Annotated in this window: 106 protein-coding genes, 1 tRNA gene, 1 other RNA gene and 12 pseudogenes (1 of these 120 running past the window's edge); 49 read left to right on the plus strand and 71 right to left on the minus strand. The window is 66.8% G+C overall.

Translation table 11 applies throughout. The annotated features are described in order from the left end of the window. The 3 genes and pseudogenes from ABIB51_RS11490 to ABIB51_RS11495 all read left to right on the plus strand — a co-directional run. A pseudogene (locus ABIB51_RS11490) lies at positions 1 to 288 on the plus strand (hypothetical protein); the annotation flags it as partial. After that, positions 228 to 464 carry an IS3 family transposase gene (locus tag ABIB51_RS23220; protein ID WP_502916121.1) on the plus strand — a complete coding sequence of 79 codons (237 nt, stop codon included), beginning with the start codon at positions 228 to 230 and terminating at the stop codon, positions 462 to 464. The pseudogene ABIB51_RS11490 and the gene ABIB51_RS23220, both read left to right, overlap by 61 nt. Before the next feature lie 128 nt (positions 465 to 592). Next, on the plus strand, positions 593 to 1,099 hold the full coding sequence (locus ABIB51_RS11495) for a GNAT family N-acetyltransferase (RefSeq protein WP_354188067.1): 507 nt from the start codon (positions 593 to 595) through the stop codon (positions 1,097 to 1,099). 125 nt (positions 1,100 to 1,224) lie between these two features. On the opposite strand, the gene ABIB51_RS11500 is transcribed toward ABIB51_RS11495, so the two are convergent. The 3 genes from ABIB51_RS11500 to ABIB51_RS11510 are packed head-to-tail and all read right to left on the minus strand — an operon-like array spanning position 1,225 to position 2,161. Next, on the minus strand, positions 1,225 to 1,560 hold the full coding sequence (locus ABIB51_RS11500) for a winged helix-turn-helix domain-containing protein (protein ID WP_354188068.1): 336 nt from the start codon (positions 1,558 to 1,560) through the stop codon (positions 1,225 to 1,227). Then, entirely contained in the window at positions 1,557 to 1,790 is a 234-nt protein-coding gene (locus tag ABIB51_RS11505; RefSeq protein WP_354188069.1) for a hypothetical protein, read from the minus strand. The genes ABIB51_RS11500 and ABIB51_RS11505 overlap by 4 nt, the downstream gene beginning before the upstream one ends. Positions 1,791 to 1,825: 35 nt before the next feature. Beyond that, positions 1,826 to 2,161 carry a hypothetical protein gene (locus tag ABIB51_RS11510; protein ID WP_354188070.1) on the minus strand — a complete coding sequence of 112 codons (336 nt, stop codon included), beginning with the start codon at positions 2,159 to 2,161 and terminating at the stop codon, positions 1,826 to 1,828. Positions 2,162 to 2,384: 223 nt separating this feature from the next. On the opposite strand from ABIB51_RS11510, the gene ABIB51_RS11515 reads away from it, so the two are divergent. Continuing rightward, a complete protein-coding gene (locus tag ABIB51_RS11515) occupies positions 2,385 to 2,981 on the plus strand; it encodes a recombinase family protein (RefSeq protein ID WP_354188071.1) in 597 nt (198 codons plus the stop codon). A gap of 78 nt (positions 2,982 to 3,059) precedes the next feature. Here the strand turns inward: ABIB51_RS11515 and ABIB51_RS11520 are convergent, their stop codons facing one another. Beyond that, positions 3,060 to 3,983 (minus strand): LysR family transcriptional regulator, encoded by a 924-nt coding sequence (locus ABIB51_RS11520; protein ID WP_354188072.1) that lies wholly within the window; start codon positions 3,981 to 3,983, stop codon positions 3,060 to 3,062. A gap of 246 nt (positions 3,984 to 4,229) precedes the next feature. Here ABIB51_RS11520 and hisD point away from each other — a divergent pair, with 246 nt between their 5' ends. From hisD to ABIB51_RS11540, 4 genes are all read left to right on the plus strand, one after another. After that, positions 4,230 to 5,549, plus strand: a complete 1,320-nt coding sequence (gene hisD, locus ABIB51_RS11525; RefSeq protein ID WP_354188074.1) for a histidinol dehydrogenase — start codon at positions 4,230 to 4,232, stop codon at positions 5,547 to 5,549. A 24-nt stretch (positions 5,550 to 5,573) separates the two neighbouring features. Then, entirely contained in the window at positions 5,574 to 6,386 is an 813-nt protein-coding gene (locus tag ABIB51_RS11530; RefSeq protein ID WP_354188076.1) for an ABC transporter substrate-binding protein, read from the plus strand. Between the two features lie 95 nt (positions 6,387 to 6,481). Continuing rightward, a complete protein-coding gene (locus ABIB51_RS11535; RefSeq protein ID WP_354188078.1) occupies positions 6,482 to 7,135 on the plus strand; it encodes an amino acid ABC transporter permease in 654 nt (217 codons plus the stop codon). After that, positions 7,128 to 7,994, plus strand: a complete 867-nt coding sequence (locus tag ABIB51_RS11540) for an amino acid ABC transporter ATP-binding protein (protein ID WP_354188080.1) — start codon at positions 7,128 to 7,130, stop codon at positions 7,992 to 7,994. Before ABIB51_RS11535 ends, ABIB51_RS11540 begins: the two co-directional genes overlap by 8 nt. Here ABIB51_RS11540 and ABIB51_RS11545 read toward each other — a convergent pair. From ABIB51_RS11545 to ABIB51_RS11560, 4 genes are all read right to left on the minus strand, one after another. Continuing rightward, positions 7,951 to 8,283: a hypothetical protein gene (locus tag ABIB51_RS11545; protein ID WP_354188082.1), complete on the minus strand. Its 333-nt coding sequence runs from the start codon at positions 8,281 to 8,283 to the stop codon at positions 7,951 to 7,953. The two genes, ABIB51_RS11540 and ABIB51_RS11545, sit on opposite strands and share 44 nt — an antisense overlap. Positions 8,284 to 8,614: 331 nt before the next feature. Further along, the gene (locus ABIB51_RS11550; protein ID WP_354188317.1) at positions 8,615 to 9,223 is read right to left on the minus strand and encodes a superoxide dismutase; all 609 of its coding nucleotides are present in this window, start codon (positions 9,221 to 9,223) and stop codon (positions 8,615 to 8,617) included. Between the two features lie 54 nt (positions 9,224 to 9,277). Beyond that, on the minus strand, positions 9,278 to 10,321 hold the full coding sequence (locus ABIB51_RS11555; RefSeq protein ID WP_354188084.1) for an LLM class flavin-dependent oxidoreductase: 1,044 nt from the start codon (positions 10,319 to 10,321) through the stop codon (positions 9,278 to 9,280). 35 nt (positions 10,322 to 10,356) lie between these two features. Beyond that, positions 10,357 to 11,034, minus strand: coding sequence for an NADPH-dependent F420 reductase (locus ABIB51_RS11560; protein ID WP_354188086.1), 678 nt, complete (start codon positions 11,032 to 11,034; stop codon positions 10,357 to 10,359). A gap of 96 nt (positions 11,035 to 11,130) precedes the next feature. Between ABIB51_RS11560 and ABIB51_RS11565 the strand changes: the two genes are divergently transcribed. Next, complete coding sequence (locus tag ABIB51_RS11565) at positions 11,131 to 11,631, plus strand: MarR family winged helix-turn-helix transcriptional regulator (protein WP_354188088.1); 501 nt, start codon at positions 11,131 to 11,133, stop codon at positions 11,629 to 11,631. A 383-nt stretch (positions 11,632 to 12,014) separates the two neighbouring features. On the opposite strand, the gene ABIB51_RS11570 is transcribed toward ABIB51_RS11565, so the two are convergent. Further along, positions 12,015 to 12,878: an SDR family oxidoreductase gene (locus ABIB51_RS11570; RefSeq protein ID WP_354188090.1), complete on the minus strand. Its 864-nt coding sequence runs from the start codon at positions 12,876 to 12,878 to the stop codon at positions 12,015 to 12,017. 102 nt (positions 12,879 to 12,980) lie between these two features. Here ABIB51_RS11570 and ABIB51_RS11575 point away from each other — a divergent pair, with 102 nt between their 5' ends. Beyond that, the gene (locus tag ABIB51_RS11575; protein ID WP_354188092.1) at positions 12,981 to 13,358 is read left to right on the plus strand and encodes a winged helix-turn-helix transcriptional regulator; all 378 of its coding nucleotides are present in this window, start codon (positions 12,981 to 12,983) and stop codon (positions 13,356 to 13,358) included. A gap of 295 nt (positions 13,359 to 13,653) precedes the next feature. Beyond that, a complete protein-coding gene (locus ABIB51_RS11580) occupies positions 13,654 to 14,034 on the plus strand; it encodes a nuclear transport factor 2 family protein (protein ID WP_354188094.1) in 381 nt (126 codons plus the stop codon). On the opposite strand, the gene ABIB51_RS11585 is transcribed toward ABIB51_RS11580, so the two are convergent. After that, positions 13,985 to 14,419: a DUF4913 domain-containing protein gene (locus ABIB51_RS11585; RefSeq protein ID WP_354188096.1), complete on the minus strand. Its 435-nt coding sequence runs from the start codon at positions 14,417 to 14,419 to the stop codon at positions 13,985 to 13,987. The two genes, ABIB51_RS11580 and ABIB51_RS11585, sit on opposite strands and share 50 nt — an antisense overlap. 134 nt (positions 14,420 to 14,553) lie before the next feature. Next, complete coding sequence (locus tag ABIB51_RS11590) at positions 14,554 to 14,736, minus strand: hypothetical protein (protein WP_354188098.1); 183 nt, start codon at positions 14,734 to 14,736, stop codon at positions 14,554 to 14,556. A 10-nt stretch (positions 14,737 to 14,746) separates the two neighbouring features. Between ABIB51_RS11590 and ABIB51_RS23225 the strand changes: the two are divergent. From ABIB51_RS23225 to ABIB51_RS11600, 3 genes and pseudogenes are all read left to right on the plus strand, one after another. Next, positions 14,747 to 14,858, plus strand: a pseudogene (locus tag ABIB51_RS23225) (IS30 family transposase); the annotation flags it as partial. 694 nt (positions 14,859 to 15,552) lie between these two features. Continuing rightward, positions 15,553 to 17,061, plus strand: coding sequence for a glycosyltransferase family 2 protein (locus ABIB51_RS11595; RefSeq protein WP_354188100.1), 1,509 nt, complete (start codon positions 15,553 to 15,555; stop codon positions 17,059 to 17,061). 11 nt (positions 17,062 to 17,072) lie between these two features. Continuing rightward, a complete protein-coding gene (locus ABIB51_RS11600; protein ID WP_354188102.1) occupies positions 17,073 to 17,342 on the plus strand; it encodes a hypothetical protein in 270 nt (89 codons plus the stop codon). A gap of 219 nt (positions 17,343 to 17,561) precedes the next feature. On the opposite strand, the gene ABIB51_RS11605 is transcribed toward ABIB51_RS11600, so the two are convergent. Then, positions 17,562 to 17,990, minus strand: a complete 429-nt coding sequence (locus ABIB51_RS11605; protein WP_354188104.1) for an IS110 family transposase — start codon at positions 17,988 to 17,990, stop codon at positions 17,562 to 17,564. Between the two features lie 197 nt (positions 17,991 to 18,187). On the opposite strand from ABIB51_RS11605, the pseudogene ABIB51_RS11610 reads away from it, so the two are divergent. The 8 genes and pseudogenes from ABIB51_RS11610 to ABIB51_RS11645 form a co-directional block, all read left to right on the plus strand. Next, positions 18,188 to 18,520 (plus strand): annotated as a pseudogene (locus ABIB51_RS11610) (acyl-CoA dehydrogenase family protein); the annotation flags it as partial. Positions 18,521 to 18,578: 58 nt separating this feature from the next. Continuing rightward, positions 18,579 to 19,268 (plus strand): acyl-CoA dehydrogenase family protein, encoded by a 690-nt coding sequence (locus ABIB51_RS11615; protein ID WP_354188319.1) that lies wholly within the window; start codon positions 18,579 to 18,581, stop codon positions 19,266 to 19,268. Continuing rightward, positions 19,223 to 19,444 carry a hypothetical protein gene (locus tag ABIB51_RS11620; protein ID WP_354188106.1) on the plus strand — a complete coding sequence of 74 codons (222 nt, stop codon included), beginning with the start codon at positions 19,223 to 19,225 and terminating at the stop codon, positions 19,442 to 19,444. The genes ABIB51_RS11615 and ABIB51_RS11620 overlap by 46 nt, the downstream gene beginning before the upstream one ends. Before the next feature lie 24 nt (positions 19,445 to 19,468). Then, positions 19,469 to 19,879 (plus strand): MmcQ/YjbR family DNA-binding protein, encoded by a 411-nt coding sequence (locus tag ABIB51_RS11625; protein ID WP_354188108.1) that lies wholly within the window; start codon positions 19,469 to 19,471, stop codon positions 19,877 to 19,879. Beyond that, a complete protein-coding gene (locus ABIB51_RS11630) occupies positions 19,876 to 20,433 on the plus strand; it encodes a DUF1990 domain-containing protein (protein ID WP_354188110.1) in 558 nt (185 codons plus the stop codon). Before ABIB51_RS11625 ends, ABIB51_RS11630 begins: the two co-directional genes overlap by 4 nt. A 14-nt stretch (positions 20,434 to 20,447) precedes the next feature. After that, entirely contained in the window at positions 20,448 to 21,131 is a 684-nt protein-coding gene (locus tag ABIB51_RS11635; protein WP_354188112.1) for a tetratricopeptide repeat protein, read from the plus strand. Between the two features lie 30 nt (positions 21,132 to 21,161). Next, a complete protein-coding gene (locus ABIB51_RS11640; protein ID WP_354188114.1) occupies positions 21,162 to 21,479 on the plus strand; it encodes a putative quinol monooxygenase in 318 nt (105 codons plus the stop codon). A gap of 75 nt (positions 21,480 to 21,554) precedes the next feature. Next, a complete protein-coding gene (locus ABIB51_RS11645) occupies positions 21,555 to 21,848 on the plus strand; it encodes a DUF503 domain-containing protein (RefSeq protein WP_354188116.1) in 294 nt (97 codons plus the stop codon). A 654-nt stretch (positions 21,849 to 22,502) separates the two neighbouring features. Here ABIB51_RS11645 and purL read toward each other — a convergent pair. Genes purL through purS form a run of 3 tightly spaced genes read right to left on the minus strand, consistent with a single transcriptional unit; the run spans position 22,503 to position 25,850 of the window. After that, positions 22,503 to 24,842, minus strand: coding sequence for a phosphoribosylformylglycinamidine synthase subunit PurL (gene purL, locus ABIB51_RS11650; RefSeq protein WP_354188118.1), 2,340 nt, complete (start codon positions 24,840 to 24,842; stop codon positions 22,503 to 22,505). Next, positions 24,839 to 25,597: a phosphoribosylformylglycinamidine synthase subunit PurQ gene (gene purQ, locus ABIB51_RS11655; RefSeq protein WP_354188120.1), complete on the minus strand. Its 759-nt coding sequence runs from the start codon at positions 25,595 to 25,597 to the stop codon at positions 24,839 to 24,841. Before purQ ends, purL begins: the two co-directional genes overlap by 4 nt. A gap of 1 nt (position 25,598) precedes the next feature. After that, positions 25,599 to 25,850 carry a phosphoribosylformylglycinamidine synthase subunit PurS gene (gene purS / locus ABIB51_RS11660; RefSeq protein ID WP_011690410.1) on the minus strand — a complete coding sequence of 84 codons (252 nt, stop codon included), beginning with the start codon at positions 25,848 to 25,850 and terminating at the stop codon, positions 25,599 to 25,601. Positions 25,851 to 26,134: 284 nt separating this feature from the next. Here purS and ABIB51_RS11665 point away from each other — a divergent pair, with 284 nt between their 5' ends. Further along, positions 26,135 to 26,320 (plus strand): hypothetical protein, encoded by a 186-nt coding sequence (locus ABIB51_RS11665; protein ID WP_354188122.1) that lies wholly within the window; start codon positions 26,135 to 26,137, stop codon positions 26,318 to 26,320. Between the two features lie 272 nt (positions 26,321 to 26,592). Further along, positions 26,593 to 29,826 (plus strand): S8 family peptidase, encoded by a 3,234-nt coding sequence (locus tag ABIB51_RS11670; RefSeq protein WP_502916119.1) that lies wholly within the window; start codon positions 26,593 to 26,595, stop codon positions 29,824 to 29,826. Positions 29,827 to 29,916: 90 nt separating this feature from the next. Here ABIB51_RS11670 and ABIB51_RS11675 read toward each other — a convergent pair whose 3' ends face one another. Genes ABIB51_RS11675 through ABIB51_RS11690 form a run of 4 tightly spaced genes read right to left on the minus strand, consistent with a single transcriptional unit; the run spans position 29,917 to position 32,319 of the window. Further along, positions 29,917 to 30,297: a serine protease inhibitor gene (locus tag ABIB51_RS11675; protein ID WP_354188124.1), complete on the minus strand. Its 381-nt coding sequence runs from the start codon at positions 30,295 to 30,297 to the stop codon at positions 29,917 to 29,919. Next, entirely contained in the window at positions 30,294 to 31,274 is a 981-nt protein-coding gene (locus ABIB51_RS11680) for a 3-methyladenine DNA glycosylase (RefSeq protein WP_354188126.1), read from the minus strand. Before ABIB51_RS11680 ends, ABIB51_RS11675 begins: the two co-directional genes overlap by 4 nt. Beyond that, entirely contained in the window at positions 31,231 to 31,788 is a 558-nt protein-coding gene (locus tag ABIB51_RS11685; protein ID WP_354188128.1) for an SSI family serine proteinase inhibitor, read from the minus strand. The genes ABIB51_RS11680 and ABIB51_RS11685 overlap by 44 nt, the downstream gene beginning before the upstream one ends. Positions 31,789 to 31,815: 27 nt before the next feature. Beyond that, a complete protein-coding gene (locus ABIB51_RS11690; RefSeq protein WP_354188130.1) occupies positions 31,816 to 32,319 on the minus strand; it encodes a MarR family winged helix-turn-helix transcriptional regulator in 504 nt (167 codons plus the stop codon). 80 nt (positions 32,320 to 32,399) lie between these two features. On the opposite strand from ABIB51_RS11690, the gene ABIB51_RS11695 reads away from it, so the two are divergent. Together ABIB51_RS11695 and ABIB51_RS11700 are read left to right on the plus strand one after the other, a co-directional pair. Further along, on the plus strand, positions 32,400 to 32,624 hold the full coding sequence (locus tag ABIB51_RS11695; RefSeq protein WP_354188132.1) for a hypothetical protein: 225 nt from the start codon (positions 32,400 to 32,402) through the stop codon (positions 32,622 to 32,624). Positions 32,625 to 32,784: 160 nt separating this feature from the next. After that, entirely contained in the window at positions 32,785 to 33,012 is a 228-nt protein-coding gene (locus ABIB51_RS11700) for a hypothetical protein (protein WP_354188134.1), read from the plus strand. Positions 33,013 to 33,114: 102 nt separating this feature from the next. On the opposite strand, the gene ABIB51_RS11705 is transcribed toward ABIB51_RS11700, so the two are convergent. The 5 genes and pseudogenes from ABIB51_RS11705 to ffs form a co-directional block, all read right to left on the minus strand. Then, positions 33,115 to 34,473 carry an aspartate kinase gene (locus ABIB51_RS11705; protein WP_354188136.1) on the minus strand — a complete coding sequence of 453 codons (1,359 nt, stop codon included), beginning with the start codon at positions 34,471 to 34,473 and terminating at the stop codon, positions 33,115 to 33,117. Between the two features lie 356 nt (positions 34,474 to 34,829). Beyond that, positions 34,830 to 35,392, minus strand: a pseudogene (locus ABIB51_RS11710) (GNAT family N-acetyltransferase). Positions 35,393 to 35,409: 17 nt separating this feature from the next. After that, on the minus strand, positions 35,410 to 36,009 hold the full coding sequence (gene recR / locus ABIB51_RS11715) for a recombination mediator RecR (RefSeq protein WP_354188138.1): 600 nt from the start codon (positions 36,007 to 36,009) through the stop codon (positions 35,410 to 35,412). A 51-nt stretch (positions 36,010 to 36,060) separates the two neighbouring features. After that, positions 36,061 to 39,066: a DNA polymerase III subunit gamma and tau gene (locus tag ABIB51_RS11720; RefSeq protein ID WP_354188140.1), complete on the minus strand. Its 3,006-nt coding sequence runs from the start codon at positions 39,064 to 39,066 to the stop codon at positions 36,061 to 36,063. Positions 39,067 to 39,093: 27 nt separating this feature from the next. Further along, an RNA gene (ffs, locus tag ABIB51_RS11725) (signal recognition particle sRNA small type) lies at positions 39,094 to 39,190 on the minus strand. 330 nt (positions 39,191 to 39,520) lie between these two features. On the opposite strand from ffs, the gene ABIB51_RS11730 reads away from it, so the two are divergent. Then, positions 39,521 to 39,605: transfer RNA gene (locus ABIB51_RS11730), tRNA-Ser, on the plus strand. A gap of 131 nt (positions 39,606 to 39,736) precedes the next feature. Here the strand turns inward: ABIB51_RS11730 and ABIB51_RS11735 are convergent. Continuing rightward, positions 39,737 to 40,648 carry an oxygenase MpaB family protein gene (locus tag ABIB51_RS11735; RefSeq protein WP_354188142.1) on the minus strand — a complete coding sequence of 304 codons (912 nt, stop codon included), beginning with the start codon at positions 40,646 to 40,648 and terminating at the stop codon, positions 39,737 to 39,739. Between the two features lie 669 nt (positions 40,649 to 41,317). Here ABIB51_RS11735 and ABIB51_RS11740 point away from each other — a divergent pair. Next, positions 41,318 to 41,671 (plus strand): annotated as a pseudogene (locus tag ABIB51_RS11740) (M23 family metallopeptidase); the annotation flags it as partial. A gap of 167 nt (positions 41,672 to 41,838) precedes the next feature. Here ABIB51_RS11740 and ABIB51_RS11745 read toward each other — a convergent pair. Further along, the gene (locus ABIB51_RS11745) at positions 41,839 to 42,423 is read right to left on the minus strand and encodes a hypothetical protein (protein ID WP_354188329.1); all 585 of its coding nucleotides are present in this window, start codon (positions 42,421 to 42,423) and stop codon (positions 41,839 to 41,841) included. 170 nt (positions 42,424 to 42,593) lie between these two features. Here ABIB51_RS11745 and ABIB51_RS11750 point away from each other — a divergent pair, with 170 nt between their 5' ends. The 3 genes from ABIB51_RS11750 to ABIB51_RS11760 all read left to right on the plus strand — a co-directional run bounded on the left by ABIB51_RS11750 (position 42,594) and on the right by ABIB51_RS11760 (position 45,756). Continuing rightward, positions 42,594 to 43,079, plus strand: a complete 486-nt coding sequence (locus tag ABIB51_RS11750) for a glutathione peroxidase (RefSeq protein ID WP_354188144.1) — start codon at positions 42,594 to 42,596, stop codon at positions 43,077 to 43,079. A 247-nt stretch (positions 43,080 to 43,326) separates the two neighbouring features. Then, positions 43,327 to 44,538, plus strand: a complete 1,212-nt coding sequence (fdhA, locus tag ABIB51_RS11755; RefSeq protein WP_354188146.1) for a formaldehyde dehydrogenase, glutathione-independent — start codon at positions 43,327 to 43,329, stop codon at positions 44,536 to 44,538. A gap of 276 nt (positions 44,539 to 44,814) precedes the next feature. Next, positions 44,815 to 45,756, plus strand: coding sequence for a phosphodiesterase (locus tag ABIB51_RS11760; protein WP_354188148.1), 942 nt, complete (start codon positions 44,815 to 44,817; stop codon positions 45,754 to 45,756). A 21-nt stretch (positions 45,757 to 45,777) separates the two neighbouring features. On the opposite strand, the gene ABIB51_RS11765 is transcribed toward ABIB51_RS11760, so the two are convergent. Both ABIB51_RS11765 and ABIB51_RS11770 read right to left on the minus strand, forming a co-directional pair. Further along, positions 45,778 to 47,412 (minus strand): stealth family protein, encoded by a 1,635-nt coding sequence (locus ABIB51_RS11765; protein ID WP_354188150.1) that lies wholly within the window; start codon positions 47,410 to 47,412, stop codon positions 45,778 to 45,780. 73 nt (positions 47,413 to 47,485) lie between these two features. Continuing rightward, positions 47,486 to 48,400 carry a Cof-type HAD-IIB family hydrolase gene (locus tag ABIB51_RS11770; protein ID WP_354188152.1) on the minus strand — a complete coding sequence of 305 codons (915 nt, stop codon included), beginning with the start codon at positions 48,398 to 48,400 and terminating at the stop codon, positions 47,486 to 47,488. 179 nt (positions 48,401 to 48,579) lie between these two features. Here ABIB51_RS11770 and ABIB51_RS11775 point away from each other — a divergent pair, with 179 nt between their 5' ends. Continuing rightward, entirely contained in the window at positions 48,580 to 48,879 is a 300-nt protein-coding gene (locus tag ABIB51_RS11775; protein ID WP_354188154.1) for a type II toxin-antitoxin system VapB family antitoxin, read from the plus strand. Then, positions 48,872 to 49,531 (plus strand): annotated as a pseudogene (locus ABIB51_RS11780) (LytR C-terminal domain-containing protein); the annotation flags it as partial. The gene ABIB51_RS11775 and the pseudogene ABIB51_RS11780, both read left to right, overlap by 8 nt. 14 nt (positions 49,532 to 49,545) lie before the next feature. On the opposite strand, the gene ABIB51_RS11785 reads toward ABIB51_RS11780, so the two are convergent. From ABIB51_RS11785 to ABIB51_RS11835, 11 genes are all read right to left on the minus strand, one after another. Beyond that, positions 49,546 to 50,184 (minus strand): TetR/AcrR family transcriptional regulator, encoded by a 639-nt coding sequence (locus ABIB51_RS11785; protein WP_354188156.1) that lies wholly within the window; start codon positions 50,182 to 50,184, stop codon positions 49,546 to 49,548. A gap of 43 nt (positions 50,185 to 50,227) precedes the next feature. After that, the gene (locus ABIB51_RS11790) at positions 50,228 to 50,932 is read right to left on the minus strand and encodes a DsbA family oxidoreductase (protein ID WP_354188158.1); all 705 of its coding nucleotides are present in this window, start codon (positions 50,930 to 50,932) and stop codon (positions 50,228 to 50,230) included. Positions 50,933 to 51,022: 90 nt separating this feature from the next. Beyond that, positions 51,023 to 51,559: a GNAT family N-acetyltransferase gene (locus tag ABIB51_RS11795; RefSeq protein ID WP_354188160.1), complete on the minus strand. Its 537-nt coding sequence runs from the start codon at positions 51,557 to 51,559 to the stop codon at positions 51,023 to 51,025. Positions 51,560 to 51,589: 30 nt separating this feature from the next. Then, entirely contained in the window at positions 51,590 to 52,480 is an 891-nt protein-coding gene (locus ABIB51_RS11800; RefSeq protein WP_354188162.1) for a TolB family protein, read from the minus strand. A 20-nt stretch (positions 52,481 to 52,500) separates the two neighbouring features. Beyond that, positions 52,501 to 53,496, minus strand: coding sequence for a sugar phosphate isomerase/epimerase family protein (locus ABIB51_RS11805; RefSeq protein ID WP_354188163.1), 996 nt, complete (start codon positions 53,494 to 53,496; stop codon positions 52,501 to 52,503). Between the two features lies 1 nt (position 53,497). Next, the gene (locus ABIB51_RS11810) at positions 53,498 to 54,655 is read right to left on the minus strand and encodes a Gfo/Idh/MocA family protein (protein WP_354188323.1); all 1,158 of its coding nucleotides are present in this window, start codon (positions 54,653 to 54,655) and stop codon (positions 53,498 to 53,500) included. 160 nt (positions 54,656 to 54,815) lie between these two features. Beyond that, entirely contained in the window at positions 54,816 to 55,655 is an 840-nt protein-coding gene (locus tag ABIB51_RS11815) for a carbohydrate ABC transporter permease (protein ID WP_354188164.1), read from the minus strand. Next, entirely contained in the window at positions 55,648 to 56,658 is a 1,011-nt protein-coding gene (locus ABIB51_RS11820; RefSeq protein WP_354188166.1) for a carbohydrate ABC transporter permease, read from the minus strand. The genes ABIB51_RS11815 and ABIB51_RS11820 overlap by 8 nt, the downstream gene beginning before the upstream one ends. A gap of 57 nt (positions 56,659 to 56,715) precedes the next feature. Then, positions 56,716 to 58,038 carry an ABC transporter substrate-binding protein gene (locus tag ABIB51_RS11825; protein WP_354188168.1) on the minus strand — a complete coding sequence of 441 codons (1,323 nt, stop codon included), beginning with the start codon at positions 58,036 to 58,038 and terminating at the stop codon, positions 56,716 to 56,718. A 58-nt stretch (positions 58,039 to 58,096) separates the two neighbouring features. Then, on the minus strand, positions 58,097 to 59,239 hold the full coding sequence (locus ABIB51_RS11830) for a Gfo/Idh/MocA family protein (protein ID WP_354188170.1): 1,143 nt from the start codon (positions 59,237 to 59,239) through the stop codon (positions 58,097 to 58,099). Next, positions 59,236 to 59,976 (minus strand): sugar phosphate isomerase/epimerase family protein, encoded by a 741-nt coding sequence (locus ABIB51_RS11835; protein WP_354188172.1) that lies wholly within the window; start codon positions 59,974 to 59,976, stop codon positions 59,236 to 59,238. Before ABIB51_RS11835 ends, ABIB51_RS11830 begins: the two co-directional genes overlap by 4 nt. Before the next feature lie 206 nt (positions 59,977 to 60,182). Here ABIB51_RS11835 and ABIB51_RS11840 point away from each other — a divergent pair, with 206 nt between their 5' ends. Further along, positions 60,183 to 61,394: an ROK family transcriptional regulator gene (locus ABIB51_RS11840; RefSeq protein ID WP_354188174.1), complete on the plus strand. Its 1,212-nt coding sequence runs from the start codon at positions 60,183 to 60,185 to the stop codon at positions 61,392 to 61,394. A gap of 108 nt (positions 61,395 to 61,502) precedes the next feature. Then, on the plus strand, positions 61,503 to 62,684 hold the full coding sequence (locus ABIB51_RS11845; protein WP_354188175.1) for an MFS transporter: 1,182 nt from the start codon (positions 61,503 to 61,505) through the stop codon (positions 62,682 to 62,684). Positions 62,685 to 62,864: 180 nt separating this feature from the next. Here the strand turns inward: ABIB51_RS11845 and aceB are convergent, their stop codons facing one another. Further along, positions 62,865 to 64,529 carry a malate synthase A gene (gene aceB / locus ABIB51_RS11850; RefSeq protein ID WP_354188177.1) on the minus strand — a complete coding sequence of 555 codons (1,665 nt, stop codon included), beginning with the start codon at positions 64,527 to 64,529 and terminating at the stop codon, positions 62,865 to 62,867. Positions 64,530 to 64,638: 109 nt separating this feature from the next. Then, entirely contained in the window at positions 64,639 to 65,970 is a 1,332-nt protein-coding gene (gene aceA / locus ABIB51_RS11855; protein WP_354188179.1) for an isocitrate lyase, read from the minus strand. 140 nt (positions 65,971 to 66,110) lie between these two features. Here aceA and ABIB51_RS11860 point away from each other — a divergent pair, with 140 nt between their 5' ends. The 3 genes from ABIB51_RS11860 (at position 66,111) to ABIB51_RS11870 (ending at position 70,525) form a co-directional block, all read left to right on the plus strand. Next, entirely contained in the window at positions 66,111 to 67,622 is a 1,512-nt protein-coding gene (locus tag ABIB51_RS11860) for a helix-turn-helix domain-containing protein (RefSeq protein WP_354188181.1), read from the plus strand. A gap of 650 nt (positions 67,623 to 68,272) precedes the next feature. Further along, positions 68,273 to 68,659, plus strand: coding sequence for a hypothetical protein (locus tag ABIB51_RS11865; RefSeq protein ID WP_354188183.1), 387 nt, complete (start codon positions 68,273 to 68,275; stop codon positions 68,657 to 68,659). Positions 68,660 to 68,776: 117 nt separating this feature from the next. Beyond that, positions 68,777 to 70,525: a pyruvate dehydrogenase gene (locus ABIB51_RS11870; RefSeq protein ID WP_354188185.1), complete on the plus strand. Its 1,749-nt coding sequence runs from the start codon at positions 68,777 to 68,779 to the stop codon at positions 70,523 to 70,525. Positions 70,526 to 70,773: 248 nt separating this feature from the next. On the opposite strand, the pseudogene ABIB51_RS11875 reads toward ABIB51_RS11870, so the two are convergent. The 11 genes and pseudogenes from ABIB51_RS11875 to ABIB51_RS11925 all read right to left on the minus strand — a co-directional run. Continuing rightward, positions 70,774 to 71,040, minus strand: a pseudogene (locus tag ABIB51_RS11875) (ATP-binding protein); the annotation flags it as partial. 152 nt (positions 71,041 to 71,192) lie between these two features. Next, positions 71,193 to 72,653 carry a glycosyltransferase 87 family protein gene (locus tag ABIB51_RS11880; RefSeq protein ID WP_354188189.1) on the minus strand — a complete coding sequence of 487 codons (1,461 nt, stop codon included), beginning with the start codon at positions 72,651 to 72,653 and terminating at the stop codon, positions 71,193 to 71,195. Between the two features lie 14 nt (positions 72,654 to 72,667). Next, positions 72,668 to 73,372 carry a TIGR04282 family arsenosugar biosynthesis glycosyltransferase gene (locus ABIB51_RS11885; RefSeq protein ID WP_354188191.1) on the minus strand — a complete coding sequence of 235 codons (705 nt, stop codon included), beginning with the start codon at positions 73,370 to 73,372 and terminating at the stop codon, positions 72,668 to 72,670. Further along, a complete protein-coding gene (locus ABIB51_RS11890) occupies positions 73,369 to 74,085 on the minus strand; it encodes a glycosyltransferase family 2 protein (RefSeq protein ID WP_354188193.1) in 717 nt (238 codons plus the stop codon). Before ABIB51_RS11890 ends, ABIB51_RS11885 begins: the two co-directional genes overlap by 4 nt. Positions 74,086 to 74,200: 115 nt before the next feature. Next, positions 74,201 to 74,614 carry an Rv1678 family membrane protein gene (locus tag ABIB51_RS11895; protein ID WP_354188195.1) on the minus strand — a complete coding sequence of 138 codons (414 nt, stop codon included), beginning with the start codon at positions 74,612 to 74,614 and terminating at the stop codon, positions 74,201 to 74,203. Continuing rightward, entirely contained in the window at positions 74,611 to 75,168 is a 558-nt protein-coding gene (locus ABIB51_RS11900) for a DoxX family protein (protein ID WP_354188197.1), read from the minus strand. The genes ABIB51_RS11895 and ABIB51_RS11900 overlap by 4 nt, the downstream gene beginning before the upstream one ends. Before the next feature lie 259 nt (positions 75,169 to 75,427). Beyond that, positions 75,428 to 76,429: an Rv1681 family radical SAM protein gene (locus ABIB51_RS11905; RefSeq protein ID WP_354188199.1), complete on the minus strand. Its 1,002-nt coding sequence runs from the start codon at positions 76,427 to 76,429 to the stop codon at positions 75,428 to 75,430. Continuing rightward, positions 76,420 to 77,232: an Rv1680 family SBP-like protein gene (locus tag ABIB51_RS11910; RefSeq protein ID WP_354188201.1), complete on the minus strand. Its 813-nt coding sequence runs from the start codon at positions 77,230 to 77,232 to the stop codon at positions 76,420 to 76,422. Before ABIB51_RS11910 ends, ABIB51_RS11905 begins: the two co-directional genes overlap by 10 nt. Positions 77,233 to 77,244: 12 nt before the next feature. After that, positions 77,245 to 78,360, minus strand: a complete 1,116-nt coding sequence (gene fadE16, locus ABIB51_RS11915; RefSeq protein WP_354188203.1) for an Rv1679 family acyl-CoA dehydrogenase — start codon at positions 78,358 to 78,360, stop codon at positions 77,245 to 77,247. Positions 78,361 to 78,768: 408 nt separating this feature from the next. Continuing rightward, positions 78,769 to 79,155 (minus strand): annotated as a pseudogene (locus tag ABIB51_RS11920) (ATP-binding protein); the annotation flags it as partial. Beyond that, positions 79,152 to 79,656 (minus strand): annotated as a pseudogene (locus ABIB51_RS11925) (IS21 family transposase); the annotation flags it as partial. The pseudogenes ABIB51_RS11925 and ABIB51_RS11920, both read right to left, overlap by 4 nt. A gap of 22 nt (positions 79,657 to 79,678) precedes the next feature. Here ABIB51_RS11925 and ABIB51_RS11930 point away from each other — a divergent pair. Beyond that, positions 79,679 to 80,185, plus strand: a pseudogene (locus tag ABIB51_RS11930) (serpin family protein); the annotation flags it as partial. 240 nt (positions 80,186 to 80,425) lie between these two features. Here the strand turns inward: ABIB51_RS11930 and ABIB51_RS11935 are convergent. Then, positions 80,426 to 80,788 (minus strand): iron chaperone, encoded by a 363-nt coding sequence (locus ABIB51_RS11935; RefSeq protein WP_354188325.1) that lies wholly within the window; start codon positions 80,786 to 80,788, stop codon positions 80,426 to 80,428. 29 nt (positions 80,789 to 80,817) lie between these two features. Next, positions 80,818 to 81,690 (minus strand): hydroxymethylpyrimidine/phosphomethylpyrimidine kinase, encoded by an 873-nt coding sequence (locus ABIB51_RS11940; protein WP_354188205.1) that lies wholly within the window; start codon positions 81,688 to 81,690, stop codon positions 80,818 to 80,820. Positions 81,691 to 81,832: 142 nt separating this feature from the next. Here ABIB51_RS11940 and ABIB51_RS11945 point away from each other — a divergent pair, with 142 nt between their 5' ends. Beyond that, entirely contained in the window at positions 81,833 to 83,245 is a 1,413-nt protein-coding gene (locus tag ABIB51_RS11945) for an MFS transporter (protein ID WP_354188207.1), read from the plus strand. Between the two features lie 236 nt (positions 83,246 to 83,481). Further along, positions 83,482 to 84,177: a queuosine precursor transporter gene (locus ABIB51_RS11950; RefSeq protein ID WP_354188209.1), complete on the plus strand. Its 696-nt coding sequence runs from the start codon at positions 83,482 to 83,484 to the stop codon at positions 84,175 to 84,177. 148 nt (positions 84,178 to 84,325) lie between these two features. Here the strand turns inward: ABIB51_RS11950 and ABIB51_RS11955 are convergent, their stop codons facing one another. The 3 genes and pseudogenes from ABIB51_RS11955 to ABIB51_RS11965 form a co-directional block, all read right to left on the minus strand. After that, positions 84,326 to 85,267: a type IV toxin-antitoxin system AbiEi family antitoxin domain-containing protein gene (locus ABIB51_RS11955; protein ID WP_354188211.1), complete on the minus strand. Its 942-nt coding sequence runs from the start codon at positions 85,265 to 85,267 to the stop codon at positions 84,326 to 84,328. Between the two features lie 141 nt (positions 85,268 to 85,408). After that, the gene (locus ABIB51_RS11960) at positions 85,409 to 85,567 is read right to left on the minus strand and encodes a hypothetical protein (protein WP_354188331.1); all 159 of its coding nucleotides are present in this window, start codon (positions 85,565 to 85,567) and stop codon (positions 85,409 to 85,411) included. A gap of 29 nt (positions 85,568 to 85,596) precedes the next feature. After that, positions 85,597 to 85,905 (minus strand): annotated as a pseudogene (locus tag ABIB51_RS11965) (substrate-binding domain-containing protein); the annotation flags it as partial. A gap of 286 nt (positions 85,906 to 86,191) precedes the next feature. On the opposite strand from ABIB51_RS11965, the gene ABIB51_RS11970 reads away from it, so the two are divergent. Next, positions 86,192 to 86,797, plus strand: a complete 606-nt coding sequence (locus ABIB51_RS11970) for a Gfo/Idh/MocA family protein (protein ID WP_354188213.1) — start codon at positions 86,192 to 86,194, stop codon at positions 86,795 to 86,797. 182 nt (positions 86,798 to 86,979) lie between these two features. Here ABIB51_RS11970 and tgt read toward each other — a convergent pair whose 3' ends face one another. The 5 genes from tgt to ABIB51_RS11995 all read right to left on the minus strand — a co-directional run bounded on the left by tgt (position 86,980) and on the right by ABIB51_RS11995 (position 91,406). After that, a complete protein-coding gene (tgt, locus tag ABIB51_RS11975) occupies positions 86,980 to 88,269 on the minus strand; it encodes a tRNA guanosine(34) transglycosylase Tgt (RefSeq protein ID WP_502916122.1) in 1,290 nt (429 codons plus the stop codon). Positions 88,270 to 88,311: 42 nt separating this feature from the next. Then, a complete protein-coding gene (locus tag ABIB51_RS11980; protein WP_354188217.1) occupies positions 88,312 to 89,037 on the minus strand; it encodes an SRPBCC family protein in 726 nt (241 codons plus the stop codon). 47 nt (positions 89,038 to 89,084) lie between these two features. Continuing rightward, positions 89,085 to 90,134 (minus strand): DUF6707 family protein, encoded by a 1,050-nt coding sequence (locus ABIB51_RS11985; RefSeq protein WP_354188219.1) that lies wholly within the window; start codon positions 90,132 to 90,134, stop codon positions 89,085 to 89,087. A gap of 118 nt (positions 90,135 to 90,252) precedes the next feature. Continuing rightward, the gene (locus ABIB51_RS11990) at positions 90,253 to 90,792 is read right to left on the minus strand and encodes an NUDIX hydrolase family protein (RefSeq protein ID WP_354188221.1); all 540 of its coding nucleotides are present in this window, start codon (positions 90,790 to 90,792) and stop codon (positions 90,253 to 90,255) included. 2 nt (positions 90,793 to 90,794) lie between these two features. Further along, positions 90,795 to 91,406: an RraA family protein gene (locus ABIB51_RS11995; protein ID WP_354188223.1), complete on the minus strand. Its 612-nt coding sequence runs from the start codon at positions 91,404 to 91,406 to the stop codon at positions 90,795 to 90,797. Here ABIB51_RS11995 and ABIB51_RS12000 point away from each other — a divergent pair. Next, positions 91,375 to 92,232 (plus strand): annotated as a pseudogene (locus ABIB51_RS12000) (M20/M25/M40 family metallo-hydrolase); the annotation flags it as partial. The gene ABIB51_RS11995 and the pseudogene ABIB51_RS12000 sit on opposite strands and share 32 nt — an antisense overlap. Before the next feature lie 7 nt (positions 92,233 to 92,239). Here the strand turns inward: ABIB51_RS12000 and ABIB51_RS12005 are convergent. Continuing rightward, positions 92,240 to 92,992 (minus strand): VOC family protein, encoded by a 753-nt coding sequence (locus tag ABIB51_RS12005; protein ID WP_354188225.1) that lies wholly within the window; start codon positions 92,990 to 92,992, stop codon positions 92,240 to 92,242. Between the two features lie 91 nt (positions 92,993 to 93,083). Between ABIB51_RS12005 and ABIB51_RS12010 the strand changes: the two genes are divergently transcribed. Both ABIB51_RS12010 and ABIB51_RS12015 read left to right on the plus strand, forming a co-directional pair. Next, the gene (locus ABIB51_RS12010; protein WP_354188227.1) at positions 93,084 to 93,683 is read left to right on the plus strand and encodes a YdeI/OmpD-associated family protein; all 600 of its coding nucleotides are present in this window, start codon (positions 93,084 to 93,086) and stop codon (positions 93,681 to 93,683) included. Between the two features lie 86 nt (positions 93,684 to 93,769). Then, positions 93,770 to 94,570 (plus strand): phosphatase PAP2 family protein, encoded by an 801-nt coding sequence (locus tag ABIB51_RS12015; RefSeq protein WP_354188229.1) that lies wholly within the window; start codon positions 93,770 to 93,772, stop codon positions 94,568 to 94,570. On the opposite strand, the gene ABIB51_RS12020 is transcribed toward ABIB51_RS12015, so the two are convergent. The 5 genes from ABIB51_RS12020 to ABIB51_RS12040 all read right to left on the minus strand — a co-directional run bounded on the left by ABIB51_RS12020 (position 94,523) and on the right by ABIB51_RS12040 (position 101,775). Then, a complete protein-coding gene (locus ABIB51_RS12020; RefSeq protein WP_354188231.1) occupies positions 94,523 to 96,448 on the minus strand; it encodes a glycogen debranching N-terminal domain-containing protein in 1,926 nt (641 codons plus the stop codon). The two genes, ABIB51_RS12015 and ABIB51_RS12020, sit on opposite strands and share 48 nt — an antisense overlap. A gap of 51 nt (positions 96,449 to 96,499) precedes the next feature. Beyond that, positions 96,500 to 97,690: an ABC transporter ATP-binding protein gene (locus ABIB51_RS12025; protein ID WP_354188233.1), complete on the minus strand. Its 1,191-nt coding sequence runs from the start codon at positions 97,688 to 97,690 to the stop codon at positions 96,500 to 96,502. After that, the gene (locus ABIB51_RS12030) at positions 97,687 to 99,276 is read right to left on the minus strand and encodes an ABC transporter permease (RefSeq protein WP_354188235.1); all 1,590 of its coding nucleotides are present in this window, start codon (positions 99,274 to 99,276) and stop codon (positions 97,687 to 97,689) included. Before ABIB51_RS12030 ends, ABIB51_RS12025 begins: the two co-directional genes overlap by 4 nt. Before the next feature lie 5 nt (positions 99,277 to 99,281). Continuing rightward, positions 99,282 to 100,337 (minus strand): iron ABC transporter substrate-binding protein, encoded by a 1,056-nt coding sequence (locus tag ABIB51_RS12035; RefSeq protein WP_354188237.1) that lies wholly within the window; start codon positions 100,335 to 100,337, stop codon positions 99,282 to 99,284. 163 nt (positions 100,338 to 100,500) lie between these two features. After that, on the minus strand, positions 100,501 to 101,775 hold the full coding sequence (locus tag ABIB51_RS12040) for a glycoside hydrolase family 76 protein (RefSeq protein WP_354188239.1): 1,275 nt from the start codon (positions 101,773 to 101,775) through the stop codon (positions 100,501 to 100,503). A 197-nt stretch (positions 101,776 to 101,972) separates the two neighbouring features. On the opposite strand from ABIB51_RS12040, the gene ABIB51_RS12045 reads away from it, so the two are divergent. Both ABIB51_RS12045 and ABIB51_RS12050 read left to right on the plus strand, forming a co-directional pair. Beyond that, positions 101,973 to 102,806, plus strand: a complete 834-nt coding sequence (locus tag ABIB51_RS12045; RefSeq protein ID WP_354188241.1) for an SDR family NAD(P)-dependent oxidoreductase — start codon at positions 101,973 to 101,975, stop codon at positions 102,804 to 102,806. Then, positions 102,803 to 104,023 carry an acyl-CoA dehydrogenase family protein gene (locus ABIB51_RS12050; RefSeq protein WP_354188243.1) on the plus strand — a complete coding sequence of 407 codons (1,221 nt, stop codon included), beginning with the start codon at positions 102,803 to 102,805 and terminating at the stop codon, positions 104,021 to 104,023. Before ABIB51_RS12045 ends, ABIB51_RS12050 begins: the two co-directional genes overlap by 4 nt. A gap of 7 nt (positions 104,024 to 104,030) precedes the next feature. On the opposite strand, the gene ABIB51_RS12055 is transcribed toward ABIB51_RS12050, so the two are convergent. Together ABIB51_RS12055 and ABIB51_RS12060 are read right to left on the minus strand one after the other, a co-directional pair. Then, entirely contained in the window at positions 104,031 to 104,870 is an 840-nt protein-coding gene (locus ABIB51_RS12055; RefSeq protein WP_354188245.1) for a DUF1684 domain-containing protein, read from the minus strand. Between the two features lie 58 nt (positions 104,871 to 104,928). Next, on the minus strand, positions 104,929 to 106,140 hold the full coding sequence (locus ABIB51_RS12060) for an endonuclease (RefSeq protein WP_354188247.1): 1,212 nt from the start codon (positions 106,138 to 106,140) through the stop codon (positions 104,929 to 104,931). A 243-nt stretch (positions 106,141 to 106,383) separates the two neighbouring features. On the opposite strand from ABIB51_RS12060, the gene ABIB51_RS12065 reads away from it, so the two are divergent. Together ABIB51_RS12065 and ppc are read left to right on the plus strand one after the other, a co-directional pair. After that, positions 106,384 to 107,064, plus strand: coding sequence for an NADPH-dependent F420 reductase (locus ABIB51_RS12065; protein WP_354188249.1), 681 nt, complete (start codon positions 106,384 to 106,386; stop codon positions 107,062 to 107,064). 153 nt (positions 107,065 to 107,217) lie between these two features. Next, positions 107,218 to 110,037 (plus strand): phosphoenolpyruvate carboxylase, encoded by a 2,820-nt coding sequence (ppc, locus tag ABIB51_RS12070; protein ID WP_354188251.1) that lies wholly within the window; start codon positions 107,218 to 107,220, stop codon positions 110,035 to 110,037. Here the strand turns inward: ppc and ABIB51_RS12075 are convergent. Next, positions 110,034 to 110,408: the 3' end of an ABC transporter ATP-binding protein gene (locus tag ABIB51_RS12075; RefSeq protein WP_354188253.1), read on the minus strand. 384 nt of this gene lie beyond the right edge of the window; 375 of the gene's 759 nt are visible here — the last part of the coding sequence; its start codon lies off the right edge, out of view; the stop codon is at positions 110,034 to 110,036. The two genes, ppc and ABIB51_RS12075, sit on opposite strands and share 4 nt — an antisense overlap.

A 110,408-nucleotide genomic window follows, 5' to 3' on the forward strand; every position in this document is an offset into this window, starting at 1 on the left:
GAGGGATGGCTGTATCTGGCCACCGTGATCGACCTGTGCACGGGCATGATCATCGGCTGGGCGATGGCCGATCACATGCGCGCCAGGCTCTGTACTGACGCGCTGGCAATGGCCAGTGACCACGGTACCTCGAAGCAGAAACAACGGTGTTTCACTCTGATCGGGGCTCCCAATACACCTCTGGCGAATTCCAGAAATGGTGCGCCGGGAACCGCGTCACCCAGTCCATGGGAGCCGTCGGGGTGTGCTGGGACAACTCAGGCGCCGAAAATTTCTTCTCACACCTAAAGACCGAGATGTACCACCATCACACCTTCGGCAACCGGCTCGCCGCTAGAACCGCTGTCATGGAATATATCGAGGGCTGGTACAACCGCCGCAGGCCAAACCGGCGGGCCGGCATCCCGCCGGCAGAAGCCCTCGCCACCCATGGGACCCGTGCCCAGGAACGCCTGGCCGCGTAACTCGAATCAACCACGAACTGTCTCAAGAACTTGACGACCGCAAACCCTTACCGGGACATCATTGGAGGGTAGGCCGCGAGTACAGTTGACTGGTGTTTGGACCGTGTCAGCTCAGTGAAAATGTCAGTATGCGCACATTGCGCTCGAGTGATGCGTTAGCGCTTGCCGCCGCGTATGTGCGCAACCGTGAGTACCTTTCCACCTGGGAGCCGGTGCGTCCCGAGGAGTACTACACCGAAATGTGGCAGGCTGCGGATATTGCAAATCGCCTTGTTGCGACAGATGCCGGGGAAGGGTTCCCCTTTGGGTTGTTTGCTGGCGACGCCCTTGTCGGCAGATTCAACTTAGCCGGCATCGTGCGTGGACCGTTCCAAAGTGCGGGGCTAGGTTACTGGGTGGATGGCGCTTACGCGGGCCGTGGTCTGGCATCCGCTGCCGTGCAGATTATCGTCGAAACGGCACGTGACGTACTTGAGCTGCACCGCATAGAGGCGAGCACTCTCCTGCACAATGCTGGTTCGCAACGGGTGCTGTTGAAGGCGGGCTTCCGGCAGATCGGGATGGCTCCACGGTACTTGAAAATTGCCGGAAAATGGCAAGACCACAACCTTTACCAAATTGTCCTTCACGAATAAGACCCTGACCTGCCGGTCAACAGAGGTCCAGCGCTACACGCGACACCTCCCATTCCGTTTGGGGATCCTTCACCGGACGTAGGGAGGACGATTCGGCATCGGATGTTTTGGTACGGCGGTCAGCGCTATTCAGTGATCGGCTTGTCGTGACGGGAAGGCAATCTCCTGCAGCGCGCGGCAAGGTGGTTTCGCCACACCTGTTCCCCTTCTTTGGTTAGCTTCAGCCAAGTCCGGGGACGCTTGCCGATGTAGCCTTTCCGCATTTTGACGTAGCCAGCTGATTCACGTGCGGTCGCTTGTTTGCTGAGGACGGAGTCGGAGACCTGGAGGTGGTTGCTGAGGGTGGCAAAGTCGATTTCCTCGGTCTGGGCGAGAGCTGCTGTGAGGGAGAATCGCACGGGGTGCCCCAGCGGGTCGTTGAGCTGGTGTCGTGGGTGGTCGGAGGTGGCTGGTGCGCTCATCGGCGTGCCTCGTACCAGGCACAGGACGTCGTGGACACGGTCAGGAGTGCGGCCATGAGGCCCGCAAACCAGAGTTCACCCTGAAAGGTGAAGCCGGAGAGTGGCATCCCGGCGAACCAGAGGGCGCCCCATAGACCCATGTAGACGCCCCAGCGGAGGCCGAAGCCCCGCTTGCTGGTACGGGTGAAGAAGAGAACAGTCGCCATGAGGATGATCAGCCAGACACCCATGAAGACCGCTGGGAGGGCAGCCGAGGGATCTGGCGCTATGCGCGCATAAGTGAAAGCGATGATTCCCCCCGATCAAACGCCGCCCAAAAGCTCGCCTCCTCGTCAATATTCACCCGAAGATGATGGCGGTCTTTGACGTGGCCGACGTCAGCTTCCCACGCCGCCAGCCGGGACGTGGCGAAGCCGAGCTCCGCTGTCGTCTCGCTCGGAGTCTTGCCGTTGCGACGCAGGCGCAAGTATTCCTCGCGCAGCCAGCGGCAGCCGACCTCTTTATCGATGCCAGCATGTCGGGTGGACGGTTTGAGACCATGCCCGTGCTTTACCGAGGCAAGAAACCGGATGCCTGCTGCTGACGAGGAGCTGAAATACATGTCGAACCACCTTGAAAGAAGGTGTTGCTTCGATCAACAGAATCCCGCGTGCCTATGCGCTCCACTCCAGATCGTCCCGAAACCCTAGCGTTGCAAGACCTGCGGTCGAGGCACCCGGCGTCCTTGACGTTTCAACAACCGGGGTGTCTTGCTACTATGTCCCGCAAGTGCGGCGCGGGCTTGAGGTAGTCAACTACTGTTGCGGGACACGTTGGAGGCGGAAATGGGCAAGCTCATCGGATATGCCCGGGTATCGCCCCGGACCCAGGACTCTGACCGGCAGACCGCGGACCAGCTGGCTGCCGGAGTGCGCCGGGATGACCTCTATACCGACCACGGGGTCAGCGGCGCCCGGGTAGTGAAGCCGGCGTTTGGCACGGCTCTCGATGCACTGCATGGGGGCGACACCCTGGTCGTCACCACACTGGATCGGCTCGGCCGGTCCACCGCCAACATGCTGGAGTTGGCCACCATGCTGCGGGAGCGGAAGACCGGTCTGCGCGTGCTGAATCTCGGCGGCGGGGACGTGGACACCGGCACGCCGATGGGGTCCATGGTCTTGACCGTGATGGCAGCGCCGGCGCAGAAAATCAAACGGGAACGGATCACCGATTCGGTATCCGAGCGCCGGGCCGCGGGCAGGGACTTGGCCGGGCGCAGGGAACGGTTCACCGACAGCCAAATCAACAATGACGGCCGCCTGATGGACGCCGGCCAGCCGGCCACCCAGGTTGCCCGGGACCTCGGCATGGCCCGGGCGACCCTGTACCGGCGCATCGCAGGCATCGAAGCGCAACACTGGGCCAGCACCCAGGACTAACGACTCCCACAAGCTCCCTGCTCGGTCCCTCATTACTTACTTGTCGGGTAGGGATACCGACAGGAGTACCGGGCCGTATTACCGGCCGGGCACTTTTTGCTCCGGTCCTACTTTGGCCAAAAGTGTTCGCTCGGCGAGTTCGGCAATTTTTCGGGTAGCGGGCGATAGGTAGGAGGACTCACGCTGGACCAGTGCGATGGTGTCGTAGAGAGGTTCGGCGAATGGGACAGTCTTGATGTTCCGGGGGAATGACGGGCCCTCGGCGATTGTCCTGCACACGATGGTGTCGGCTGCACCTGTTGCGACGAGGCTAAGTGCGGTCTCGACATGTTCGACTTCAATGGAGGGGTCGATATTTAGGCCGCGCAGCTGGGCCCGTTCCTGAATCTGAGCGCGTGTCGGGTCCTTCCAGCCGGCATAGGCGTCGTAGAGCACCAGTTTTGCCGCGGCCATTTCGTCAATTGTCATGGGCCCTTGGCTGGTGGGCCGGTGCGCCGAGGCGTAGAGGACCTCGTCGCGAAACAGCGGTTTGATCATAAGCCCGCGCTCCAGGACAGGGAGGGCGACGAGTCCGGCTTCGATCTCGCCGTTCGCTATTGACTCGGCGACCAGCGAGGAGTTCAGGCCGACCAGACGCACCTTTACTTTCGGGTAGCGCTTGTGAAAGCGCTGTACGAGATCGGAGAGGTCGTAGTATCCGGCGTTGCGCAAAACACCGAAGGTACAGACGCCTCCCTCCAGGGAAGAGATCGACTGCAGTGCCTGGATCCCATTATCAAAGGAGCTCACCGACTGCCGGGCGTGATCGCACAGCTCGACCGCGGAGTTGGTCGGAATGAGACGTCGACTGCCGCGGGTGAACAGGCTCAGGCCAAGCTCCTGCTCTAGCCGGCTGATGAGTTCGGAGACAGAGGCTTGGCTGGTTTTCAGTAACACCGCGGCGGCGGTGAACGAACCAAGGTCGTAGGCTGCGAGAAACGCGCGGAGCTGGGTAAGCGTCATAGGTCCACCCTATGACTTCGGGGTGATATCCCGGGTTGTCGCAAGAATTCACGAAAAAACTTTGCCCGATGCGGACATGTTTCCGCTATTGACGGGGAGCGCGTCCGGCGGCAGGATCCCCGGGATTTCAAGGGTGATATGGGTCACCGGCATGTCTATCTGGCGATTTGATACAGGATTATCCTGTGGTTGATATCGTAATGCATCGGGTTGTGCGATGCGTTGAGCCGGTTTAGCGTCGGGTGTATGCAGATCAACGACGCCGAGAAGGCATACATCACTGGTACCTTCACCACACTCAAGGCACCGGCCATTGGCGGGGTGCCGGCCCAGCGGCTCCCAGCCGTCATTGACACCGTCTCGGGGATGCTCAGTGACATCGAAAAGAACGGCATGGATGCCGTCATCAGGTACTCCCGGAAGCTGGACGGCTGGGCCGGTACAGATATCGAGATCAGTTCCGCCGACCTGGCCAGGACCGGTGACCAGTTGAGCCCCGCATTGCGGGAGGCACTGGCGGCTGGCGCGGAGCGCACCCGCCTGTTCGCCATCGAGCAGCGGGAGCACCTGACCGACTTCGAAACCGAGATCCTGCCCGGCGTTATTGCCGGGCAGAGGTACATCCCCGTCCCCCGTGTCGGTGCCTACCTGCCAGCCGGGCGGTTCCCGATCCTGGCCAGCGCCTTTATGACCGTCGGAGTGGCCAAGGCCGCCGGGGTGCCGACCGTCATTGCCTGCTCCCCGCCCACCAGCCCGACGGCGGGGCACCCCGCCGTCCTGCACGCCGCGTATCTGGCCGGCGTGGACCGTGCGTTCGCCGTCGGCGGCGTTCAGGCACTGGCCGCCATGACCTTCGGCCTCCTGGGTGAACAGCCTGCAGACATTCTCGTCGGGGCGGGCAACGCCTACGTCACCGAAGCCAAACGCCAACTCTTCGGCCGCGTCGGCATCGACCTGCTCGCAGGCCCGTCGGAAGTGGCCGTCATCGCGGACGAAACCGCGGACCCCGAGCTCGTGGCGGCAGACCTGCTCGGTCAGGCCGAACACGGTCCGCAGTCCCCGGCCTCTCTGGTCACCACCTCCCGCGCGTTCGGTGAAGACGTCATCCGACACATCGAGAAGCAGCTCGAAACCCTCGCCACACGCGACATCGCCGGTCCGGCCTGGCGGGACTACGGCACCGTCTACGTTGCACAGGACCGCGAGACCGCTGTTCAGCTCATGGATACGCTGGCGCCGGAGCATCTGGAAGTCCAGACCACGGATGACAGCTACTACCACGACAACTTGAAGAACTACGGCTCGATCTTCCTCGGCAAGTGGTCGACGGTTGCTTATTCCGACAAGGGCATTTCCGGAACCAACCACGTCCTGCCGACCGGTGGAGGCGCACGGTCCTCAGCGGGTCTGTCCGTCTCACGGTTCCTCAAGCCGCTGACTTTCCAGCGGGTCGAAAAGGAAGCAACCCCGCGCCTTGCGAACTACGTTGCGACCATCTCCGAATTCGAAGGCATGGAGGCACACCGTGCCACCGCAACCCTCAGGCTCGAACGCTTCAACCGATAAAACCCCCACTAACAAAGGCACACCATGATCAACACAAAAATGATCGGTAAACGATTCGCGGCCCTGGTGCCGATGGGTGTTGTCCTCGCCCTGGCCGTGACGGCGTGCGGCTCCGGAAGCGGCGGCGGCTCCAGTGCTGGCGGCGAGCAGAAGACGATCACCATCGCCACGTCCAACGATGCACCGTTCTCCTTCACCGACCAGGAAGGCGGTGAACTGAAGGGCATCGACGGTGAGATGATCAACGCCATCGCCGCGGAGAAGGGATGGAAGGTCAAGGTTTTCACCACCGAGTTCGCCACGCTGATCCCGGCGCTGATGGCCAAGAAGGCCGACGTCATTGTCGATGCCATGTACATCACGGACAAACGCAAGGAACAGATCAACTTCACCGACCCCTGGTACTCCCAGGGTGAGGGAATGATCGTGCCGGGAGACTCCACGCTGAAGTCCCGGGAAGATGTTAAGGGCAAGGTCCTCGGAGCACAGACGGGCACGGCGTTCACCGAGCTCATCGCAACCTTGGGGGGAAGCCAGACGAAGCTCTTTGACTCCCAGGCGGCTTTGCTCTCGGCAGTGGAGAACAGGCAGGTCGACGCCGCGTTCACCGACAGCGCGGTGATTGCATACAGCCTGGTGCAGAAACCCAACCCGAAGCTGAAACTTGTCTCCCCCTATGAGCCGTACTTCCCCGGCATCATCGGCGCCGGTGTCCGCAAAGAAGATTCCCAGCTGCTCAGCGACATCAATTCCGGCCTGGCGGACCTAAAAAAGACACCGAAGTACCTGGAGATCCTGAAGAAATACGGTCTGGGTGAGGACAACGTAGCCAAGTAGATGCAAGTACGGCCGGCGGCGGCCCCCTACCCGTCAATGACGCCCGGACCAGCCGCCGCCGGCCGCAACCCGTCCCCCTACGCTAGGTACCCATCATGGACTTCATCAACAACACACTCGCCGTGTTCCCCGCACTGATCGTGGCCGTGCCCATCGTGGTGCAACTGGCCCTCGGAGCCATGGCGCTGGCCCTGATCCTGGGCCTGCTGATCGCACTGGCGAGAATCTCCACGTTCAAATTCCTCCGCGGAATCGCCGTCTTTTACCTCGAAGTCATCCGTGGAACACCCCTGCTGGTACAGCTCGTGTACATCTTCTTCGTCCTTCCCAGCATCGGCATCGAAATCCAGCCGGTCCCGGCCGGCATCCTGGGCCTGGGCCTGAACTATGCCGCCTACCTCTCCGAAGTCTTCCGCTCGGCCATCCTCTCCGTGGAACACGGACAGACCGAGGCAGCCCTGTCGCTGGGATACACCCCGAACAAGGCCCTGTGGAAGGTGGTCATTCCTCAGTCATTCGTCGTGTCCATGGGCCCGATCGGCAACTACTTCATCGCCATGATCAAAGACACCGCCCTGACCTCCGTCATTGCCGTCACCGAAATCCTCAAGACCGCAAACATCCTCAACAGCCAGACCTTTCAGACCACTGCTATCTACACCGCTGCCGCCATCCTCTACCTCATCATCAGCCTCCCACTCTCACGCATCGTGGTAGTGCTCGAACGAAAGGCACGGGCCAATGGCTGAGAACACCATCATCAGCATCCAGGATGTCCACAAGACCTTTGTGCTCACCCCCAAGCAGACACTCTGGAACCGCATCACCGGCAAGGCCCACCAAGAGAAACGCATCGAGGTCCTCAAGGGCGTGAACCTCGACATCCACCGCGGCGAAACCGTCGCCATCCTGGGCTCCAGCGGATCCGGGAAAAGCACCCTGCTGCGCTGCATCAACAAACTCGAAACCATCGACAGCGGCAGAATCTACGTCAACGGACATCTCATCGGCTACGAAGAGCGCGAGGGCCAGCTGATCAGCGAAAAGCCCTCCCTCACCGCGAAGAAGCGCACCGACATCGGCATGGTGTTCCAGCACTTCAACCTGTTCCTGAACAAAACAGCCCTCGGAAACGTCATGGCCCCGCTGCGCGACGTCAAAGGCCTCTCCGCGGACAAAGCCCGCCAGATCGCGCTTCCCAACCTGGACCTCGTCGGGCTGGGCGATAAGGCGGACAACTTTCCCAGCAAGCTTTCCGGCGGCCAGAAGCAGCGCGTTGCCATCGCACGGGCCCTGGCGATGGAACCGCGCGTGATGCTCTTCGACGAGCCGACTTCGGCACTGGATCCCGAGCTCGTCGGCGAGGTTCTCGCCGTCATCAAGAAGATCGCCCAGCAGGGAACAACCATGGTGATCGTGACCCACGAAATGCAGTTCGCCCGCGAAATCGCCGACCGGATTGTCGTCATGGACCACGGCATCATCGTCGAGCAAGGACCACCCGAGACCGTGTTCACCAACCCACGGCACGCCAAAACCAGGGCACTGCTCAGCCGCTCCGGAATCATCCCCCAAAAAGACGACGGACAAGAACCCCGGCAACCCTGAGAAACAAGGCGGTTGGCACCTCAAGCTGGCTCAGGTAATAGGTCTTGAACCAGTTGCTCCGGCACCGGAGTCGCCAGCGGCCTACGCGGACCGCGGCGGGAGGCCACCCGTCGTCCGCTCCGCTGTGCCGGGGGTGCCAGCCCATCACCTCGAGCACCAGCTCGGACAGATCCACGCGCGGGATCATGCCCGCCACACGGGTCCGCAGGTCTTTCAGGCTGGGCGACTCCTGCAGGGCGTCGTCGGCGGCGGTCATCTCGCCGGACACTGTTCGCCATGCCGCATCCAAGGTCCCAGCATGTTCGGCGAGCAGAGAGTCTGCTCCTAGGCTCAAAGCTGGTCAACGAATACCTGCCGCTGCTTCGTGCTGACGCCCGCGATACGGGTGACGACTGGGCCCGCTGGCAGTCCCGCCGGGTAAAAACACTCAATAACTATTCCCCGCTGCCGGGAAATGACGCATCAGCAGCCAAGGTGTCATTTTGAGGTCGGGCCCTGCGAAGGGGACGTGCGGAAAGTTTCGGGCTGGGCCAGTGTTCAAGGGTGTGCTTTGGGTGGATCCAACATCGGGAGACCGCATCGGCCGGGGCTCATTGGTTCCGGCCAATGCGGTGAGCTGGCTATTGGATGATCAGCGAGGCAGCGCCTGTGCGGGCGGCTTCGAAGCGCTTGGCGACGTCGGCCCCGTTGACGATGTTCCAGAATGCCTTGACGTAGTCGGCCTTGACGTTGACGTAGTCGAGGTAAAAGGCGTGCTCGCACATGTCCTGCATGAGCAGCGGCGTGGTGCCGAGAGCCACGTTACCCTGCTGGTCGTAGAGCTGCTCGATGACCAAGTTGCCACCGATCGGCTCGTAGGCCAGGAAGCCCCAGCCCGATCCCTGCAGGCCAAGGGCTGCAGCGGAGAACTGGGCACGGAAGGCGTCGAAGGAACCGAAGGCGTCGTCGACGGCTGCTGCCAGCTCACCCTCAGGCTTGTCGCCGCCGTCCGGGGAGAGGTTGTTCCAGAACACGGAGTGGTTGATGTGGCTGCCGGTGTGGAAGGCCAGGTCCTTGGAAAGGCGGTTGATGTTGGCGAAGTCGCTCTTGTCGCGCGCCTCGGCGAGCTGGGCCAGGGCGTTGTTGGCGCCGGCCACGTAGGTGGCGTGGTGCTTGCTGTGGTGCAGCTCCATGATCCTCGCGGAGATGTGGGGCTCCAGCGCTGCGTAGTCGTAGGCCAGTTCGGGCAGTTCTTACGTGCTCATGTTCTTCTTTCCTCTTTGTGTGTGGTTGGAAACGGCTGGTTATTTCTTGGCCAGCAGGCGTTGGACGCGCGGTTTGACCTCGGTGGCGAGCAGCGTGAGCGATTCGAGGTGGTGCTCGTGGGGCAGGCCTCCGAGGTCTGCCTGGAGGAAGTGGCGCATGTGGCCGAGATGGCCGTGCAGGTTTACGATGCGTTCGGCCACGTCGTCCGGATCGCCGATGTAGTAGGCGTACGGCGCTTCGACCTGGGTCAGGTAGTCGTTTTTGTCGGGGTTCTGCCAGCCTCGGAGCCTTCCCATTTCGATGTTCAGGTTGTGCCAGCTCGGGTAGAAGCGTTCCACGGCTTCTTTTTTCGTCGGGGCGATCAGTCCCCAGGTTGCCACGGAGACTTTGATGTCTTCGCCGGTGTGTCCGGCTTGTGCTGCGGCCTGGCGGTAAAGATCGACCAGTGGGGCGAAGCGGTGCGGCTGCCCGCCGATGATGCCGTAGGAGACGGGCAGTCCCAGCCGGCCGGCGCGAGCCGAGGAGGGGGCGCTGCCGCCGGTGCCGATCCAGATCGGCAACCTCTCCGCGGCGGGTCGAGGGACGACGGCGAGGTCGTGCAGTGGCGGCCGGACGGTTCCGGTCCACGTTATTTTTTCGATTTTGCTTGCGTTGATGCTCAGCAGCAGGTCGAGTTTTTCCGCGTAGAGGGTGTCGTAGTCGTTCAGGTCGTAGCCGAACAGCGGAAAGGTCTCGACCGAGGATCCGCGGCCTGCGGTGATCTCGATCCTGCCGCCGCCGGAGAGGGCATCGGCTGTGGCGAACTGCTGGTAGACCCTGACCGGGTCGTCGGTGCTGATGATGCTGGCGCCGCTGCCGAGTTTGATCTGTTTGGTGGCTGCCGCGGCGGCGGCTATCAGGGTGCCGGGCGAGGAGGCCGGCATGCTCACGGTGTGGTGTTCGCCGATGCCGAAGTAGTCCAGGCCCGCCTTGTCGGAATGGACGATGGCGTCAAAGAGGTTCTTGATCGCTTCGGCCGTGGACCGGGGGCTTCCGTCGGGGTTCAGTGGGGTGTTGCCAAAGCTGTAGGCGCCGATTTCCATGCATTTCTCCTGTGATGTGGGGTAATTCGTGTGGGCTAGCCGGCGTGGGAGGGGACGGTGGCCGTGTCCAGCAGGGTGCGGAGCCGGCTGGCGGTGTGGCTGCCGTTGAAGATTTCGGTGTCCGGCTGGAAGGCGCGGCCTGCCGGCAGCGGACCGGCATCGACGGCGTCATAGCCCAGGCCTTCGATGAAGGCGGTGACCCGGGCCTTGGCGGCGGCGTCGTCCCCGGCCAGTGCCAGTGCCCGGCGCCCGGGGGTCCCCGGATCGGCGCCGTCCTCTTCGAGGTCCTGGTAACCGATATGGTTCAGCGACTTGACGATTTTTGACCCGGCAAGGAACTCCTGGATGATTTCGCTGCTGGTCCGCGGATCGTTCTCGAAGTCGCTGATCTCCCCGTCGATCGGCGCCCAGTAGTTCATGGCGTCGATGACCGTTCTGCCCTTCAATTGCTCGGGGCGGAGGGTGCGGTACCTGTGCAGCGGAACCGCAACGACGACGATATCCGCCCTGGCGGCCTCTTCTGCCGTAACGGCTTCCGCTCCGGGGGTGATGATCTGTACGAGCAGGGAGATTTCCTCGGGCGGCTTCGAGGTGGCGATCCTGACCTGGTAGCCGGCCTTAAGTGCCTGCCGGGCCACGGCGGTGCCGACCCGGCCGGCGCCGAGGATGCCGATGGTCCGGGCCTGAGCCGGAGGGTTTTGGGGGGTGCTCATGCTTCGTGTCCTTCGCGCAGAAAACTATGTTGTGAACATGACTATATTGGCGACAGAACATCTGTGCAATGGAAGAGTTGGCGGTAAGATGGATATATGGCAGAAATCACTCTCAACAGTCCCGCGGCGAAGGCCGCCGTTCCGGGGGATCTGGGCTGGCATTTGGCCACCGTGCTGCGCGGATACCAGACGCGGTTCGAAACCGCGGTCGCCGGCATACCGGCCGGCATCCGGGGTTTCCAGGTGCTTTCGGCCGTCGTGCACCGGGACCCGCCTAACCAGCAGGCCCTCGCCGCGCACCTGGTCATCGACAGGACCGTCCTGACCTACCTGCTGGACGCGCTCGTCGAAGCCGGCGTCGTCGAACGCGTCCCCGACCCCGCGGACCGCAGGGCACGGAAAATCGTGGCCACCGAAGCCGGACGCCGGACACTCACCGAATACGAGGCACGCGTCGCCTCAGCCGAAGCGGACCTTCTCTCCGGACTGGAAGGGTACCAGGCCGAAACCCTGGGCGGGCTGATCGGCCACTGGGCCAACGCCGTCCACCGCGCCCAGCCCGGAGCGAATCCCTGCGAAGCAATGGACAACCTCTAAGAGTCCTTGCGCACCACGGAAGCGGGCGGCTTCTTCTTCCGTAGCCTGCCTGCGTGTATGGCCGTGGAACACCCGGTGCCCGGGGTATTCCTGCCGTACCAGCTTCGGTGGTTGGTCCGTCACCCGCGGGAGCCGGGTGTGTCTGGATCCGTAATTAAGGAGGGGACCGGTGATGCAGGTCAGTGTCCTGCGACTCCTGAGGAAACACCACCCGGCAGTACAGGGGCACAGGCCCCGGTGAACCCCTGCGATGACTTCCGCCGCCGGGCCCACCGAGCCAACATCTCACGCACGTCGTCCGATAGTTCCAACCCGGCCTTCGGGCCGCCCCGCATTCGCCACGCCCCATTTACAATAAGGAAACGAATTTCGGGCGCCGGACACTAGGCGGAAGCTACCGCGGAGCGCACGGCCTGGGCCAACTTGGTGGCCGGGCGGCCGATCAGTTTCTGCAGGTCGCCGCTGGTCACCAGCAGGTCCCCGCGGGCGATACCCAGGTCTGAATCGGCAAGAATGTCGGCAAATGCCTCGGGGACACCCACCCCGGCCAGCATGCCGGCGTAGTCGGCAGCGGGCATGTCCTGGTAGGTGACGGGCTTGCCGGCGGCGGCGCTGATCTCGGCAGCGAGTTCGGCCATGGTGAATGCGTGGTCGCCGCCCAGTTCGTAGACCTTGCCGGCCTGGCCGTCGGCGGTCAGCACCGCGGCGGCGGCCTGCGCATAGTCTGCCCGGGAGGCGGCACTGACCCTGCCATCACCGGCGCTTCCGGCAACGGCGCCCTGCGCCAGCGTGCCGGGAAGTTGCTCGGTGTAGTTCTCCAGGTACCAGCCGTTGCGCAGGAGCGCGAAGGGGACGCCTGATTTTTGGAGCAGGGCCTCGGTGGCCTGGTGCTCGGCGGCCAGCTTCATGCCGGTGGTGTCGGCGTTCGCGATGCTGGTGTAGGCCACCAACTCCACGCCTTCAGCCTTCGCGGCCTCGATCACGTTGCGGTGCTGCTCCACGCGCTGCCCCACCTCGCTGCCGGAGATCAGCAAGACCGTGCGGGCTCCCCGGAGGGCAGCAGCCACAGAGGCAGGGTCGGTGTAATCCATGGCCCTGACCTGCACGCCGCGGGCGGCAAAATCGGCAAGCTTCCCGACGGAGCGGCCGGTGGCCACGATATCCGATGCGGGGACGTTGCGCTCCAGTAGTGCTTCTACAACGTGCCGGCCCAACTGGCCGCTTGCGCCTGTGATGACGATGCTCATGGGTGGTTCCTTTCACCGTTTGTACCTTGTCACCATAGATAACCAGAGGACAGGCAAGATGCTTCCCAATGGAGAGTACGCACTTTCAGGTAAGGTACTGGAATGAAGGTAAGTATCCTGCCGGGGCCCCTGCCCCTCGCGTTTTCCGACGGCGTGTTCCCGGCCGGCTGCCCCAGCCGGACTGTTCTGGACCACATCACCAGCAAGTGGGGCGTCCTGATCCTGCTCTCGCTCTCAGAAGGCGGGCAGCGATGGAGTGAGCTGCGACGGCGGGCAGACGGCATCAGCGAGAAGATGCTTGCCCAAACGCTGAAGACGCTCGAACGGGACGGCCTGGTCAGCAGGAAGGCCCAGGCGGTCATTCCGCCCCGGGTCGACTACAGCCTGACCGAGCGTGGATATGAGCTGAGCACCCTCCTGGTCCCCCTGGTGACCTGGGCGTTCAACAACGCAGACGACATCGTCAACGGCCAGCGCTGACGGCCGGCGCTCCAGCTCACCACATACGTCCAAGGACCACTCCCCGCCGGACCCGAGTATCTGTGGCTGATGTGAACGTTTCCTGTGTCCTGCGCCTGAAATTCGCTGCTTCTTAAACGGGAAAACTGCACTACCTGGGACACAACCGGTGCGAGCAGTGCCGACATGAGCGGCACCGCCACGGGCGGCGTCACCGCCCGACTTACCCCAAGGTGAAGTACTGTCGCTCTCGGCTAGCCCCGTCCTATAATGGCCGGAGTTCGTCGAGACCCCCGATTCACCTGAGAGGACTCCCGTGGCCGACTTGGAACGCAACAAGAAAGTGGTCGTCGACTACTACCAAACGGCCTTCGGAGGTGATCCCCAGAGAGCCGTGAGCGAGCACTTCGGTGATCGCTACGTTCAGCACAACCCGGACGCTGAAGACGGACCCGCTGCCTTTGTGAGCTTCGTCAATTGGTTGCGCAGTACTTACCCTCAACTTCAATTGGAGATCAAGCGGGTGATCGCCGAGGGCGATATAGTGGCGACCCACTCACACTTAATACTGAATCCGGGGGAACCAGGAAGGGCGCTAGCGGACTTCTTTCGCCTAGAAAATGGGAAAGTGGTCGAACACTGGGACGTCATCCAAGACATCCCTGAGAAAGCCGCAAATTCGAACGGCATGTTTTAGCCTCGATCCGTCGATGGGGTTGAGAATCTCGCGGCGCGTTAAAGGCGCGTATCTCTTTAGTACCCCCTGTTGAGCTGGGGTGGTCGGCGCGGTCGCGCCACCACACGCTGATTCCGGTAACGCCGTCGAGGCGCAGGTGCTCCCAGGCCCGCCACAGCGCTTCTACCCGGGAGACGGCCTCGGGGTGGAAGTACCACTCCATGCACCGCTTGGCGCTCCTGTCATCGACGTCGCGGACGTAGGTGGGCAGGAGTTGTTCGTGCAGGAACTCCTCGGCTGAGCCGAACACCAGCTGAGGTGCCTCCGCCGGCTCGGCTGCGGGGGCTTCGTGGGTGTGGCTGCCGTCGGGACCGGGGCCTGCGAACAGACCGATTTCCTCTGCCATATTCCCTCCTACTTGATGGCCCACGGATTGGCTACCGCGGCTTCGCCGGCGAGTACGGGCACGGCGTCCTCTTCTCGGCGCGGACTGTTGGCCTTGATGGATGCTTCCACGGCTTCCGTGTGAGGTCCGGTGCACTAGGGCAGCGTGCGGACGAGGGTGGCCGGTGCACCGGAGGCAAGGGCGACGGCGCGGCCTCGGTACAGTTTCGCGAGGTTGGAGACGCCGAAGATGCGCCCCTTGCCCTCCTGGCGGGAGCGGCTGCGCCCGGACTTGCCGGAGGAGATGGAGACGTTGGTGTAGCTGAAGTCCCCGATCAAACCCGGTGCGATTCACAGCGCCGAAGACCTCGACTGAAGCACAGGAACTCAACGACCGACCACGCAAAAGACTAGAGTTCAGAAAACCGGTCGAATTGATCGAAGGACTCCTGTTGCAATGACCGCCTGAATCCGCCGATCGGGCAGTGGGCGGTCAGGCGGGGCCAGTTGCAGAATTCGAGGAAAGGACGTCCGTGCGGATTGCCCAACGGCCGATAGCTGCCGCTGCGCCAACCGTGGCCCATGGATCAGCAGCCAAGGCTGCCAGCCGAGACCCAGGACGCTTCCCAGCAGCCAGAACCCGAGGGTGGGCACCGTGAAAAAGTCTCCGATGTGGATCCACTGATTCCGGACTGGGCGCCGAAGATAGGCCAACACCCAAAGAGGCCCTGACCTCTTTTCCGCCGCACCACGCCGCACCACAAACGGCCAACCCCGCGCCGGCACTATCAGACCGCCCTAAACACGCTCATCCGCGAAGGGCAGGTTTTTTTCGTTGTCGGGCCAATCCTAGCCGGAGGCCGACTGGTACGGTGAAAGGCATCGTCGCAGGTCATAAGCACAATGGGGGGAGATCTGTCGGCGTCGAGCAAGTTTTGTCCGGGGTCAGATTGTCAGGCCTGTGCAATCGCTTCACGGTGGGATGGCTCCACCCGTTAGATGCGTCGCATAGCCGGCATGTGCGTATCACTGGCCGGTAACGATCCCGGGAATCGCCCATCGAATTCCGTGCCGCTGACGAATGACCCGTGGCCGGCTTTGCGCTGGTCTTCGATTTCTTTTTTTGATGGATGTTTTTGAGCTTTAGGGGGAAGTATGCGTGAGCCATCCGGGTCCGAGGCTAATTCCGGAGATCCCGGCAAAGCGGGGATGCCGGGTGGTCCCGGATCTCCGCGATCGGCCGGCATCCTCATCGCTGCAGCCACCGTGGCGGCAGCGGCTGCGCTGTGGACTGGGGTGTCGACGGTCGGTCCGCTGCCCGGCGATACGCCGGTACAAGGCGTTCTCTTCGGAATCTGGGGCGTGCTCTACGCATCCGATGCTCCCCCCGCGAGGGTCGTCATCGCGGCGGTGTTCTTCGTGGTCTTTCTTGCCCTCGGTGTTGCTCTCGTAGAGCAGCGCATCGCCAACCGCACCCGCCGCTCCCGCAACCGCCAGGTCAGGCCTCTGGCGCCGAAGGTCATCATGGAGGCGACCCGCGGCGTGTATGCCGGTCCGGTGACGGTGACGGTGCTGATACCCGCGCACAACGAGGAGGCTTCTCTGCCATTCACGCTGTCTTCTCTCGTGGCGCAGTCGCACCGGCCGGAGCGCATCATCGTGGTGGCCGACAACTGTACCGACGGGACCCTGGCCGTTTGCCGGGCGGCCGGCGTCGAGGTTTTCGAAACAGTCGGCAATACACATAAAAAGGGGGGCGCCCTGAACCAGGTGCTGCGCGGGCTGCTCCCGGAGCAGGGGGACAACGACGTCGTGATGATCATGGACGCCGACACCCAGCTCGACGACGGTTTCCTTGCCACGTCGGTGAAGCGGATGGCCGCGGACCGGGCGCTGATGGCCGTCGGTGGTCTCTTTTATGGCGAGCAGGGTCACGGGATGCTAGGCCAGTTCCAGCGCAATGAGTACATCCGCTATGCCCGCGAGATGCGTCGCCGGCGGGGCCGGGTGTTTGTATTGACCGGGACGGCGTCGGTGTTCCGGCCCACCGCGCTCCGCACGGTAGCGCAAAGCCGGGGCGAGGCCTTGCCTGGAACGCCCGGCGACGTCTATGACACGGCGGCCCTGACCGAAGACAACGAACTGACAATCGCGCTGAAATCCCTCGGCGGTCTCATGACCTCCCCGCAGGAGTGCACCGTGGTCACAGAACTCATGCCGACCTGGCGGACCCTCTGGGCCCAGCGCCTGCGCTGGCAGCGCGGGGCGCTGGAAAACATCGGCGCCTACGGCGTCACACCGCAGACCTTGCGCTACTGGGCACAGCAGCTGGGCATCGGATACGGCGTTATTGCCCTGAGCACATATCTGCTGCTGATCCTGCTTATGGTGCTGGCCCTGGATCAGTGGGTCTGGTTCCCGTTCTGGCTGGGACTCGGGCTGATTTTCACCATTGAACGCGTTGTGACGGTATGGAAAGGCGGCTGGCGGTCACGAGGACTGGCGTTGCTGATCTTTCCCGAACTGATCTTCGATATGTACCTGAACATCATCTACGTCAAGGGCATCATCGACATGTCCATGGGCCGCACGGCCGACTGGAAACACCTCAACCACGCACCATCCCAGCCCGACCAACCGCACACCGAACCGAGGCCGCTGTGAATCCCGCCACCATGGCCCCACCGACCGGGCTGCTTCTTCCTGAATCGATCCTGGAAACGGAGCTTTTTGCAATACTGGCGACCTTTGTTGCCATTAACACCATCATGTACGTGGCGTTGGCGGTCGCAAAGATCCTGCCAAAGGTATACCTCACCGACTGGATACGCCACCGCAACGAACGCGCCGAAACCCGCAGCATCCACCCGGCTATCGCTGAAGGGCACACCCGTCAACCGCTAACGAACGTCCCAGATAAGGAAACACGAGGGGCCACCACCTAGCTGGCTATAGGTCATGTCAAGTCCGTGTCCGGGGCACGGCGGTGCGCGCCTCGGGCGGTCCGGGGTGGGGCTCGTGAGTGGGGTGACGGCTGACGGTTTGTTGGCTGGACCGGCGTGGTTCCGGGTCGCGCCCACGCTGACTTGTCCGACCTCGGTCATTCACCGGGTCATCTGGCGTCGTTCGGGCTGCGGCCGGGGGGCGAAGGGCCGGGCGCCAAGCTAGAAGCGGCGTAACGCGTGAGCGTCCGCCATAGCCCGGTCGGCGTCTGGTCCGGCCCTTCGTCGGTTCCAGCGTCTCACCGACGTCCGTCCCAGCTCCGTGATCGCCTCCAGGTCCAGGGCATCGGTCTTGATCCGCCGGCGTCCCTGGACCCTGCGCTGTTCGGCGACATGCGCCGGATTCAGCTCCAGCACCTGCCAGTCCGCAGGCCACACGGACGGCGCCAGCAGCGGCCGGTGATAATGCCCGGCAGCCTCGATCCCGACTTTCACCGGAACATCCGCCCCCGCCAGCCTGCCCTTGATCAGCGCGAGAACCCCCGCCAAACCCGGACCCGTCATCTCAAAATCCACCGGACCCAACAAGCGGTGCCGCCCCGCATCGGTGACCGATAACGCAACCACCGTCTTGCCGACATCGACAGCCACAACCACGGGCAAATCCGTGGCCACCGCGGCCTGAACAGACATAACAAACACCTCCGACGGTATCGGGAAGACCCCGCGGATTAATCCGCCAGGGTTCCCAAGGGAATCTGATACATCCCGTCCCGACATCTCCGGAGGTGTTTGGGAAGGACTAACTCAAGTCATATCAGCCCGGCCGACAGGAACCGAGGAAACGTATGACCTACGCCCCAGACACCACAGTCCCCGCCACCGCCGCCCTTTCGGCTGAACCGCTTTCGGCTGAAGCCGAATATGAGAAGCTCGCGCAGCGCTTCCGGCCCGTGTTTGCCCGGATCGCCGAGGGCGCGCTCGCCCGCGAGCAGGACCGCGCCTTGCCTTTCGAGCAGGTCCGCTGGCTGAACGAGGAAGGCTTCGGCCGGCTGCGGGTGCCCGCGGAGCACGGCGGCGACGGCATCGGCTTCGAGCCCTTCTTCCGGTTGCTCATCGAACTCGCAGAGGCGGATTCCTCCGTGGCCCACCTGTACCGCTCGCACTTCGCCTTTGTGGAAACCGTCGGCCTGGAGTCCGTTGCGTTCCGGAACCGCTGGTACCCCAAGGTGGTGGCCGGTGGGATCTTCGGAAACGCCGGCCACCACCGAGAAGTCCGGAAATGTCATCGGCACCACGGGAACCAAGCTGGCGCGCCACGGCGGGGACTGGCTGCTCAACGGCGGGAAATACTACACCACCGGAACCATCTTCGCCGAGTGGATTGCCGTCATGGCCAGCACCGAGGGCGTGGACGGCCGGCAGTACGCGGTGGTCAGCACCACGCAGCCGGGACTGGAAATTCTCGACGACTGGGACGGGTTCGGCCAGCAGCTGACCGGCACCGGGACCACCATCTTCCGCGACGCCGTCGTTCCTGACGCCAACATCATCACGCGCTCGGAATCCACCACGCACGAGCCGGCATTCTTCCAGCTGGTCCTGCTCGCCGTCCTGGCGGGCATCGGCCGGGCGGCGCTGGCCGACGCCCGGGTACTGGTCCGCGACCGCAAGCGCACGTTCAACACCGGCTCGGGGGAGCTGTTCCGCAGCGACCCGCTGATCCTGCAGCTCGTCGGCCAGCTCTCGGCAAAGGTCTTCGCCGCGGAGTCCGTGGTGCTGGCAGCGGCCAGGGAGCTCGATGCCGGCGCCGACCCGGACCTCACCGCGGACCAGCGCTTTGTCCGCGGCGAGATCGCTGTGGAGAAGGCGCTGCTGGGCTGGTGCCCGAACTTGTCCAGTCCCCAGCCCAGCAGCTCTTCGACGTGACGGGGGCGCCAGCCACGTCGAAGTCCAAGTCGCTGGACCGGCACTGGCGCAACGCCCGGACCGTGGCCACCCACAACCCGGCCGTGTTCAAGGCCCGCACCGTGGGCGACTACGAAGTCAACGGCACCACCCCGGAAGGGCTCCACAGCGTCGGCGATGCCCGCACTGCGGGGTAGTCCGCAGGCGGATAGGCTCGTGCCATGGACGTTGCCACCCTCCGCGAGATCTGCCTGAGCTTCCCGGGCGCCTATGAGGACTTTCCGTTCGGCCCGGAAACGTCCGTGTTCAAGGTGCGGGCCGCCGTGGCGGGCGGGGCGCGGCAGGACGCCAAGATGTTCGCGTTGTCCGCCATGGACCCGGCGGACTGGTCGGTGAGCCTCAAATGCGAGCCGGCCCTGGCCGAACAGCTGCGGGCCATCCATCCGGAAATCGCCGGTGCATGGCACATGAACAAAACCCACTGGAACGGCGTCCGGCTGGACGGGACGCTGCCCGACGACATGATCCGCGACCTTGTAGAGGATTCCTACGACCTGGTGGTGGCATCGTTCAGCCGCAAGCAGCGGGAGCAGCTGGGCTGGGCCGGGCTCGCCAGGGGCGAAGGCGCATGACGCGTGATCCCGGCGCCGGCCGCATTGTGCGGGGCACGCTGAACTATCCGGGCGTCGGCTTCACTGAGCATGGTCGGGCTCCGGACGGCTTTCCCTGCCTGGTGTCCCGGACGTACCTCGGCGACGGCCCGGACACCTATCGGCGGGTGGCGCAGGGCATCCTCACCTGGGAGCTGCAGAAACGCTCCGGGCTGCGGGTCCGAACCGACTCCGATGTGGTGTGCGGGGCGCGCGTGGTGAGCGGATTCGGCGTCGGGCCCTTCCGGATCAACGCGCCGTGCGAGGTGGTGTGGGTGTCCCGGCCGGTGCCCGGCGACGGGCCGCAGCGGGCCGGCTTCGGGTACGGCACATTGCCGGGCCATCCGGAGCGCGGCGAGGAGGCGTTTGAAGTGGAGATCGACGCCGCGGGGCGGGTTTTCCTGAAGATCACCGCCTTTAGCAGGCACTCCAACTGGTTCTACACGGCCGGCGGCCTCGTGGCCCGGGCGGCGCAACGGCACATCACTTCCCGATACATTGAAGGGGCACGTCAACTCGCCGCAGGTGAAAGCTGATCAGGAGAACATACATGCTGGAACAGAAAACCCTTGACCAACTGTGGAGCTTTGACGACCCCGCCGGATCGGAAGCCCGCTTCCGGACGGCCGCTGCAGATGGAACGTACGACGCCGACGAACGGGCCGAGCTCACCACCCAGCTGGGGCGGGCCATCGGACTGCAGGGCCGTTACGAGGAAGCTGATGCCCTGCTGGACGCGGTCGACGCGGACGAACCGACCGTGGCCGTGCGTGTCCTGCTGGAACGCGGCCGCCTGCTGAATTCGAGCGGCCATGCCGCGATGGCCGTGCCGTTGTTCGAGCAGGCCGCAGAACTCGCGGACCACCTGAGCGAGGAATTCCTTGCTGTTGATGCGCTGCACATGCTGGCGATTGCGGACTCCGCCCACGTCGGGTCCTGGACGCGCAGCGCCCTGGAGTACGCCTCCACGGTCCACGATCCGCGTACGAAACGCTGGATGGTGTCGCTGCACAACGACCTGGGCTGGTCGCTCCACGACGCCGGGCGCTTCACCGAAGCGCTGGTGGAGTTCCAGCTGGCCGAGCAGTGGGCCGAACGCGTCGGGACGCCCCGGCAGCAGGAGGGGGCCCGGGAGGCAACCGCGGAGTGCGAGCAATCCCTCGCTGCCGCGTCCGGGACAGCCGGGACGGTGGGGACCTCAGCTCCTGCTGTTCCCGGTGAACGAATGGACTGACCGTCCACCCCCAACGAAAGGCATTGCCCTGTGATCTTCATTGTCGTTAAATTCAAGGTCAAGCCGGACTGGTCCGACAAGTGGCTGGGCCTGGTGGAGGACTTCACCCGGGCCACGCGCCAGGAACCCGGCAACCTGTGGTTCGACTGGTCACGCGGCGTGGATGATCCCGACGAGTTCGTGCTCGTCGAGGCATTCCAGGACGACGCCGCCGGCGACCACGTCAACAGCGCACACTTCCAGCAGGCCATGGCGGACATGCCGCAGGCGCTGGCCGAGACGCCGCGGATCATCAGCCGCCAGCTCGACGGCGACGGCTGGGACCGCATGGGCGAACTGACCATTTAATCCCGTCGATTGCTCCGTAACGGCCCTTTTGAGGCCTCAAAACGGCCGTTACGGAGCAATGGATAGGCTTGTGGCATGTGGATCGGATGGATTGAGTTCGACATCCTGCTGGGCGATGTTCACACGCTCAAGGAGAAACGCTCGGTCGTCCGGCCGCTGCTTGCCGAGCTGAAACGGCGCTTTGAGGTCTCCGTGGCCGAGGTAGGGGACCACGAGCAGTACCGGCGCACTCAGCTGGGCGCCGGACTGGTGGCGGCGGACCGGGCGCACCTGGTGGAGGTGCTCACCGCCGTCGAGCGCTTCGTCGCGGCCCGGCCCGAACTCGAACTTCTCAGTGCCCGGCAGCGTGAGTTGCGCAGCGACGACTGACCTCCCCCCAATCGATGAGGCTTGGGGATAACTTCTGCGGCCGAGGCTCCGTGCTGCTCTCATGAGGGCATGAAGACTGCACGCCCGCTCCCGCAGGAACTCGAGGGCCGTCCGCTCACGGTTGCCGAAGCCCGCCTCGCCGGGGTGAAGCCCAAACGGCTCCGCCACGCATCGCTCCGGACGCAGGGCAGAGGCATCCGTTCGAACAGCCCGACGCCGGAGCTCCCTTTGAGTGTCAGGGTGCGGCCGTTCATTGAGGTCAACACGAGATGCGCCGCATCCCACCTCACCGCCGCGGAACTGCTCTTGTTGCCGCGCCGGCCGCGAAAGGAGCCGTCTGGTGGCCATGGGGGACAGTTGCGTCCGCGTGCCGCGGGCCGATCGTGAGGGCAGGGACATGCCGCAATGCGACATAGGCGACCTCCAGCGGATGATCTACAGGCACAAGGGAAAGCCCGGCATCCGCAAAGCGAAGGAAGCCATCCAGCTCATCAGGGTCGGGGCCGATTTGCCGCAAGAGACGCTCCTCCGGCTGGCGATCGTACGCGCAGGCCTGCCGGAACCGGCCGTTGACGAACGATCGCTCCGTAACTCCCGTTTTGAGGGTTCAAAAGGGCAGTTACGGAGCAACCCATGGAGGTGCGGGGGCGGGCCTTAGCCGAAGTACTTCGGCAGGGTGGCCTCGTGGGCTTCCCGGAGCGCATCGAGGTTCATGGTCTCGACGCCGTTGATCTCCAGCTTGCCGCTGTCCGCGTCGACGACGCCGATCCGGACGTGCGCGAAGCCACGGGCGGTGCACATGTCCTTGAACCGGATTTCCTCCGAGCGGGGAACCGCGACGATGGCGCGGCCCTGGGTTTCGGAGAACAGGGCCGTGAACAGGTCCACGCCGTCGCGGTCCAGGACATCCTGCAGCGCGATCCGGGCACCCACGCCGTAGCGCAGCGAGGATTCCACAAGGGCTGCCGCGAGGCCGCCTTCGGAGAGGTCATGTGCAGAGTCCACCATGCCATCGCGGGAGGCGTTGATCAGGATTTCACCCAGCGCGCGTTCCGCGGCGAGGTCAACCTTGGGCGGCAGGCCACCGAGGTGTCCGCGCAGGTTGGACCATTCCGAACCGTCCAGTTCTGCCGCCGTCGTGCCGAGCAGGTAGATGGCCTGGCCGTCCTCGCGCCAGCCCGACGGCGTGCGGCGGGCGACGTCGTCGAACTTGCCCAGGACCGCCACCACGGGGGAGGGGTGGATGGGGGTGGTGCCGGTCTGGTTGTACAGCGAGACGTTGCCGCCGGTGACCGGGATGCCGAGCACCATGCAGGCGTCGGACAAGCCGCGGATGGCTTCGGCCAGCTGCCACATCACGTCGGGGTCCTCGGGGGAGCCGAAGTTCAGGCAGTCGCTGACGGCCATCGGCACGGCGCCGGAGGTGGCGACGTTGCGGTACGCCTCGGCCAGCGCCAGCTGTGCACCGTGGTACGGGTCGAGGTAGGTGTAGCGGCCGTTGGCGTCGGTGGCCAGGGCAACGCCCAGGCCGGTCTCCTCGTCCACGCGGACCACTCCGGCGTCGTCCGGGAACGCCATGGCGGTGTTGCCGCCGACGTAACGGTCGTACTGCTTGGTGATCCAGGACTTGTCGCACATGTTCGGCGAGGCGATGAGCTCGGCAATGGCCGCGGCCAGTTCCTCGGCCGTGGCAGGGCGGCCGGAGTCCTGCACGGACCCGGTGAAAACGTCGGCCTGCACGGCGTCCTGCCATTCGGGGCGGGCATACGGGCGGTCGTAGACCGGTCCGTCGTGGGCCACGGTGCGCGGGTCGACGTCGACAATGACTTCGCCTTCCCACGTGATGATCAGGCGGCCGGTGTCGGTCACCTCGCCCAGCCAGGAGTACTCCACGGCCCACTTGTCCATGACCGCTTCAAAAGCGGGCATGTTCTCGGGGGTGACCACTGCCATCATGCGTTCCTGCGACTCGGACATCAGGATTTCGCCGGGGGTCAGGGTGGGGTCCCGCAGCAGGACCGAGGTCAGTTCGACCTCCATGCCGCCGTCGCCGTTGGAGGCGAGCTCGGACGTGGCGCAGGAAATACCGGCAGCGCCGAGGTCCTGGATGCCTTCCACCAGTGAGCCCTTGAACAGCTCGAGGCAGCACTCGATCAGAACCTTTTCGGCGAACGGGTCGCCAACCTGGACGGCGGGGCGCTTGGACGGCTTCGTGTCGTCGAAGGACTCCGAGGCCAGCACCGAGGCGCCGCCGATTCCGTCGCCGCCGGTGCGGGCGCCGAAGAGCACCACTTTGTTGCCCTTGCCGGTGGCGTTGGCGAGGCGGATGTCTTCGTGGCGCATCACGCCGACGGCCAGTGCGTTGACCAGCGGGTTGCCCTGGTACACGGAGTCGAAGACCATTTCGCCGCCGATGTTCGGCAGGCCCAGCGAGTTGCCGTAGCCGCCGATGCCGGCCACCGCGCCGTGCATGACGCGGGCCGTGTCCGGGTGGTCGATGGCGCCGAAGCGCAGCGGATCCATCACAGCCACGGGGCGGGCGCCCATGGAGATGATGTCGCGGACAATGCCGCCGATGCCGGTTGCGGCCCCCTGATAGGGCTCAACAAACGACGGCGAGTTGTGGGACTCGATCTTGAACGTCACAGCCCAGCCGTCGCCGAGGTTGGTGACTCCGGCGTTTTCGCCGATCCCCACGAGCATGTCCTTCTTCATCTCCTCCGTCACCTTTTCGCCAAACTGGCGCAGGTGGTTCTTCGAGGACTTGTAGGAGCAGTGCTCGCTCCACATCACCGAGTACATGGCGAGCTCGGCTCCGGTGGGGCGGCGGCCCAGGACCTTGACGACCTCGTCGAACTCGTTCTGCTTCAGCCCCAGTTCGGCCCACGGGAGCTCGACGTCGGGGGTTTTGGCCGCGTTTACGACGGTGTCGATGTTGAACTTTTTGGTCTCGGTGGCGGTGCCGGCCGTCCGGCCAGTCGACGTCTCCGTCATTTGTTGTCTCCCACGATCTTGTTCAGTACAGAGGTGAAGAAGCCGAGGCCCTCGGTGCTTGACCCGATCTCCGGGCCGAACCCGGTTTCCACTGCATGTTCCGGGTGCGGCATGAGGCCCACGACATTGCCGGCGGCGTTGGAGATGCCGGCTATGTCGCGGCGCGAGCCGTTCGGGTTGAAGCCGACGTAGCGGAACACAACCCGGCCTTCGGCCTCCAGAGCGTCCAGGGTCTTGTCGTCCGCGATGTACTGGCCGTCCTGGTTCTTCAGCGGAACCGTGATTTCCTGGCCGGCCGCATAGTCGCCGGTCCACGCGGTGGTGTTGTTCTCCACCCGCAGGACCTGGTCGCGGCACATGAACAACAGGCGGTCGTTCTTGATCATCGAGCCGGGCAGCAGGTGCGATTCGGTGAGGATCTGGAAGCCGTTGCAGATGCCGAGCACGGGCAGCCTGGCGTCCGAGTTGGCGGCGTCTATGACCTTGGCCATCAGCGGTGCGAACCGGGCAATGGCGCCGGCCCGCAGGTAGTCACCGTAGGAGAACCCGCCGGGGATCACGACGGCGTCGACGTCGCCGAGTGTCGTGTCGGCGTGCCAGAGGGCCACCGGGGTGGCGCCGGCAAGGCGGACGGCGCGGGCGGCGTCGCGGTCGTCAAGGGTTCCGGGGAAGGTGATGACACCGATCCTGGCGCCAGCGAGCCTGGGGTTTGCGGCGACGGCGATTGCCTCGCCGATCAGGGGGAGTTCAGTCATTTCAGGCCTCGACGACCTCGACGTTGACGACGTCCTCGATGACGGGGTTGGACAGCAGCGTCTCCGCGGCGTTCCGGGCCTGGGCCAGGATTTCCTCGGTCACCTCGCCGTCGACCGTCAGTTCAAAACGCTTGCCCTGTCGGACAGAGCTGAAGGCGGTGAAGCCCAGCCGGGGGAGTGCACCCACGATGGCCTTCCCCTGCGGGTCCAGAATCTCGGGCTTGGGCATGACGTCGACGACGATCCGGGGCATCCGGTAACTCCTGTGCGTGAGCGTTGGGTAAGGGCGCAGCGGAGTGGTGCCGTCTCACGCCGGTCGGTGTCGGATGGTGAACATCAGACGGTCCGTCGAACTGTGTCAATTGACGGTGTCAAAAACAGACGGGATCGGGCGCTCCGCGAGCTTGCAAGTCCATTCTACCGGCCGTGGTGCCGCGGGCCGCATTCGGGCCCTGACTGTGACCGGGCGCGGGCGACGGCCCGGCGAGTTGCCCCGGAGCTATGGCCTCCGTCGGGGCCGGTCAGTAGGATGTGGCCATGTCTGAGAAATCGAAATCCGTGCTGCTTCCCGTCGTCGCCGCCGCCGTGTTTGCGGGCCTGGGCCGGATGGTCCTGCAGAAGATCAAAGCGGATCGCGCGGCCAGGGCAAGCAACGTGGCCGGACCCCTCGATGACAAGACACGCGCCTGGATCAGCGAAGTGGTCAGGACGCCCCGGCAGTAGCGCGACGGAGCCGATCACCGCTCCCATGGCGCTTCCTTGTCCCGCCCCCCTGTCCCGGTCTGCAGCGCAGTTCACGAGCCCTCTTGTTGAGGGGCGTGACAAATTTTGATTTTCCCTTAGTGTTCTATGTCATATCTCGCTCTCAGTCTGTACTGTATGTCTCGGCTGGTATCCGTCGGGGCCGCGTGAGCTACTTGCTCCTATTGTCCCGCCAGTCCGCAGCACCCGGCAGGGACGCCGCGACCGTTCCCTATGAAAGGTTCCAATCACTCGTGAAATCACCAGGAAAGAGCTTCCTTCGAAGCGGGGGACTCCGGAGGGCCGCGGCACTGACCCTGGGCTTGCCGGTTCTCCTGTCAACGGTTGCCATCGCACCCGCCACCGCGGCTCCCTCACAAGGGACAGCCGTCGCGGGGGTTGCGCAGAAGAGCCTGAATCCGAACAGCTACCGGGACGGCCGCTACATTGTGGTCCTGGCGGAGAAGCCGGCCGCCACGTACGACGGCGGCACGGCGGGACTGCCGGCCACCAAGCCGGAATCGGGCAAGAAGCTCGATGCCAACAAGGCCGAAGTCAAGCAGTACGAGTCCCACCTCGAGAAGAAGCAGACTGAGGTCGCCGGGCAGCAGAACGTCCAGATCCAGCGGCAGTTCACGGCCGCGGTCAATGGCTTCAGCGCGAACCTGACGGCGGACCAGGCCATCAAACTGGCCAAGGACCCCGGCGTCCTGGTGGTTGCTCCGGACACGGAAAACGCACCGGACTACTCCAGCACTGACTTCCTGAAGCTCAGCGGTGCCGACGGCACCTGGAAGACGAAGTTCGGCGGCCAGGAAGCTGCCGGCAAGGGAGTCGTCGTCGGCGTCATCGACACCGGCTACACCCCGTCCAGCCCCTTCTTCGCCGGCGAGCAGGTCAAGCCCCTCGTCGGTGATCCCGTCGTCGGCGTGCCGTACCGCAACGACGAGGGCAAAATCGCGATGCTCAAGTCCGACGGCGACACCTTTGTCGGCGAATGCCAGACGGGCCAGGACTTCGACGGTTCGGCCTGCAACTCCAAGGTCCTCAGCGCCCACTACTTCGCCGAAGACTTCCTGAAGTACGTCCCGCCGGGAGGCCGGGCGCCGGAAGAGCTGCTGTCGCCCGTTGACGTTGCCAGCCACGGAACCCACACGGCCAGCACCGCCGCCGGCAACACTAACGTCGAGACCTTTGTCGACGGCCGCAGCTTCGGCCTGACCAGCGGCGTTGCCCCGGCAGCGAAGCTCTCCATCTACAAAGTCTGCTGGGAGGACACCGACCCCAACACCGGCGGCTGCTACAGCTCCTCGGCCGTGGCTGCTGTCGACCAGGCTATTCATGATGGCGTGGACGTTCTCAACTACTCGATCTCCGGATCCACCACCACCACCACGGACCCGGTGTCCATGGCGTTCTTGTCCGCCGCCTCCGCAGGCATCTTCGTCGCAGCCTCGGCGGGCAACTCCGGCCCGACGGCCAGCACCGTGAACCACGGCGCACCGTGGGTCACCACGGTGGCCGCCAGCAGCTTCTCCCAGGAGCTGCAGGGCACCGTCGAGTTCTCCGACGGCACCAAGTTCCGTGGAGCCAGCATCATGAACCGCCAGGTCGCGAAGGCCGGGGTTGTGCTGTCCGCCACCGCGGCTTCCACCGCCGGCGACGCGAACGCTGCACTCTGCGGGCCGAACACCCTAAACCCAGCCAAGATCGCCGGCAAGGTCGTGGTCTGTGACCGCGGTGTCTTTGACCGTACCGCCAAGAGTGCCGAGGTTGCCCGCGGCGGCGGCGTCGGCATGATCCTCGTGAACCTGGGCAACTCCTCACTGGACACGGACAAGCACGCTGTCCCGACCGTCCACGTGAACCCGCCGGCCACCGAAACCATCAAGGCCAAGGTTGCGGCCAACCCGGCCATCACAGTGTCCCTGGTCAACAAGGACACCACCGGCCTGCCGCTGGAGGCGCAGCCGCAGATCGCCGGATTCTCCTCCCGTGGACCGCTCCTCGCCACCGGATCCGACCTCCTCAAGCCGGACGTTGCAGCTCCGGGCGTGGCAGTGCTGGCCGGCGTTTCACCGATCGGCACGGGCGGAGACAACTACGGATTCATGTCCGGAACCTCGATGGCCTCACCGCACGTTGCCGGTTTCGGTGCCCTGATCCTGGGCAAGAACCCCAAATGGTCACCCGCCACCGTAAAGTCCGCCATGATGACCACCGCAAGCGACGTCAAACTCGCCAACGGTGCCAAGGACACGGATGTCCTCGCTACCGGCGCAGGCCAGGTGGACCCCGCCCGTGTGCTGGACCCGGGCCTGGTCTACGACGCCGCCACCGATGACTACCTGGCCTTCATCCAGGGCACCGGAGTCGACCTGGGCATCCCGGGAATCGGCACCACGAAAGCGCGGGACATGAATGTCCCGTCCTTCTCGCTGGGCAACCTGACCGGCAAGATCGAGGTCACCCGCACATTGACCGCCCTGACTCCGGGTCTCTACCGGGTCAAGACTGACGTTCCGGGCGTGAAGGTCACCGTGACCCCCAGCGTCCTGAACTTCAGCACGGCCGGCGAGAAGAAGACCTTCAAGGTCTCCTTTGAGAACCAGAACGCAGCCCTCGGCAAGTTCGCCACGGGCTCGCTCACCTGGCAGGGCGCCAACAAGAACGTCGCCTCGCCGATCGCCGTCCGTCCGCAGTCCGCGGTCGCAGCCAAGGATGTCGCCTTTACATCAGAAGGCGGCACGGGTTCCGGTGCCATCAGTGTGGTCTCCGGAACGAGCGGCCCGGTCAACATGACACTTGACGGCCTCTCCAAGGCGGATTCCTCCGCCGTCCAGCTGGTCCCGGGCCCGTTCACCGGCGTCACCGACACGTCGAACTTCGTCAAGACCGTCCAGGTTCCTGCCGGAAGTCCGTTGGCGAAGTTCTCGGTCATTTCCTCGGATCCGAACGCCGACTTCGACATGTGGGTGGAGACCCCCACCGGTGTGATGACCGTCGCAACGTCGTCGGCCAGCGAGTCTGCCTCCGTTCCCAACCCGGCGCCGGGCACCTACACGATCTACGCGAACCTCTACGCCAGCCCCAATGGCCAGGCCACCAAGGCAAGCGTCGACGCATCAGTGCTGGTTCCCAGTGTGGGCAATGCAAGCCTGAACCCGAACCCGCTGCGGCTCGCCAACGGAAAATCCGGTGCGGTGACGCTGAACTGGAAAAACCTGGCAGTCGGTTCCTACATCGGCCGGGTGACATTCGCCGGGGCCAGTGACCCGACGTTCGTCAGCGTGCTGGTGACCCCTGCGGGCACTGTGGTGGTGCCGCCCACCTCCGAGGACCAGGAGTACAATGACGGTCCCGGTGACAGTGGCGACGGCGGCAGCCACGACGGCAAGGACAAGAAAGACAAGGGCGAGAAGGTGAAGAAGGAGAAGGGCAAGATCCAGAACCAGGATCTGAACCGGGCTCCGAACAACTCCCTCTAGGCGCAGTCCAGCACCTCGAAACGGCAATGGCCGGCGGCTTCCACCGCCGGCCATTGCCGTTTTCGCGTCCCGCGCGGGGCCGGGGCCAGCTTAGATCGCGCCGGTTGAGCCCGCGACGCCGCCGAGCAACGGGGCCATAGCGCGCCAGCGGGCGATCTCGCAGCCGTCGGTGCGGCTGAACTCGCTGTGAACCCTGCGACCCAGGAACCAGCCTGTCACCACGGCCACCTGGGGGCCGCCGTACTGCTGCGTGCACATCTTTGGGGGCCCGGGCTTGGGGAAGAAGATGTCCTCCCCGAACCGATCCACGGCCTTGAGGGCGGCGGCCGGATCCGGCAGGGTGGAACCGGCCGTTGCGGCGCCGCCGCTGGCCTCCAGCCGGAAGCTGTACTCCGGCGCTCCCGGAGACTCGGTCAGGCGGATGGTGAGGTCGACATCGTGCCGATCGGGCACATCCTGGGGGTCGGTCATTGTGGTCCTTCCGGGCTGATGGTGGTGAGTGCGTGAAGCGGTTGCGCGAGGGCCTGCAGCAGCCGTCGGCGCAGTTCCTGCGACTCGGCGGCGAAGGACCGCTGGTGTTCCACGTACTCGGCTTTGCCCTCGGGTGTCTCGATCCTGATGGGCGGATAACCCCACTCGTCCAGATCGTACGGTGAAGCCTGCATGTCCATCGCCCGGATCCGCCAGGACAGTTCGAAGCAGTCCATCACGAGCTCGCTCGGGAGCAGCGGCGCCAGTTTGTAGGCCCACTTGTAGAGGTCCATGTTGGCGTGCAGGCAGCCGGGTTGTTCCATGGTCCGCTGGTTCTCGCGGCTCGGCTCGAGGCTGTTCAACGGCACGGCGTCCGGGGTGTAGAAGCGGAAGGCGTCGAAGTGGCTGCATCGGATCCGGTTGGCCTCCACCACGCGGTCAGTGCGCTCCGGGCCTAGCCGCAGCCGGAGGTACTCATGGCGAAGCTCGAACTTGTCCTGCCGGTAGACCATGGCCCATTCGTGCAAGCCGAAGCAGCCGTACTGCGCAGGCCGTGCGGCCGTCCCGGCCAGAATGATGCCAGCGAACTCCAGCGCGTCCCGGCGGCCCCGGAGGAAGGACCCGACGTCGGCCGTGACAGCGGTGGTGCCGGCCGGCAGCCCGGCGGCGGCGAGTTCGCCGTCGTAGGCCGCGCGGTAATACTTCCAGCCCGCCCGCCCGGCCGCCTCGGGGCCGGAGAGCACGACGCCGGCGCCCGGGTGCCAGCGCAGCAGCTGGCCGGGTTTCTGGGTGTAGTAGGTGAACAAGAAGTCCTCCACCGGGTGCTTCCGGCCGGTGGAGCGCCGCTCAAGGTACGGATCGGAGTAGCGCCGGACACGCTGCTGGTAGGCGGCCTGGCGCGGCAGCCAGTCTTCGTGCGGGAGGTGCAGCAGCTTACTGCGCCCCAGCGGTCGAGCCCAGGACGGCCTTGGCGGCATTCCACGCTGCAATCTCGCAGCCATCAATCAGGCTGAAGTTCACTTGCACTGGTTGGCCGTCCACGACTCCGGTGACCGTGGCCTTCTGCGGGCCGCCGTATTGCTGGGTGCAGTTCGTGTCTTTGGCCTTCGGGGCCGGACTCAGGATGGCCGCGTTTTCCTTCAGCGCCGTGCACGCGGTGGAGGCGCCGGGGTGCTGGCTTTCGGCCGCAGGCACGCCGTCCTGGCACACGAGGGTGAAGTTGGCCGGCGCCGCGGCTTCGGAGGGGGTGACGGCGATGGCAAGTTCGGCGTTGCCCTGGCCTGGGCCGGGGGTCAGCGGCACCGCGGACGGCGAGGGCGCCGGCGACGTCGTCTCGGCGTCCGGGGAAGGCGTGCCCGGCGAGGCGGAGGGGCTGGCGCTGGCCGGAGCGGTGGCTGAGGGGGAAGGCCCGGGGCCGCCGCCCGGAGTGCAGGCAGCCAATCCGGCTGCGGCCAACAGGACGAGCGCCGCGCGGCTCATGTGCTTGAACATCAGCAGTTCTCCTCTGTTACGCACAGTCTACCGCCGGGGCGGCCCTTCGGTGGAGGCCCTGGTGGCGGCAATCAGTTCCATCATGGACGCATGGAGCTGCGCGACCTGCTCCCGGGTCAGGCCCAGCCGGGCCATCATGGTGCCGGGGACCTCGGTGGCCTGCTGCCGGAGAGCGGTGCCGCGCGGAGTGAGCCGGACGGCAAGGGTGCGTTCGTTCCCCGGGATGCGCTGCCGGGTGATGAAGCCCGCGTCCTCGAGGCGGCGCAGCAGCGGTGAAATCGTGGCGGGCTCCTGGGCGAGGGCTTCGCTGATGTCCCGGACGGAGCGGGGGCTGGACTCCCAGAGGCACAACATCACGAGGTACTGGGGGTGGGTCAGGCCGAGTTTGTCCAACACCGGCTTGTAGGCGCCCACCACGCTGCGCGAGGCGACGGTGAGGGCGAAGCAGAGCTGTTGCTCGAGCAGCAGGTCATCGGTTGCTGGATCCTTGACGCCCGCGCTTCCGCGCGTGTCCTCGCTCAGGTCGGTCATGGGGTGCCTCCGTCAAATAGTTAGTGGCCTAATGATTAGCGTACACTTATGGAGTGTTTCGATCTGAGGAGAGGATGAAAATGACCAAGGAAAACCCGGCCCAGCGGTTCATGCGCGCGACCGGAAAACTACGGGCAATTTTTGGTCCGGCCAACCGGAGCGCCCTCGGGCATGAGATGACCGAGCGGAACAGGCAGCTGCTGACCCAGCGCCAGGCCGAAACCCAGCAATGGGAAACTCTCCGCAGGCCCGACGGCAGCACGTACGTCGTCCCGCGCAACCCTGACGACAAGTCGCTGCGCTAGCCCTTTCCTGGCCGGTTACCGGCGGCGCCGCCGCTTGCGGATGTTTGGGGCGTCGCCGCCCATGCCTTTCCCCGACGTCGGGCGTAAAATAGGGGCACTGGCACCGGCTGTGGCCACCGCCGTTCCGATTGACCCGGACGCCGGAGAGGGGGTGGGAATTGTGGCAATTGCACTTGGTGTCTTAAGGCAGCACCTGCATCCGTCGTCGTGGGCGCGTTTCCTTTTCGGCCCCGCCTCGCGGGGTGATTACGCCGCCCCGGTGGTGCATACGCACGACGACTTCGAACAGGCCTCTGAAACGGACCTGGCCGGCTTCGAAGTGGAGACCGACGCGCACGGGCACCGCTATGCGGTCCGCCGGGAAGACCTCCCGAAAGAACAAGTCTGAGACCAACCCCGGAAACGGGACGACAAAGGGGGCGGCAGGTGCCGCTCCCTTTGTCGTCTGTCAGTTCGTTGAGGCTCAGCGGCCCGGTCCAGCGGCTGCCGCTCAGCGGCCGGTGCCGCCGTACACCGTTGCCTCGTCCTCGGTGTCGAGGTCGAACGCCTTGTGGATGGCGCGCACGGCGTCATCGAGCAGGTCCGCGTGGGTGACCACGGAGATGCGGATCTCCGACGTGGAGATCATGTTGATGTTGATCCCTGCCGCCGAGAGCGCCGCGAAGAACCGGGCCGATACACCCGGATGTGAGCGCATGCCGGCGCCGATCAGGGACAGCTTGCCGATCTTCTCGTTGTATTCGATGTTTTCGAAGCCAATCTCGGCCTGCGCGGCGCGGAGGGCGTCGAGGGCGTCGGCGCCCTCGACGATCGGCAGCGTGAAGGAGATATCCGTCCGTCCGGTGCCGTGGGTGGAGACGTTCTGCACAATCATGTCGATGTTCGAGTGCGCATCGGCGATGACCTGGAAGATCGCCGCAGCCTTGCCCGGGATGTCCGGAACCCCGACGACCGTAACCTTCGCTTCGGAACGGTCGTGTGCAACACCGGAGATGATTGGCTGCTCCAAGGCAACTCCCTTTTGGGTCGTGATCTTGTCGTCGGCGCTGGGCAGGACCCAGGTGCCTTCGTTCTGGCTGAATGAGGAACGCACGTGCAGCGGAACACCGAAGCGCCGGGCGTATTCGACGCAGCGCAGGTGCAGGATCTTGGCTCCGGAGGCGGCCAGTTCCAGCATTTCCTCACTGGAGATCCGGTCGATCTTCCGGGCGGACGCCACCACACGAGGGTCGGCCGTGTAGATTCCGTCGACGTCGGTGAAGATCTCGCAGACGTCGGCGTCGAGCGCGGCCGCGAGGGCCACCGCCGTCGTGTCCGAACCGCCGCGGCCCAGCGTGGTGATTTCGTTGGTGGTGCGGCTCATCCCTTGGAATCCGGCCACGATGGCGATGTGCCCCTTGTCCAGGGCAGTGCGGATCCGGTGCGGGTCGACGTCGATGATCCGCGCCTTGCCGTGGATGCCGTCGGTGATCATGCCGGCCTGGGAACCTGTGAAGGACTGGGCGGAGGCGCCGAACTTGTTGATGGCCATCGCCAGCAGGGCCATCGAGATGCGCTCGCCGGCGGAGAGGAGCATGTCCATTTCCCGGGCGGGGGCGGAGTCGGTGACCTGGGCGGCGAGGTCCAGGAGCTCGTCGGTGGTGTCGCCCATGGCGGAGACCACCACCACAACTTCGTCGCCGGCGTTGTGGGCATCCACGACCCGCCTGGCCACGCGCTTGATGCCGTCCGCGTCCGCCACCGAGGAACCGCCGAACTTCTTCACCACAAGGTGCTTGGTGACGGCGGCCGGGACGGGCAGCTCCTGCGGCTGCGGTCCTGGCTGGACTTCGGTAGTGGGCAAACTCATGCGCGCACCCTCACTGGATCATCGGGGTTCTGGGCCAAGCAACCAAATGGCGCGACCACGTAACTTCTAGGCCAAGTTTATCGCCGCCACCCCTCCGGCGTGGAATTGTGACCGCATTCCAGACACCCCCGCCACACGCCCCGTCCGGACATGCCCTCCGCCTGGCACCAGGACGGGACATGTCCTCCTGCCCCTCGGGACATGTCCTCCGCGCGGGCCAAAGAATGAGCATGTTGGCACTATGTCCATCCCCGGCCGCGGGGACTGGGCATGTCCACCCGCGGTGTGAAGCAAAACAGCGCGGAATCCGACGGCGATGCGCCCGGGTAGGTCGGCAGCCGCGGGGCCAGCCCGGCTTAGCCTTGATCCACCCTGTACCGCCAGGACGGCAGTCCCTTGCCGGTCGTATCCTGCGCCGCGGTGAAATAGCGGTCCTTCCGGAATCCGAGGCCCTTCAAGAGCCGCCGTGAGGAAATGTTGGGTTCATAGACGCCGGCGACAACTGTTTGGACGCCATGTTCGGAGAACAGCCACCGGACCAGGCAGCCTGCCGCCTCCGGCCCAGGCCCCTCCCGTGCTGGTCCGGGTGCACGATGTAGCCGAGACTGGCCCAGTCGGCGGGTATCCCGCCCGGCGCCGGCGGCGCTGCCGTATTCCATGTCCGGGCGTCACCGATCACCTGGCCCGTGGCCTTGAGCTCGATTGCCCAGCCGAAATTGAACCAGTCCGCGCAGGACGATTCGGCGGCGGCGAGCAGTTGGCGGAGCCGGACCCGGTTTTCCTCGGATCCCAGCGGTTCGTGCGAGACGTACCGGGTCGCCTCGGGGTGGCCGCGGAACCGGAGAACGGCCTCCGCGTCGCCGTTGGTCAGCGGAAGCAGCAGCAGGCGGTCGGTGCTGATCGGGGCCGGGAGAGCCACGGCGGGCCGGCGTCCGGTCAGCTCAGTGCGTTGCGGCGGCCCTCGAAGGCCCGGCCAAGGGTGACTTCATCGGCGTATTCGAGGTCCCCGCCGACGGGCAGGCCCGAGGCCAGCCGGGTGACGGCGATGCCGATCGACTTGAGCATCCGGGCCAGATAGGTGGCTGTGGCCTCGCCCTCCAGGTTGGGGTCGGTAGCGATGATGATTTCCTGGATGGCGCCGTCGTTGAGCCGGGTGAGGAGTTCCCGGATCCGGAGCTGCTCGGGGCCGACGCCGGCGATCGGGTTGATCGCGCCGCCCAGCACGTGGTATCTGCCCCGGAACGACCGGGTGCGCTCCACGGCGAGGACGTCTTTGGATTCTTCGACGACGCAGATAATCGACGGGTCCCGGCGGGGGTCGCGGCAGATGTTGCAGAGTTCCTGCTCGGTGACGTTGCCGCAGACCGTGCAGAACTTGACCTTTTCCTTGACGGTCGTGATGGCGTCAACGAGCCGTTTCATGTCCTGCGGGTCGGCCTCGAGGATGTGGAAGGCCAGCCGCTGGGCGGACTTGGGCCCGACTCCGGGAAGGCGTCCGAGCTCGTCGATCAGCTCTTGAACTGCACCTTCGTACACAATTTCCTCGTTCGTTTGGGGTGTGGGCGGGCGGAGGGCCCGGCGGGGCGGCTAGAAGCGCGGCGGCCGCGGACTTCCGTCCAGGGACCGCTCTTCCACCAGCTTGCCGCCCAGGATACGTTCGACGGCGGCGCGGCCGAAGACGCCCGATTCCTCGATGGTCTCGTCGTCCGCGCTGGGGATGTCCTGGACTAAGGCGGTGGCGGCCGCGGCGCGGGCCGGAGCCTTGGCTCGTCCAGCCTCCGCCTCCGGGCTGTTGGAGAGCCGCTGATACAAACTCTGCCGGGCAGTGGCGCCCACGGCTGCCGGCGCGGGAGCCGCGGCGGGTGCCGACGGCGGTGCCGCCAACGGCGTCGACGGCGCCGTCATCGGGGCAATGGCGGCTGCCGTGATTGCCGCGCTGTCGGCGGGACCGGCACCGGCAGGTACCAGCTGCGGCGCACCCCAACCGCCCGGGGAGCTGTCAGCAGCCGGCGCGGCCGCGGACATGGCCCCGACATATTCCGGGACTTGGGCTGCCGCGGGCTCGTAGCGGGGCGGTTCGGGCTCGGGCGAGGTTTCGGGCGGAAGCGCATCCGCTGCCGAGCTGTACCCGCCAACGTTCGATTCCGCGCCTACGGCCCAGACCCCCGGGGCCTGCTCGACGGCGCGTGCCCACGGGTCGTCGGGCGCCTCTTGGGCAGGCGTTCCGGACGGAACCGCGGCGGCGGCGCTGCGGGCGCCGGACGGAGTTGCGGCCTTCTTGCGTGCCGGCGCCGGTTTGGAGGCGGCCGATGGCCGCACCGTTTCGGCTCCTGCGGGCGCTGAAGGATCCCAGTCCATGGGCGGTTCCTCGTCCAGCGGGGGTGCGTCTTCGTCCCGGGGCGGGCCCCAGTCATCATCGGAGTAGGCGTAGGAGCCCGAGAGCTCGACCGCCGCAGCGGGCTCCGGCTCGGTGGGCTCCGACGCAACGGGAACCGGCGCAGCGGGGAGGGCGGCGGCCGATCCGCGCGGGGCGGGCGGTTCAGCGTCGGCCGCCGGTTCTGGCCGCTCCGCCGACAGATCCGCAGACGCTGCGGCAGGTGTCATTGCCGGCGTGGCCGGGGAAGGCACGTGGGCCGCTGCGGGCACCTCGGCCCTGGCAGGCTGTGGTGCGGTCTCCTGGGTCTGCGCTGTCAGTCCCCAGGCCGCGTCGGCGGACGTTGTTGCCGGAACATCCGGACTAGCGGGTGCTTTTGGGTCTGGCTCAGAGCTCGCTGAGCTGTCGCTGCCGGCCGCGACGGCGGTGATGTGGCAGTCGATGCCGATCGTCTTGTGGATCGCCTGGCGCAGGTTCTCGGCGTGGTCCGCCCGGCCGAAGGCGCCAGCCAAACCGGAGGTGGTGAACGCCAGCGTCAGGACCTGGCCCTCGAAGTGGCCGACCTGGGCGTTGGGCTCAACCAACGCCCATGTGCTGCGCTTGATCTTGGTCAGCGTCTGCAAGATCTCGGGCCACGCGCGGCGGAGGACCTCGACGTCGGCCCCGGTTCCGGCGGCCGGCGGGGCAGCGGGAGCGACCGCAGCCGCAGGCGCCGCTGCTGGCGTTGGCGCGGCCGCGCGCTGCGGCTGCGCCGGGGCTGGCTGTTCGGGCGCCGCAGCTGCTGAAGCCGGGCCCGATGCTGTCCGGGCAGGAGCCGCGGCGTCATCGACGGGCCAGTCGCTGGTGCTGACGCGCGGGGCGGTGAGCGGCTCGCGGGCCGGTTCGGCGTCCCGCGCCGCCGGCGCGGAAGGAGCCGATGGGGCGGGCTCGGGGCGGCTGGCCGGCGGGGCGGACTGGACCGCAGCCTGGACCGCGGGCGGGGCAGGTGCAGCCGCAGGGGAGGGGGCCGGAGCCGTCGGAGCGGCGGCGGGAGCGCCGACGTCGTTCCCGGCGTAGTTCAGGCGGCGCTCGACCCGGTCGATCCGGGCGGCGATGCCGCGTTCGCTCTGCTCCGAGGAGGGCAGCAGGATCCGGGCGCACAGCAGTTCAAGGTGGAGCCGCGGCGAGGTGGCCCCGGTCATCTCGGTCAGGGCGGTGTTCGTGACGTCGGCCGCGCGGGAGAGCTCGGCCGCACCCAGATTGTGCGCCTGGTTCTGCATCCGGGCGATCTGGTCTGCGGGCATGCCACGGAGGATGGACTGGGCGCTTTCCGGCATGGCCTGGACGATGATGAGGTCGCGGAAGCGCTCGAGCAGGTCCTCGACAAAACGACGGGGGTCGTGGCCGGTCTGGATGACCCGGTCCACGGCACGGAAGACGGTGGCGGCGTCGGACGCGGCCACGGCCTCGACCACATCGTCCAGCAGCGACGCGTGGGTGTAGCCGAGAAGTGCGACGGCGAGTTCGTAGTCGAGTCCGGCCGGTCCGGCGCCTGCCATGAGCTGGTCGAGTACCGAGAGCGAGTCTCGGACCGATCCGCCGCCGGCACGGATGACGAGCGAGAGCACACCGGGAGCCACCGGGACGTTCTCCTGCGCGCAGAGCAGCTCCAGGTACGCCATGAGGGGCTCCGGCGGCACAAGCCGGAAGGGGTAGTGGTGCGTGCGGGAGCGGATGGTGCCGATGACCTTGTCCGGCTCCGTCGTGGCGAAGATGAACTTGATGTGTTCCGGCGGCTCTTCGACGATCTTGAGGAGGGCGTTGAAACCGGCGGACGTGACCATGTGGGCCTCGTCGATGATGAAGATTTTGTAGCGGTCGCGGACCGGGGCGTAGGTGGCCCGCTCACGCAGGTCGCGGGCATCGTCGACACCGCCGTGGCTGGCGGCGTCGATCTCGATGACGTCGAGGGATCCGGAGCCGCCGCGGGCCAGTTCGACACAGCTGGGGCAGACGCCGCACGGGGTGTCGGTGGGGCCTTCGGCGCAGTTGAGGCAGCGGGCCAGGATGCGGGCAGAGGTGGTTTTTCCGCAGCCGCGGGGGCCCGAGAAGAGGTAGGCGTGGTTCACGCGGTTCTTGCGCAGGGCCGTCATCAGCGGCTCGGTGACATGTTCCTGCCCGATAACGTCCGCGAACGAATCGGGGCGGTATCTACGGTAAAGAGCGGTAGTAACAGTCACAGCTAAACCCTACCAATCGGCACAGACATAAAAGACCCCTCATGCACCCGCCAGAGCCCATTTACCCTTGCTACCTTCCGGTCCTGGGGGAGTTCAACAGGATGACGCCACATGAGGGGCCGTCAGCAAGTTTACCCGACGTTTTGGTGTGCCCCGAATCGGGGACTATGCCGCCGCCGGTCACCGCGGGACATGCCCATTTTTGGCGGGCTGGGGTGGGCGTAGCGGGCCTATGTCCATCCTTCGCGGCCGGGGTGGGGCATGCACCTTGGAGGGGTGGAGGTCTCCGCGGGACATGCCCATTTTTGGCGGGCTGGGGTGGGCATAGCGGGCCTATGTCCATCCCTCGCGGCCGGGGTGGGGCATGTCCCCCCGGAGAAGGGGTGGGAGGGCCAATTGGGCGATGCTGGGAAGTTCAGGTATTCTAGTATCTGCTTTTGATTCAGAAGCTACTGGAGAATTCGCCTAGCGGCCTATGGCGCACGCCTGGAACGCGTGTTGGGTTAACGCCCTCGGGGGTTCAAATCCCCCATTCTCCGCGGTTGGCCCCGGTCCCTAGGACCGGGGCCTTTTTGCGCCCTCTTGGCGGCCCGCTCAGGATCAGCACGTGCGCCCGCGCCCTCACGGCGCCCGGCAACCCCACACCTGTCCGGCGCCACGCCCCTAGGGATCAGGACGGATAGCCCAGTCTCTGCAGCCGGTCGCGGGCAGCCTTCTCACTCGGGCCCACCCTGCCCAGTGCCAGCTGGACGACGGCGAGAGTCATCCGGGTGGCCAGCCTCACCGGGAGCGGGATGGGTCCCAGCCGGGCGGTCCGCAGGCCCAACAATTCCCGATACTTGGGTTCGAGGCTGGTCACCGCGGCGGCGAACAGCACACGGTAGCCCGGCCGGAGAACCGGGTGGAGGGGCGGATCGCGGATGAACGCTACAGTCTCGGCGACGCGTTCATCGCAGCGGAGTTCGCCGTTGTCGTACCAGTTGTCCAGCTGCCGGCGCATCTCCGCTTCAGTGAGCGGCGGAGTGTCCACTCCCATGAGCTGGCCCGCCTGGGCCCACTCGCGCACGTAGGCGTCCGGTCCTCCCGGGATCGGCCTGCCCCACAGCTTGTGGGCGGAGAGAAAGGCATCCGTGAATGCAATGTGGACCCAGCGGAGCAGTTCGGGATCGTTCGCCGCGTAATTGCGGGCGGCACCGTGGCCGTCCACGTAGCTTCCGCGTACGGATTCGTGCAGCCGCAACACCCACTCCGATGCCGAGCGGGCAGCCTCCGTCGAGCCGTAAGACACAGTGAAAATCCAGCGGATCGTCCCGGCCAGCCGGCCCAAAGGGTCCTCGCGGAAGCGCGAGTGGTCATGGACTCCCGCCAGTGCGCCGGGATGGAGCGCCTGCATCAGCAGTGCCCGGATGCCGGCCACGATGGTGGGCATGCCCCCGTGCACGGCCCAAACGGCCGAACCGGGAAGGTGGAAGCCGGCGTCGTCCCCGGCCGCGAGCCGGGGCACCCAGGGCGGCACCTCTTCGCGTGTGCCGGTGAAGGTCTGTTTAAGCTCGGTCTGCCACTCCCTGAGGACATTGCGCATGATCAATTCTCGCTCACTGACCGCTGCCGCACCCAGCATCTTCCCGCCGCCGGGTCCGGCATCGAAGGCTCCTCCGGGGTTACCCCGCTCCTACCCGGCGCCGCGGTGGGCAGTACCCGCTTTTGCCGCGCGAACTACTGGGGCAGGACAGAGCAACTACTCGGGTATGGAACTGGACCGCAAGAGAGTGGCTATTACGGTTCCCAGACTCAGCGGTCTGTGGTCCCATAAGGGGGTGAGTCCGCTCCGAATGGGGTCTGGCGGACATGATGCAGGAGTCACATCGTGGGAACACACCGGGGAAACCCACCAAACGAGACGCCGATCAAGGCGCGGACCATTGCCGTGCGCTGCCTGTCCGGGAGTTTTTGTTTGTCCCTGGCGGTCCTGACTTTCGGAGTTCAGGGGCTGGCAGGCGGCGTGTCCGACCTTGGACCAGTTGCGGCAGCCGTGACCGGCGTGGTCGAGCCTGTCACCCTGGACGCCATACTTCCGGCCGCCCCGGCCGTCGCCAGCGTTGCAGCAGACGCGCCCGCCTCCTTCACCGCTGACGCCCTCGCGCTGGTCGGCTTCAGCAGGTCCATGGTGGAAACGAGCTCCGAGCTCGGCGGAAACGGCGAGCTGAATGTTGCCTCCGCCGGCTTGAAGCGCCCGGCGCCGGGTTCGCTCATGGCACCGCTTGAATCACTTCAGGAGTCCTCTCCGTACGGGCTGCGCACCAGCCCGTTGACCGGAACCGCGGGTGAATTCCACTGGGGCCAGGACTATGCGGCCCCCTGCGGTACCCGTGTCTACTCGGCCGACGCCGGTGTGGTGCGGGCCGTCGGCTGGCACCCGTGGGGCGGCGGGAACCGTGTGGAAATCGACCACGGCAACGGGCTCATCACCACCTATAACCACCTTGAAGCCATAGCCGTAAAGAAGGGGGACTCGGTGCGGGTCGGCGAGGTCATTGCCAGGGTCGGGACCACGGGTTCCTCCACAGGCTGCCACCTGCACTTCGAGACGATTCTGAACGGCCACCACACCGACCCGCACGGCTGGAGCCTGCTTCCGACCACGCAGGTGGACCCGCTTGGCACCATCGATATGACCAGCTACGAGCCAGAGGCCGGCAAGACCTCAAACGCCAGCATCGGCTGGGCCATCCCGGTCCAGGAGGATCGCGCCCACGAAGTGACCGGCGGCATTCAGGAAAAACCGGTTCCACCGGCCGCGGAGATTCCCAGCGCCGAGCCAACGCCCAGCCCGACGACGCCGGCCACCCCGTCGACCCCGACGCCGGGCACGCCGACGATTCCCGTGCCGCCGACGCCGACGCCGACGCCGACCACCCCGGCGCCGGCGCCGACGCCGACGCCGACCACCCCGACGGTGACACCTCCGCCCACGCCGCCCACGCCGCCCACGCCGACGACGACGACGCCGACGACGACGACTCCGACGACGCCCACGCCGACGACGCCGACTCCGGCGACGCCGTCCACCCCGGCGCCGACCCCGCCGGTGACGAGCACGGTGCCGACGACGACGGCACCGCCGCCGGCCCCGACCACCGTCCCGGCCCCCGTGACGAGCCAGGCCCCGCCGCCGCCCAGTATCTCTGTTGCCCCGGTGGCACCGCCCGCGCCCGTCGCACCTGTCGCGCCCAGCCCCGGCGTGACGCAGTCGAAGAAATCCCCGGCCGTGTCGACGTCGCCAGCGGCGCCCGCGCCGGGAACCACAACGGCGTCAGCGGCCGCATCAGAGGCGACGGCGACGTCAACGCCAACCAAGACTTCAAAGCGCTAACCCCGGAACCGCCGCCTGGCCGGGACGAAAGCGCGGCGCGGCGGACAGAGGCGTGGCCGGGCACAAACCAATACCTTTGTGCGTTGACACCGAATGACAGACGTGGCCGATCCCGGGCACGCCGTAACCGACCGCCCACATCGTGAGGACCCCCATGACCTCTTTGCACTCGATCCCACTGACCCTCATCGACGGGTCGGAAACTGACTTCGGCCGCTTCGCGGGGGAGGTGGTGCTGGTGGTGAACGTGGCTTCACAGTGCGGGTTCACACCCCAGTACGCCGGGCTGGAAGCCTTGCACAACAAGTTCCGGGACCAGGGCTTTCAGGTACTCGGTGTCCCGTGCAACCAGTTCGCCGGGCAGGAACCTGCGGCTGAGGCCGAAATCGCCGAGTTCTGCGAACGCAACTTCGGCGTGACGTTCCCGCTGACCACAAAAGCCAACGTCCGCGGCAAGGGCCAGCACCCGCTCTACGCCGAACTGACCAAATTCAAGAACGGCATCCTTCCGGGGCTGGTGAAGTGGAACTTCGAGAAGTTCCTGGTGAACCGCGACGGCGACGTGGTGGCCCGGTTTGCGCCGACCGTCGAGCCGGACTCACCCGAGGTTATCGAGGCGATCCAGGCCATCCTTTCCTGACTGCCAGCCGGCCGCGCGCCACGATCGCGGACCGGCCGGCGCCCTGACATAAAAGGGCACAACGGCCCCTATGCCTAAGCATGCTTACGGCCTAGACTGACCGGACCCTCCAATAAAATCCGGGCATACCCACAGGGTCATTCCTGTCGGCACTGCGGCCGAGGTATCCCTGCGGAGGGTGCATCAGAACGCTTCATGAATCACAACTGGACACTCAACGTGGCGTCCGTGAACCAGGAGGAAAGTGATGACAGGGAACAAAGCCGTTGCCTACAAGGGGCCAGGGAAAGTCGACATCATCGACATTGACTACCCCACTTTCGAACTCAAAGACGGCCCGGGGGTCAACCCCGCCAATGTGGGCCGGCAGGTGCGCCACGGCGCCATCATCAAAACCGTGGCCACCAATATCTGCGGCTCCGACCAGCACATGGTCCGGGGCCGCACGACTGCCCCCTCCGACCTGGTCCTCGGCCACGAAATCACCGGTGAAGTAGTCGAAGTCGGGCCGGACGTCGAATTCATCAAGGTCGGAGACCTGTGTTCGGTCCCCTTCAACATCGCCTGCGGCCGCTGCCGGAACTGCAAGGAGCGCAAGACCGGGATCTGCCTGAACGTCAACCCGGACCGTCCCGGCAGCGCCTATGGTTATGTCGATATGGGCGGCTGGGTAGGCGGCCAGGCCAATTACGTCCTGGTGCCTTACGCGGACTGGAACCTGCTGAAGTTCCCGGACAAGGACCGGGCCATGGAAAAGATCCTGGACCTGGCCATGCTGTCGGACATCTTTCCGACCGGGTTCCACGGCGCGGTTACCGCGGGCGTGGGCGTCGGCTCGACCGTCTACATCGCCGGGGCCGGCCCGGTGGGGCTGGCCGCGGCCACAAGCGCACAGCTGCTGGGGGCAGCCGTCGTAATCGTCGGTGACTTGAACGAAGACCGCCTGGCCCAGGCACGCAGCTTCGGCTGCGAGACGGTGGACCTGACAAAGGGCGGACCGGCCGAGCAGATCGACCAGATCCTGGGGGTGCCGCAGGTCGACTGCGGCGTGGATGCAGTCGGTTTTGAGGCGAAAGGCCATGGCGTCGACGCCCATGAAGCCCCGGCCACGGTGCTGAACTCCCTGATGGAAGTCACAGCGGCCGGCGGCGCGATGGGCATTCCCGGGCTCTACGTCACAGGTGATCCGGGCGGCGTGGACGAAGCAGCCAAGAAGGGCTCACTGTCGCTCAGCCTCGGCACCGGCTGGGCAAAGTCACTGGCCTTCACGACCGGACAGTGTCCGGTCATGAAGTACAACCGCGGACTCATGATGGCGATTCTGCACGACAAAGTGCACATCGCGAAGAACGTCAATGCGAAGGCGATCACTTTGGAAGAGGCCCCGAAGGGCTACGCCGAATTCGACGCCGGCGCTGCGACGAAGTTTGTCCTGAATCCGAACGGATACCTGAGCTAGGACGAACCCTGGCAGCCTGCTGCTGCTGCGGCACTGCCCGGACCCGCCTTCGGCGGGGCCGGGCAGTGCCCGTCCCGGACAAGGCCGCCCTCAGCAGGCCATGTCCAGCGCCACCGAATATGCCGGAAGCGGCATGGGTCCGCGCGAGAAATTTTAACGCCCGCTTTTCAAACATGCCCGCCGAAGTTTGCACATTGTTTGCCTGATGTCTGGTTGGATAGAGGTTACTGAGAGGGACACTGGAGGCACCGCTTCCACCCAACCAAGAAGGTAGCAATGGAGCCCATCGAGGCCGAACACCCCCGGCCACGTCATTTCCTACTCCACCTGAGCGATCCCCACCTGCTGGGGGGTCCGGAGCGCCTACACGGCGTGGTCGACAGCGACTCAATGCTCCAACAGCTCTTCGACGAAGTCCGCGCTTCCGGCGCGAGACCCGAGGCCGTGGTCTTCACCGGCGACCTCGCCGACCGGGGCGAACCGGAGGCCTACGCCAAACTGCGCGCGATCGTCGATCCCGCCTGCAAGGCGATGGGTGCCAAGGTCATCTGGGCGATGGGAAACCACGACGACCGCGCCAACTTCCGCGCCGGACTGCTGGACCAACCGGCCGATGACTCGCCGGTGGACCGCAGCTACTTCATCAACGGGCTGAGGATCATCACGCTGGACACGTCGGTCCCGGGGTTCCACCACGGTGAACTCAGCCCCGAGCAGCTGGAGTGGCTCGCAGCGGAACTGTCCACCCCGGCCCCGGACGGGACCATTCTTGCCCTGCACCATCCCCCGGTGCCATCGGTACTGGACCTCGCCGTGCTCGTCGAACTGCGCGGCCAGGGGGCCCTCGCGGGCGTGCTGCGCAACTCCGACGTGCGCACCATCCTCGGCGGGCACCTGCACTACTCGACGACGGCGACCTTCGCGGGCATCCCCGTGTCCGTAGCGTCGGCCACGTGTTACACCCAGGACCTCAATGTGCGTGTCGGGGGAACCCGCGGACGCGACGGCGGACAGGCCTTCAATCTGGTCCACGTCTATGAGCACACCATCGTGCACTCAGTGGTGCTGCTGGGCGAAACCCCGGGCGTCGGTGAGCTGGTCAGCGCCGAAGAGGCCCAGCGGCGCATCTCAGCCGCCGGGATCCGCGTTCCCCGTCAGGCCAAGCTGGAAGACCCGGCCAGGACACCGGGCCACCGCCGCCTCACGACCCGCAACTGACGACCCGCAACTAACGCCCTCTTACTTCTCCCAGGGCGCCTTGATCGGGTAGAACTTTTCCAGGAAGTCCGTCACCAGCTCTGCCCGCTCCTCGGCCGGCACCTCCGGGAAGCTGCCATCATTCAGGCAGAAGAAATCCATATGCCTCTTCGCCAGCAGCTTGGGCAGGTAATTGAGGCCTGCCCTTGCAGTGGTGTCCACATACCGCACCCTGGCCGCCGTCTGGGTGACGGCGCGGCCGGTGAGCAACGCGTAGTAGTGGTAGAACGAGTTGGTCACGGAGATGTTGTCCGCCGCACGGAAAGTGCTGGCAGCGGTCTTGGCGAATTCCGCCGGGAATTCCTGTTCCATCTGCGCCACGACGCTGCGGCGCAGGGGCGCTGCCGTGTGCTCAAGGTGCCTCGTGGTGATCCGGCCGAACCGGTCCCAGAGCAGCTTGCGGTTCACCCGGGCAGCGTTCTCGAAGCCGCTGCGCTCGGCGTCGTTGTCACCGAGCCCGATCCGGGTTTCCGCCTCGATGAACTTGGTGATGCCGCCCGGCGTAAAGAACATGTCCGGCCCGACGGCCCGCCCGAAGAACATGTCGTCATTGGAGTACAGGAAGTGCTCGGAGAGCCCGTCGATGTGGTGGAGCTGGCACTCCACGGCCTGCGAATTGTGGGTGGGCAGCACGGACGGGTCCGCGAAGAACTCCTCGCTGCGGACGATCGTGACGCCCGGGTGGTCCGCCAGCCACGACGGGGTGGGGGAGTCCGTGGCGATGAAGATCCGGCGGATCCACGGCGCAAACATGTAGACCGAGCGCAGGGCGTACTTGAGTTCGTCGATCTGGCGGAAGCGGGCCTCATGGTCATCGCCTTCGCCGACCACAACGCCTGCCATTCGGGCGCGCCGGGCCGCGATGTACTCCGGGGAGCTGCCGTCCACCCAGGAGAACACCAGGTCGATGTCGAAGCTGATGTCGCTGGCGTGGTCCGCAAACATGTTCTCGATGGTGGGCCAGGTGTGCCCGTACCGCTCCACGGTGCCGCGGACGGCGTCCTGTGCCAGCATGGTCCGCCGGGTCAGGGAGTTCTCGATGGGGAGGATCAGCTGGTCCCCTTCGAAGCTCCAGAGCTCGAGCTGGACGCCGGCCGAGGCGCCGAACTCGAAGCCGCCCTCGGGCTCGACCCGGGGACGGTACAGCCGGAAGATCCGGGACTGGCGGTTGGGGGAGAGCTCGCCGTCGGCCACTAACACTGACGACTTCTTCTTGGCGTCCACGCTCATGGAGTAGAACGGCTCGTCGTGGCAGGCGTCCACGAGCGCGTCGCGGAGCTCCTTGCGGTTCTTCCAGTCGACGGCGATGACGGGCCGGTGGTTGTTGCCGCGGACCAGGAGGTAGTCCAGGCCGGCCGTGGCGAGCACAGAGCGGATGTACAGTAGGTCTTCGACCATGGCCTGGTACGGCGTGCGGTTTTCATTGATCAGCGCATACCGGCCCCGCCGGCGGACTACGTCAGGGCGGGCCCGGAACCTGGCGACGGCCGCCGCGGAGGTGACCTCCTCGTGGGCGTCCACGGATGCCTGGCCGCCGTAGTAAATCTCATCCTGGACCAATGCGTCTGTAATGTTGTGTCTCCGGGCTTCTGTGCGTGAATGAGTACCTACTTGCATGATAACGCGGGCCCTGAAATCGCAGCGAAAAGTGCACCGGTATTGCTCCGGTGTTACTCCGGCGGACGAAAACTCAGCCCACGAGGGCGGCCCGCCAGCTGCGCAGGAACGCCGCGCCGGCGTCGTCGTGGATAACGTCCCCGCCCAGCCCCAGATCCGCCGCCGTGAGCACGTCGTATGGTTTCACCGGGACGCCGTCGGCCGGCCGGACATCCACATGCTTCACCAGATGGTCGTTGTGGTGCAGCCAGTCGGCCATCGCATAGTCGGTGCGGGAGTCGCCCACCGTGCGCCAGGCCTGCGGGGTAATGCCCTGCGCCGCGAGCAGTTCGACGGCCCGGCTCGCGCCCAGGTCCTTGCCCAACCGGACGGATTCAATGTCCGTGGAGATGATGGTCGGGTCCACGCGGTAGTCGACCTGATCATCGGAATCCGGCACGTGATGGTCCAGCCGCACCACGCCGAGACCGTGCCGCTCCATCAGCTTCATGGCGTCGGCGTCGAAGAGCTCCTGCTCGCCGCGGTAATCGGAATTGGCGACGGCGATGTGCTGTTCCACGGAAACCATGGCCCGCTTGGTCTCGTCGAAGAACATGTGGGCGGAGTAGTCCTCTGCGACGAGGCGGCGGACGTCGTCGCCGAAAGCCCGGGGCATGGCGAGCTCACGGTCAACGTGGACTTGGCCGGGGCCCCCCGAGGTGTAGCTGAACCACACGGCGCCTTTTTCACAGATCGCGTGGATGACGGTGCCGGCCGGTATGCCGGCGGCGATCATCGGCTCCATTACCTGCTCCCGGATGAAGGCGTCCGACCGTCCCGTGTTGAAGACGACCGGAATGCCTGCTGCCGCCAGCGCCAGCATGTCCGCAATGATCCCCGGCTGCACATCGCGGGTCACGGGACTCGCCACGGGCCCGTCGACATCGAGCAACAGGGCCAGCGGGGGAGTCGACGGCGAGGGGACAGCCGGGGTCTGGGGTGCAGTCATGCCCTTATTCTGTCAGCCGGGACGACGCCGTGCATGTGTTGTGGACCGGGTCGACGGGACGGTTGTGCCCATGACGGGCCGACGCGTCCATTGTGACAAATGATTACCGTTTGGCTACAACCTCACGGCTCCGGTGCTCTTGGATTCCTTTGCACGGCCAATTTACCTAGGCTGGCAGGGTGATATTTAAAGCTGTGGGCGAGGGACGCCCTTACCCCGACCATGGTTTCAACACGCCCAAGGACTGGGCGGCACTGCCGCCGCGCCCGGTCCGCCTGGATGAGCTCGTGACCACCAAACGGACGCTGGACCTCGAAGCCCTGCTGGCCGAGGATTCAACGTTCTTCGGCGATCTGTTTCCGCACGTCGTTGAGTTCAAGGGTGTCTTGTATCTGGAGGACGGCCTCCACCGGGCCGTGCGCACTGCGCTGCACCAGCGCACGGCGATACACGCGCGCGTGCTGGTGATCCATGGCTAGAAAGCCGAAGGACTTCACCGTCCTGCACGGGCACCAGGTCATCACGGGTTCCGATCTCCGGGCCACCTTCGTTGAACAGGACGAGACGCAGGAGAAGCCAGTCCGCCTGCGCCGGCGCATTCTGCATGGCGTCGTCCTGTTGGTGCTGGTCGGCCTCATCGCCGCGGCGATTGTGGTGGCTCTGGCGATCATGAACGGCCAGATCAAGCTGCCGACGGCGGAGCGCAGCCGCGCTGCCACGTCCCTGTGCCCCGTGGCCACACATGATTACATGGCCCCGGAAAAGATCAACCTGAACGTCTTTAACTCCACGAGCCGTCCCGGCCTCGCGCGGAGCGTTGCGGACGAACTGGCCGCCCGCAAATTCGTGGTGGGGGCGGTGGGCAACACCATGTCGAGCTACCGCGGCGTCGCCCTGGTGGTCTCCGGCGCCGCGGGACAGTCGGCCGCGTTCACTGTCCAGCGAAACCTGCCGGGCTCGGACTATTTGCAGGACAGCCGCCCGGACCCGAGCGTCGACCTCATCCTCACCGGCGACTACAAGGAACTGGCCAAGCCCGAACGCGTGGATCAGACCCCGGGTTTGCTCAGCTGCCCGCGGGAGGACCGCAGGATTGTCGACGACGACGACCTGCCGGTCACGCCCGCCGCGCTGCCGCCGACGGGCTACGCGTTGACGCGGGCCGGCCGGCCGTCGGTGTCGAACCTTGCCCCGGCGCCCAGCTGGATAAACCGCACAGTCCGGGCAATCCGTGCCTCGGCGTCGGAGTCCTGGCCCGCGCCGTCGCCGCGGGCAGCGCTGGAGGAGAGCGTGCCGTGGATGAGCTGCGCGAGCTGGGCGACGTCCGCCTCGGGCAGGTAGCGCTGGGCCATCCCGCCGCGCAATATCCCCTGCAGCAGCACGCTGAGCTCGCCCACATGGACCGCCAGCTTCGCGAAGGACCCCGGCGACAGCACCGCTCCCATGGCCGGACCCGGCGGCAGGTGCCGCCGGCTGAGGTCCTCCACTTGGGCGCGCACATAAAGGGCCAGCCGCTCCACTGGATTGTCGAGCGAGTCCAGCGATTCCCGGAGGCCAACGAGGAACCGCTCGGTCTCGTCCAGGGCGTAGGCGATCAGGAGTTCTTCGATGTCCGCGTAGTAGTTGTAGACGGCTGTCCGTCCGATCCGCGCGTGCCGGGCCACATCCGTCATGGTCAGACCGGGGAGCCCGTGCGTAAACAGCAGCTCCCCGAAGGCGGTCAGGATGCGGTGTTGGGTCTCGGCGCGTTGGGCGGCGTTGCTCGCGGCCGAAATCCTGGGCATACGGACACTTTAGCGCGTTCTGTCAGCAAACTGCTGCACGATGTCAGACGGCGCAGCCGTCCGGACCGCAGGCATCCCCGGTGTCCGCGGCGGCGTTGACCATAACGAGCGGGTTGCTTTCCTGCCAGGCCTGTTCGAGGGCCGCGGTGAACGTCTCGGCCGGCTGGGCGCCGGAGAGCCCGAACTTCCGGTCGATCACGAAAAACGGGACACCGTTGATACCCAGGGCGCGGCCTTCCTCGAAGTCCAGCCTGACGTCGTCGGCGTACTTGTCGGTGCTGAACAGCTCGGCCACTTCCGCCGCGTCGATGCCGAGGTCAAGCCCCAGGGACGTGAGGTAGTCCTCGCTGCCGATGTCCTTGCCGTGCTCGAAGTGGTCGCTGAGCAGCCGTTCCTTCGCGGCGTCCTGCTGGCCGTGGCCGGCGGCGAGGTGGATCAGGCGGTGGGCGGTAAAGCTGTTGGCGACGACGACGTCGTCGAACCGGTAGTTGAGGCCCTCACCCTTGGCCTGGGCGGCCACGTGCTCGAACATTCCGGTAACCTGGGCCGGTGCCATGCCTTTGCGCGTGCTCAGGTAGTCCAGCTCCGTGCCGTCATAGTGTTCCGGGAGGCCGGGGTCCAGCTGGTAGCTGCGCCACTGCACCTCCACCGCGTCGCGGTGCGGGAAGGCGGCCAGGGCGGTCTCAAAGCGGCGCTTGCCGATGTAGCACCAGGGGCAGGCCACGTCGGACCAGATCTCAATCTTCATGCTGGCAACAACTGCCCCGGCGGCGGCCGCATTCCCTTCAGGGGCTGTCGGGTTGGTCACGGTGCAGCAGCCGGCCCGGCGGGACGCCGCTCAGGGCCGGACCGGGCGCTCCATCACGAAGTCGTGTTCCACCGTGTTGCCGAGCGTGAAGGATTTGGTGCCGACCTGGCGGAAGCCTGATTTCCGGTAGAACCGGATGGCGCGGGCGTTCTGGCTGTTTACGCCCAGCCACAGTCCGCGGGCGCCGGCAGCCGCGGCCGCTTCGATGCTGGCGTGCATCAGTTCGGCCGCGGCGCCGAGGCCGTGGTGGTCCGGGTGGACGTAGCACTTGCTCAGCTCGGTGCATGGCAGCTCCGTCAGGACGTCCGCCACGTCGGTGTCCTGGGCTGGGCGGGCCACGAGCAGGCTGTAGCCGCGCAGCTCCCCGCCGGCGTCGATCACCAGGACGGTGACGTCGGGGTCCGCGAGGTACGCGCGGAAGTGGTGCTCGCTGAGGGTGTTGGCCAGGTGCGCCGCGATGTCTTCCGGCCGGGATTCCGGCGGGCACGCCAGCGGAAAGGTGACGGCGGCGAGCCCGGCCAGCCTGCCGGCGTCGTCCGTGGTTGCGATCCGGATCAGGTGCGTCATAGCTACAACCCTAGCCCCCGGGGCGCAGGCTCAGCCGACCGGGTAGGCGACGCAGGCGAACCGCGTCGAGTCCGGGGACCAGCTGTTGACGTTGAGCGTTCCCTGGCCGCCGAACAGGGACCAGGAGTGCAGCGGCGTGCTCCAGTCCTGCACGGAGACGGTGACAATTTTGACCGGCAGGTCGGCCGGGTGGCCGACGGTTCCCGGCGGGAACTCCAAATAGCTGGCAAGCGCGCCGTCGGGGGAGAGATGCGGGAACCAGTCGACCGTTCCGCTGTCGGTCAGGCGTTCGGGCGTGCCTCCGCCCGGGCGGACGCGGGCGATCTGCGCATGGCCCGGCCGGCTCGTGAAGGCCTCGGTGTTGAAGTAGAGCCAGCGGCCGTCGGGTGAGTATTCCGGTCCGTCGCTGTGCCCGCGGCCGGTATCGACCGACGCCGGCGGTCCCCCGTCTACCGGCATCGTCATGATCCGGCCGGGCGCCGAGAAATTGCCGGCCTCGATCCCGACGTAGGCCAGTTGCTTCCCGTCGGGGCTCACGCCGTGAAGGAAGTGGAAGAACCCGTCCTCTGCCGTGATCCGGGTGGCCGGGCCACCGGCAAGCCCGGCCTCGTAGATGTGCCCGTCATTGGCCGACACGTAGATCCGGGTGCCGGTAGGCCCGAGGACGTGATCGTTGTTGAGATCGGGCAGGCCGGTGATGGGCAGCCTGTCGAGCGAGCCGGTGCCGAGGTCCAGTGTCCACAGGGCACCGGACCCGTTGAGGACAAGCGCCGCATTGCCGGGGGTCCAGTTCGGCGCTTCGAGGAGCAATTCGCCGGAGGCGAAGACGAGTTCGCGTGAACCATCCGTAATGGATCCGACCCAGACCTCGCACCGCTGGCCGGGCACCAGGACCCGAGGGCCGGCTGGTCCTTCCGCCACGCCGCCTCCCTCCACGCCGGCTACTGCTTGAAGGCGGCGTCGAAGGAGGTGTTCGAGGCCGGGAAGTCGAACTTCTTCAGTGCGGCGAGGGCCTCGGGGGCGCCGTGGAGCCGGTCCATGCCGGCGTCCTCCCACTCGATCGAGATCGGGCCGGCGTAGCCGATGGCGGTGAGGGCGCGGAAGGACGATTCCCAGGGGACGTCGCCGCGGCCGGCGGAGACGAAGTCCCAGCCCCGGCGCGGGTCGCCCCACGGCAGGTGCGAGCCCATCACGGTGTTGCGTCCGGTGGGCCGCAGCTTCGTGTCCTTGCAGTCCACGTGGTAGATCCGGTCCTTGAAGTCCCAGATGAAGGAGACGGGGTCGATGCCCTGCCACATGAAGTGTGACGGGTCCCAGTTCAGCCCGAACGCTTCGCGGTGGCCGATCGCTTCCAGCGTGCGGACGGTGGTCCAGTAGTCGTAGGCGATCTCGGAGGGGTGGACCTCGTGGGCGAAGCGGACGCCGCATTCGTCGAAGACGTCCAGGATGGGGTTCCAGCGGTCCGCGAAGTCCTGGTAGCCGGCCTCGATGACCTTCTCGGGCACGGGCGGGAACATCGCGACGTACTGCCAGATCGAGGAGCCGGTGAACCCGACGACGGTGTCCACGCCGAGTGCCTTGGCGAGCCGGGCGGTGTGCTTCATTTCCTCGGCGGCGCGCTGCCGGACGCCTTCGGCGTCGCCGTCGCCCCATACCCTGGCCCCGACGATGGCTTCGTGCCGGAAGTCGATCGGGTCATCGCAGACGGCCTGGCCCTTGAGGTGGTTCGAGATGGCCCAGACCTTGAGGTTGTACTTCTGAAGCACGGCGAGCTTGGACTCGACATAGCCGGGCTCGTCCCAGCGCCAGGCGTCCAGATGGTCGCCGGAGACGGCGATTTCCAGTCCGTCGTAGCCCCAGCCGGAGGCGAGGCGCGCGACCTCCTCGAACGGGAGGTCGGCCCACTGGCCGGTGAACAATGTGTACGGGCGGGGCATGTCAGGCTCCTTGTGTGTGGTCGGTCGGGGCATTTGCCGGGGCGGAGGGGCCGCCGGCCAGCAGGATGATGGAGCTCTTGGCTGCGGCGCTTTCCTCCACGGCGGCCAGGATCCGCTGCACGGCCAGGCCGTCCTCGAACGACGGCGAAGGTGCGGTCCCGCCGTCGATGGCCACGAGGAAGTCGCGGATCTCGTGCGTGAACGTGTGTTCCCACCCGATCACATGCCCCTGCGGCCACCATGCTTCAAGATACGGGTGCTCGGGTTCGTTGACGAGGATCCGGCGGAAACCCTGCTCGCGGACCGGGAGCGTGGCGTCCAGGAAGCCGAGCTCGTTGAGGTCCTCCAGATCGAACAACAGCGAACCCTTGTCCCCGTAAATTTCCAGTTTCAGCGAGTTCTTCCGGCCCGTGGCGACCCGGGAGACCTCCACCGAGGCGACGGCCCCGGAGGCGAGCGCGAGCGTGGCCCAGGCGGCGTCGTCGACCGTCACTTCCTCCAGTCCGGCAGCGCCGGGGCGGTGCGTCGTGAACGTGTGCGTCCGGCCGGAGACCTCGGTGACCTGGTCCCCGAGCAGGAACAGCACCTGGTCGATCGCGTGGCTGGCGATATCGCCGAGGGCCCCGGATCCGGCGGTGTCCTTGTTCAGCCGCCAGGTCATCGGGGACCCGGGGTCCGTGAGCCAGTCCTGCAGGTAGGCCGCCCGGACGTGCCGGATGGTCCCCAGCCGGCCCTCGGTAACCAGTTCCTTCGCGAGGGCCAGGGCCGGGATGCGGCGGTAGTTGAAGCCGATCATGGACTGGACGCCCGCGGCCTGCGCGGTGCGGGCGGCGGCCGCCATCGCCTCGGCCTCGGCCATGGTGTTGGCCAGCGGCTTCTCCACCAGCACGTGTTTGCCGGCGGCCAGTGCCGCGATCGCGATTTCCGCGTGCAGGAAGCCCGGGGCGCAGATGTCCACGATCTGGATGTCGTCCCGGGCGATCACCGCGCGCCAGTCGGTGGCGGACTCCGCCCAGCCGTACTTCGCGGCCGCCGAGGCGGCGCCTTCCGCGTCGCGTCCGACGATGACCCGCTGCTCGAACGCCGGGACGTCGAAGTAGCTGGCCACGTTGCGCCACGCGTTCGAGTGGGCCTTGCCCATAAAGGCGTAGCCGATCATTGCCACCCCCAGCCGGGGGTGGGAGCCCGGCGGGGTGTCTGCGGTGATGCCGGCCTGGGCCGTTGGCGTGTGCGCCGTGTTCATGTGGTGCTCCTCAAACTATGGTGGGCTGGCCGCGTCACGGCGCTTGATTGGCCGGCCCGGGCGATGGTGCCGGCGGCTACTTCACGGCGCCGGCGGACAGTCCCGCGACGAGGTGCTTCTGGACCAGGATGAAGCCGATCAGCACGGGCAGGCTGACCACCACGGAGGCGGCCATGAGCTGGTTCCAGAACACGTCCGATTCGCTGGCGTAGGACTTGAGCCCCAGGGACAGGGTCTTGGTGGCCTCGTTGGTCAGGACCGAGGCGAACAGGACCTCTCCCCAGGCGGATATGAAGGAGTACACCGCCACCGCGATGATGCCCGGCTTCGCCACCGGCAGGATCACCCGGAACAGGGCGCCCATCCGGCCGGTGCCGTCGATCATCGAGGCCTCTTCGAGTTCCTTGGGGATGGCGGCGAAGTATCCGGTCAGCATCCAGATCGCGAACGGGAGCGTGAACGTCATGTAGGTGATGATCAGACCGAAGTAGGAACCTTGGAGCTGCAACCCGGTGATGTTCCGGATCTGGGTGAAGATCAGGTACAGGGGCAGCAGGAACAGGATGCCCGGGAACATCTGGGTGGACAGCACCGTCAGGCTGAAAGCGCGCCGGCCCCGGAACTGGAGCCGGGCGACGGCGTACGCGGCCAGGACGGCGACGGTCACCGAACAGATGGTGGCGGCCACGGTGATGATGAGGCTGTTCTGGAAGTACTTGGCCAGCGGCACCGTGGTCCAGATGTCGAAGTACGGTGCGGCGGTGATCTCGTCCGGGATCCACTGGAACAATCCGGAGACGTCCTTGAGCGGCTTGAGCGAGGTGGACACCACGACGTAGAGCGGGACGGCCACCCAGAGGGACAGGATGGTCAGGACGATGTTGCGCAGAATGCGGAAGTTGCGGGTCTCAATCATTGTCGGCCCCCTTGGGCAGCACCATGCGGATGTAGAAGATTGACGCGATGAACAGGGCGATCAGGAGCAGCACGCTCATGGCGCCGCCCAGGCCGAAGTTCCAGCTGCCGAAGGAGTTCTGGTAGATCAGTGGCGAGACCAGCGTGGCTTCCTTCGGGGAGGCTGCGCCGAAGAGCACAAACGGGATATTGAACTGGTTGAAGGTCCAGAGCGACATCACCAGCAGCAGCACCCCGTTGGCGGGCCGGACCATCGGGAGGGTGATGGTGCGGAACTGCTGCCAGAGCGAGGCGCCGTCGATCGCCGCGGCCTCGTAGATATCGGTGGGGACGTTCTGCAGGGCTGCCATCAGCATCAGGAACGCAAAGGGCCAGAGCTGCCAGATGTTCACCACAATCATGGCGCCGAAGGAGTTCTGGCCCAGGAGCCAGAAGGGGCGGTCGTCGCCGAAGAGGTGGAAGGTGTCCACCAGGATCTGGTTCACGGCGCCGTCGCGCTGGTTGAACATGAATGCCCAGGCGATGGTGCCCACATAGGCGGGCAGGGCGTAGGGAACCAGGAAGAAGGTCCGCAGGATGGCGCGGCCTTTGAAATTGGAGGAGAGGAACACCGCTCCCGCCATGCCCAGGACCCAGGAGAAGCCGACGACGGTGACGGTGTACAGCAGGGTCCGGCCGACGGTGCTGAAAAACGCCTGGCCGATGGTGCTCTCGGGGTTCAGGCCGTTGACGAAGTTCTGCAGGCCCACAAACGGGGCGTTGAGCCAGTTGGTCAGGTTCCGCTGGGTGAGCGAGATGAAGGCTATCCAGACGCCCAGCACCATCGGGCCGATGTGGATCAGCAGTTCGAGCAGGGCGGCCGGCAGGACGAGGCCGTAGGGAAGGAAGGACTTTTTCTTCTTGCGGACCGGCGGGGCGGCCGCGGCGGGTGGGGCGGGAACGGGTTTCGGGGCGGGGTCGCCCCCGGGGGCGGCGGTGCCGCTGTCCAATGCTGAGTGGGTCATGGAAAGCTCCTCGGCCAGGGGTGCGGGGGCGTGGCCCCCGCACCCTCTCAGGCATTGTTACTGGGCCGCAGCCATCTGGTTGTTGGCGTCCTTGAGGGCCGCCTGGACGTCGGCCTCGCTGACAGTTCCGGTGGCCGCCTTGGCAAAGAGGCTCTTGATGGCCGTACCGGTGAGGGTTTCCATCTGCCCCTCCTTCGCGATCAGCGGCATCGGCAGGGCGTGGTTGGCCAGAGCGTCGTTCTTGAGCTTGACCTCCTCGGTCTGGAATGCCGCGTCCGAGGAGACGCTGGAAACCACGGGCAGGGAGCGGTAGGCCTTGTTCAACGCGGCCTGTTCGGCGTCGTTGGTGAGCCAGCCGGCCAGCTTGATCGCGTTTTCCTTGTTCTTGGAATTCTTGAACACGCTGAGGTTGATGCCGGCGACGTGGCTCTGCGTTCCTTCGGGGCCGCTCGCGCCGGCGGCCATCATCGGGACCGGGGCGACGGCCCAGTCCGTGAAGCCGCGGGCGTCGAAGTTCTTGACCGGGCTCTGGTCGAACATCATGGCGGCCTTGCCATTGATCAGGTTGTCGACCTTCTGGGCGCCGTCCGAAACTTCAGCGTCCGACGGCGACATCACCTTGTCGGTGGCCATCAGGTCGACCCACTGCTTGACGCCCTTGACCTGGGCTGCGCTGTCGAAGGTCGGCTTGCCGTCCTGGTCGAAGAGCGAACCGCCGTTCTGCAGCCCGCGGACGAAGGCCTGGTGCGAGTTGGCCGAGACCGAAGCACCCGCGGCGGTGAAGCCCCACTGGTCCGGTTTGCCGTCGCCGTTGGTGTCCTTGGTCAGCTTCTTGGCGTCCGCGACGAACTCATCCCAGGTGGCCGGCGGCTTCTCGATGCCGGCTTCCTTGAACATCTTCGGGTTGTAGTACATGTTGTACGCGAGCCCGTACAGCGGGACCGATGTCGGGGTCTTGCCGTCGGCGCCGCCGGTGGACCAGCTGGTCTTCAGGAAGCGGTCCTTGCCGCCGACAGCCTCGAGCAGGGGGCCTTCCACCGGCTCGAACGCGCCGGTCTCCTGCAACGTGACGGCCCAGGTGTTGCCGATGTTCAGGACGTCGGGGCCGTCGCCGCTCGTGACGGCGGTGAGGATGCGGTTGTACAGATCGTTCCAGCCGATCACCTCGAGCTGGACCTTGACGCCGGTCTTCTCGGTGAACCGGTCGAGGCTGGGCTTGAGCTTGGCCGCGGTGTCCTCAAGGCTGTTGCCCTGGTTGGAGGCCCAGTAGGTGATGGTGTCGCTGGAGGCCTGGCTGCTGCCGCCGCCGCACGCGGTCATGCTGAATGCCAGGGTTGCCGTGGCGGCCAGGGCGGACAGGACTCTCAGGGGTTTTTTCATGGTTGCTCCGGGTTTCTCGTCGTCGAGCTGGGGCTGATTTAGGGGTCGAGCTGAACTGCTAGGCGGAGAGCGTGGCCGCGGTGGGGTCCCAGTCCTCGGGGAGGGCAGGTACCCGGGCGGCGGAGCTTTCGACGTCCACGAAGGCGCGGGTGTCGATCGACTCGGAGATGGAGGCCATGGTGTCGAGGATGTGGAACGCCAGTTCGCCCTGGGCCCGGTGCGGCCGGCCAGCGCGGATGGCACGGGCCATTTCGAGCACGCCGGCGCCGCGGCTGGCGGTGGAGCCGACGGACGGGACGACGGTCCAGTCCTCGGAGCCCAGTGCGCAGATCCGGATGTCGCCGTCGAAGTTGTTCGGGTCCGGCAGCGCGATCGTGGCGTCGGAGCCGGTGATCTCCACGAAGCCGGCGCGCTTGAACGGCGAATCGAAGCTGAAGATGCTCTGGCCGGATTCGCCGCCTTCGAACTCCAGGATGGAGCTGACGTGCGTCGGGACGGTGACGGCGAATTCCTCGCCGGCCTTCGGCCCGGACCCGATCACACGGGTTTGGCGGGACTTGGAGCCGAACGCCGCCACCCGGCGGACGCTGCCGAAGGTCTGGACGAGGGTGGTGAGGTAGTACGGGCCGATGTCGAACAGCGGGCCGGCGCCGTCCTGGAACAGGAACGCGGGGTTCGGGTGCCAGGATTCCGGGCCGGGGGACTGCATCAGGGTCAGGGCGGTCAATGGGGTGCCGATGTCGCCGCGTTCGATCATCCGGCGGGCGGTCTGCAGACCGGCGCCGAGGAAGGTGTCCGGGGCGCAGCCGAGCCGGACTCCGGCGGCGTCGGCTGCCTTGAGCAGCCCCCGGCCGCTTTCGCGGTCCAGGGAGAAAGGCTTCTCGCTCCAGACGTGCTTGCCGGCGTGGACGGCCCGGGTGGCCACCTCGACGTGGGCTGCGGGGATGGTCAGGTTGATGACGATCTCGACGTCGGGATTGCCGAGCACGGCGTCGACGCCGCCGTGGTGTTCAATCCCGTATTCAGCGGCGCGGGCGGCGGCTGCCTCCTCGAAGAGGTCTCCGATGGCGACGGCCCTGACGTCCGGGAAGCTCGTGAGGTTGTCCAGGTACTGCTTGCTGATGACGCCGGCGCCGATGATGCCGACGCCGACGGGGCCCGATCCGAGCGGGCCGAACGCGGCTCCTGCGGCGTGGCTCATGCGGAAACCTTCCCGGCGCTGAGGTAGTTGTAGCTGTCCCGGACGGCGTCGAACATGTCGCCCTGGAAGTCGTCGAGTTCGACCACGCCGGCTTCCAGCGAGCCTGCCGCGTCCAGCACGTCCCAGATCGGCATCTTGCCGTCACCCACGGCGAGCTGGCTGGAGGGATCCGAGGTGACCGGGCCGTCTTTGATGTGGATGAATTTGACCCGGTCGCCGAGCCGGGCGAGGAGCTCGGCAGGGTTTTGCCCGCCGACGGCCGCCCAGTAGGTGTCCAGTTCCAGGACAACCTCGGGGTCCAGGTGGTCTGCGAGGTGCTCCAGGGCGGTCTTGCCGTCAATCACGGACTGAACTTCCCACCAGTGGTTGTGGTAGCCGACGCGGACGCCGTAGCCGGCACCCTTGGCCGCGGCAGCGTTGAGCTGTGCGGCGGTTTCCTTGATGTCCTCTATGGTGTTCCAGCGCTCGATCGGCACGTGCGGATCGATGACGGTGCCGATGCCCAGCTGCTGTGCAGCGGTGAAGATGGCGTCCTGGTCATCGCTGAGCAGGGGAGCGTGGCCGGACGGTGCGGTGAGGTTGTTTTCGGCCATGGCCCGCTTGAGTTCAGCGGCCTTGGCGACGAAACGGTACGGCTCAACCATGGTGAAGCCGATGCCGGCCAGGCGCTGGATGGTTCCAGCGAGATCCTCTTCAAGGGCCTTGCGGACCGTGTAGAGCTGGATCGAGTATGACACTGTCTCTCCTCGTCGTTGGGGGATGAGCTGCTGCCGCCGCACCTGATGCCGTACGAGGAATGGTTCGCAGGTTCATGCAGGGTTGGTGAGCTGACTCACACCCCAAGTTAGAACTACTTTTGTCGAGCGTCAAGCAAAAGTTGAATACAACGTTGCATTCTTTCCGCAGCGTGACACGCATAAGAAGTTCGTGCTATTCCTTACTCATGAGCACGCCCACCGGTACCGACCCCGCAGCCCCCGAGGCCGGCGGCAGCCTGTCCCGCGCCGGCGACCTCTTCCAGCTGCTGCGCGACGGCAAAGCCCGGACCCGCGCCGAACTGGCCCTGACCACGGGCCTGGCCCGCTCCACCGTCGCGTCACGCATCGACGCGCTGATGCTCTCCGGACTGGTCGGCCCCGCCGGCGAGGCCAGCTCCAGCGGCGGCAGGCCGCCGTCGCGCTTCGCCTTCAACCCGGCGGCGCGTTCCGTCCTCGCCGTCGACGTCGGCGCCACCCACGTCATCATCGCCGTGACCGACCTCAGCGGAAAAGTCCTCGCCGAACGCCGGCTGAAGCAGGACGTCGCGGACGGCCCGGAGACTGTCCTGGACCGTGTGGTGGACGAAGGGCTCAACCTCCTCGGCCAGGCCGGCCGCGACAAAGCGGACCTCGCCGGCATCGGCATCGGCCTGCCCGGACCCGTGGAGCACGCCACCGGCATGCCGGTGAAGCCGCCGATCATGCCAGGCTGGGACGGGTTCGACGTCGTCCGGCACGTCCAGCGCTCACTGCCGGTCCCGGTGCTGGTGGACAACGACGTCAACATCATGGCGCTGGGCGAGCGCACCGCCTACTGGCCCGAACACGAGAATTTCCTCTTCATCAAGGTCGCCACGGGCATCGGCGCCGGCATCATCAGCAGCGGCCAGCTCCAGCGCGGCGCCAACGGCACCGCCGGGGACCTCGGCCACGTCCGGGTGCCCCGCGGCGACGACGTGCTCTGCCGGTGCGGCAACTACGGCTGCCTTGAGGCCCTCGCCTCCGGCCCCGCCGTCGCGCACACGCTCACGCTTCAGGGCCTGCCGGCGGACCACGGCGGCGACGTGCTGCGGCTCGTGGCCGAGGGAAATCTGCAGGCGATCCAGGCGCTGCGCCAGGCCGGCCGGGACCTGGGCGATGTGCTGGCAACGGTGGTCAACCTGCTCAACCCGTCCACGATCGTGCTGGGCGGAAGCCTGGGCCAGGCCGGCGAGCACCTGATGGCCGGGGTCCGCGAGGTGGTTTACCGGCGCTCGCTGCCGCTCGCCACCACGCACCTGCGGATCGGCCTGTCCATGGCGGGGGACCGGGCCGCGATCCTGGGGGCCAGCCAGATGGTCACCCAGTACGTGCTCTCGCCGGCCGTGATCGAGGCGACCCTGCAGGCCACGGGCTGAGCCCGCATCCCCGGAACGTCATATTCCACGGATGCGGCAGTGCCCCGTGATAGCAATGGGACTGATGAAACAGCACTTATTCCGGCCGGCCGGGCAGCGGTCCACTTCATGAGCGACCTGGCCCGGACGCCGCGCGGCTGGCTCCTTATGCTCGCTATTGGCCTCATCGCGCTGAACATGCGCGGCCCGCTGGTGGCCGTGGCCCCGGTGGTCGCACAAATGCGGGACGATCTCGGGTTCACTCCCGTGGAACTGGGATTCCTGACCGGCATCCCGGTCCTCTGCTTTGCCCTGGCCGCGCCGCTGGCATCGCTGGCCGGGCGCAAACTGGGCCCCGAGTTCGCCATCACCCTGACGCTGCTGGGTGTGCTCCTGGGCGTTGTGGTCCGCTCGGCCGGCGGAGGCGCCCTCGTCATGCTGGGCACCGTGATCCTGGGCGTGGCCATCACGATCGGCAATATCGTGGTCCCGCTGATCATCAGGCGGGACTTCACCCCGGCCCGGCAGGGCGCGGCGATGGGCACCTACACCGCGGCGCTCAATATCGGCTCGTTCCTCACCTCCGTGGTGTCCGCGCCGCTGGCCGAACTGCTGGGCTGGCGGGTCGCGATTGCCGCGAGCGGCCTCTTCGCGCTGGCGGCCGCCGCGGTCTGGGCGATCGCAGTGGGCTGGCGGGCCTTCATTCCCGCTGCCGTCCCCGTTGCGGACCCCCGCCCGGCAGGCAAGCTCACATCCCGATGGATCACGGCAGCGCTGACGTTCGCGTTCGCCGGCCAGGCGTTCTCCTACTACGGCCTGACCGCCTGGCTGCCGAGCCTCCTGGCGGACGAACTCGGCATGGCGCCAGCTGCCGCCGGCGCGGGGTCATCGCTGTTCCAGATTCTCGCCATTGTGGGCGGACTGGGCGTCCCGCTCGCGGCCCGTTTCGCCAGCACGACGGCGGTGGGGCTCGCCCTGGGGCTGCTGTGGCTCACGGTACCGGTGGGCCTGCTGCTCGCGCCGGAGCTGTGGTGGCTGTGGTGCTCCTTCGGCGGGGTGGCCCAGGGCGGCGGCATCACACTGATCTTCCTCGCCGTCATCCGGCTGGCCAGGGACCAGACCTCGGCCGCCCGGATGTCCGCCGTCGTCCAGGGCACGGGGTACTCCTTCGGGGCGGTGGCGCCTACACTCCTGGGCTACGTCCACGGCGTGTCCGGGGCTTGGACCGGACCCCTGCTGATGATTCTCTGCTCCGTGGTCGCGTTTATCCTCGGGACGGCACTGTCCCTGCGCCGGGTGCCCAAGGGGTGATTGCACTCGAGATGACAGATAAAGCCTTTGCCCGAAGAACATGGGCTTTAACTGTCATCTCGACGCCGTTGTCGATTGGGTGGAGGTCTTCCGTAGCCGGGCTGCCACCCGGATCTCGGGGTGCCTGTTGCGAAGGGCATGGCAGCCCGGCTAGCGGAATCTTGTGCGGACCCGGGCGCCCTACGCCGGAACCAGTTCGGGGTCCCCGGTGGCGACGTCGCCGCCGTCGCGCGCTTCGTGCAGGAAGCGGTCGTAGGCCGGGAGCGTCAGGAATGCCGGGAACGAGGTGCTGAGTGTAACTTCCTCGAAGATGTCCCGTGCGTCGGCAAAGCGGTCGCCTTCGAAGCGTTCCAGCCTGGCGAACTCCTCGTCCAGCATGTCCTCCACCCACTCACGGGTGATGACCTCGCCCGTGTCCGTGATGGCGCGGGCAAAGATCCACTGCCACAGCTGCGAGCGGGAGATCTCCGCGGTGGCGGCGTCCTCCATCAGGTTGTGGATGGCCACGGCGCCGTTGCCGCGCAGCCAGGACTCGATGTAGCGGATGCCGACCTCGATGTTGTTCCGGATGCCCTGCTCGGTGATGGTGCCCGTGGTGGCGGCGATATCGAGCAGTGCGCGGTCGTCCGGTGTGACGTCTTCCCGGAGGCGGTCCAGCTGGTTCGGGCGCTCGCCGAGAACGCCGTCGAACACCTCACGGCAGACCGGCACCAGGTCCGGGTGCGCCACCCAGGAGCCGTCGAAGCCGTCGGCGGCCTCGCGGGTCTTGTCGGCACGGACCTTCTCGAAGGCAATGGCGTTGGCTTCCTGGTCCTTGCGGTTGGGGACAGCCGCTGCCATCCCGCCGATCGCCATGGCGCCGCGCTTGTGGCAGGCACGGACCAGCTGTTCGGTGTAGGCGCGCATGAACGGCTGCGTCATGGTGACCTGGCCGCGGTCCGGCAGGACGAAGCGGGGGCCGCGGGTGCGGAAGTTCTTGATCAGGGAGAAGATGTAGTCCCAGCGGCCGGCATTCAGCCCGGCGGCGTGGTCGCGCAGTTCGTAGAGGATCTCCTCCATCTCGAACGCGGCCGTGATGGTCTCGATCAGCACCGTGGCGCGGATGGTGCCCTGCGGGATGCCGAGCAGGTCCTGCGCCTGGACGAAGATGTCGTTCCACAGCCGGGCCTCGAGGTGGTTCTCGATCTTCGGCAGGTAGAAGTACGGGCCCTTGCCCTGGGCGATCAGGCGGCGGGCGTTGTGGAAGAAGTGCAGGCCGAAGTCCACGATTCCGCCGGCAATCGGCACGCCGTCGATGAGCATGTGCTTTTCCGGCAGGTGCCAGCCGCGCGGGCGGACCACGATCGTGGGAAGGTCCTCGGCGGCGCGGAGCTTGTATTCCTTGCCCTCGGGAGTGGTGAAGTCGATCCGGCGCTCCAGCGCATCCGTGAGGTTGAGCTGGCCCTGGATGACGTTGCGCCAGGACGGGGTGGAGGAGTCCTCCATGTCCGCGAGCCAGACCCTGGCGCCGGAGTTCAGCGCGTTGATGGTCATCTTCTTGTCCACCGGCCCGGTGATTTCCACGCGGCGGTCCTCCAGGCCCGGAGCCGGGGGAGCGACGCGCCAGTTGGGATCGTTGCGGACGGACTCGGTCTCGCGCAGGAAACGCGGGTCCTGGCCCTTGGAGATCTGCTGGCGGCGTTCCTGCCGGGCCTGCAGCAGCTCCATCCGACGTTCCGACGTGGCCCGGTGCAGCGCGGCCACAAACGCCAGCGCGTCCGGAGTAAGAACCTCGCTCTGCCGGCAGATCGGCTGGGCGGTCAGGGTGATCCCGTTGATAGTGAAGTTGTCAGTGAAGCTGTTCATGGGAGTTGCTCCTTGAATATCCGCCGTTGCCCTATCACTTTTGGTGCCTAAAGGCGGTCGATGAGCACCATAAGTGATAGGGCAACGGGCGGGAAAGGGGTGTGCAGCGTTAGTGGAACTGGCCTTCTTCGGTGGATCCCACCAGGGCCAGCGTGGATGCGTTCGGGTTGAGCGCGGTAGCGATGTCGTCGAAGTAGCCGGTGCCGACTTCGCGCTGGTGCTTGGTCGCGGTGTAGCCGCGGGACTCGGAGGCGAATTCTTTCTCCTGCAGCTCGACGTAGGCGCTCATGCCTTCACGGGCGTAGCCGTGGGCGAGGTCGAACATCGAGTAGTTCAGGGCGTGGAATCCGGCCAGGGTGATGAACTGGAACGTGAAGCCCATGGCGCCGAGTTCGCGCTGGAACTTGGCGATGGTGGCGTCGTCGAGGTGCTTCTTCCAGTTGAACGACGGCGAGCAGTTATAGGAGAGCATCTGGTCCGGGAAGTCGGCCTTGACGGCTTCGGCGAACTTGCGGGCCAGCTCCAGGTCCGGGGCGCCCGTCTCCATCCAGATGAGGTCAGAGTACGGGGCGTAGGCCTTGGCGCGGGCGATGCAGGGTTCGATGCCGTTGCGGACCTTGTAGAAGCCTTCCGCGGTGCGGACCGGCTGTCCGCCTTCGCGGAGGATGAATTCCTGGTCGCGCTCGTCGACGTCGGAGGTGATCAAGGTGGCGGCCTCCGCGTCGGTGCGGGCGATGATGACGGACGGGGTGCCGGCGACGTCGGCGGCCAGGCGGGCGGCGTTCAGCGTGCGGACGTGCTGCTGGCTGGGGATCAGGACCTTGCCGCCGAGGTGGCCGCACTTCTTCTCCGAGGCCAGCTGGTCCTCCCAGTGCACGCCCGAGGCGCCGGCCTGGATCATGGACTTCATCAGCTCGTAGGCGTTGAGCGGGCCGCCGAAGCCTGCCTCGGCGTCGGCGACGATCGGGACCAGCCAGTCCTCGACCGTCTGGATGCCTTCGGAGAATTCGATCTGGTCGGCGCGGAGCAGGGCGTTGTTGATGCGGCGGACCACCGTGGGAACCGAGTTCGCAGGGTAGAGCGACTGGTCCGGGTAGGTGTGGCCGGAGTTGTTGGCGTCGGCAGCGACCTGCCAGCCGGAAAGGTAGATGGAACGCAACCCGGCCTTGACCTGCTGCACTGCCTGGTTGCCGGTCAGGGCGCCCAGGGCGTTGGTGTACTTGCCTTCCTTGTGCTCCGTGGTGAGCTGCTTCCACAGCTTCTCGGAGCCGCGGCGGGCGAGGGTGTGTTCCTCGGAGACCCGGCCGCGGAGGCGGACGACGTCGGAAGCCTTGTAGTCCCGGGTGACACCTTCCCAGCGCGGGGTGGCAGCCCACTCAAGCTCCAGGGCGGCGGCCTGCTCTTCGGGCGTCTGCTGGGTGGGCTCAAATGCTGCAGTCATTGTGGTCTCCTTGGTGGGCCCGGGCCGCCTCCTTCTGCTTCCTCGCAGTAGGGGTGGCTGATCCGGAGCGGCGTTTCTTTCCGTGAGTTCTACTTTTCTGCACTTTCCAAGGGGTTTCTAGACCAAAGCTATAGAAAGAAATGCACTTCTTCGCGTATTCTCAAGAAATGCACTCAACCAGCTGGAACCGCCAAGCCCTTTCGCCGTCCGCGCCCGCAGCGCCGGAGGTGGATGTCATCAGCATGGGCCGGCGCGTCCGCCATCTGCGCAAGGCGGCAGGCCTCACGCTCGACGATCTGAGTGCCGCCGTCGGCACCGCGCCAAGCCAGTTGAGCCTGATTGAAAACGGCAAACGCGAGCCCAAGCTCGGGCTGCTGCAGCAGCTTGCGGCGGCCCTCGGGGTCAGCATCGACGATCTGCTCGGCGCGGAGCCGCCCAACCGCCGTGCGGCCCTGGAGATCGAGCTGGAACGCTACCAGCGCAGCCCCATCTATGAGTCCCTGAACCTGCCCAAGATCCGCATCAGTTCACGGCTTCCGATGGATGTGCTGGAGTCGATGGTGGGGCTGCAGCATGAGCTGGAACGCCGCCTGAACGAGCAGGTCGCGACGCCGGAGGAGGCCCGGCGCGCTAACGGTGAGCTGCGGGCCATGATGCGCGAGCGGAACAACTATTTCCCCGAGTACGAGGCCGAGGCGGAAAAGGTCCTGGCCTCGGTGGGACACACAAGCGGTCCGCTGTCCCACCATGTCATCTCGGACATTGCCGGGCACCTCGGATTCAGCCTCCACCATGTGGGTGATCTGCCCCATTCCACCCGTTCGGTGACCGATCTTAAGAACCGCCGAATTTATCTCACGCAGAACTCACGCAGCGACCACGACCCCCGATCGGTGCTGCTGCAGGCGCTGGGCCACTACGTCCTGGGCCACCAGACCCCCAACAACTACGGCGATTTCCTGATGCAGCGGGTGGCCACAAACTACTTCGCAGCGGCCCTGCTGCTGCCCGAGAAGGCCACCGTGGAATTCCTGCAGGAGGCCAAGCAGGCCAAGGAAATCGCGGTCGAGGACATCAGGGACGCCTTCGCCGTGTCCTACGAGACCGCCGCGCACCGCTTCACCAACCTCGCCACCCAGCACCTGGGCATCCGGACCCACTTCCAGAAGACGCACAAGAGCGGCATCATCTACAAGGCCTACGAAAACGACGGCGTGACGTTCCCGCAGGACCACACCGGCGCCATCGAGGGCCAGTTCTCCTGCCGGAACTGGACCAGCCGGGTGGTGTTCGATGTCGCGGATAAGTTCAGCGCCTACAACCAGTACACGGACACGCCCGCCGGGACGTACTGGTGCACTGCCCGGACGGAACGCTCCGCGAACGGTGAGTTCTCCCTGTCCGTGGGAGTGCCGTACGCCCAGGTGAAATGGTTCCGCGGCCGTGATACCACTGAGCGCTCCAAGTCGACCTGCCCGGACGAGAGCTGCTGCAAACGTCCGCCGGCGGCCCTGGCCTCGGAGTGGGCGGGCAACGCCTGGCCCTCGGCGCGGGCGCATTCGCACCTGCTCGCCGCGATGCCGCCGGGCGCGTTCCCCGGCGTGGACGAGACCGAGGTGTACAGCTTCCTGCAGGCGCACTCGGGGAGCTGATACGGTCGCGCTCAGCCGGTTGGCCCGGTTCGCCGGCCGGGTGGCCGACAGGCCCGGCCCGGCGAACTGAGCGGGCCCGGCCAGCCGGGGACTGAGCGGGCCCGGCCCGGCGGGGACAACTACCCATCGCGGAGCATTCACTCCCCGCATAGGATGACGGTGGACCGGTCGTTCCGCGTTGTCACTTTCCGGGGGGAAAGGACCTATCCCATGCCGTTATTGAACGCTGCCACTTGCTTGCCACAAATCAAACTGCCCAGCGGGCCGGGGGCGTTGAGCAAGGCAGTGTCGTACCTGGCCGCCGTCGTACTCGTCTTCAGGCCTGATTGCCGGGGCTGTTCCTGCGAACGCAGCGACCTATACCTTCAAGGCGTGGTGACGGGAAAACTCGCTGCTGCGGCGGCGCCGTCGGCTCTCGGAGACGTTCAGGTCGGGGCGGCAAGATGAGCGGCCGGATCACCAACTAGGCCGGCGCAGCGGTGACTGCAGTGGAAATCTCGGCTGTTCCCGATGAGGGCGGACAAGCCAGCTCCACCACCCCGGATGCCAACGGCTACTAGACGCTCACCAAGATTCCGCCCCACCTGACTAACATCAGCGTCACGGACACGGCCGGGGTACCCCTCGCCGAAATCGGCTACACACCTTACGTGTTCAACGACGCCACCGGCGCCTGGGATGGACCTCAGATGGGTCCGCTGCTGAGCGATGGCTGCGGCAAGGTCTATTGGCACATGACCGTGGGCAAGAAATACAAGTTGTGCGTTTCCGACAATTTCTACGGCGGCGCACCCCGGGAGTACCGCCACAAAGACGAATGCTGCGACAACGCTGCCACGATGGACCCGGCGGCGGTCCTCACTGCCTCGGCAGCAGGACAACGGGTTCAGGCGGCCATGCAGCTTGACGTTGCCGGGCTCTCGCTGAAAGCCGGTGACATCTTCGCCTATGGCTCTGCCCAGTCGGGCCAGACGCTTACAAAGAACGCTTACACAAGCCTTGGTCGGGATGCGGCGCTGACAGCCGCCATCGGCTGATCTGGGCTGCGGACATGCCGGCGGACGTGTTAGCGGCCAGGGCTGGGAAGCGCTCCAAGGTCTGCGGACTATATTGGCCCTGTCAGCTAATGGATCCGACCGCGGGAGCGCCCAGCCATGGCCAAGGAACTTGCAACCCAGCTCATCGAACAACTCCAAGCCGCGGGTGTGCAGCGGATTTACGGGATTGTCGGGGACAGCCTGAACCCGATTGTCGACGCCGTGCGGAAGACCGGCGGTGCGGCCAAAGGCGGCATTGACTGGGTCCACGTGCGGCACGAGGAGGCTGCGGCCTTCGCGGCCGCGGCCGAAGCGCAACTGACCGGCCGCCTCGCGGTGTGCGCCGGCTCCTGCGGACCCGGGAACCTGCACCTGATCAACGGGCTCTACGACGCCAACCGCTCCGGGGCGCCGGTGCTGGCCATTGCCTCGCACATTCCCAGCAAGCAGATCGGCAGCAGCTACTTCCAGGAAACGCACCCGGACCGGCTCTTCAACGAGTGCTCGGTCTATTCCGAGCTGATCAGCACGGCCGAACAAGCGCCCCGCGTGATGCACAGCGCCATCCAGCACGCCGTCGCGCTCCGGGGAGTCGCCGTCGTAACCCTTCCGGGGGACATCGCCGGGCTCGATGCGGTGGCCGACAGCCCGCTTCCCGCCGCGTTTGTGCCTGCGAGCCTGGTGCCGGCACCGGAAAGTGTGCGGGAGCTGGCCGATGCCATCAATGCCGCCGGCAAGATCGCCATCTTCGCCGGTGCCGGGGTCCAGGGCGCCCACGACGAGGTGATTGTCCTGGCGGAAGCCATTAAGGCGCCGATCGGCCACACCCTGCGCGGCAAGGATTTTATGCAATACGAGAACCCCTACGACATCGGGATGACCGGGCTGCTCGGCTATGGTGCCGCGGCCGAGGGGATCGAGGACGCGGAGCTGTTGATCCTGCTGGGAACAGACTTTCCCTACGACCAGTTCCTTCCCGCAACACGGACGGCGCAGGTGGACCGCGCTGCCCACAAACTGGGTCGGCGGACGGACGTGGACATCGCCGTTCATGGTGATGTACTCCCCACCCTCGCTGCGCTGATGCCCCTGATCCAGGCCAAGAAGAGCCGACGATTCCTCGATGCCATGCTCAAGAAGCACGACCGGCTGATGAACAAAGCAGTTGGCGCCTACACCCGGAAAGTCGAAAAAACCGAGCCGATCCACCCCGAGTACGCCGCCTCGCTGCTGGACCAGGTGGCGGCGACGGACGCCGTCTTCACCGCCGATACCGGCATGGGCAACGTCTGGACCGCGCGGTACATCAACCCGCTTGGCACCCGCAGATTAATCGGCTCCTACCTGCACGGGTCCATGGCGAACGCACTGCCCCACGCCATCGGCGCCCAGTTCGCCTACCCCGGGCGCCAGGTGATTTCGGTGTCGGGCGACGGCGGACTGTCGATGCTGCTGGGGGAGCTGATCACGGTCGCCGCGCACCGGCTGCCGGTCAACGTGGTGGTGTTCAACAATTCGACGCTGGGCATGGTGAAGCTGGAAATGCTGGTGGACGGGCTCCCGGATTTCGGCGTGGACGTCCCCGACGCCAACTATGCCGCGGTGGCCCGGGCCCTGGGATTCCACGCCGTCCGGGTCAGCGACCCGGCCAAGATCGCGGATGCGTACCGGGAAGCCTTTGCCCACCCCGGCCCGGCCCTCGTGGAACTCATCACGGACCCCAAGGCGCTCTCCATTCCGCCGAAAATCAAGGGCTCCCAGGTGCTGGGGTTCGCGACCGCGATGTCCAAGGTGGTCCTCAACCGCGGTGCGGGCGAGGCAGTGAGCATGGCCCGGAGCAACCTCCGCAACATCCCGCGGCGGTGATGTGGGATCGCGGCGGCCGGGCGGGATCCACGTCGGAGTGCCGGAAACTCGCCGGTTCGCCGCAAACTTCCGGCTGTGGATTTGATCGCTATGTGGCGGCGTTTTGTGATCGCTCGGTGTCGCACCAGCGTCCGTGAGTATTTGAAGGTTTGAACGCCACCTGTTCGTGCGGTTCAGCGCCGGGGTTCGTGCGGGAGAGCGCCAGCGGTCGCGTGGCCTGGCGCCGCTGACGCCCTCCGTGACAGTTGCTAGGCGGTTGCGAGTGCTGTGTGTTCTCGCATGTTGTAATTGCCTGTCTCGACCCAGATCGTGTTGTGGATGATCCGGTCCATGATCGCGTCGGTGTGAACGCCTGAGCCGAGCCGCTGGTGCCAGTCCTTCTGCGAGTACTGGGTGCAGAACACTGTTGAGGTCTCCCCGTAGCGGCGTTCCGTCAGTTCCAGCAGCATGGTGCGCATCGATTCCGTGGGCCGGTCCAGCAGCCGCTCATCAATGACCGGCAGGGTGAATGCCGCCGCGGTGCGCCCGGCTATCTCCGCCAGTGTCACAGGGCCCGAGGGTAAGCCATAGGGGGTGTCGATGGTCACGGTTGACTTCACTCTGGCTCCGGGCAGCCGGTACGTTCAGGAACCTCCGATGATGCCGATGCGGGTCTGCATACGCTGGCTCACTGTTTCTTCCAATCTGTTGTACTGCCGTCCGGCACGAACCTGGCTCGGTGGCGCAGCCAGGCGGCGACGGCCACGGCCAGGGCTGCGGCGAGCAGGGCGGCCTGGTTGATCATCGCGTCATACGGTGCGGTGGAGGGGATCATGTAGATGACATCAAGGGCGAGGATCACGCCGATGTACTCCCACCTCCTGCTCAGGACGATGAAGGGCAACAGCATCAGCGCGTACCAGGGGTAGTTGGGGCTCACGATCAGCAGCGTCAGTCCGATCATAAGCGTCTGCCGCTCCCAGATGTTCCGGGAAATCGTTGTGCGGAGCACAACCAGGGCCACCGCAGCCAGTGCCGCGGCACTGAGTATGAGGGGCCATGGGCCGGCCGAGACGATCCGTGCCAGGCCGAACCTGATGCCGCCGGCCTGGCTGTAGCCCTCTTCCTTGAGGTACTCGGGTAAGAAGCCCAGGACCCCGGAGCCGGCTGCCAGCAGATAGGGCACATACAGGAGCAGGAAGGTGCCGGCCGCGGAGGCAATGAAACGTGCCGGGTGCCTGAACAGCAGGGCGGGAGCGGCGATGAGGGGGATCAGTTTGGTGGCCACGGCGGCTCCGAAGGCGGCGCCGGACCGGAAGGGTTTGCCGGTAACCAGCAGCATCCCCGCGCCGAGGAGCAGCGCGCCACCGAGCACGTCGATGTGGGCGTTGTTCACCGCTTCGAGCTGCACGAACGGGCTCCAGGCCCAAACGGCGGCCAGGCGGACGGGCAGGCCGGTGCGGGCCAGCACCCTGAGCAGCATCAGTGTGACGGCCGCACCGATCAGCAGCCCGCCCAGCTGGAACGGCAGGTAGCCTACAGCGTCAGGGACCGCTGCCCGGACCGCGAGGAAATAGATCTCAGCCGTGGGAGCGTAAATCGTGGGCACATGCGGCCGGTTAATGGCCGTGCAGAGGGGGTTCCCCGACGGAAAACCCGTGGCGGCCACGGACTCTGTCCCGAACAGATTCAACGGACAGACAGTTTTCCCGTCAGGACCTGACGTGCCGGGCGCAAACAGCCAGGCCGGCCGGTGATCGGCGAGGGTCTCATCGATGGGCACGAACGCATACGGGGAAACCCCGGCTTTCTGCACGATGCCGTCCCACGTATACCGGGCGGAGTCGTTGCTGGTCCGGGGCGGGGCACTCATGGCAGCCAGCCCCAGCAGCACCATTCCTGCGATGACCAGGGCGCCCACGCGCCGCCGCGGCACCTGCCGCAGCGTGCGAACAGCCGCGAGGAGAACCAGCCAGGAAAGGCAGGATCCGATGATGGGTGCCGAAGCAATCCGGTTGCCGGGCAGCACCATCCACCACAGCAAGAACGCACCTGCCGCCAGCAGCGCCAGCAACTGCGCAACCAGCAGCGCCTGCAGCCTGAAGCTGGTGTCCGCCGCCGCTGCCGGTTCCGCCGTATCGGGTTCCACCCTTTGATCCTGCCCTAGGCCGGCCCGGAGACCACAACCCGGTCTTCAGGCTTGTCACCGCGGCCTTTGGTCTGCATTTGTTCGATGACGGCCGCCACCGCGGCTGCGAATTCGGTGCCCGGGATTTCCGCGGCGATCTCCCGTGCATCGTCCATGTGGTCCATGTCCCTCAGAACCGGCAACAGCCCCACTGAGAGTCCGCCCGCCGCCAGCCGGGAGAGCTGTTCCGCTCCGGTCGTGTCCGTGGACATCGGCACGCCGCGGACCAGCGCGCCCCCGGGCCGGCGGAGGGCCAGCGCCCAGAAGCCGCCGTCCTCAGCCGGTCCCATCCAGGCATCGTGCTGGGGCGTCGCCGCGGACCAGTCCATGAGTAGCGGGGCAAGATGCGCCGCTGAAACCTGGGGTGTGTCCATGCCGACGATCAGCAAGGGGCCGGTGGCGTCGTCGCAGATTGCAGCGAGCCGTTCATCCAGCTGGCCGCCGGTCTGGGCCACAACGGCGAATCCTGCGGCATCCCGGGCGCGCGGTCTCCCGTCCATCACCAGCAGCCGTTCGCGTACCGGCAGGAGTCTGATGGTATCGAGAGTCCTGCTGAGGCTGAGTTGTGCCAGGTCAGCGGCCTGATCGGGCGTCAATGGCGGAGTCAGCCGGGTCTTCACCCGGCCCGGCAGGCACTCCTTGGCGAAGACCGCCACCTGCAGATCCAGCGTTGACCTCATGGCTGTTCCTCGCTGTCGGGAAGGCTACGGACCGGCCCGGCATCAGCTGCGGCCGCTGCTGCCCGGAGCTGTGCTGACATATCGCGCACAGCCCTCACTGTGCCCAGGACTGTTCCGGTTACCTTGGACTTGCCCGTGCGCGGGGCATAAACCACCGGAAGTTCGGTGATTCTCCAGCCCCGCAGGCTGGCTTTGAGAAACATCTCCAGCGGATATCCGCTCCTGCGGTCCTCAAGCTGAAGGGACAGAAGATCCCCGCGGCGTGCGGCCCGCATGGGTCCGAGGTCGGTGACGGCTTCGCCGGTGCGGCGGCGCAGCCACCAGGCCAGGACATGGTTGGCGCTACGGGCATGAAAAGGCCATGAACCCCGCTGCGGTCGGCGGCTGCCCAGCACGAGATCGGCGGTGCCGGCCATGACAGGCGCCAGCAGGGCAGGCAGCCCGGCCGGATCCAGGGAGCCATCGCAGTCGCAGAACGCCACGAAGTCCGCCGTAGCGGCGAGAAGGCCGGCATGGGCTGCCGCCCCGAACCCTCGCCGGCTTTCCCGGATCACCGTCGCCCCAAGCTCCGCCGCAAGTTCCGCCGAACCGTCGGTGGAGCCATTGTCCACCACGATGGCCCGGTACCCGTGAGGCATCCTGGCCAGGACCCATTGCAGTGCCCCGAATTCATTCAGACACGGCAGAACAACATCCACTGTGGGCCCGGTCATGTTGCTCACCCCTCCACGCCATGGGTCCAGGCACGCGGATACGGTCTTCTCCGTGGCCAGTTCACCGCCTCGTGGGACTCACCTCGGGGCAGGATAGGCTCGCCGGCCACAGCCGTTAGCCCGGTCCGATGGGTGCGGCTCGCCGTTCAGGTGTCTTCTGGTCACCGACGAGGATGATTCCGATGAGGGCCAAGCCGAGTCCGGTCAGCAGCGCTGCCGTTCCGACGCTGCCGGCGATCAGCGCGAACCCCTGTCCGTAGGTGACAAGACGGATGAGTCCCAGGGCGATCATCACTACCCCGACGCCGAACAGCACGGCGCGCAGCCGGAGCACGGTGCCGGCGAAGGCGATGAGGGCAAGAATGAGAAGAACCACCGCTTGCAGCGGATTGACCGGCACCAGCTTAAGCGGGTCATAGTCGATGAGTGCGAATAGGGCGCTTGCCGCGGTGACGGCACTGAGCGCAACTGCCCGTCGCCGGGTTCCCTGATCCAGTCCGGCCCGGGAGGTACCGCGGGGACCGGTCATGATGCCCTCAGCGCCCACGTGGCCAGGCGGTTCGACGAGGTCCGCCAGAGCGGACGGAGCAGGCCGTCGAGTCCCGCGGTCCGGCCGGCAGCCGTCGCGAGCAGCACCAAGTGCGCGGCGAGCATGAGGTAGTAGGACCAGTGCCACTCGTTGGGTGCGTTCAGAACGGACATGGTGATCGCCAGAGTCTGGATGATGCCGATCGCGGCCCAGAAGCGGGTGAACAGGCCGGCGAGCAGGAACGCGCCGAGGCTGAACTCGACCAGCAGGGTGGCGTAGCCGAAAAGTGTGAAGTTCGGTAAAACGACGTACTGGACCAGCCAGGAGAACGGCGGGAGGACCGGGTGCTCGACGGCGTAGCTGGTGAATTGGAAGAGACCCGTATGGTCGTCGCGGCCGAAGTCGGGGGGGATCTTCCAGCTGACGTTCTGGATCCACAGAAGGGCCACGGCAATTCGCAGGCCGGCGATGACGGCCCGGGCGGTCCGCCCCGAGTCGAGTCCTTCGTCGGCGGTCCTGCCGCCCGACGCCGCGGTCGCGGTCAGGTCAGACATCGTCGGAGACCTTGCTGTTGTCCTTCATGAAGGCGTCTCTGCAGGGCGCAGGGCCAGCCGGCGATTCCCCGCGACCGCCGGATATATGTACGACAAGCACCTCGTCGTTGGGCCTCATGGCATCATGCTAGCCCCAAAGCGTGTCCTGGGCGAGGCACGAAGCCTATCGGTCGGCGCACATCCGGTGTGTTGTGGGTGCACGAACGCACTGCGGATTGCGCCCGGTCCGAGGAGCCGGTCCGGGCCACTGTAAGCCTGGCTACGCGCAAGGGAAGAGTTTAGCGGCGGCACCGGCGGCAGCCCACTGCTCGGCGAAGAGCCGGTAGACCTCGCTGAGAGCCGGCCCCAGGGGTTCGATCTGCGTGCTGACAAGGGCCCGGTCATCCGTCGCGGCGACCGGGTGCCAGTACACCCCGTCGGCGGTGACGGTGACTTCCGGGACCAGTGTTTCGCGGCTGAACTGGACCCCGGTGTCGGCGGCGCCCTGCTGCGCGACCGGGCGGATGACCTGGTCCGCCCGAGGGATGCCCAGCCCGTCGAGAAAATCGTGCAGCGCGGCCAGATCGGTCGCGTGCGGCGACGCGATCGTCGCAGCCACCCGGACCCGGAAACCCTCGCCGAGTGCGACGCCGACGCCGGCCACCGCCCGGGCCCAGCTGCCGGCACCGCGGTGCCCGTCGTGGATCTCGGGGGTCGGGGAGTCCAGGCTGATCTGCAGGGCGAAGTCCTCGCGCGGCATCGCCCGCAAGGAACGAAGCCCGGGCCCCCGGAACAACATTCCGTTGGTCAGCAGGGTGGTCGGCAACAGCCGGACACAGTCTGTGACAATCCGAGCAATGTCGGGCAGCAGAAACGGTTCGCCGCCGGTGAGATAAACCTCCTGGACGCCCCAGTCTGCGCCCGCCCGAACCAGGCGGGCGATCCGTTCGACGCCGAGCTCCCGGCGCTCGGCCCTGGGTGAGGAAGCGACACAGCAGTAGTCACAGGCCAGGTTGCAGTGGAAGTTCGTGTACAGCCAGAGCCGTGCCCCGGGCAGGCGGTCCGGTCCCAGCGTCACTGCCGGGTCGGGCAGGCGGCCGCGCCGTACGACGGCGGCGCCGGGCCCAACGTCGGTCCATGACTCGGTGATGAGGGTGTTACCCGTTCGTTCACACCAGCGCTGGACCAGGTCAAACTCGGTCGCGGAGCCGATAGTCACCGCGCCGGTGGCACCCTCGGCCAGGGTCCCCACCATGCGTACCAGATCCAGGATCACCACCACTTGGTCACCCCCTGCTCCTCGACGGCGGCGAACAATCCGGCGTAGCCGTCGAGTTCGGGCCGGACCCAGCGCCGCAACCCCTCGAGCTCCAGGATCCGGCGGTGCTCGGGCCGTTCCCAGTCCATGGCCAGCAGCGTGCTGACCCACGGTTCGTAGCGTTCGGCGGGCAGGGTGTCCAGGGCGGTGAACATGCAATGGCAGTACGGTTCGGTCTGCCACACCGCCTCCAGCGCCTCCGGCATCAGCTCCCCGCCGCCGATGCCCTCCCAGGTGGTGATTCCGATTGCCGCGACGTCGGCCTCGCCGGCGAGTACCGCGTCGATGGCGTCCAGCTCGCTGCGCCCGGTGTCACCGTGCTTGCCGATGTCACTATCGAACCTCTGCACCTCCAGCGACGCGAGGTCCAGGCCGGCACGGGCCAAGTAGTACAGCGGCAGGATGGCGGCCTGGGCCGAGTCCGCGGATCCCAGAGCCAGCCGCTGTCCGGCGAGGGCCCCCGGGCCGGAGAACCCGCTTCCGGTGCGGGCCACGAACACGGTCGCGAACCGTGTGTCGGTGTCGCGCATGGCAAGTGCCCGGGCCCGGCCCCCAGTCTGCATGACCGTACGCACATAGGCCAGGTTGGTGTTCCAGATGATGTCGACCTGTCCGGCCCGAAGCGCCTGGACCTGGCGTCCGTAGTTGGAGAACAGGACAAAGTCCATCGGAGCCGGCGAGTCCGTGAAGTATTCGCGGATGCCTTCCCAGATGGGCACCACATTTGGGGTGTAGGCCACGGCACCCACCAGCAGCTGCTCGGACATGATCCGGCCTCCTCAGAACAGCGGCAGGCCGGTGACGGCCCTGCCATAGAAGTCATAGAGCGCATCCGCGGTCGGCGCCATTACCGAGCCCGCCCGCGCATCACGGAAGGCCCGTTCAATGGGCAGGTGCTTGGAGAACGCCGCACCCCCGCAGACCCGCATGGCCGCGTCTGTGATCTCGAGTGCAGCATCGTTGGCCGAGGCCTTGACTCCGAGCACATGCAGCATCGTGTCTTCACCGGGAGCTGCGACGCTGCCGGCGGCATGGGCCAGATAAGCACGCTGCGCTGCCAGGCTGATGCCCATCCGGGCGATCTGGGCCCGGATCGTAGGCAACCCGGCCAGTGACTGGCCCAGGTGCTCGAGCCGGGCCGCTCCAACGTGGGCGACGGCTGCCCGGGTAGCGGCAGATGCCAGACCCAGCGAGACCGCCGCGTTGCCGAGGTTGAACCACGGCAGCACCGTCTCCATCATCAGCGCGAAGCCCGTCGCCGGCCCGCCCAGCCGGTACCCGACCGGAAGGTCAGCGTCCACAGTCATCGGTGCGGAGTCGTTGCCGCGCAGCCCGAGCCCCCGCCAGGGACCGGCAATGTTCAAACCCGGCGTACCGGCGGGAACGGCATACAGGTCCACCTCACCGGGCACCCCCGAGGGCGTGCCGGTCGAGACCACATAGACATCGGCGTGAGCGGCCGACGTTACCCAGCTTTTGTCAGCGCGCAAGCGGACAGTGGTCCCGCTGGCGGTCGCGATCGAGACGGGCGCCCAGAAATGCGACCGGGATCCCCGCTCACTGAATGCCAGCGTGCCCAGCGTTGTCCCGCGCGCCATACCTGCCAGCAGGTCCGGCAGATCCGGGGGCGGCGCGGCCGCGATCGTGACTGCGGCCGCGGCATGCATCAAATAGATCATCGCCGTTGAACCGCACGCCTCCGCCAGTGCACTGACCGCCTCGGTGAACATTTCCGGCCCGGCACCGGCACCGCCGACCTCGACAGGTAGCACCAGCCCCAGGAGACCGCTGGCCCGCAACTCCGCGACCGCCTCAAGAGGATATACCCCGTCGGCGTCCACCCGCTCGGCGTGCTCCCGCGCGACCTTGACCGCATCGTCCAGTGCTTGGCTCATTGACAATCCCTTCACCCGTCCGCCCACACCCCTCGCGTGCCTACATCCCATGCTGACGAGGGTCACGGCCAGCACGTGATGATTATGCTCTCCGCCCAGCCTCCACGCCAGAGGCCAGACCTTACGGTCCAGGAACGTTTGGGCAGGTAACGCTCCTTTCTCGAGGGAAATGGAGCGCCAGATTAGGTACCCGCTCAGAACGGGACGGCCAGACCGCCATTTGAAGCTGACATTTAGCCGCCAACGAAGTTGACCGTCCCAAAGGATGTGGGCGGAATTATGCACGTTGAAGGAATCCAACAACGTCTAGCCGGATCGTATCCGGCGTCCCAACGCCGGATCTCAACAGGGCACCACCGGGCGGGAGTTTCCGGGCGGCTCGATGACGGGCTAACGGGAGGATCTGAAGTCCAAGGCCAGGCAGAGCGGTTGTCCCTTGCGGATCCAGTCACCGGACGCCAGGGTATTGATCGTGGCTTCGTTGATGTTCGGGTTCGCAGCGTAGTCGAAGTCACCCAGCCATTTATCGCGGGGGAAGTTCGCTGACTTCACCCGCCGGATGCAGGAACGCCGGTCCCGGTCATCACACTCGGCCAGCAGAAGCTCCGCAAGGAAGCCCTGATAGGAGAGCTGTTCCTTCCCGGCGACTAGCAGTGCCTCATCCAGAACGGCCCTGATCGTGGGCAGGCGAAGCCGGCGGCAGGCCTGGTCCACGGCCGCGACCGCGGCCTGTTCAGTCAGTCCGCGGCGGCGGCGCAGGATCTGGGACACGACAAGGGCTGTGGTTGGGTTCATGAGACCTGCTCCTTGGACGGCGGGGTGGGAATATTCGGGGCCGGAAGTCTGAGGAGCCGGTCATAGCCTGCCACCGACGGCAGCTGACGCCTGTCCGGTGGCAGGCCGGCGATCACGGCTGCGGGGTCCGCGAGACGGCGCTGGGTGAGACTGACAATGCGGTGCTCAACGATTTCTTCTTTTGCGCCGGGGTGACGGTTGTCCCGAGGCCGCCCGATGATGTCTTCGACGGCGCATCGTCGTGCTTCTACGGCGACTACGTCAGCGGTCACGGCACCGACCTGCAGGGCCGCGGCAATGCCTGCGATGACATGTTCCCGTTCCATGGACCGGTGCAGCAGAAGCACCTCGATCAGCGCCTGGGTCCCGGCAGTATCACCACCTGTTTCCGTGCGGCCGCCCAGAAAGCGTCATGGGCAGCCGTGAACACCCCTCATGGCGGGCTTGTGCCAGTGCAGTGGATCCGGGAAACGCGCCGGGCTTTGTTCTGAGCACGTCAAGTTAATGATCCAGCTGCACCTGGGTGGACCGGAACACCGGCGGCCGGATCAAGAAGGCACCCACGGAGTACGACCGCGACACCACCTTCAGCCTCCTCAATGCCCTCTACTTCGCCGCGGCGTGGCGGTCGCCGTTCGACCCCAACGACACGTCGGACCAACCCTTCACCAAGTCCGGTGGCGAGGAAATCAATGTGCCGACGATGCACCAGGACCTGGAACTGGTCTACGCGGAGGGTGCCGGCTGGCGGGCGGTGGAGCTCCCGTACGCGGAAGGGTTTGCCATGCGGCTGGTGCTGCCCGGTTCCGGTGCCGACCCGGAGACCCTCACGGCCGCCACGTTGGCGGAAATCGTTGCGGCCCTGGACACGGACGCGGAGGTCTCCGTGCTGATCTCCTCGCCCAAGTGGGACCACAAGAGCAGCTTCCACCTTCGGAGGGTGCTCGGTTCGCTCGGGCTGGCCAAGACCCTCGTCACCACCGCGGACTTCGACGTCATCCAGCCCAGGCTCACCATCACCCAGGCCGCGCAGGCTGCCAACATCACCGTTGCGGAGAAGGGAACGGTGGCCGCGGCAGTGACCCAGATTGACGGTGCCGTGACCGGTGCGCCCCCCTGGACCAGACCATCGACTTCGACCGGCCGTTCCACATGGGGAAGGTCTCGGACCCGCGCTGACGGATGGCCCACCGGGAATGAAATCGCCGGAAACTCTCCAGTTCGCCGCAAACTTCCGGCGAACTGGAGAGTTTCCGGCGAACTCGGCGGCCTAGGGCGTCCCGCTCCGGCGTTCAGCCGCCAGCAGCGCCGCCACCTGTCCTATGAGCTCGTACGGCACCGGCTTCCCCATCCGGAACTTCAGCGTCCCCTTCGCCGCCAGGCACGGTGCGACGGACGCGCGGAACGCCTCGTCGCCGTCGGGCACGGGGTACACGGACACATGATGTGCCCAGCCGGCGAAATAGACCACATACGCGCCGCCGATCGTGATCGTCGGGATGCCGTAGCTGATCATCTCCCCGGAATCCGGCACGGCAGTGCGGCAGCGGCGCCGGATTTCCTGAAGGACGTCCTGCACCTCGGCGGGGAATGAGGCGATGTACTCGTCCACGGTGTCAAAGTGCTGTGCCATCTTCCGTCCTCCAGTTGCCGAAGAGTAAGTTAACGCGGGCCGCCCTGCCACAGTGCGTCGAACGGCGCGCCCGAGGCCACCCGGTTCCTGATCCCGGCGGTGACGAACAACTTCGCGGTCCGGGCGGCCTCCAGCGGGGTGGCACCCTTGGCGAGCTCGGCCGTTACGGCCGCGGCCAGCGAGCAACCCGCGCCGGAAACCGCCACCTCGCCCACCTTCGGGGCGGACAGGACCTCGAGCGTCTCGCCGTCGTAGTAGACGTCGACGGCGTCGGGCCCGGCCAGGCGCACGCCGCCCTTGGCGAGCACCGCGGCGCCGCTGAGTTCGTGGATGCGGACGGCCGCGGCCTTGAGGGATTCGAGGTCGGTGATCCGCAGGCCGGAGAGCGATTCGGCCTCGAAGTGGTTCGGCGTGACAAAGGTCGCCAGCGGCAGGATCCGGGCCTTGAGCGCCTGATCGGTGTCGAGGGCGTGGCCCGGCTCCTGGCCCTTGCAGATCAGCACCGGGTCAAGGACAACGTTGGCAAACCCGGAGCCGGCCAGGGCCGAGGCCACGGTCGCAATCGTCGCCGGGCTGCCCAGCATCCCGATCTTCACGGTGTCCAGCACAGACGGCGCGCCCGACGCGGCACCGTAGGCCGCCGTCGTCGCCTCCAGCTGGTCGGCGATGACCTGCTGGTCGATCGGCACGAAGCGGTGGTTCCAGTTGTCCTGCGGATTGAAGGAAACGATGCAGGTCAGGTTGGCAATGCCGAAGACGCCCAGCTCCTGGAAGGTCTTCAGGTCAGCCTGCGCCCCGGCACCGCCGGTCGCTTCGGAACCGGCGATGGTCAGGGCGACGGCGGGAGCGGCGGTGGCACTGGAAGCCGCCAGGGCAGCGGCGTCAAAAGCGGTGGAAGTCATGGTCCCATCCTGCCATTCCCGGCAAACCCGGCGCCTTGTGCCCATGACCAATATGACCAAAACCCGAGTGTTCCGGATCACCAAGGCTAGGGTGGCGGACGGTGTTGCTTTCTTGCGGCGCCGGATTTAGGAAGGTTCATTGATGAGCACCCAACTGTCCGAATCGGCACGAACCCGAAGGGCCGTCAGCAACATCCTTAAGGGCTCTGCCGGCAACCTCGTGGAGTGGTACGACCTCTACGTCTACACCGTCTTCGCGGCGTATTTCCAGTCGCACTTCTTCAGCTCCAAGGACGAACTGCAGGCCGGGCTTGAGGCGATGGCCGTCTTCTCGACGTCGTTCCTGATGCGCCCGATCGGCGCCTGGTTCTTCGGCCGTTACGCCGACCGGAAGGGTCGCAAAGCCGCGCTGACCCTGAGCGTGACGATGATGTCCGCGGGCTCCTTCGCCATCGCCTTGCTGCCGACCACCCAGCAGATCGGTGTCTGGGCGCTGCTGCTGCTGATCCTTATCCGGCTGATCCAGGGCTTCTCGGTGGGCGGCGAATACGGCACCAGCGCCACCTACATGTCCGAGGCGGCTACCTCCAAGCGCCGCGGCTTCTTCTCCAGCTTCCAGTACGTCACCCTGATCGGCGGCCAGATGCTGGCCTTGCTGGTACTGGTGCTTCTGCAGAACACCATGGATAAATCAACGCTGACCGAATGGGGCTGGCGGATCCCCTTCGCGATCGGCGGCGTGGCCGCTCTTGTGGTCCTGTGGCTGCGGCGCTCAATGGAGGAAACGGTGTCGGCCGAGCAGGTCGAGGCCGCCAAGGTTCCCGCAGTGGCCGGCGTTGCCCAGCCCGGCACCATGAAGCTGCTGTTCACCCAGTACTGGAAGCCGCTGCTGATCTGCATCGGTGTCACCCTCGGCGGCACCGTAGCGTTCTACACCTACACCAACTTCATTCTGAAGTTCATGAACGATACCTCCGGCATCGCGAAGACCGACACCTCGGTGATCAACTTCTGGGCGCTGTTCATCTTCATGCTGCTCCAGCCGGTTTACGGCATCATCTCGGACAAGGTCGGGCGCAAGCCGCTGCTCCTGTGGTTCGGCATCACCGGCGTCCTCTTCACCTGGCCGTTGCTTTCCACGCTGGCCGGAACCAAGGATCCGTTCACCGCGTTCCTGCTGATGATGGGCGGACTGCTCATTGTCGGCGGCTACACCTCGATCAACGCCCTCGTGAAGGCCGAGCTGTTCCCTGCCTCCATCCGCGCCCTCGGTGTGGGACTGGGCTACGCCATTGCCAACTCGCTCTTCGGCGGCACGGTTCCGCTCCTGGGTGCCGCGCTCCAGAAGGCCGAGCGCGTGGACCTGTTCTTCACCTACGTCACCGTGGCCATCGCGATCTCGCTGCTGGTCTACATCTTCGCCCTGAAGAACAAGAAATCCACGCACCTCGACCACGAGCAAGGTCACGCCTGGGAGCCCGCTGCTGACGCGGCTGTGCCGGGCGACGGCCCCAAGGACGACGACAAGGATCTTGTCGACGCTTCGCGCCGCTAGATCTGCAGCCTGTTTCGGCGGAGCGTACGACGGCGGGTTGCCGGCTACTGGACTTCGGTCGCGGCGGCCGGCGGCCCGCCGTCGTCGTTAACTGGGGGCAGTCGCCGGGGTGAGAGAATGGAAGGCGGTTCCGGCGGTCAGCCCGTCAGGAGCCATCCAGTGCTAATACAGCCGGCTGCCCACACGACCTCCCCGGAGGCCCTCGCACCGAGCGAACCACTATGAATGGAACACCCATGACTTCCGCCAAGACTTTCCCGGCCGCAGCGCCGCCGAAGTTCGCCTCGATCGGTTCCCCCTACTTCGGCATCCTGCTGGCCTTCATGGCCGTGGTGCTGATCCTGTCCAACATCGGGGCGTCGAAGGGCGTGGCGGTCGGCCCGATCATCACCGACGGCGGCTTCTTCCTGTTCCCGCTGGCCTACATCCTGGGCGATGTCATCAGCGAGGTCTACGGCTTCAAAGTGGCGCGCAAGGCCATCGTCGCCACGTTTGCGCTTTCCGTGTTCGCATCCGTCTGCTACTGGATCATCATCGCCTTGCCCGGCTTCGACGACGATTTCGGCGCCGCCAAGCAGGCCGCGCTGGAAGGCGCCCTGGGCCCGGTCCCGCAGATCGTGCTCGCCTCGCTGCTGGCGTTCCTGGCCGGGCAGACCATCAACGCCTGGATCCTCGTGAAGATGAAGGCGCGCACGGGAGAAAAGTCGCTCTGGGCGCGCATCATGGGCTCCTCAGTGGCCGGCGAGTTGGTGGACACCCTGATTTTCTGCAGCATCGCGGCCTCCGTGATCGGGATTACCGACGCCGGCACCTTCGTGAACTACGTCGTCGTGGGCTTCCTGTACAAAACCCTCGTGGAGTTCCTCTTCGTCCCGGTCACCGCGGGCGCGATCGGCTGGATCAAGAGGCGCGAGCCGAGCTACGGGGCGTAGGACCCTCCCCGGGCCCTCCCCGGGCCCCGCCGTTCCGCCGCTCCGCGGTCGCACCTCCTCCGCCGGTGCCCGTTGCCCAATTCGCCGGACACCTGCGGGGTCGCCGTATCGTCTCGGCGAATCCGCAGGTGTCCGGCGAATTCGGGGCTCAGGATCCGGGACGGTCGGCCAGCGCGCGGAGCAGCCGGCCCTTGAATTGCTGCTCCCGGAAGAGGTCCTTCCACTCGATCCGGACGAACCGCCAGCCCTCTTCAATCAGGGCCTTCTCCCGGCGCCGTTCCTCGAAGAGCACCTCGGCCGTGGGCCTGTAGTCGAAGTACTTGATTTTGCCGTCGAACTCGAGGGCGACTTTCTCCCTTTTCCAGCCAAAGTCCAGTCGATGGCGCCCGGCGCGGCTCAGCACTTCAAGCTGCAGCTCAGGGGGCCTGATCCGCAACCGCAGGATCAGCTCGCGGGTCAGGGTCTCGCCGGGAGATTCTGACCGAGGATCGGCCGTGGCGAGGACGCGGCGGAACGTGCGGATCCCCCGGCGGCCATCCAGCGCATCTGCCATCGCCTGCAGGGCTTCCGGGTCCGCGCCCCGGCGAAGCGCATGGTCTGTGAGGATCAACGCCTGCCCGTAGCGCAGCATCATGGCGCAGTCGGCAGTGGTGCGCTCCAGGGATGTCGTCCGAAGACCGGCCACTTCGGCGATGTCCTGCTCCGCGAAAGGACGGGTGTGGCATCGGACATCCCTGCCGTGGCGCTCGTTCGACGGGCGTACCTTCTGCAGGAGATGGATGGTGTCATCCACGTCCCACAGGTGGAGACGGCGGAGGCGCGCTGCGGACGTGTGGCAGTAGAGGAAGCTGCCTGTCGACGTCGTGCGTGTTCCGTGGGCATGCGCGAAGATGAGCTGCCTGCCCCGTGCGGCCGCGGACTGGGCGTTCCAGAGGCTGGCGCGGATGTAGCAGCCATGGCGTAGCCGGATCAGGGCGCCGGAATCCAGGAGCGCGCGGATGGCCCGGGAGCCGTAGCCGAGGTCGAGCAGTTGTTCCGTGCGCCAGAGGTTGCCCGTCGGCGGCAGCTCGGGCGAGAGGTTTTGTGGCATGCCACCAGCTTCAGCTGCCGTGGGCGTGGGCGTGAGGCTCCGCCGTCGATATGTGGAAAACGCGAAGTCGCCGGACCGCTGCCAGATCGCCGGTAGTTTACGGCGAGCCCGGGCGCTTCCGGCGAATTCGACGGCGGAAACTCACTCGGGAACCCGGGCCGTGGTGCCGCGGACGACGAGGGCCGGTACGATCAGCTTGCGCTCCGGCTCGAGGGCGGGGTCCTGGATCCGCGCCAGCAAGGTGTTTGCCACATCGGCGCCGACAATGTCGCTGCGGTTGTCCACGGACGAGATGTCCACCGGGACCTGGCCAGCTGGGAGTTGTCGTGGCCGATCACGGAGGGATCGGCCGGGACGGACAAGCCGCGTGCCTTGGCTGCAGCGAGGGCAGCCAGGGCCATGGCGTCGTTGGCCGCGAAGAGGGCTGTTGTACCGGGGCGGTGGTCCAGTATCCAGCAGGCGGCCGCGTAGCCGTCCTCCTCCGCGGTCCCCTGGGGCTCGCCGGCGATCCGGACCTGTGCGCCGGCCTCCAGGAGGCGGCTTCGGAAGCCTTCGCGCCGACGGGAGGCGGCACCTCCGGAGCCCGACAGGTGACCGATGCTGGTATGGCCGAGGCCCAGCAAGTGGTCCGCTGCCATGCGTCCGCCCGCATCGTCGTCGTTCGTGATGAGGCCGGCCCCGGCGGGGACCCCGTCCCGCCTCGGGCCGAGGTCGCCGCGGATTTCCCGGGGCTTCCCGTCTACGCGAGCCTTGCGGAGCTGCTCGACGCCGGGGTGGACGCCGTGACCATCACAACGCCCCGCACACCCGCCAGGAGCTGGTGCTGGCGGCCATTGCGGCCGGCGTGCACGTCGTCGCGGACAAACCGTTCGCCCCCGACGCCGCCCCGGCACGGGAGTTGCCGAGGCGGCGCGGCGGGCCGGGGTGGTCCTGAACGTCTATTACAACCGCCGCCGCGACGCGGATATCCTGACACTGGCCGGCGTCATTGCCTCGGGTGGCCTCGGAGAAGTGTGGCGGGTCCACTCGATGATGGACCAGGACGCCGCCGCCACCCTCGAGACCGGTGTCTCCGGCGGGCTCCTGCGCGAGCTGGGCAGCCACCTCGTGGACCAGATGCTATGGCTGCGGGGCCCGGCAACCCACGTTCACGGCGCCCTCGACTGGACGGACCGCTTCGGCGAGACCACCGACTGCGGCCTCTTCGTGACCCTGACGCATGCGTCCGGAGCCGTCTCCACAGTCTCGGCCAGCAAAATCAACCATTCGACCACGCGTGAACTGCGCGCCTACGGCAGCACGGGCAGCTACATTGCCTCGGGCGCGGACGTCCAGGCCGAGGCCCTGGCCGCAGGCCGCCGCCCGGCCCTGGAACCTGACATATGGGGGATCAATGTTCCGGAAAACTGGGGGACCCTCGCGGTAGCCGGCGGCCGCACCCAGGTGGCCTCCGCGCAGGGCAACTACGCCCGGTTCTACACCGAGTTCGCCCGGACCGGCGCCTGCCGAGGAGGGAGTGCGGACCCTTGAGGTCCTCGACACCGCCCGGCTCAGCGCCCTGGAGAACAGGGTCGTGGAGCTGGGTGGACAGGACGCGCAGAGCGCCGCCGTCGTTCGCTTCGAAACACGCGAGGTCGCCGGAAAGCCGCCAGATCGCCGGAAACTTCCGGCGATCTGGCACGGTTCCGACGACTTCGACGCCGGGACGCCCCCTAGGAGTAGTAGTTCGCCAGGGTCTCGGCCTTGAACTCGAAAAAGTTTCCGGCCTCAATGGCCAGCCGGGCGTCGTCGACCATTTTCACAACGAAGCGCTCGTTGTGGATCGAGATCAGGGTGGCCGAGACCATTTCCTTGGCCTTGAACAGGTGGTGGATGTAGGCCCGCGAATAGTTCAGGCAGGCGTAGCAGTCGCAGCCTTCCTGCAGCGGTCCGAAGTCGCGCTTGTACTTGGCGCCGGAGAGGTTGTATCGGCCGGAGGGGTGGTAGAACGCCGAATTCCGGGCCACCCGGGTGGGGGAGACACAGTCGAACGTGTCCGCGCCGTTTTCAATGGCGGTGAAGATGTCGTCCGGTTCGGAGATGCCCAGAAGGTGCCGCGGCTTGTTCTCCGGCAGTTCCTCGTTGCACCAGCGCACGATCGTGCCGAGGTTTTCCTTCTCCAGCGCCCCGCCGATGCCGAAGCCGTCGAAGTTCATGGCGCCGAGATCCCGGCAGGCCTTCCGGCGCAGGTCCTCATACTGGGCGCCCTGGATGACCCCGAACAGCGCCTGGTACGGTTTGCCGGCACGCTCGGACGTCAGCCGGAAGTGCTCGGTGATGCACCGTTCGGCCCAGCGCCGGGTGCGTTCCAGCGACTCTTCCTGGTACCCGCGGGAGTTCTGCAGGGTGGTCAGCTCATCGAACGCGAACATGATGTCCGCGCCGATCTGGTGCTGGACGTTCATGGAGATTTCGGGGCTGAAGCGGTGCCGGTCGCCGTTGAGGTGGCTCTTGAACCACACGCCTTCCTCGTCCACGTGGGCCAGGCGTTCCTTGCCGGGGGCGACGGCGTCGTCGGGTCCGGAGTTGTCCACCGATTTCATGTCGATGACTTTCTTGAACCCCGAGCCCAGGCTCATCACCTGGAACCCGCCGGAGTCCGTGAAGGTGGGCCCGGGCCAGTTCATGAACGCGCCCAGCCCGCCGGCCTCGTCCAGGATGTTCGCGCCCGGCTGCAGGTACAGGTGGTAGGCGTTGGCGAGGACGGCCTGCGCCCCGAGCTCGGCGATGGATTCCGGCAACACTGATTTCACCGTGGCCTTGGTGCCGACGGCAATGAACGCGGGCGTCTGGATCTCGCCGTGCGGGGTGGTGATGGTGCCGGTGCGGCCCAGGAACTCCCCGCCGTTGCGGGCCACCTGCGCGGCCGACGGCGAGCAGCTTTCGCTCAGGCGTTTGCCCACGTGGAAGGAGAACTCGGATTGCCGGGCTGGCGCGGAGGGCAGAGAATCGGACTCAGGAATGGCTGGCACCGTTCAAGTGTGCCAGCTAACAGCTTCCGACCCTTAGTGCAGCGCATCCGATGTGGGGTAGTTCTCAGCCCGCCATTTGTTCCAGTGGCTGCGGACGGCTTCCAGCTGGTGGGCGCCCAGATCGTAGCTCGAGACGATCACCAGGGAGCCGCCGTCGGGCCGGACCTCGGGGATGGCCGGCTGGTCCGCCATAATCACCAGGCCCTCGCCGTGCTCAGCGTAGCTGTGCACGGTCAGCCCGACCTGATGATTGCTCCGGAACCAGACCTTGCCGGAGACTTCCTCGCCGGTGGCCAGCGTGAGAGAATACGGTTCGCCCGGGGCGGGCACATTGCCCAGGCCCAGCTTGTCGATGATGGACCCTTCGGATCCGGGGACGGAGAAGAAGAAGGTCCGGCGGTTGCCGTGCGGATGCCGTTCGAGGGCGAAGCGGAGCTGCTGGAGGAACGTCAGCCAGCCCTGGGTGATGTCCTCGTCCCAGGCGGCCCACTCGGAGTTGTGGTCGAGTGCGGCCCGGATGACGCTGACTTCGGTACCGGCGGGGACCGGCTTCAGGGTGAAGACGTCCCCGCCGTCGACCACGAGGGACGTATGGTCCGCACTCTCGATCACCTTGGGGCTGAAATAGATCTCATTGATCTCGGCGGCCTGGTCATCAGCTTGCCAGCCGTGCCACTGAGCCACTTTGGACGGTTCGCGCAGCATTGTCCAAACCTGCTGCGCGTCGGAGTTGATCACAACGCTCAGATTGTTCGTCATGGGCCGAATGTACAACTACCGGCCGCGACGGGGTAGGGGCAAATGCTTCAGGCGCGCACGGATTCGAGTTCGTTGCCGATGCGGCGCTCCAGCTCGGGGCCGCCGACCGTCTCCGAGCCGCCGTGGGCGCGCAGGAACAGCAGCGCCTCCAGCCGGAGCAGCCGCCATTCCCGTTCTGCATCCGGGTTCGAGTTATCGATAGCGCGGAAGATTTCCTTGTCGTACAGGTTCGGTTCGTTGAGCGAGCGCTGGCGGACCTTGGCGTTCATCCGGGCCTTGAACGCGTCGGGTTCCATGGCGTCGGGCGCGCGGAGGAACTTCTCGTAGACTGCCGCGCGTTCCGCCTGCCCGAGCTGGCGGCAGATGTAGCTGGACAGCGCGAGCGCCGCCTCGACCGATGCCCATCGGCCGGGATTCCCGTCGAAGGGCAGGACGTTGAGGAGGTCGGCGATCGCGAGGGCGTTCTCGGCGTCCTTGCGGAGGATAAAGAGCTCGTGCGCCAGATCGCTGAGGTCCTTGAGGCAGCTCCCGGACTTGGTGTTGATGCCCTTGGTCAGCCGTTCGGTCAGCAGCTGCACCCCCGCCGCATCCGGGTACGCCGCGGCCACGGCTTCCACGACGGACTCCGGCGTGCCTTTGAGGGCTGGGATCAGGGCCAGTTCCTCCTCGCTGGGGCCGGTCGCTGCAGGCGGCGCGGGCGGCAGGGGAGGTACGACGACGGCGGAAGGCACCGCGGGTGCGCCGGTGCCGGTCCCGCCTGCGGTGTCCTGCGACGCGTCCGGCACGGTCTCGCTCGCGGTGTCCGGGGCGTCCGCGCCGTCGGCTGCGTCAGCGGCAGCGCCGGAGGCTGCGTTCTCGCCTGTGCCGGGGCCTGCCATGTCCAGGACCTTGACGGCGGAGCCGGCAGCGATGCGCAGTACGCCGCCGCCGGTGAGGGTCGCCAAGACCATGGCGCGCGTGCCGAAATCGTCGGATTCCACGTCCACGTGCTGGATCTCGGCAGTGCGTTTGCCGTCGGGAAGAAGCAGATGCTGGCCGCCCTGTAGGGATCCAGCCTGTTGTTCGCTGTAGTTCCGGGAGGCTGGTGGGTGGGTCATCTGGAGTCCTTAAATTCTCTTACGGTCCGCCCAACAGTCTACAAAAGCCACCTGTGAAGTCGGGGACGCGGGGGTACCTCCGGGAGTCCCGGGACCGACACGAGGGCTCCGGCAGGCGTCAGTTGCCGACGCCGGCGAAGGCCAGCGCCTGCCGGATGAGCGCGCCGCGGCCGCCACTGAATTCCAGTTGCACGTCCGAGCTCATCACTTCCTGCGGGGTCATCCAGGTCAGCTCGAGGGCGTCCTGCCTCGGCGAGCAGTCTCCGGTGACGGGGATGATGTAGGCCAGGGCGACGGCGTGCTGGCGGTCATCCGTAAACCCGGTGTGGGACGGGGACGGGAAGTATTCGGCCACAGTGAACGGCACAGGGCTGATGGGTAGCTGTGGGAACGCCAGCGGGCCGAGGTCTTTCTCCATATGGCGCAGCAGGGCGGCGCGGATGGTCTCGCGGTACAGCACCCGGCCGGAGACCAGGGAACGGATCATGTTGCCGTCCTCGTCGGCCTGCAGCAGGGTGCCGACCTCGTTCACGAACCCGAGGGGATCCAGCCTGACCGGTACGGCCTCGACATAGACCATGGGCAGCCGGCCGCGCGCCTCGAACAAATCATCGTCGGAGAGCCAGCCGGGGTTCGGGTCAGGAGTGCGAACGTTCATGGTTAAGTTCTACCGCATCCCTGACCCGTTCCCCGCCGTCCGTCAGATCGCCAGCACCGATTCCAGCGGCTCGCCGGTGGCGAGCCGGCCAGCAGCGCCGGTTCGGCGGCGTCGGCGGCCAATGCCTGCCCCAGGACTTCGGACGCCACCTCCGGGGACAGGACGATCACGCCGTTGTCGTCTCCAAGCACCCAGTCGCCCGGATTGACCTGGATGCCGCCGCACTGAACGGGGACGTTCACCGCGGAGCCGCCGCAGTGCACCCGTTTGGTGGTCAGGCACGAGGTTCCGCGGGCAAAGACCGGCAGGCCGGCGGCGCGGAGTTCCAGGATGTCGGTGGCCACGCCGTCGACGACGACGCCGGCGGCGCCTTGCGCAGTAGCCGCCGCCGCGGTGACGGCGCCCACGGGCGCGTTCCGGTGGTCACCGGACATGTCCACGACCAGCACGGCGCCGGGGTTCAACTCCAGCAGGGCACGGTTCATGGCGTAGGCGCCGTGGTCCGCGATGCGGACCGTGACCGCCGGGCCCGCCACCTTAACGCCGTCGAGCAGGGACCGGATGGCCGGATCCACGAATCCGTCCGAGGAGGGCTCGCGCTTCAAGCCGTCCATGATGGGCTCCTCCGTTCACACCGGCAAGCTCGATCTCGAGGCCGCGCTGGCCACCACGGAAACGGCCGGAGTCTCCGTCCGCGACGCTCTGGACGCGATCGCTGCCGGGGCAGCTACGAGGGCCCCGAATCCGCGTACTGCGCCGAGATCCACATTGAGGAGGGCCGGAGCATGGAGCGCGAAGGCATCACCATCGCCCTGGTGAACTCCAACTGGGCGGCCAACAAGTACGAGTTCGTGGTCCACGGCGAGCAGGCCCACACGGGCTCCACCGTGATCGCCGACCGGAAAGACGCGTTGCTCGGTGCGTCCATGATGGTGGTCGCTGCCCGGGAACTCGCCGACGCCTTCCCGGTGTGCTGCACACCTCCGTGGGGCAACTGAACGTCTACCCCTACTCGCCCGTCGTGGTGCCGTCCCGGGTGAGCCTGCTGCTGGACCAGCGCAGCGCCGACGAAGCCGTCCTCGCCGAGGCCGACACCCTGCTGCACCAGCGGATCGCAAAGATCGAGGAACAGGCGAACGTCACGGTGGAACGCAACCACGCCCACTCCTGGCCGGAGACCCCGTACCAGCCCGAAGGCGTTGAACTCGCGGCCAAGGTGGCGGCCGGCCTCGGCCTGGCGAACAAGCAGGTCAAGACCCTGGCGGGGCACGATTCGACCAACATGAAGGACCTTGTCCCGACCGTGATGCTGTTGTGCCCAGCGTGGACGGGATCTCCCACAACGAGCACGAATACACCACGGACAAGGACACCGTGGGCGGACTGACGATGCTCACCGAGGTCGTCAACCGGCTCTGCAACGGCGTGCTGGAGGACTGACCCCGGGTCAGGCACCCGCCGGTTTCGCCGAGATCCAGAGCGTCGCCCCGTTGGGGTTGCCCGGCAGATCGGCCGCGTCGGGGTTGGCCACGTGCAGGCTCCGTCCGAACGCCTCTTCCGTCATGCTGACCCGGTGGCCCGCGGCCTCCAGCCGGTCCCGCAGGGCACCGAGGTCGCCGGTGTATTCAAAGCCCAGGCCGGACCGGGCGGCGCCGCCGGCGGGCCGCACCATCAGCACGCCGCCGTTCTTCGCCGTGAAATCCGCGGTTTCGTCGTCGTCCGGCGCCGGGCGCAGCCGGGCGCCCATGGTCCGCAGGGTCCGCGCGGCGGCGGCAGCGTCCGGCGTGAACCAGACTTCGACGACGGCGAGGGCAGGATCGGCGTCCGCGCACTGCGCGCCGTGCGCAGCCTTGTCCGCGAAGAAGCCGAACCCGTCCTCGCCGGTAATGCGGCAGGTGTCGCCATGGTCGGCCCGGAGCAGCTCCGCCGGGGAGTTCCCGTCCTCCGCCCCGGCCGCGTTGGTGCGGCGCGCGAACTCGGCAAGGTCTCCGACCTCGACGCCGAAGTCGGTGGTTCCGTCGAGGGCGGTTCCATCCTTCGTGGCCCGGGCCCCGACCCGGTGCAGCGCCAGCCGGCCCGAGCCGGCGTCGAATTCCTGCCAGTCGCCGTCGTCGGTGGTCTGGACCATGCCCACCACGGTGAGGAGCCGCGCCCACTGGTCCGGCCGGGAGGTGTAATGGATGGGGCGGACACGCAGCATGGGGGACTCCTGGGTGGGCGGCAACGGAGGACACCGGCCATAATGCCATGCCGGGCCTTGAGCGGGGAACCAGCAGGAGCACAATAGTGCTATGGCTGTTGAACTTGAAGAACTGCTGGTTAAGGACGCCGCCGAATGGCGGGAATGGCTGCAGGAGCATCATGCGGACAGCCCCGGGGTGTGGCTGGTGCTGCACAAGAAGGGCGGCTCGGTGACCGAGCTAAACTACGAGGCCGCGCTGCAGGAAGCGCTCTGCTTCGGCTGGATCGACGGCCAGGGCCGGCGGCGGGACGCGGAGACTTCCTTCCAGCGGATGACCCGGAGGGGCGCCAGGAGCGTCTGGTCCGCGCGGAACGTGGACCGGATCGGACGGCTCGAAGCCGCGGGCAGGATGGCGTCGGCGGGCCGTTCCGCCGTCGACGCGGCCAAGGCGGACGGGCGGTGGGAAGCCGCCTATTCCGGGGCTTCGACCGCCGAAATGCCCGAGGACCTGGCTACGGCCATCGCGGCCGAGCCCCGGGCACAGGCCATGTTCGACGTCCTGACCTCGGTGAACCGCTACGCGCTGATCTACCGGACCAACGCGGTCAAGCAGGCCTCGACGAGGGAGCGGAAGATCGCCGGGTTCGTGGAGATGCTGGCCCGCCACGAGACGCCGTATCCGCAGGTCAAACGCCCTGCGGGCTCCTGACCGGCTCCTGACTTAGTGGCCGGGTCCAAGGGAACTCCCAGCGGCCGTCCGGGATGCGGGCAGGTCCCGGTGGCAGAATCGGGCAGATGCCTACTGCCCAGCGCCTGACGCGCGCCCCTGAAACCTCCCCGGTGCCCTCCCGGCGCCGGCAGTTCTTCATCGCCGCCGGGCTGCTGGTGGCCGGTGACACCCTGTTCTGGGCCATGCTGGCGGCGGTTCAATCGGACAGCGGGATCGCGGCCTGGGACGGGCCGGTGCACGACGGGCTGGTGGCGTCCCGGAGCCCGATGGCCACCGCGGTCCTGGCGGCCGTGTCCACCGTGACGTCACCGCTCTGGATGAGCGTGATCGGGGTCGCTTTCGGCCTTGCCTGGGCCGCCTGGAAGCGCGAGCTCTGGCGTCCCGCCCTGCTCATCGGTGCCATGGCGGCGACGTTCGCCCTGTCCACCCTGATCAAACACGAGGTGAACCGGGCAAGGCCCGCTGCCGGCGATTTCCTGATGGGCCCGGACGACGCGCTGTCCTTCCCCTCGGGCCACACCTTCGGGGCCGGGGTTTTCCTGCTGGTCCTCGCCCACCTGTTCGTAGCCGGCCGGGGGAAGCGTTCGACGGCGGTCCTCGCCTTTGCGGCGGCCGGCGCCGGAACGGTGCTGGTCGCCATTAGCCGGCTCTACCTTGGCTACCACTGGCTGACCGACGTGTTCGCCTCCCTCGGGCTGGCGGTGGCCGTCACCGGGATCGTCATCCTGGCGGACGGGCTGCGGACTGCCCGGAGCTCCCGCCAGTCCGGGGCCGTCGCCGACGGGCAGTCTTCCGACGCCCGCGTAGAAGACGCCCGCCTAGAATCCGACTCCCATGGCCTGGGCGACCACGACGGCCGAAGCTGAGGACCAGGCCTGCGGATGGCATGACGCCGGGTACGGCACCGCATGGCCGGACTCGCCCGCCGGCACGCCGGCAAAAAGTTCCGGGAGGCGGTGGCCGAACGTGCCGGCGGCTGCCAGCAGGCCCTCGGCGAGGGTCCGGGCCTCGGGGAGGAACCCCTCGGCGAGCAGTCCGCGGACCGCGACCGCCGTGTCGTGGCTCCAGACCGAGCCGCAGTGGTAGCTGAAGGGCCAGAATCCCGCGGCGCGCCGCGACATCGTATGCACGCCGTAACCGGAGAACAGTTCCGGGCTGAGCAGCCGGTCGGCGACGAGCCGCGATTCCGAGGCGTCCAGGATCCCGGTGCCGAGCAGGTGTCCCATGTTGGAACCCGGCACATCCAGCGGATCGCCGTGGCCGTCCAGGGCCATGGCCGGGAACGGCCCGCCGTCGTCCTCCACCCAGAAGCGTTCCCGGAACGCTTGCTGCAGGGCCTCGGCGAAGTCCCGCAGCTCCTGGCCGCCGGGTTCGCCGTAGGCGTCGAACAGTCCGGCCGTTTCCACCGCGGCCTGGTAGGCGTAGCCCTGCACTTCGGAGAGCGCGATGGGGCCGTCGGCCTGGCGTCCGTTGCGGAACTGCATGGCGTCCCGGGAGTCCTTCCAGCCCTGGTTGCTCAACCCGTGCCCGGAGGTGTCCTGGTAGCTGAGGAAGCCGCCCTTCGGTCCCGCGTGGCCTGCGTTTCCGGCAGCCAGGAGCCATTCGGCCGCCCGTGCCGCGTTGGGCAGCAGATCCCGGACCGCGGCGTCATCGGTGCCGGCGCGCCCCAGTTCGCCGAGCAGGCACAGCCACAGCGGGGTGGAATCCACGGCGCCGAAGTAGATGGGCGGCAGGCGCAGGCCCTGGCTCTCCAGCACCAGTTCCTTGGACCTTAGTTCGTGCAGGATTTTTCCGGGTTCCTCGGCGGCTGCGGGATCGGTCCGGGTGCCCTGGAAGGCGGCCAGGGCGCGCAGCGTCCCGGCGGCCAGCCCGGCATCGAGCGGCAACAGCATGCGCGCCGCCCACAACGAGTCCCGGCCGAAGAGGGTGAAGTACCACGGCGCGCCGGCGGCGAGGAAGGGTGCGTCCGGCAACTGTCGGGAGGCCAGCCGGAGGCCGGCCAGTTCGTCGAGGGAGTTGTCCAGGAGCAGTCCCAACGCCCCGGGCGGCTGGGCGCGGGTCCGCCGCGAGGCGGGGGGACGTGCGGCCACCACGGCATCGTCGTTGTCCGCCAGGACGGCCTGCCAGCCGGCCTCGAACGGCCGTCCGCGCCCCACCGTTCCGCGCCAGAGCAGCCGTTCGCCGGGGGCGACGTTGCCTGGGGCGGCCACCGTAAGCGTCCGGGCGCCGTCGCGCCAGCGGAGGGCGGAGTCGTCCGCTGCGAACGGCTCGAAGGGTTCACGGAAGCGGCTGAGCCGGATCGCGGCCATGTCGGTGAAGTCCGCGGCCAGCTGCACCTCGAGTTCCACGTCCAGGGTGTCCAGCGAGGTGCTGATGTGCAGTGAGTGCCGCACCACACCCGGGGTGACGGTCCAGGTCTGCACCAGCTCGACGGCGGGGTCCTCGGTGGGTCCCGGAATGCCGCGGACCAGTCCCCGGACCCGCAGCACGCCGCCGGCCTCGGCCTCGACCGTGGCCGGTTCGGGCTCCAGGCCGTTGACCCGCACCCCGGCGCGGCACAACATCCGGGTGTCGCCATGCAGCAGCCCGGTGAACCAGCCCGCGCCGGCGCCGTCGCTACTGCCGTCGCCTGCGGCTGAGGCGCCGGGCGTGCCGCCTCCGAGCCGCCCGTCGGCGTCGAGCCACAACTGGGTCGGTGCGGCGATGGAGCAGTGCTGGCGGTGGAGCGCAGGCTGAACAGTCATGCGCCCACCCTATGCCGGGGCGGGTGCGGGCTCAATGGACGACGCGGGCCGCTACTCGGGCGTGGCGTCGTCCATCGGGAAAGCGACGGCCTCGCCCACCACGCGCAGGCACAGCTCGGTGCCGGGACGGGCAATGGAGGCATTCCAGTGCCGGATGGTGATGATTTCACCGCCGCCGGGGTAGCGGTGGTCGGCCACGGCACCATCGGCGAGGACCGGGGGGACGGCAAGCTTGAGCCGGACGGTGGTTTCCGGCCCGAAGTAGTCGGTGTCCACCACAACGCCGCGGATCGGCCCGTCCTCGGCGATCCGGATCTGTTCGGGGCGGAGCATCAGCTGCACGCGGCCCTGGGCAGGCGGCCGGCGCACCGGGATGCCGCCCAGCGAGCACGTCGCCAGCGAGCCTTCCATCCAAGCGTCCAGGATGACGGCGTCGCCCAGGAATTCCGCGGTGGCGCGGTCCGCCGGGCGGGTGTAGACGACGAAGGGGTTGCCGATCTGCGCCAGCCTCCCGCCGCGCATCACCGCCACCTGGTCCGCGAAGGAGAGCGCCTCGGCCTGGTCATGCGTGACCAGGATCGTGGTGACACCGGCGTCGCGCAGGACCTTGGCCACGGCCCGGCGCGTCGCCACCCGTAGGCCGGCATCCAGGGCGGAGAAGGGCTCGTCCAGCAGCATAAGTTCGGGTTCGCGGGCCAGGGCACGGGCCAGGGCGACGCGCTGCTGCTGCCCGCCGGAGAGCTGGTGCGGCCGGCGCTTGGCCATGGCCGCATCGAGGGACACCATTTCCAGCAGTTCCGCGACCCGGGACTTGACGCCCCGGTGCCCGCCGGGAAGTTTGGCCGCGTCGAGGCCGAAGGAGATGTTTTGTCCGACGGTCAGGTGCGGGAACAGTGCGCCGTCCTGGGCCACGTAACCAACGTGGCGCTTGTGCGCCGGGACCCACACGCCGCCGCCGGCCACTTTGCTGCCGTTGAGGGAGATGGTGCCGGTTCCGGGGTGCTCAAAGCCGGCGATGAGGCGCAGCAGCGTGGTCTTGCCGGAACCGGACGGGCCCACGATCGCGGTGGTCCCGCCCTTTGCCACCGCGAGGTTCACGCCCTTGAGGACGGCCTGGGACCCGAAGTCCTTGGTGACCGCATCGATCTCCAGGTGGCTGTTGGTGCTGGTCGCCACCGAAGCGGCGATCCGCGGTTCCGGACGCCGGGAGGGGGCCTGACGCAAGGGGTAGGAATCGGTCACTGTCCCGCTACTTTCTTGGACTGCTGGAAGAGGAGATAGGTCATCGGAGCCGAGATCAGGATCATCAGCAGGGCATACGGGGCGGCGCCGGCGTAGTCGATTTCGCTGCTCTTGCTCCAAAACTCGGTGGCCAGGGTGCGGGTGCCGTTGGGTGAGAGCAACAGTGTCGCCGTCAGTTCGTTCACGATCGCGAGGAACACCAGTGCGGCGCCGCCCGCGGCCGCGGGCGCGGTGAGGCGCAGCGTCACCCGCAGGAAGGACAGCAGCGGCGGCTTGCCGAGCGCCTGGGCGGCTTCATCGAGTTCCTTGGGCGCCTGTGCCAGGCCCGAGCGGATGTTGACCAGTGCCCGCGGCAGGAAGAGCAGCACGTAGGCCGCGATCAGGAGTCCGGTGGTCTGGTACATGCCGGGCATCAGCCGGATGCTGACGGTCACGAAGGCCAGGCCCACCACAATCCCGGGCAAGGAGCTGGTGACGTAGTTGGACAGTTCCAGCGTCTTGCTGAACCAGCTGGGGTGCCGCACCGCCAGGTAGGCCATGGGGAACGCGACGGCGGTGGTCACGAGGGCGCCTGCGAGGCCGTATCCCAGCGTCTGGAGCAGGGCCGGCAGGAACTCCTCGGCGGCCCAGATGTCCGGCCCGCCCGCGACGATCCAGCGCAGCACAAACGTCAGCGGCAGCCCGAAGGCCAGCGCCGCGAGGGCCAGCAGCGACAACTGCGCCGGGAGCTGGTAGGCGTGCAGGGGCAGGCGCAGCGCCTTGGCCTGGGCGCCGGAGCCGATCCGGGCGTACCGGGCGCTGCCCCGGCTGCGGACCTCGAGCACCAGCAGGATCAGGCAGAAGAACACCAGGACACTGGCCAGCATGTTTCCGGCCGTGCCGTTGAAGGTGGACTGGTACTGCACCATGATCGCGGTGGTAAACGTATCGAAGCGGATCATCGCGAAGGCGCCGTATTCGGCGAGCAGGTGCAGGGCGACCAGCAGCGCGCCGCCGGTCATCGCGATCCGCAGCTGCGGGAGCACCACGCGGAAGAAGGTCCGCCAGGCGCCGAGGCCCAGGGAAGCGGCGGACTGCTCGATCGCCGGATCCAGGCGGCTGAGCGTCGCGGCGGCCGGAATGTACACCAGCGGGAAGTAGGACAGTGTGGCGATCAGGACGCCGGACCAGAGGCCGCCGAGCGAGGGCACCGCGGAGACCCACGCGTAGCTGTTGACGAACGCGGGGATGGCCAGCGGGGCGGCGAGTAGCACGGCCCACCACTTGTGGCCGAACAGGTTGGTGCGCTCCACCAGCCAGGCGCCGCCGACGCCCAGGAAAAGGCACAGCGGCACGGTGATCACCATCAGCAGCACTGTGTTCAGCAGCAGCTCGCCGACGCGTTCACGGAAGATCAGCGGCATGGCGGTGTCCCACCCGGTGGCGCCCGTCATAACGATGACGTAGCCGAGGGGAACCAGCGAGAACAGGGCAATGAGGACCGCAAGGATCGCTACGACAGAAACGCCGAATAGCGGGCGGGGGCGTTTGCCCCTGCCCGCCGTCGTCGTGCTCCCGGAGGTTCCGGGAGCCAGCTTGCTTATCACTCGGGTTACAGCAGTCCTGACTTCGTCATCAGCTCGTTGACCTTGGCGGAATTGAGCTTGGCGGGATCCACCACCGGGGCCTGGAGGTCCTTGAGCGGCACGAGCTTCTCGTTGGCCGGAACATCGGAGGCAATGGCGTACTCGAAGGAGGTGCCCTTCTGCAGGACTTCCTGGCCCTTCTTGCCGGTGATGAACTTCAGGAAGGCCTGGGCGGCCGCCGCGTTCTTGGAGGACTTGATCACGCCGCCGCCGGAGACGGACACGAAAGCACCCGGGTCCTGGTTCTTGAAGTAGTACGGCGTGACCTTGTTGGAGTTCTCGCCCGTCTTTGCCTGGTCGCCGTAGTAGTAGTAGTGGTAGATCAGGGCGGCATCGACTTCGCCGGCGTTGACGGCCTTCATCGCGGTGCTGTTGCCCTTGTAGGGCTTGGAGTTTTCCTTCATGCCCTTGAGCCACTCGTCGGTGGCGGCTTCGCCCTTGAGCTCAAGCAGTGCGGAAACGATTGCCTGGAAGTCAGCTCCGGACGGTGAGGCGGCCCACTTGCCCTTCCACTCCGGCTTGGCCAGGTCCAGCATGGACTTGGGGAGCTGGTCTTCGGTGAGCTTGGACTTGTCGTAAACCAGGACGGTGGAGCGGGCGGCAATGCCGGTCCACTTGTTGGTGGAGGGACGGAAGTCGGCGGGGACCTGGTCGACGGTGGTCTTGTCCACGTCGGCGAACAGTCCGGCATTCTCCACCTGCGCCATTGCGGGTGAGTTTTCCGTGAGGAACACGTCGGCCGGGGAAGCTGCGCCTTCCTGGATGATCTGGTTGGACATTTCGGTGTCCGAGCCCTGGCGCAGGGTTACCTTGACTCCGGTCTCGGCCGTGAAGGCGTCCACCCATTCCTTGGTCAGGGATTCGTGCTGCGCGTTGTAGACCGTGATCTCGCCAGCAACTTTGGCGTCGGCAGCAGCGCTGCTCGCCGCGGGGGTGGAGGTTCCGGCGCCGCAGGCGGCCAGGCCAAGTGCGGCTGTGGCGGCGAGTGCGATTCCGGCAATCGCGTTGGTACGGATCTTCATGGGGCTACTTTCTACAGGGAATTCGTCAGGGGCCCGGTCCCCGTTAGCGGGGAACTGAGGGCATGCTCACTGAGAAAAACTGTAGGTTAGCCAACCCTAAGGAACCAAGCCGAGGGTGTCTTAAGTGATCAGGATCACATGAATTAAGTAACTCTGGCGTGACTTATTTCAGATCCTTGGTTACGTTGCCGGGCGCGGTTTCATCCGGCACCGCCGGGTCGGCTCCGGTGCCCGCCACCGCGGCCTTCCCTCCGGTCTTTCCGGCGATTGCCGCGGCGGCTTCCAGCACCATCCAGGCCTGCAGCTGGGTGGAAAGTTCGACGGCGGCGCCGGCCGGGTAAGTGCGGCGCGCCGGCAGTTCCGGCCGGGCCGAGAACAACAGCCGGCCGCCCTTGCGCGCCAGAAGTTCCTGGGCCGGGATGATGCGCCGGCCTTCCCACAACGCCTCGGCGGTGTCGTTGACCAGCGCGGCGGCGGCTGCGCGGGTGCCGGCCGGCAGGCGGTCGTCGATGGCGGCGAGTGCCAGGTAGCGGACGAGGATCCCGGTGAAGAGGCCGCCGTCGCCGCTTCCTTCGCCGCGCAGCACGGTGGCGGGGCGATCCAGCAGCGGGGCGGGGACGGTGAGGCTGCGTGCCGCCGACGCCACGAGGGCGGACGCGCGCTCCAGGTTGGCGGTGCCGCCGAGCTCCAGCAGGGCGCCGAGGACCGGTCCCTGGTTGTAGGTGTAGATCGCGGATTCCAGCACCACTTCGCCTGTGCCGGAAATGCGCAGGCCGTCCTGGTACATGCCTTGTTCCGGGTCGTACAGCCGGGCGTCCAGCCAGTCCAGCAGGGCCTGCGCCTTGGCTGCCTCGCCGGTGCGGGCGTAGTAGAGGGCCACCGGGGCGGTGGCCGGGGTGTTCTTGAAATCCCGTTTCTTGCTCCAGAACGTGCCGCCGCCGAGGTCGTCGGTGGAGGCCGAGTCGAATTGCAGGGTCAGGTTCGCCAGGACTTTGGCGTTGCGCCGCCGGCCGGCGGACCTGCGGGTGTCCTCCGCGAGATCCTCCAGCCGCAGCGTGGCGAGGGCCAGCCAGGCCATGTCGTCGAAGTAATTGTTGACGAAGGTGAGGAAGTTCCGCAGCCGGATGCCGGTGACCAGCTCGGAGGCGAGCTGGCCCGCGCTGGGCCGGTTCTCGCCGTCGAACCTTCCGCCGGGGTGGTCGGCGCTGCCCAGTTCGCGGCGGCCCGCGTCCACCAGGCAGTCCACATAGTGCGCCTGCCACCAGTAGTGCCAGGGCCGGGCGAGGTTCTTCAGCCGGCCCGAGGGCCGCACGACCGACGCGATGTGGGTCCCCGGCAGGAAGAAGAGCCGCTGCCCGAAAAGCCTGGTCACGGAGCGCGCTGCTTCGTCGGCGCGGAACGACCAGTTGGGGGCGGTGGAGGCGTCTGCTGGGGTCATGGATCAAGCCTAATGGCGGCGGCGCTGCCGGAGCGGGAACTTCGCAAGGGGTGCGGGCGAGGCGAATTTCAGTTAACATTCACTAACTAATGTTCCCTGCCGCCGGTGATCGCCGCAGCTATCGCCGCAGGTACGGAGGCCGCAGCCCGCTGGGCGCGGTCCGCGGCCGGGGGCAGGTTCCACATCAAGGAGGATGCATGGACGTCAAAGGTACTGTTGCGCTGATTACCGGCGGGGCCTCGGGACTGGGCGCGGCGACAGCCAGGCGGCTGTTCAACGCCGGAGCCTCCGTGGTGCTGGTGGACCTGCCGGGCTCCGCCGGGGACACGTTTGCTGCCAAGCTCAATGCCTCGGGAACGACCCACCCGGACCGCGCGGAAGCCGGGACGGCCGCGAACCCCGCCAACAAGGCCGTTTTCGTCCCCGCCGACGTCACCAGCGAAGAGCAGGTCCAGGCCGCCGTCGACGCCGCCGTGGCGCTCGGGCCGCTGCGGATCGTGGTCAACTGTGCCGGGATCGCGACCCCGGGCAAGGTACTGGGCCGCGACGGTGTGCTGCCGTTGGAGACCTTCAGCCGAGTCGTCCAGATCAACCTCGTCGGCACCTTCAACGTCATCCGGCTGGCAGCGGCGGCCATGGTGGCCACCGAACCCGCCGAGACCGGACTGGGCGGACCGGAACGTGGCGTCATCATCAACACCGCCTCCGTGGCCGCCTTCGACGGCCAGATCGGCCAGCCCGCCTACGCCGCCTCCAAGGGTGCCGTCGCGGCCATGACGCTGCCGATCGCCCGCGAGCTGGCACGCTCACTGGTCCGCGTCGTCACCATTGCCCCTGGCATCTTCGAGACCCCCATGATGGCCGGCCTGCCGCCGGAGGCCCAGGATTCCCTGGGCCGGCAGGTGCCGCACCCGTCCCGGCTGGGCCGCCCCGACGAGTACGCGAACCTCGTCGCGCACGTTGTGGACAACGCCATGCTCAACGGCGAGACCATCCGCCTTGACGGCGCCATCCGGATGGGGCCCAAATGATGCAGACCGGGCTGGCCCCCGCCTCACCGGCGTCCACGGCCGGGCTGCCCACCGCCGACTTCTTCGGCTTCGAATCGCTGCTCAGCGCCGCGGAGCAGGCAAAACTGGCGGAACTCCGGGAGTTCCTCGCCCGCGACGTCGCCCCCTTCGCCACGGACTGGTGGAACAAGGCCGAGTTCCCGGCCCACATCCTGCCCAAGCTGGCGGCCCTGGAACTCAGCGCGCCGGCGCAGCGGGGCTACAGCAACCTCTTCGCGGGGCTGGTGATCGCCGAAATGACCCGCGTGGACACCTCCCTCGCGACGTTCTTCCTGGTCCATCACGACCTCTTCGTGGAGTCCCTCTACGGCTTCGGTTCCGAGGAGCAAAAGGCCCGCCTGCTCGACGACGCCGCCAACCTCCGGACGACGGGCGCCTTCGCGCTGACCGAGCCGGAGCACGGCTCGGACGTCGCCGGCGGGATGGAGACCCGCGCCCGGCGGGTGGCCGGGGGAGCGGCCGACGGTGGTGACTGCTGGGTGCTCAACGGCGCCAAGCGCTGGATCGGCAACGGGACGTTCTGTGACTACATGCTGGTGTGGGCCCGCGACGAGGCCGACGGCGGCATCCGCGGCTTCATCGTGGACGCGACTCTGCCCGGGGTGAGCCGGAGCAGGATCGAGAACAAGATCGCGCTGCGCACGGTGCAGAACGCGGACATCGTGTTCGAGGACGTGCGGGTGGCCGAGACGGACCGCTTCGCGGGGATCAACAGCTTCGAAGACACGAATGAACTGCTGCGCGGCTCACGGATCATGGTCGCCTGGCAGGGCGTCGGCCAGCAGCTGGCCGCCTTCGACGTCGCCCGGCAGTACGCCGTCGAACGCCAGCAGTTCGGCCGCCCGCTGGCAAAGTTCCAGCTGGTCCAGCAGCAGCTGGTGACGATGCTCGGCAACGCAGTGGCGAGCATGGGCATGATGGTGCGGATCGCCCAGCTGCAGGAGCAGGGTGCCGCGGACATGCCCCAGGTGGCCCTGGCGAAGTCCTATGTCAGCGCCCGGATGCGTGAAACCGTGGCGATGGGCCGGTCGCTGCTGGGCGGCAACGGGATCGTCACCGACTACCGGATGGCCAAGATCTTCTCCGATGCCGAGGCCATCTACACGTACGAGGGCTCGTACGAGATCAATACCCTGATTGTGGGCCGCGCCGTCACCGGCGTGTCCGCGATCGTGTAGGAACCGCCTAGAACATGGCGGGCTCTTTCTCGCCGGCTTCGATCCTGTAGTCCAGGCTGTTGTTCTTCACCGGCATGGGGCAGGTGCCGTACGGGGTGAAGGCGCTGGGGTAGTTGATGGCGCGGTTGAAGTCCAGGATCACTGTCCGGTCTCCTTGGGAATCGACGCGCGGCCGGGCGGTGGCCACCTTGCGCCACTCGTCGGTACTTTCCCCGTTGGTCTCGTCGTGGAACGTCACCGTCAGGGCGCCGAGCTTTTCCTCCTCGGCCTGCAGATGGAATTCGTGGTCCTTGCCGGGCAGCCGGAACACCAGTTCGCCCACCGACCGGTGCACGCCGTCCACCAGCGGGTTGGCGGTGCCGGTCGGGACGTCGACGGGTTCCGGATACGGGATGAACTTCGCCTCGACCACTAGGTCCGGCCGGTAGTCGAAGACGGGCACGCCGTCGAACTCCGTGATCACCGGCGACTGCGCATCCCGGGTGCGGATGGCGTACTTGTCCGCCCGCATGGCCAGCTCCACCACCACCTGCCGTCCGTCCGCGCCGCCGTACTGGACCCACATGAGCGATTCCTCGTCCGCGAGCCGCGCGCTGATGGTGCCGTCCACGGCCGCGCCGCCGTCCACGAGGCTGAGGCCCTCGGCGGCGGACGCGGTGAGGAACGCCGTCGTGCCGTCCGTGGACCACAGCCCCGGTGCAAGGTCGACGGCGGACGGCTCGCCTTCCAGCCACTGGAAGGACGTCAGCGTCAGCCAGCCGTGGTCGCTGGCGAGGGCGGTGTTGCGGCTGTTCCGGAAGCGCTGCCAGCGGGAAAGCTGGGCGTCAGGATCTAAGTTGGTGCTCACGGGGTCCTCCCACGCGGTGATCGGCTGCCATGGCAACAACCTTAGACCCGGGCCGGGGTCAGTTCCAGATCGCGTCGGCGTACTCGGGGTGGTCCACAAACGGGTTGCGGTTGCCCTGCCACTGCTCGTAGATGCGCTGGTTGCGGCGCTGTTCGAAGGCATCCGGCGGATCGATCCGGTTCCACTCGAGCAGGACGCTCATCTTGCCCATGAACGGCGCCGTGCCGTTGTTGACAAGGTTGTTCATCTCGAGATCGGCGAAGCCGTCCCCGCCCTCGTAGCGCACCGCCATGTACATGATCATCCGGGCCACATCGCCCTTGACCGCGCTTCGCGGTTCCCAGGAGTCCGCGTCGGTGTAGTTGCCAGGCGCCTCGGCGGACTGGGTGCCGCCGAGGTCGAAGTCCTTGTTGCCGCGGGCGGAGTTGACCGTGACGTCGGTGGGCCGCAGGTGGTGCACATCGGTGCCGGGGCCCGTCGCGGTGCCGAAGTCGCCGTGCGACTTGGCCCAGACGTGCTCACGGTTCCAGTCGTCCACGCCGCCTCCGTTGGTGGCTTTGGACTGCGAGCGGCCCGTGTACAGCAGGATCACGTTGTTGCTGTTGCCTGGGTCCTGGTCGGTGTCCTTCAGGGCATCCCAGACCTGGTCGTAGCTGAGCTTCTGCTGCACGGAGATGATCTGGTGCAGGCTGGCTTCGAGGGCGGAGCCGGTCTTGCCGGCCGCCGCGCCGTAGTAGTTCGCCGGGGTGGGGCTCGGGCTGGGCGTGGGCGTTGGCGCGGGCGTGGGCGCGGCGGAGAATGCCATGGCACTGGGGCTCTTGAGCCCCGGGTGCGAGAAGTAGGCCGTCAGCTGCCCCGTGACGTCAATTTTCCGGCCCATGAGGGAGGGGCTGGACTGCAGGCCGAACTGGCTGCGGTACGCGGTGGTGACCTGGACGTAGAGGATCTTCGCCGTGTTGGTCTCGGCGGCCGAGTCTGCGATGCCAATGGCTGTGTCCGCGGTGAAGCCGCTGCGGAGCACCGTGGATTCCGCGGCCGGCTGGCCCACCACAAAACCGGTAACGGCCGAGGTCGAACCGTTTTGGGTTGCGATTCCCTGCGCCACGGTGAGCGGAGCGGCCGCCTGCGAGCCGGGGGCAATCGCCGATTGCGCGACGATCCCGGCGAGCAGCAGGCTGAGTACCACGACGACGGCGGGCAGCGGATTGCGCCGCGTCGCGGCACTTCCGTGGCGCCGCCGGGGGACGGCGGGGGCCGGGGCTGGATTCATCGCGGGCTCCTTGCAGCGGGGCGGCCGCCGGGAGGACGACCAAGGAAGTCGAGAACCTGAATTGACAAGTTTTGTCAAATATACTTCACTTGGTGTCAAAAAACACGCCGCGGCCGCTGCCGCGACCGCCGGGCCGGTTCCTGCATCTTCCTGCATCCGGCCTGCGCCGGGCATGGCTAAAGGCCGGCGGATCTGCCTACCCTTGGGACGTCAACCCTCGAACAAGGCAACGGCAGGGACACCATGAAGATTGCAGTATTCGGCACCGGAACCGTTGGCCCCACGGTCGCGGCCGCATTGTCCGCCCGGGGCCACGATGTTGTGATCGGCACCCGCGATCCGGAGGCGACACTAGCCCGGACCGAACCCGGGGCGATGGGCGGTCCGGCGTTTCCCGAATGGCACGCAGCGCACCGCCAGATCGGCGTCGCCACGTTCGCGGACGCCGCGGCGCGCAGCGAGATCGTCGTCAACGCCACCAACGGCGGCGGATCGCTCGCCGCGCTTGCCGCCGCCGGGGACGCAAACCTGGCCGGCAAGGTCCTTATCGACATCGCCAACCCGCTGGATTTCTCCCAGGGGTTTCCGCCCTCGCTGAATCCGGTGAACACCGACAGCCTCGGCGAGCAGCTCCAGCGTGCCTTCCCGGAAGCCCGCGTGGTCAAGACCCTGAACACCATGACCGCGAGCGTCATGGTGGACCCGGCCGGAGTGGCCGGCGGAGACCACTCCGTGTTCGTCTCGGGCAACGACGCCGCAGCCAAGGAGACCGTCAAGGGCCTCCTCGAGGGCCTGGGTCATCGGGACATCATCGATCTGGGCGACATCACCACGGCCCGCGGCGCCGAAATGATCCTGCCGCTCTGGCTGCGCGTCTGGGGCGCCCTCGGCACCGGGGAGTTCAACTTCAAGGTCGCCCGCTAGCACCTCGCCGCGCCGCTCAAGGGCACAGACACTATTTGAGACAGATTCCCTGTCGGGGGCGGCTGCGAGTAACATCCCATAGGAAGAAGTAACCGGGCTCACAGTATCCAGCGCAGTGTACGAGCCGAGTCGAACCCTCGAAAGATAGTTTCCATGGCTGACACTGCAATGAATTCCGGCACCGACCTCGCCTCCGAACTGCGTGCCGACGTACGCCGGGTCTCCACCCTGCTGGGCGAATCCCTCGTCCGACAACACGGCCCCGAGCTCCTGGCCCTGGTGGAACAGGTCCGCCTGCTGACCAAGGAATCCAAGGAAGCCGCCCGCGGCGGCGCGGACGCCACGGGTCCGTGGAGCTCGTACGACGTCGTCGCCCAGGTCCGCGAACTGCTCGGCTCCCTGCCCCTCGAGCAGGCCACCGACCTCGTCCGGGCCTTCGCTTTCTACTTCCACCTGGCAAACGCCGCCGAGCAGGTGCACCGCGTCCGCGGGCTGCGCACCCGCAAGGAAAAGGACGGCTGGCTCGCCCGGGCCGTCGCGGACATCGCCGGCCAGGCCGGCGCCTCCGTGCTGCAGGAGGTGGTGAACGAGCTCGACGTGCGCCCCATCTTCACCGCGCACCCCACCGAGGCTTCCCGCCGTTCCGTGCTGGACAAGGTCCGCCGGCTCTCCGACATCCTCGCCGAGACCACCGGCGAGGGCACGTCCGCGCGCCGCCGCCAGGACCGCCAGCTCTCCGAGGTGATCGACCAGATGTGGCAGACGGACGAGCTCCGCCAGGTCCGGCCCACCCCGGTGGACGAGGCCCGGAACGCGATCTACTACCTCACCGGCATCCTCACCGATGCCATGCCGGAGATGCTCTCGGACCTCTCGGAGCTGCTGGGCGAGCACGGCGTCACCCTGCCTGTGGAGAAGGCACCCATCCGCTTCGGCTCCTGGATCGGCGGGGACCGTGATGGCAACCCCAACGTCACCGCCGGCGTGACCCGGGAGATCCTGCAGATCCAGAACCAGCACGCGGTCCGGATCAGCATCGCCCTGATCGACGGGCTCATCTCCATCCTCTCCAACTCCACGGCGCTCGCCGGCGCCGACCAGGAGCTGCTGGACTCGATCGACGTCGACCTCAAGAACCTGCCGGGCCTGGACCGCCGCGTCCTCGAGCTCAACGCCCAGGAGCCCTACCGCTTGAAGCTCACCTGCATCAAGGCCAAGCTGCTCAACACGGCGCGTCGCGTCGCGGCCGGCTCCGCGCACCAGCCCGGACGCGACTACACGGCCACCGCGGAGCTTCTCGCCGAGCTGGGCCTGCTGGAACGGTCGCTGCGGAACCATCACGCCGGGCTCGCCGCCGACGGCGCCCTGGCCAGGGTCCGCCGGGCTGTCGCCTCCTTCGGCCTGCACCTGGCCACCCTGGACATCCGCGAACACGCCGACCACCACCACGACGCCGTCGGCCAGCTGTTGGACCGGCTCGGCGGCCCGGGCGTCCGGTACGCCGAACTCAGCCGCTCCGAGCGGCTCGAGGTGCTGGGCTCGGAGCTGGCCTCCCGCCGCCCGCTCTCCGGCCACCCGATCAAGCTCGACGGCGTCGCGGACGGCACGTACGACGTCTTCCGCGAAATCCGGCGGGCCCTGCGGACCTACGGCCCCGACGTCATCGAGACGTACATCATCTCGATGACCCGCGGCGCGGATGACGTCCTCGCCGCCGCCGTGCTGGCCCGCGAGGCCGGACTCGTGAGCCTGTTCGGCGAGGCGCCCTACGCCAGGATCGGCTTCGCCCCGTTGCTGGAGACAGTGGAGGAGCTGCGCGCCTCGGCCGAGATCGTGGACCGGCTGCTCTCGGATTCGTCCTACCGCGAGCTGGTCCGGCTGCGCGGCGACGTGCAGGAAGTCATGCTCGGCTACTCGGACTCCAACAAGGAATCCGGCGTGATGACGAGCCAGTGGGAAATCCACAAGACCCAGCGGAAGCTCCGCGATGTCGCGGCGAAACACGGTGTGCGGGTGCGCCTCTTCCATGGCCGTGGCGGTTCGGTGGGCCGCGGTGGCGGGCCAACCTACGACGCCATCATGGCCCAGCCCAATGGTGTGCTGGAAGGTGAAATCAAGTTCACCGAACAGGGCGAGGTCATCTCGGACAAGTACTCGCTGCCCGAGCTCGCCCGGGAGAACCTGGAACTGTCCCTGGCCGCCGTGATGCAGGGCTCCGCGCTGCACCGGGCCCCGCGTACCTCGGACGACCAGCGGGAGCGTTACGGGCACGTCATGGAAACCGTCTCCGACGCCGCGTTCGCACGGTACCGGACGCTCATCGATGATCCGGACCTGCCCGCCTACTTCATGGCGTCCACCCCGGTGGAACAGCTGGGTTCACTGAACATCGGCTCGCGGCCGTCCAAGCGGCCCGATTCCGGCGCCGGGCTGGAAGGCCTCCGCGCGATCCCGTGGGTCTTCGGCTGGACCCAGTCGCGGCAGATCGTGCCGGGCTGGTTCGGCGTCGGCTCCGGTCTGAAGGCGGCCCGCGAGGCCGGCAACTCCGCCCAGCTGGTGGAGATGATGGACGGCTGGCACTTCTTCCGCTCCGTGCTTTCCAACGTCGAAATGACGCTCGCCAAGACGGACATGGACATCGCCGGCTACTACGTCTCCACCCTGGTCCCCGACGAGCTGCACCACCTGTTCCTCGCCATCCGGGCCGAATACGAGCTCACCGTCACCGAGATCCAGAACCTGACCGGCGAGCACGTCATCCTCGATGCCCAGCCCACCCTGAAGCGCTCCCTGGAGATCCGCGACCAGTACCTCGACCCGATCAGCTACCTGCAGGTGGAACTCCTGCGCCGTATCCGGGCCGAGTCCGCCGCAGGGGAGGGCATGTCCGGCGCGGAGATCGACGAACGCCTCCAGCGGGCCATGCTGATCACCGTCAACGGAGTCGCGGCGGGCCTCCGCAACACCGGCTAAGACGCCCCGGGAAGCACATCGCCGTAGGGCACCACGATGGTACGGCGCGTGGTGCCCGCGTCGGAATAGGGCAGCGTCCTGACCGGAACACCGTAAAGCGCCGTGAGCGCCGGGTCCGTGAGCAGCTCCCCGGCGGGCCCGGTCCGCGCGCCGCTGCGGCCCAGCAGCACGGCGTTGTCGGCCAGGTACAGGGCGTGGTCCGGATGGTGGGTGCTCAGCAGCAGGGCCATGCCGTCGGCCATCAGTCCGCGCAGGAGCGACAGGACCCGCACCTGGTTCTTGAGGTCGAGGCCCGTGGCGGGCTCGTCCAGCACCAGCACCGGGCAGCCGGTGGCGACGGCCCGGGCGATCAGGACCAGCTGTTGCTCGCC

This window comes from Arthrobacter sp. UYCu712, assembly GCF_040547005.1.
GTDB lineage: Bacteria > Actinomycetota > Actinomycetes > Actinomycetales > Micrococcaceae > Arthrobacter.

Bases quoted from the DNA above. Each gene is read 5' to 3' on its own strand.
- ABIB51_RS11680 (WP_354188126.1), bottom strand. From the start codon at position 31,274: ATGCCGCCAAGGCCGTCCTGGGCTCGACCGCTGGGGCGCAGTAAGCTG.
- ABIB51_RS11935 (WP_354188325.1), bottom strand. From the start codon at position 80,788: ATGGCACAGCACTTTGACACCGTGGACGAGTACATCGCCTCATTCCCC.
- ABIB51_RS11985 (WP_354188219.1), bottom strand. From the start codon at position 90,134: ATGACCCACCCACCAGCCTCCCGGAACTACAGCGAACAACAGGCTGGA.
- ABIB51_RS11585 (WP_354188096.1), bottom strand. From the start codon at position 14,419: ATGGCAGAGGAAATCGGTCTGTTCGCAGGCCCCGGTCCCGACGGCAGC.
- ABIB51_RS11600 (WP_354188102.1), top strand. From the start codon at position 17,073: ATGGCCCCACCGACCGGGCTGCTTCTTCCTGAATCGATCCTGGAAACG.
- ABIB51_RS11790 (WP_354188158.1), bottom strand. From the start codon at position 50,932: ATGAAGATTGAGATCTGGTCCGACGTGGCCTGCCCCTGGTGCTACATC.
- fdhA (WP_354188146.1), top strand. From the start codon at position 43,327: ATGACAGGGAACAAAGCCGTTGCCTACAAGGGGCCAGGGAAAGTCGAC.
- ABIB51_RS11980 (WP_354188217.1), bottom strand. From the start codon at position 89,037: ATGACGAACAATCTGAGCGTTGTGATCAACTCCGACGCGCAGCAGGTT.
- ABIB51_RS11815 (WP_354188164.1), bottom strand. From the start codon at position 55,655: ATGATTGAGACCCGCAACTTCCGCATTCTGCGCAACATCGTCCTGACC.
- ABIB51_RS12035 (WP_354188237.1), bottom strand. From the start codon at position 100,337: ATGAAGATCCGTACCAACGCGATTGCCGGAATCGCACTCGCCGCCACA.
- ABIB51_RS11830 (WP_354188170.1), bottom strand. From the start codon at position 59,239: ATGAGCCACGCCGCAGGAGCCGCGTTCGGCCCGCTCGGATCGGGCCCC.
- fadE16 (WP_354188203.1), bottom strand. From the start codon at position 78,360: ATGAGCCAAGCACTGGACGATGCGGTCAAGGTCGCGCGGGAGCACGCC.
- ABIB51_RS12020 (WP_354188231.1), bottom strand. From the start codon at position 96,448: ATGACTGTTCAGCCTGCGCTCCACCGCCAGCACTGCTCCATCGCCGCA.
- ABIB51_RS11870 (WP_354188185.1), top strand. From the start codon at position 68,777: ATGGCCAAGGAACTTGCAACCCAGCTCATCGAACAACTCCAAGCCGCG.
- ABIB51_RS11820 (WP_354188166.1), bottom strand. From the start codon at position 56,658: ATGACCCACTCAGCATTGGACAGCGGCACCGCCGCCCCCGGGGGCGAC.
- ABIB51_RS11685 (WP_354188128.1), bottom strand. From the start codon at position 31,788: ATGTTCAAGCACATGAGCCGCGCGGCGCTCGTCCTGTTGGCCGCAGCC.
- ABIB51_RS12010 (WP_354188227.1), top strand. From the start codon at position 93,084: ATGGCTGTTGAACTTGAAGAACTGCTGGTTAAGGACGCCGCCGAATGG.
- ABIB51_RS11885 (WP_354188191.1), bottom strand. From the start codon at position 73,372: ATGAGGTCAACGCTGGATCTGCAGGTGGCGGTCTTCGCCAAGGAGTGC.
- ABIB51_RS11505 (WP_354188069.1), bottom strand. From the start codon at position 1,790: ATGGGTGTCTGGCTGATCATCCTCATGGCGACTGTTCTCTTCTTCACC.
- ABIB51_RS12005 (WP_354188225.1), bottom strand. From the start codon at position 92,992: ATGCTGCGTGTCCGCCCCATCCATTACACCTCCCGGCCGGACCAGTGG.
- aceB (WP_354188177.1), bottom strand. From the start codon at position 64,529: ATGAACAGCTTCACTGACAACTTCACTATCAACGGGATCACCCTGACC.
- ABIB51_RS11500 (WP_354188068.1), bottom strand. From the start codon at position 1,560: ATGAGCGCACCAGCCACCTCCGACCACCCACGACACCAGCTCAACGAC.
- ABIB51_RS11735 (WP_354188142.1), bottom strand. From the start codon at position 40,648: ATGCGCAATGTCCTCAGGGAGTGGCAGACCGAGCTTAAACAGACCTTC.
- ABIB51_RS11955 (WP_354188211.1), bottom strand. From the start codon at position 85,267: ATGCCACAAAACCTCTCGCCCGAGCTGCCGCCGACGGGCAACCTCTGG.
- ABIB51_RS11840 (WP_354188174.1), top strand. From the start codon at position 60,183: ATGAGCACGCCCACCGGTACCGACCCCGCAGCCCCCGAGGCCGGCGGC.
- ABIB51_RS11810 (WP_354188323.1), bottom strand. From the start codon at position 54,655: ATGATCGGCTACGCCTTTATGGGCAAGGCCCACTCGAACGCGTGGCGC.
- ABIB51_RS11665 (WP_354188122.1), top strand. From the start codon at position 26,135: ATGTCTGAGAAATCGAAATCCGTGCTGCTTCCCGTCGTCGCCGCCGCC.
- ABIB51_RS11845 (WP_354188175.1), top strand. From the start codon at position 61,503: ATGAGCGACCTGGCCCGGACGCCGCGCGGCTGGCTCCTTATGCTCGCT.
- purS (WP_011690410.1), bottom strand. From the start codon at position 25,850: ATGCCCCGGATCGTCGTCGACGTCATGCCCAAGCCCGAGATTCTGGAC.
- ABIB51_RS11540 (WP_354188080.1), top strand. From the start codon at position 7,128: ATGGCTGAGAACACCATCATCAGCATCCAGGATGTCCACAAGACCTTT.
- ABIB51_RS12040 (WP_354188239.1), bottom strand. From the start codon at position 101,775: ATGACCCCAGCAGACGCCTCCACCGCCCCCAACTGGTCGTTCCGCGCC.
- aceA (WP_354188179.1), bottom strand. From the start codon at position 65,970: ATGACTGCAGCATTTGAGCCCACCCAGCAGACGCCCGAAGAGCAGGCC.
- ABIB51_RS11900 (WP_354188197.1), bottom strand. From the start codon at position 75,168: ATGTCTGACCTGACCGCGACCGCGGCGTCGGGCGGCAGGACCGCCGAC.
- ABIB51_RS11890 (WP_354188193.1), bottom strand. From the start codon at position 74,085: ATGACCGGGCCCACAGTGGATGTTGTTCTGCCGTGTCTGAATGAATTC.
- ABIB51_RS11555 (WP_354188084.1), bottom strand. From the start codon at position 10,321: ATGGAAATCGGCGCCTACAGCTTTGGCAACACCCCACTGAACCCCGAC.
- ABIB51_RS11805 (WP_354188163.1), bottom strand. From the start codon at position 53,496: ATGCCCCGCCCGTACACATTGTTCACCGGCCAGTGGGCCGACCTCCCG.
- ABIB51_RS11895 (WP_354188195.1), bottom strand. From the start codon at position 74,614: ATGACCGGTCCCCGCGGTACCTCCCGGGCCGGACTGGATCAGGGAACC.
- ABIB51_RS11770 (WP_354188152.1), bottom strand. From the start codon at position 48,400: ATGACTGCACCCCAGACCCCGGCTGTCCCCTCGCCGTCGACTCCCCCG.
- ABIB51_RS11690 (WP_354188130.1), bottom strand. From the start codon at position 32,319: ATGACCGACCTGAGCGAGGACACGCGCGGAAGCGCGGGCGTCAAGGAT.
- ABIB51_RS11950 (WP_354188209.1), top strand. From the start codon at position 83,482: ATGACTTCCGCCAAGACTTTCCCGGCCGCAGCGCCGCCGAAGTTCGCC.
- ABIB51_RS12050 (WP_354188243.1), top strand. From the start codon at position 102,803: ATGATGCAGACCGGGCTGGCCCCCGCCTCACCGGCGTCCACGGCCGGG.
- ABIB51_RS11520 (WP_354188072.1), bottom strand. From the start codon at position 3,983: ATGACGCTTACCCAGCTCCGCGCGTTTCTCGCAGCCTACGACCTTGGT.
- ABIB51_RS11750 (WP_354188144.1), top strand. From the start codon at position 42,594: ATGACCTCTTTGCACTCGATCCCACTGACCCTCATCGACGGGTCGGAA.
- ABIB51_RS11675 (WP_354188124.1), bottom strand. From the start codon at position 30,297: ATGACCGACCCCCAGGATGTGCCCGATCGGCACGATGTCGACCTCACC.
- ABIB51_RS11510 (WP_354188070.1), bottom strand. From the start codon at position 2,161: ATGTATTTCAGCTCCTCGTCAGCAGCAGGCATCCGGTTTCTTGCCTCG.
- ABIB51_RS11575 (WP_354188092.1), top strand. From the start codon at position 12,981: ATGAAGGTAAGTATCCTGCCGGGGCCCCTGCCCCTCGCGTTTTCCGAC.
- ABIB51_RS11995 (WP_354188223.1), bottom strand. From the start codon at position 91,406: ATGGACGGCTTGAAGCGCGAGCCCTCCTCGGACGGATTCGTGGATCCG.
- ABIB51_RS11785 (WP_354188156.1), bottom strand. From the start codon at position 50,184: ATGCCCAGGATTTCGGCCGCGAGCAACGCCGCCCAACGCGCCGAGACC.
- ABIB51_RS11515 (WP_354188071.1), top strand. From the start codon at position 2,385: ATGGGCAAGCTCATCGGATATGCCCGGGTATCGCCCCGGACCCAGGAC.
- ABIB51_RS11635 (WP_354188112.1), top strand. From the start codon at position 20,448: ATGCTGGAACAGAAAACCCTTGACCAACTGTGGAGCTTTGACGACCCC.
- ABIB51_RS11495 (WP_354188067.1), top strand. From the start codon at position 593: ATGCGCACATTGCGCTCGAGTGATGCGTTAGCGCTTGCCGCCGCGTAT.
- ABIB51_RS11705 (WP_354188136.1), bottom strand. From the start codon at position 34,473: ATGAGTTTGCCCACTACCGAAGTCCAGCCAGGACCGCAGCCGCAGGAG.
- ABIB51_RS11560 (WP_354188086.1), bottom strand. From the start codon at position 11,034: ATGAGCACCCCCCAAAACCCTCCGGCTCAGGCCCGGACCATCGGCATC.
- hisD (WP_354188074.1), top strand. From the start codon at position 4,230: ATGCAGATCAACGACGCCGAGAAGGCATACATCACTGGTACCTTCACC.
- ABIB51_RS11860 (WP_354188181.1), top strand. From the start codon at position 66,111: ATGCACTTCTTCGCGTATTCTCAAGAAATGCACTCAACCAGCTGGAAC.
- ABIB51_RS11645 (WP_354188116.1), top strand. From the start codon at position 21,555: ATGTGGATCGGATGGATTGAGTTCGACATCCTGCTGGGCGATGTTCAC.
- ABIB51_RS11630 (WP_354188110.1), top strand. From the start codon at position 19,876: ATGACGCGTGATCCCGGCGCCGGCCGCATTGTGCGGGGCACGCTGAAC.
- purL (WP_354188118.1), bottom strand. From the start codon at position 24,842: ATGACGGAGACGTCGACTGGCCGGACGGCCGGCACCGCCACCGAGACC.
- purQ (WP_354188120.1), bottom strand. From the start codon at position 25,597: ATGACTGAACTCCCCCTGATCGGCGAGGCAATCGCCGTCGCCGCAAAC.
- ABIB51_RS11990 (WP_354188221.1), bottom strand. From the start codon at position 90,792: ATGAACGTTCGCACTCCTGACCCGAACCCCGGCTGGCTCTCCGACGAT.
- ABIB51_RS12060 (WP_354188247.1), bottom strand. From the start codon at position 106,140: ATGAATCCAGCCCCGGCCCCCGCCGTCCCCCGGCGGCGCCACGGAAGT.
- ABIB51_RS12015 (WP_354188229.1), top strand. From the start codon at position 93,770: ATGCCTACTGCCCAGCGCCTGACGCGCGCCCCTGAAACCTCCCCGGTG.
- ABIB51_RS11825 (WP_354188168.1), bottom strand. From the start codon at position 58,038: ATGAAAAAACCCCTGAGAGTCCTGTCCGCCCTGGCCGCCACGGCAACC.
- ABIB51_RS23220 (WP_502916121.1), top strand. From the start codon at position 228: ATGGGAGCCGTCGGGGTGTGCTGGGACAACTCAGGCGCCGAAAATTTC.
- ppc (WP_354188251.1), top strand. From the start codon at position 107,218: ATGGCTGACACTGCAATGAATTCCGGCACCGACCTCGCCTCCGAACTG.
- ABIB51_RS11535 (WP_354188078.1), top strand. From the start codon at position 6,482: ATGGACTTCATCAACAACACACTCGCCGTGTTCCCCGCACTGATCGTG.
- ABIB51_RS11760 (WP_354188148.1), top strand. From the start codon at position 44,815: ATGGAGCCCATCGAGGCCGAACACCCCCGGCCACGTCATTTCCTACTC.
- ABIB51_RS11910 (WP_354188201.1), bottom strand. From the start codon at position 77,232: ATGTCCGAGCAGCTGCTGGTGGGTGCCGTGGCCTACACCCCAAATGTG.
- ABIB51_RS11595 (WP_354188100.1), top strand. From the start codon at position 15,553: ATGCGTGAGCCATCCGGGTCCGAGGCTAATTCCGGAGATCCCGGCAAA.
- ABIB51_RS11945 (WP_354188207.1), top strand. From the start codon at position 81,833: ATGAGCACCCAACTGTCCGAATCGGCACGAACCCGAAGGGCCGTCAGC.
- ABIB51_RS11625 (WP_354188108.1), top strand. From the start codon at position 19,469: ATGGACGTTGCCACCCTCCGCGAGATCTGCCTGAGCTTCCCGGGCGCC.
- ABIB51_RS11570 (WP_354188090.1), bottom strand. From the start codon at position 12,878: ATGAGCATCGTCATCACAGGCGCAAGCGGCCAGTTGGGCCGGCACGTT.
- ABIB51_RS11695 (WP_354188132.1), top strand. From the start codon at position 32,400: ATGACCAAGGAAAACCCGGCCCAGCGGTTCATGCGCGCGACCGGAAAA.
- ABIB51_RS11765 (WP_354188150.1), bottom strand. From the start codon at position 47,412: ATGCAAGTAGGTACTCATTCACGCACAGAAGCCCGGAGACACAACATT.
- ABIB51_RS11940 (WP_354188205.1), bottom strand. From the start codon at position 81,690: ATGACTTCCACCGCTTTTGACGCCGCTGCCCTGGCGGCTTCCAGTGCC.
- ABIB51_RS11795 (WP_354188160.1), bottom strand. From the start codon at position 51,559: ATGACGCACCTGATCCGGATCGCAACCACGGACGACGCCGGCAGGCTG.
- ABIB51_RS11530 (WP_354188076.1), top strand. From the start codon at position 5,574: ATGATCAACACAAAAATGATCGGTAAACGATTCGCGGCCCTGGTGCCG.
- ABIB51_RS11565 (WP_354188088.1), top strand. From the start codon at position 11,131: ATGGCAGAAATCACTCTCAACAGTCCCGCGGCGAAGGCCGCCGTTCCG.
- ABIB51_RS12045 (WP_354188241.1), top strand. From the start codon at position 101,973: ATGGACGTCAAAGGTACTGTTGCGCTGATTACCGGCGGGGCCTCGGGA.
- ABIB51_RS12065 (WP_354188249.1), top strand. From the start codon at position 106,384: ATGAAGATTGCAGTATTCGGCACCGGAACCGTTGGCCCCACGGTCGCG.